Source organism: Roseburia sp. AM59-24XD, from assembly GCF_003478445.1.
Taxonomy (GTDB): Bacteria; Bacillota; Clostridia; order Lachnospirales; family Lachnospiraceae; genus Jutongia.
The window spans coordinates 1-81,999 of the sequence record NZ_QUET01000019.1 but is presented as its reverse complement, the minus strand read 5'-3'; the positions used below and the strand labels follow the sequence as shown (position 1 = coordinate 81,999).

75 protein-coding genes and 7 pseudogenes are annotated in these 81,999 nt (G+C 46.7%); 78 read left to right on the top strand and 4 right to left on the bottom strand.

Translation table 11 applies throughout. The features are described from left to right. The first annotated feature begins 293 nt into the window (after positions 1 to 293). The 32 genes and pseudogenes from DXA20_RS10470 (at position 294) to gltA (ending at position 34,532) form a co-directional block, all read left to right on the top strand. Complete coding sequence (locus DXA20_RS10470; protein ID WP_118560622.1) at positions 294 to 1,247, top strand: ComEC/Rec2 family competence protein; 954 nt, start codon at positions 294 to 296, stop codon at positions 1,245 to 1,247. After that, positions 1,133 to 1,495, top strand: coding sequence for an Ada metal-binding domain-containing protein (locus DXA20_RS18695; protein ID WP_118560635.1), 363 nt, complete (start codon positions 1,133 to 1,135; stop codon positions 1,493 to 1,495). The genes DXA20_RS10470 and DXA20_RS18695 overlap by 115 nt, the downstream gene beginning before the upstream one ends. Positions 1,496 to 1,605: 110 nt before the next feature. Next, positions 1,606 to 3,063: a tRNA (N6-isopentenyl adenosine(37)-C2)-methylthiotransferase MiaB gene (miaB, locus tag DXA20_RS10460; RefSeq protein ID WP_118560620.1), complete on the top strand. Its 1,458-nt coding sequence runs from the start codon at positions 1,606 to 1,608 to the stop codon at positions 3,061 to 3,063. 68 nt (positions 3,064 to 3,131) lie between these two features. Continuing rightward, positions 3,132 to 4,172, top strand: a complete 1,041-nt coding sequence (locus DXA20_RS10455; RefSeq protein WP_118560618.1) for a deoxyguanosinetriphosphate triphosphohydrolase — start codon at positions 3,132 to 3,134, stop codon at positions 4,170 to 4,172. 92 nt (positions 4,173 to 4,264) lie between these two features. Further along, positions 4,265 to 6,042: pseudogene (dnaG, locus tag DXA20_RS10450) on the top strand (DNA primase). Between the two features lie 39 nt (positions 6,043 to 6,081). Then, positions 6,082 to 7,467: an RNA polymerase sigma factor RpoD gene (gene rpoD, locus DXA20_RS10445; protein ID WP_022306273.1), complete on the top strand. Its 1,386-nt coding sequence runs from the start codon at positions 6,082 to 6,084 to the stop codon at positions 7,465 to 7,467. Beyond that, complete coding sequence (locus DXA20_RS10440; protein WP_022306272.1) at positions 7,464 to 8,177, top strand: tRNA (adenine(22)-N(1))-methyltransferase; 714 nt, start codon at positions 7,464 to 7,466, stop codon at positions 8,175 to 8,177. Before rpoD ends, DXA20_RS10440 begins: the two co-directional genes overlap by 4 nt. A gap of 3 nt (positions 8,178 to 8,180) precedes the next feature. Further along, positions 8,181 to 9,833 carry a nucleoside kinase gene (locus DXA20_RS10435; protein ID WP_022306271.1) on the top strand — a complete coding sequence of 551 codons (1,653 nt, stop codon included), beginning with the start codon at positions 8,181 to 8,183 and terminating at the stop codon, positions 9,831 to 9,833. 25 nt (positions 9,834 to 9,858) lie between these two features. Further along, entirely contained in the window at positions 9,859 to 10,695 is an 837-nt protein-coding gene (folD, locus tag DXA20_RS10430) for a bifunctional methylenetetrahydrofolate dehydrogenase/methenyltetrahydrofolate cyclohydrolase FolD (RefSeq protein WP_022306270.1), read from the top strand. A 36-nt stretch (positions 10,696 to 10,731) separates the two neighbouring features. Continuing rightward, positions 10,732 to 12,086 (top strand): annotated as a pseudogene (gene rimO, locus DXA20_RS10425) (30S ribosomal protein S12 methylthiotransferase RimO). Then, positions 12,070 to 12,618: a CDP-diacylglycerol--glycerol-3-phosphate 3-phosphatidyltransferase gene (gene pgsA / locus DXA20_RS10420; protein WP_022306268.1), complete on the top strand. Its 549-nt coding sequence runs from the start codon at positions 12,070 to 12,072 to the stop codon at positions 12,616 to 12,618. The pseudogene rimO and the gene pgsA overlap by 17 nt, the downstream one beginning before the upstream one ends. Further along, the gene (locus tag DXA20_RS10415; protein ID WP_118560616.1) at positions 12,618 to 13,097 is read left to right on the top strand and encodes a CinA family protein; all 480 of its coding nucleotides are present in this window, start codon (positions 12,618 to 12,620) and stop codon (positions 13,095 to 13,097) included. Before pgsA ends, DXA20_RS10415 begins: the two co-directional genes overlap by 1 nt. Positions 13,098 to 13,101: 4 nt before the next feature. After that, positions 13,102 to 14,337: an NAD(P)/FAD-dependent oxidoreductase gene (locus DXA20_RS10410; RefSeq protein ID WP_118560631.1), complete on the top strand. Its 1,236-nt coding sequence runs from the start codon at positions 13,102 to 13,104 to the stop codon at positions 14,335 to 14,337. A 46-nt stretch (positions 14,338 to 14,383) separates the two neighbouring features. Continuing rightward, entirely contained in the window at positions 14,384 to 15,049 is a 666-nt protein-coding gene (cmk, locus tag DXA20_RS10405) for a (d)CMP kinase (RefSeq protein WP_118560614.1), read from the top strand. Positions 15,050 to 15,074: 25 nt separating this feature from the next. Then, on the top strand, positions 15,075 to 17,009 hold the full coding sequence (locus tag DXA20_RS10400) for a bifunctional 4-hydroxy-3-methylbut-2-enyl diphosphate reductase/30S ribosomal protein S1 (RefSeq protein ID WP_118560612.1): 1,935 nt from the start codon (positions 15,075 to 15,077) through the stop codon (positions 17,007 to 17,009). 163 nt (positions 17,010 to 17,172) lie between these two features. Beyond that, a complete protein-coding gene (locus tag DXA20_RS10395) occupies positions 17,173 to 17,949 on the top strand; it encodes a CheR family methyltransferase (protein WP_118560629.1) in 777 nt (258 codons plus the stop codon). A 203-nt stretch (positions 17,950 to 18,152) separates the two neighbouring features. Then, positions 18,153 to 19,160, top strand: a complete 1,008-nt coding sequence (gene plsX, locus DXA20_RS10390) for a phosphate acyltransferase PlsX (RefSeq protein WP_022306261.1) — start codon at positions 18,153 to 18,155, stop codon at positions 19,158 to 19,160. Positions 19,161 to 19,238: 78 nt separating this feature from the next. Next, a complete protein-coding gene (locus DXA20_RS10385) occupies positions 19,239 to 19,493 on the top strand; it encodes an acyl carrier protein (RefSeq protein WP_022306260.1) in 255 nt (84 codons plus the stop codon). After that, entirely contained in the window at positions 19,490 to 20,218 is a 729-nt protein-coding gene (gene rnc, locus DXA20_RS10380; RefSeq protein WP_118560610.1) for a ribonuclease III, read from the top strand. Before DXA20_RS10385 ends, rnc begins: the two co-directional genes overlap by 4 nt. Further along, on the top strand, positions 20,209 to 21,897 hold the full coding sequence (locus tag DXA20_RS18690; protein WP_330420773.1) for an AAA family ATPase: 1,689 nt from the start codon (positions 20,209 to 20,211) through the stop codon (positions 21,895 to 21,897). Before rnc ends, DXA20_RS18690 begins: the two co-directional genes overlap by 10 nt. Continuing rightward, positions 21,804 to 23,770: pseudogene (gene smc, locus DXA20_RS18685) on the top strand (chromosome segregation protein SMC). The gene DXA20_RS18690 and the pseudogene smc overlap by 94 nt, the downstream one beginning before the upstream one ends. Before the next feature lie 105 nt (positions 23,771 to 23,875). After that, on the top strand, positions 23,876 to 24,802 hold the full coding sequence (gene ftsY / locus DXA20_RS10370; protein ID WP_118560627.1) for a signal recognition particle-docking protein FtsY: 927 nt from the start codon (positions 23,876 to 23,878) through the stop codon (positions 24,800 to 24,802). A gap of 20 nt (positions 24,803 to 24,822) precedes the next feature. Continuing rightward, complete coding sequence (gene ilvA / locus DXA20_RS10365) at positions 24,823 to 26,040, top strand: threonine ammonia-lyase (RefSeq protein ID WP_118560608.1); 1,218 nt, start codon at positions 24,823 to 24,825, stop codon at positions 26,038 to 26,040. Between the two features lie 133 nt (positions 26,041 to 26,173). Then, complete coding sequence (gene hisZ / locus DXA20_RS10360) at positions 26,174 to 27,388, top strand: ATP phosphoribosyltransferase regulatory subunit (protein WP_118560606.1); 1,215 nt, start codon at positions 26,174 to 26,176, stop codon at positions 27,386 to 27,388. A gap of 64 nt (positions 27,389 to 27,452) precedes the next feature. Then, positions 27,453 to 28,103, top strand: a complete 651-nt coding sequence (gene hisG, locus DXA20_RS10355) for an ATP phosphoribosyltransferase (protein WP_022306253.1) — start codon at positions 27,453 to 27,455, stop codon at positions 28,101 to 28,103. 36 nt (positions 28,104 to 28,139) lie between these two features. Then, positions 28,140 to 29,435, top strand: coding sequence for a histidinol dehydrogenase (gene hisD, locus DXA20_RS10350; RefSeq protein ID WP_118560604.1), 1,296 nt, complete (start codon positions 28,140 to 28,142; stop codon positions 29,433 to 29,435). 74 nt (positions 29,436 to 29,509) lie between these two features. Next, the gene (gene hisB, locus DXA20_RS10345) at positions 29,510 to 30,100 is read left to right on the top strand and encodes an imidazoleglycerol-phosphate dehydratase HisB (protein ID WP_022306251.1); all 591 of its coding nucleotides are present in this window, start codon (positions 29,510 to 29,512) and stop codon (positions 30,098 to 30,100) included. A 29-nt stretch (positions 30,101 to 30,129) separates the two neighbouring features. Further along, positions 30,130 to 31,392 (top strand): bifunctional phosphoribosyl-AMP cyclohydrolase/phosphoribosyl-ATP diphosphatase HisIE, encoded by a 1,263-nt coding sequence (hisIE, locus tag DXA20_RS10340; RefSeq protein ID WP_118560602.1) that lies wholly within the window; start codon positions 30,130 to 30,132, stop codon positions 31,390 to 31,392. Positions 31,393 to 31,418: 26 nt separating this feature from the next. After that, positions 31,419 to 31,592, top strand: a complete 174-nt coding sequence (locus tag DXA20_RS16200) for a hypothetical protein (protein WP_022306249.1) — start codon at positions 31,419 to 31,421, stop codon at positions 31,590 to 31,592. Between the two features lie 23 nt (positions 31,593 to 31,615). Continuing rightward, positions 31,616 to 32,113 (top strand): CYTH domain-containing protein, encoded by a 498-nt coding sequence (locus DXA20_RS10335; RefSeq protein ID WP_118560600.1) that lies wholly within the window; start codon positions 31,616 to 31,618, stop codon positions 32,111 to 32,113. A gap of 61 nt (positions 32,114 to 32,174) precedes the next feature. Then, positions 32,175 to 33,053 carry a sulfide/dihydroorotate dehydrogenase-like FAD/NAD-binding protein gene (locus DXA20_RS10330; RefSeq protein ID WP_022306247.1) on the top strand — a complete coding sequence of 293 codons (879 nt, stop codon included), beginning with the start codon at positions 32,175 to 32,177 and terminating at the stop codon, positions 33,051 to 33,053. A gap of 90 nt (positions 33,054 to 33,143) precedes the next feature. Then, entirely contained in the window at positions 33,144 to 34,532 is a 1,389-nt protein-coding gene (gltA, locus tag DXA20_RS10325; RefSeq protein WP_022306246.1) for an NADPH-dependent glutamate synthase, read from the top strand. Between the two features lie 148 nt (positions 34,533 to 34,680). On the opposite strand, the gene DXA20_RS10320 is transcribed toward gltA, so the two are convergent. The 3 genes from DXA20_RS10320 to DXA20_RS18680 are packed head-to-tail and all read right to left on the bottom strand — an operon-like array spanning position 34,681 to position 37,328. Then, a complete protein-coding gene (locus DXA20_RS10320; protein WP_118560598.1) occupies positions 34,681 to 36,009 on the bottom strand; it encodes a sensor histidine kinase in 1,329 nt (442 codons plus the stop codon). Beyond that, positions 35,999 to 36,745, bottom strand: coding sequence for a LytR/AlgR family response regulator transcription factor (locus DXA20_RS10315; RefSeq protein ID WP_022306244.1), 747 nt, complete (start codon positions 36,743 to 36,745; stop codon positions 35,999 to 36,001). The genes DXA20_RS10320 and DXA20_RS10315 overlap by 11 nt, the downstream gene beginning before the upstream one ends. Then, positions 36,720 to 37,328 carry an accessory gene regulator B family protein gene (locus DXA20_RS18680; protein WP_022306243.1) on the bottom strand — a complete coding sequence of 203 codons (609 nt, stop codon included), beginning with the start codon at positions 37,326 to 37,328 and terminating at the stop codon, positions 36,720 to 36,722. The genes DXA20_RS10315 and DXA20_RS18680 overlap by 26 nt, the downstream gene beginning before the upstream one ends. A 268-nt stretch (positions 37,329 to 37,596) precedes the next feature. Between DXA20_RS18680 and DXA20_RS10305 the strand changes: the two genes are divergently transcribed. The 46 genes and pseudogenes from DXA20_RS10305 to DXA20_RS10085 all read left to right on the top strand — a co-directional run bounded on the left by DXA20_RS10305 (position 37,597) and on the right by DXA20_RS10085 (position 79,694). Further along, positions 37,597 to 37,785, top strand: coding sequence for an AgrD family cyclic lactone autoinducer peptide (locus DXA20_RS10305; RefSeq protein WP_022306242.1), 189 nt, complete (start codon positions 37,597 to 37,599; stop codon positions 37,783 to 37,785). A gap of 55 nt (positions 37,786 to 37,840) precedes the next feature. Next, on the top strand, positions 37,841 to 38,239 hold the full coding sequence (locus DXA20_RS10300) for a hypothetical protein (RefSeq protein WP_022306241.1): 399 nt from the start codon (positions 37,841 to 37,843) through the stop codon (positions 38,237 to 38,239). Positions 38,240 to 38,285: 46 nt separating this feature from the next. Beyond that, positions 38,286 to 39,668 carry a hypothetical protein gene (locus DXA20_RS10295; protein ID WP_118560594.1) on the top strand — a complete coding sequence of 461 codons (1,383 nt, stop codon included), beginning with the start codon at positions 38,286 to 38,288 and terminating at the stop codon, positions 39,666 to 39,668. Beyond that, complete coding sequence (locus DXA20_RS10290) at positions 39,643 to 40,401, top strand: hypothetical protein (protein WP_118560592.1); 759 nt, start codon at positions 39,643 to 39,645, stop codon at positions 40,399 to 40,401. The genes DXA20_RS10295 and DXA20_RS10290 overlap by 26 nt, the downstream gene beginning before the upstream one ends. Before the next feature lie 59 nt (positions 40,402 to 40,460). After that, positions 40,461 to 40,784, top strand: a complete 324-nt coding sequence (locus tag DXA20_RS10285) for a hypothetical protein (RefSeq protein ID WP_147403738.1) — start codon at positions 40,461 to 40,463, stop codon at positions 40,782 to 40,784. Between the two features lie 109 nt (positions 40,785 to 40,893). Beyond that, positions 40,894 to 42,780, top strand: coding sequence for a hypothetical protein (locus tag DXA20_RS10280; protein WP_118560588.1), 1,887 nt, complete (start codon positions 40,894 to 40,896; stop codon positions 42,778 to 42,780). Continuing rightward, positions 42,777 to 43,532: an ABC transporter ATP-binding protein gene (locus tag DXA20_RS10275; protein ID WP_022306237.1), complete on the top strand. Its 756-nt coding sequence runs from the start codon at positions 42,777 to 42,779 to the stop codon at positions 43,530 to 43,532. Before DXA20_RS10280 ends, DXA20_RS10275 begins: the two co-directional genes overlap by 4 nt. 116 nt (positions 43,533 to 43,648) lie before the next feature. Further along, the gene (gene ylxM, locus DXA20_RS10270) at positions 43,649 to 44,026 is read left to right on the top strand and encodes a YlxM family DNA-binding protein (RefSeq protein ID WP_118560586.1); all 378 of its coding nucleotides are present in this window, start codon (positions 43,649 to 43,651) and stop codon (positions 44,024 to 44,026) included. Positions 44,027 to 44,104: 78 nt separating this feature from the next. Beyond that, positions 44,105 to 44,755 (top strand): DNA-3-methyladenine glycosylase family protein, encoded by a 651-nt coding sequence (locus tag DXA20_RS10265; RefSeq protein WP_118560584.1) that lies wholly within the window; start codon positions 44,105 to 44,107, stop codon positions 44,753 to 44,755. 11 nt (positions 44,756 to 44,766) lie between these two features. Further along, positions 44,767 to 45,087: a putative signal transducing protein gene (locus DXA20_RS10260; RefSeq protein WP_118560582.1), complete on the top strand. Its 321-nt coding sequence runs from the start codon at positions 44,767 to 44,769 to the stop codon at positions 45,085 to 45,087. A gap of 281 nt (positions 45,088 to 45,368) precedes the next feature. Then, positions 45,369 to 46,198 (top strand): annotated as a pseudogene (locus DXA20_RS18675) (signal recognition particle protein); the annotation flags it as partial. Then, positions 46,193 to 46,726 carry a hypothetical protein gene (locus DXA20_RS18670; RefSeq protein WP_442969692.1) on the top strand — a complete coding sequence of 178 codons (534 nt, stop codon included), beginning with the start codon at positions 46,193 to 46,195 and terminating at the stop codon, positions 46,724 to 46,726. The pseudogene DXA20_RS18675 and the gene DXA20_RS18670, both read left to right, overlap by 6 nt. 71 nt (positions 46,727 to 46,797) lie before the next feature. Beyond that, complete coding sequence (gene rpsP, locus DXA20_RS10250; RefSeq protein ID WP_022306232.1) at positions 46,798 to 47,040, top strand: 30S ribosomal protein S16; 243 nt, start codon at positions 46,798 to 46,800, stop codon at positions 47,038 to 47,040. A 29-nt stretch (positions 47,041 to 47,069) separates the two neighbouring features. Further along, positions 47,070 to 47,300, top strand: coding sequence for a KH domain-containing protein (locus DXA20_RS10245; RefSeq protein WP_118560580.1), 231 nt, complete (start codon positions 47,070 to 47,072; stop codon positions 47,298 to 47,300). Between the two features lie 93 nt (positions 47,301 to 47,393). Then, entirely contained in the window at positions 47,394 to 47,897 is a 504-nt protein-coding gene (gene rimM / locus DXA20_RS10240; protein WP_022306230.1) for a ribosome maturation factor RimM, read from the top strand. 40 nt (positions 47,898 to 47,937) lie between these two features. Beyond that, a complete protein-coding gene (trmD, locus tag DXA20_RS10235) occupies positions 47,938 to 48,675 on the top strand; it encodes a tRNA (guanosine(37)-N1)-methyltransferase TrmD (RefSeq protein WP_118560578.1) in 738 nt (245 codons plus the stop codon). Positions 48,676 to 48,682: 7 nt separating this feature from the next. After that, the gene (locus DXA20_RS10230; RefSeq protein ID WP_118560576.1) at positions 48,683 to 50,002 is read left to right on the top strand and encodes a glucosaminidase domain-containing protein; all 1,320 of its coding nucleotides are present in this window, start codon (positions 48,683 to 48,685) and stop codon (positions 50,000 to 50,002) included. A 16-nt stretch (positions 50,003 to 50,018) separates the two neighbouring features. Further along, complete coding sequence (locus tag DXA20_RS18665) at positions 50,019 to 50,507, top strand: FAD:protein FMN transferase (protein ID WP_442969691.1); 489 nt, start codon at positions 50,019 to 50,021, stop codon at positions 50,505 to 50,507. Further along, a complete protein-coding gene (locus DXA20_RS18660; RefSeq protein WP_442969690.1) occupies positions 50,474 to 51,082 on the top strand; it encodes an FAD:protein FMN transferase in 609 nt (202 codons plus the stop codon). The genes DXA20_RS18665 and DXA20_RS18660 overlap by 34 nt, the downstream gene beginning before the upstream one ends. Before the next feature lie 188 nt (positions 51,083 to 51,270). Further along, a pseudogene (gene spoIVA, locus DXA20_RS10220) lies at positions 51,271 to 52,745 on the top strand (stage IV sporulation protein A). A 290-nt stretch (positions 52,746 to 53,035) separates the two neighbouring features. Continuing rightward, a complete protein-coding gene (locus tag DXA20_RS10215; protein ID WP_243100618.1) occupies positions 53,036 to 53,641 on the top strand; it encodes a GTP pyrophosphokinase in 606 nt (201 codons plus the stop codon). Positions 53,642 to 53,746: 105 nt separating this feature from the next. Continuing rightward, complete coding sequence (locus DXA20_RS10210; protein WP_158577207.1) at positions 53,747 to 54,421, top strand: response regulator transcription factor; 675 nt, start codon at positions 53,747 to 53,749, stop codon at positions 54,419 to 54,421. Next, positions 54,418 to 55,656: a sensor histidine kinase gene (locus DXA20_RS10205; protein WP_118560572.1), complete on the top strand. Its 1,239-nt coding sequence runs from the start codon at positions 54,418 to 54,420 to the stop codon at positions 55,654 to 55,656. Before DXA20_RS10210 ends, DXA20_RS10205 begins: the two co-directional genes overlap by 4 nt. A 110-nt stretch (positions 55,657 to 55,766) precedes the next feature. Then, on the top strand, positions 55,767 to 57,017 hold the full coding sequence (locus DXA20_RS10200) for a C40 family peptidase (RefSeq protein WP_158577206.1): 1,251 nt from the start codon (positions 55,767 to 55,769) through the stop codon (positions 57,015 to 57,017). Between the two features lie 134 nt (positions 57,018 to 57,151). Then, positions 57,152 to 58,051 (top strand): hypothetical protein, encoded by a 900-nt coding sequence (locus DXA20_RS10195; protein ID WP_118560568.1) that lies wholly within the window; start codon positions 57,152 to 57,154, stop codon positions 58,049 to 58,051. A gap of 5 nt (positions 58,052 to 58,056) precedes the next feature. Continuing rightward, positions 58,057 to 58,830 (top strand): MutS-related protein, encoded by a 774-nt coding sequence (locus DXA20_RS10190; protein WP_118560566.1) that lies wholly within the window; start codon positions 58,057 to 58,059, stop codon positions 58,828 to 58,830. A gap of 25 nt (positions 58,831 to 58,855) precedes the next feature. Next, positions 58,856 to 59,338: a ribonuclease HI gene (rnhA, locus tag DXA20_RS10185; RefSeq protein WP_022306220.1), complete on the top strand. Its 483-nt coding sequence runs from the start codon at positions 58,856 to 58,858 to the stop codon at positions 59,336 to 59,338. Between the two features lie 175 nt (positions 59,339 to 59,513). Continuing rightward, positions 59,514 to 60,194 carry a BofC C-terminal domain-containing protein gene (locus DXA20_RS10180; RefSeq protein WP_118560564.1) on the top strand — a complete coding sequence of 227 codons (681 nt, stop codon included), beginning with the start codon at positions 59,514 to 59,516 and terminating at the stop codon, positions 60,192 to 60,194. A gap of 32 nt (positions 60,195 to 60,226) precedes the next feature. Beyond that, positions 60,227 to 61,168, top strand: coding sequence for an aminoacetone oxidase family FAD-binding enzyme (locus DXA20_RS10175; protein ID WP_118560562.1), 942 nt, complete (start codon positions 60,227 to 60,229; stop codon positions 61,166 to 61,168). Continuing rightward, entirely contained in the window at positions 61,165 to 61,467 is a 303-nt protein-coding gene (locus DXA20_RS10170; protein WP_118560560.1) for an NAD(P)/FAD-dependent oxidoreductase, read from the top strand. Before DXA20_RS10175 ends, DXA20_RS10170 begins: the two co-directional genes overlap by 4 nt. Positions 61,468 to 61,547: 80 nt before the next feature. Next, a complete protein-coding gene (locus DXA20_RS10165; protein ID WP_243100617.1) occupies positions 61,548 to 63,218 on the top strand; it encodes an NAD(P)/FAD-dependent oxidoreductase in 1,671 nt (556 codons plus the stop codon). A gap of 103 nt (positions 63,219 to 63,321) precedes the next feature. Next, positions 63,322 to 63,561, top strand: coding sequence for a DUF896 domain-containing protein (locus DXA20_RS10160; protein WP_022306216.1), 240 nt, complete (start codon positions 63,322 to 63,324; stop codon positions 63,559 to 63,561). Continuing rightward, positions 63,558 to 64,127: a 5-formyltetrahydrofolate cyclo-ligase gene (locus DXA20_RS10155; RefSeq protein WP_118560558.1), complete on the top strand. Its 570-nt coding sequence runs from the start codon at positions 63,558 to 63,560 to the stop codon at positions 64,125 to 64,127. The genes DXA20_RS10160 and DXA20_RS10155 overlap by 4 nt, the downstream gene beginning before the upstream one ends. A 165-nt stretch (positions 64,128 to 64,292) precedes the next feature. Continuing rightward, positions 64,293 to 65,633, top strand: coding sequence for a S1C family serine protease (locus DXA20_RS10150; RefSeq protein ID WP_158577205.1), 1,341 nt, complete (start codon positions 64,293 to 64,295; stop codon positions 65,631 to 65,633). 161 nt (positions 65,634 to 65,794) lie between these two features. Then, the gene (locus DXA20_RS10145) at positions 65,795 to 66,802 is read left to right on the top strand and encodes an ABC transporter substrate-binding protein (protein ID WP_118560554.1); all 1,008 of its coding nucleotides are present in this window, start codon (positions 65,795 to 65,797) and stop codon (positions 66,800 to 66,802) included. Positions 66,803 to 66,912: 110 nt separating this feature from the next. Further along, positions 66,913 to 67,518 carry a DUF1836 domain-containing protein gene (locus DXA20_RS10140; RefSeq protein ID WP_118560552.1) on the top strand — a complete coding sequence of 202 codons (606 nt, stop codon included), beginning with the start codon at positions 66,913 to 66,915 and terminating at the stop codon, positions 67,516 to 67,518. A 205-nt stretch (positions 67,519 to 67,723) separates the two neighbouring features. Beyond that, positions 67,724 to 68,065: a YabP/YqfC family sporulation protein gene (locus DXA20_RS10135; protein WP_022306211.1), complete on the top strand. Its 342-nt coding sequence runs from the start codon at positions 67,724 to 67,726 to the stop codon at positions 68,063 to 68,065. Positions 68,066 to 68,107: 42 nt separating this feature from the next. Further along, positions 68,108 to 69,300 (top strand): annotated as a pseudogene (locus DXA20_RS10125) (sporulation protein YqfD). Positions 69,301 to 69,345: 45 nt separating this feature from the next. Then, positions 69,346 to 70,359 carry a PhoH family protein gene (locus tag DXA20_RS10120; RefSeq protein WP_022306209.1) on the top strand — a complete coding sequence of 338 codons (1,014 nt, stop codon included), beginning with the start codon at positions 69,346 to 69,348 and terminating at the stop codon, positions 70,357 to 70,359. Beyond that, positions 70,343 to 71,533: an HD domain-containing protein gene (locus DXA20_RS10115; protein WP_118560546.1), complete on the top strand. Its 1,191-nt coding sequence runs from the start codon at positions 70,343 to 70,345 to the stop codon at positions 71,531 to 71,533. Before DXA20_RS10120 ends, DXA20_RS10115 begins: the two co-directional genes overlap by 17 nt. 32 nt (positions 71,534 to 71,565) lie before the next feature. Next, entirely contained in the window at positions 71,566 to 72,072 is a 507-nt protein-coding gene (ybeY, locus tag DXA20_RS10110; protein ID WP_118560544.1) for an rRNA maturation RNase YbeY, read from the top strand. Positions 72,073 to 72,144: 72 nt separating this feature from the next. Beyond that, positions 72,145 to 73,806 (top strand): putative polysaccharide biosynthesis protein, encoded by a 1,662-nt coding sequence (locus DXA20_RS10105; RefSeq protein WP_118560542.1) that lies wholly within the window; start codon positions 72,145 to 72,147, stop codon positions 73,804 to 73,806. Positions 73,807 to 73,852: 46 nt separating this feature from the next. Then, the gene (locus DXA20_RS10100; protein WP_118560540.1) at positions 73,853 to 77,065 is read left to right on the top strand and encodes a DEAD/DEAH box helicase; all 3,213 of its coding nucleotides are present in this window, start codon (positions 73,853 to 73,855) and stop codon (positions 77,063 to 77,065) included. A 202-nt stretch (positions 77,066 to 77,267) separates the two neighbouring features. Further along, positions 77,268 to 77,612 (top strand): 50S ribosomal protein L19, encoded by a 345-nt coding sequence (gene rplS / locus DXA20_RS10095; protein WP_118560538.1) that lies wholly within the window; start codon positions 77,268 to 77,270, stop codon positions 77,610 to 77,612. 198 nt (positions 77,613 to 77,810) lie between these two features. Further along, a complete protein-coding gene (locus DXA20_RS10090) occupies positions 77,811 to 78,518 on the top strand; it encodes an acyl-[acyl-carrier-protein] thioesterase (protein WP_158577204.1) in 708 nt (235 codons plus the stop codon). 102 nt (positions 78,519 to 78,620) lie between these two features. Beyond that, positions 78,621 to 79,694, top strand: coding sequence for a zinc ribbon domain-containing protein (locus DXA20_RS10085; RefSeq protein WP_118560534.1), 1,074 nt, complete (start codon positions 78,621 to 78,623; stop codon positions 79,692 to 79,694). A gap of 191 nt (positions 79,695 to 79,885) precedes the next feature. Here the strand turns inward: DXA20_RS10085 and DXA20_RS18420 are convergent. After that, positions 79,886 to 81,483 (bottom strand): annotated as a pseudogene (locus DXA20_RS18420) (peptide chain release factor 3). Positions 81,484 to 81,999 lie beyond the last annotated feature (516 nt).

Genomic DNA, 81,999 nt, shown 5'->3' with positions numbered 1-81,999 from the left:
TTGACCTGTAGGTAACCAATCCACGTATATCAGAGTGGCCAATGCCGGGAACTGATACTCCGAAGCTCTTTCTGGGTGCCTTCAGAAAACAGAATAATTAATTTTTTTTTGATTTTTTTCGAATTTACTCTTGACAAAAGTCATTACATATCAGTTTGAGTCATTAAGCCTTCTCAAAATTAATGAAATAAACAGTGTAAAGAACCACTCTTTTCATGGTTTGGAATCTGTGATACACTAAAAATGTATGATAGATCTGAATAAAGGAGAGTGGTTTTTTGCGTACAAAAGGAATGAAAAAATTTATAATCGGCCTTCTTATGGCAGCGATGCTGATCGGAGGCGTAAATGGTTTTAACAGCGATAATAACGGCGGGGCTTTGCCGGTTGAAAAGCAACAGACGGTACAGGAGGATACCGGCAGCATTCAGAAGGCTTTCGCAGCAGGAAAGTCCACGATGAAGGTGCATTATATTGACGTGGGACAGGGAAGCGCCGTGCTTGTGCAGTCGGGCTCGCATTTTATGCTGGTCGACGGTGGAGACAGGGATGCCTCTTCCAAGGTGGTCAGCTATCTGAAACGCCAGAAGGTCAAGAAGTTAGATTATGTGGTGGTGAGTCATTATGATGCCGACCATCTCAATGGAGTCGTGGGTGCACTCAATGTATTTCCGGTAAAACGAGTGATCGCACCGGATTATACGACGGATTCCAGAGTATATCAGTCCTACTGCAACATTATTGCACAGAAGAAGATTGCAACGACACGCCCGAAGGTGGGGGCAAAGTATTCTCTTGGCAAGGCGAAGTTTACGATCCTTGCGCCGAACCGCAGCAGCTATACGAATGAGAATGATTATTCGGTTGCCTTAAAGCTGGTCAACGGAAGAAACCGCTTTGTGATTACGGGCGATGCGGAGACGGAGAGCGAGTATGAGATGCTTGCCGGTAAACAGAGCCTGTCCTGTGATGTCTATATGGCAGGACACCATGGCAGTGCCAACGCATCGTCAGAGAAGTTCTTACAGGCGATGAAACCGAAGTATACCGTGATAAGCTGTGGCGCGGACAATAAATACGGTCATCCGGCGCAGGGTGCCATGAGTCGTTTTAAAGCGATCGGCACAAAGATATTCCGTACCGATCAGCAGGGGACGATCATGCGACAAGCAACGGAAGCAGTATCAAATGGAACAAAAGTCCGAGCAGACTCTGGTCCTACAGAGAGTACGGAAGCAGCAGTCTGATCGCAGCCGACGGCTCGAAAAGCCAGATCTCAGGCAGTAAGAATACCTCGGGAGGAACCACAGCGCAGGGAAGTGCGCCGGCGCTTGCCAAGGGACAGAAATATATTGGAAACATCAATTCCAAAAAGTTCCATCTGCCGAGCTGCAGCGGTCTTCCTTATGAGAAGAACCGTGTGTATTTTAAGAGCATCGCGGCGGCACATAAGGCGGGATACTCTCCATGCGGACTTTGTCATCCGGAGGGCTGAAGTGTGTACTTTTGACTATTTGCGGGGCGTATGCTATCATAAATTATATATACCCTTCGGGCTGATAAGGAATTGAGAAAAGGAGTACAGAACCTGTGGACAGAATAGAAATGACAAAAATCGTTGAGTCGATGGACATGACCATGGCACCGCCGGAGAAAGAGCCGGAGCGCCAGTATTATTTCATCCGTAAGCTGCAGCTTTGGATGGAGGATAAGAAGCGTGAGCTTGGCAGACCGTTGACTGCGTGTGTGACAACCTTCGGCTGCCAGATGAATGCGAGAGATTCCGAGAAGATTCTTGGCATTCTGCAGATGATCGGCTACGAGGAGACAGATCAGGAGGAAGCAGATCTTGTGCTTTACAATACCTGTACCGTGCGTGAGAATGCAAATCTCAAGGTGTACGGTCACTTGGGACAGCTCAAGCGTTACAAGAAAAAGAACCCGGAGATGCTGACGATGCTCTGCGGCTGCATGATGCAGGAGCAGACGGTCGTGGATAAGATCAAAACAAGCTACCGCAACGTAGATATCATCTTTGGAACCCATAATATTTTCAAGTTCGCGGAGCTTTTGGCGATGCGTGTGTTTGATACTTCTGCCAAAAAGCGTATGATCGTCGATGTCTGGAAGGACACGGATGCGATCGTGGAGGAGCTTCCGATCGAGAGAAAGTATTCCTTTAAGAGTGGTGTAAATATTATGTTTGGCTGCAATAACTTCTGCAGCTATTGTATTGTTCCGTATGTACGCGGAAGGGAGCGGAGCCGTGAGCCGGAGGAGATCATCCGTGAGATCAGGGAGCTTGTGGCGGATGGCGTGGTAGAGATCATGCTGCTTGGTCAGAATGTGAATTCCTACGGGAAGAATCTGGAGCATCCGGTGACATTTGCGCAGCTTCTAAAGCAGGTGGATGAGATCGAGGGACTTCAGAGGATCCGTTTTATGACTTCCCATCCGAAGGATCTGTCGGATGAGCTGATCGATGTGATGGCACATTCTCAAAAGGTCTGCAGACAGCTTCATCTGCCGCTGCAGTCCGGAAGCAGCAGACTGTTAAAGATCATGAACCGTCATTATACGAAGGAGAGCTATCTGGAGTTGGCGGCTAAGATCAAAAAGGCAATGCCGGATATTGCGCTGACAACCGATATTATTGTAGGATTTCCGGGGGAGACCGAGCAGGATTTTGAAGATACTATGGATGTTGTAGAGAAAGTGCAGTATGACAGCGCCTTTACCTTTATATACAGTAAACGTACCGGTACACCGGCGGCAGCGATGGAGGATCAGGTGCCGGAGGAGGTTGTAAAGGAACGCTTTGACCGGCTCCTTAAGAGAGTGCAGGAGATCTCAGCCGAGAAGACGCAGGCGGGAGCAGGTGTGGTGGAGGATGTTCTTGTAGAGGATGTCAATAAGCAGGAGACCGGATATGTGACAGGAAGAACGGCGAGAAATTATCTGGTACATTTTCCGGGAGATGCATCCCTGATCGGAACAATCGTTCCGGTCCGTCTCTGCGAGAGTAAGGGATTTTATTATTATGGAAAGCAGTGTGAACAGTAGTAAACCGTCATGAGGGACGGTGGGCGCATCTGCATCGTTCCGGCGGTCTGTGAAAGAAAGGTGTTTGTATGGAGCAGGAAAGAAATCTTCGACAGAGACAGGAACAAAGGGAGCATGAGATATTAAGTGCGCATGCCGGTTTTGCAGATGAGACCCGCGGAAGAGACCGGCTGGAAGAGCAGTGTGATATCCGCACGGATTATCAGAGAGACAGGGATCGCATCCTTCACAGTAAGGCATTCCGGCGCTTAAAGCAGAAAACGCAGGTTTTCCTGGCACCGGAGGGCGACCACTACCGGACGCGTATGACGCATACGCTGGAGGTTGCGCAGAATGCAAGAACCATCGCCAGAGCGCTGCAGCTCAATGAGGATCTTACGGAGGCGATCGCACTCGGACATGATCTGGGTCATACGCCGTTTGGTCACGCGGGGGAGAGAGCATTGAACCGGATCACGAAGGATATGGGAGGCTTCCGGCACAATGAGCAGAGCGTGCGTGTGGTGGAACGTCTCGAGAAGGACGGTATGGGACTGAATCTGACCTGGGAAGTGCGGGACGGTATCCTGAATCATCAGACCAGCCTGACGCCGGCAACACTGGAGGGTAAGATCGTGCGTCTCTCGGATAAGATCGCCTATATCAATTCCGATATTGACGATTCGATCCGCGCCGGGATCATTAAGGAAGAGGAGATTCCATACTGGCTGACGGATGTGCTGGGTCACAGCACGAATCACCGTCTCAACACACTGGTTCACGATATTGTCCGCAACAGCGAAGGAAAGGATGATATCTGTATGTCGCCGGAGGTGGAGAAAGCAATGTTTTCCCTGCGCAGTTATATGTATGAGAATGTCTATACCAACCCCGCTGCCAAAAGCGAAGAGAAAAAGGTAGAAACGCTGATCGAGCAGCTTTATGATTATTACATACATCATACGGAGGAGCTTCCAAGTGAGTTTTCGGCACTGATCCTTCTCGGAGAGACGCCGGAGCGCGCGGTCTGCGATTTTATTGCCTGTATGAGTGACCGTTATATGGTTAATCTGTACAAGGATCTGATGATCCCGAAGGCATGGAGTCTGGTCGGAACAGAACATCGTTAAAATAAAAAAAAGGAAAAATAAAATCTTTGTCGAATAACTAATATAGTGGTTTGCGCTGTATTAGTTATTTTGATTTAGAAAGAGGTGAGACAATGCCGTGGTATTCCGAGGAACAGATCGAAGAGGTACGGTCGCGCAGTGATATTGTCAGCGTGATCGGCAGGTACGTCCGGCTGAAGCGGGCAGGCAGCGGATATACGGGATTGTGTCCGTTTCATAATGAGAAGACGCCGTCCTTCCATGTGAATCCGGCAAGGCAGATGTACAAGTGCTTTGGCTGCGGCGTGGGGGGCAATGTACTGACCTTTGTGATGGAATATGAGAATCTCACCTTCCCGGAGGCAATGGAAATGCTGGCACAGGAGGCCGGCATTGAACTGCCGAAGCAGGAGATGACAGCGCAGCAAAAGCAGCAGGAAAGTCTCAGACAGACGCTGCTTGAGATCAATAAGAAGGCGGCACGGTATTATTTTGCATTACTCAAGTCGCCGAGAGGAAAGCCCGGCTATGATTATCTGACAGGGAGAGGCTTGAGCGATGAGACGATCCTTCACTTTGGACTCGGATATGCCGGGCAGGGCGGAGGAGAGCTGTACCAGTACATGAAAAAGGAAGGCTACAGCGACAGCGTGCTCAAGGAGACCGGGTTATTTAAGATGGACGAGCGTGGTGCGTATGACAAGTTCTGGAACAGAGTCATGTTCCCGATCATGGATGCGAACAACCGTGTCATCGGATTTGGCGGTCGTGTGATGGGAGATGCCAAGCCGAAGTACCTTAACTCTCCGGAGACAAAGATCTTCGATAAGAGCCGCAATCTGTTTGGTCTTAATTACGCCAAGCGCGGAAAGCGCAGCAATATGATCCTCTGCGAGGGTTATATGGATGTGATCGCGCTGCATCAGGCGGGCTTTACCAATGCCGTGGCATCTCTTGGAACGGCATTTACCGAGCAGCAGGCGAATCTGATCCGGCGCTACACCGATGAGGTGCTTTTAACCTACGACAGTGACGGTGCCGGGATCAAGGCGGCGATGCGTGCAATCCCGATGCTGCGCCGGGCGGGGATCACCGGAAAGGTGATCCACATGGAACCCTATAAGGATCCGGATGAGTTTATTAAGAATCTTGGAGCGGAGGAATTTGAAAAGCGCATGGAGGAAGCACAGAACAGCTTTTTCTTCGAGATCGAGGTCATCAAGAAGAATTATTCCATGAGCGATCCCGAGCAGAAGACGAAATTCGTCCATGAGACAGCCAGGAAGCTTCTTGTTTTCGAGGATAAGATCCAGAGAGACAACTATCTGGAAGCTGTGGCGGCAAGGTACAACATTAAGACAGAGGATCTAAGACAGCTTGTGGTGCGTTACGGCAATCAGATGCCTCGGGCTATCAGGAGGTTATGGAGGAGCGGCAGCAGGAACGGATCCGTAAAGGAAAGAAAAAGGAAACAAGAGAAGGGATCAGCTATTCCTATCGTTTGCTGTTGTCCTGGCTGATCGAGGAGCCAAAGCTTTTTGTGCAGATCCGCGAGTGGGTCAAACCGGAGGATTTTGAGGAGGGGCTTTACCGGACTGTGGCAAAGGAGCTTTACGATCAGCTGGATCGGGGAGATCTGGAGCCGGCAAGGATCATCGGTCATTTCGAAGAGGTTGAGGATCAGAACAAGGTAGCGTCCATGTTCCAGACAAGCTTTGGCAGTAAGATCGAGAACGATGAAAAGAAAAAGGCGATCACGGACCTGATCTTAAAGATCAAGGAACACAGCATAGAACGGCAGGCGGGTCAGATCACGGATCTGAACGAGCTGCAGAAACTGGTGCAACAAAAGAAAATGCTGCAAGGTGCAGTAAATCTGCATATTTCATAAATAATTGGAAAAATTATAGGTAAGAAAGGAAGGTATCGTATGGCAACAGAGAAAAAGCAGGCAACAAAAACGGCAGAGACCAAGGAGGAAACCATGAAGAAATCTACCGTCGAAAAAGCTGCTGAAGGTACTACTTCTGTGGATAGCGGGAAAAAGACGACCAAAAAGACAACAAAAACAACCACCAAAACAACCAAGAAGGCAGAGACTAAGACAAAGAAGGCGGCTGCAGACGGTGAAAAGAAAACTGTCAAAAAGACGTCAAAGTCCAAGACAAAGGGAGCTGGCGAGGACAAAAAGGACGAGAACCATGAGGTGAAATTCATCGAGAAGCTGAATGCACTTAAAGAGCTGGCACACACCAAAAAGAACGTATTGGAGTATCAGGAGATCAACAACTTCTTCGGTGATATGGAGTTGGACGAGGAGAAGATGGAAAAGATCATCGAGTATCTTGAAAATAACGGCATTGATGTGTTCCAGATCTCTGATGATAAGGACGATGTGGATGATGACATTATTCTTGGTATGGAAGCAGGCGGCGAAGGTGATGAGGAGGATATTGAAAATATCGATCTGTCCGTGCCGGACGGCGTCAGTATTGAGGATCCGGTTCGTATGTATCTGAAGGAGATCGGAAAGGTACCGCTTCTGTCAGCGGATGAAGAGGTAGAGCTTGCAAAGCGCATGGAGGAGGGAGATGCCGAAGCCAAGAAGAAGCTTGCGGAGGCAAACCTTCGTCTGGTAGTAAGTATCGCCAAACGTTATGTAGGACGTGGAATGCTGTTCCTTGACCTGATCCAGGAGGGTAACCTCGGACTGATCAAGGCAGTGGAGAAGTTTGATTATAAGAAGGGCTATAAGTTTAGTACCTATGCGACATGGTGGATTCGCCAGGCGATCACGCGCGCGATCGCAGATCAGGCGAGAACCATTCGTATTCCGGTTCATATGGTAGAGACGATCAACAAGTTTGTCCGCGTACAGAGACAGCTTTTACAGGAGCTTGGAAGAGAACCGTATCCGGAGGAGATCGCAGAACATATGAATATGCCGGTTGACCGTGTCCGGGAGATCCAGAAGATCTCTCTTGAACCGGTATCGTTAGAGACACCGATCGGTGAGGAGGAGGACAGTCATCTTGGAGACTTTATCCAGGATGAGAATGTGCCAGTACCCGCAGAGGCAGCCGCATTTACTCTTCTTCGTGAGCAGCTTGAGGAAGTGCTTGGCACATTGACAGAGCGTGAACAGAAGGTACTTAAGCTTCGTTTTGGTCTGGAGGATGGACGTTCCCGTACACTTGAGGAAGTAGGACGCGAGTTTGAGGTAACAAGAGAGCGTATCCGTCAGATCGAGGCAAAGGCACTTCGGAAGCTCAGACATCCGAGCCGCAGCCGCAAGCTGAAGGATTATCTCGATTGATCAAGCTGTCAAAACGGCTGCAGACAGTGGCACACCAGGTGGAATGTGGCGGTGTGGCTGCGGACATTGGCTGTGACCATGGATTTACGTCAATTTATCTGATCGAACAGGGGCTTGCAAAGCATGTGATCGCTATGGATATTAATGAAGGACCGTTAGAACGGGCAAAGGAGCATATCCGCGAATATGGCATGGAAGAGGACATAGAGACGAGACTGTCTGACGGAACCGCAAAGCTTACACCTGGTGAGGCAGATACACTGCTTATCAGCGGGATGGGCGGAGCCCTGATCTGCAAGATCCTTTCGGATTCACCGGAGGTGACTGCCCGGGCGAAGGAGCTGGTGCTGTCGCCACAGTCCGAGTGGGCGACGACGCGTCATTATCTTCTGGAGCATGGTTTTATGATCCAAAGAGAGGAGATGGTGTTTGATCAGGGAAAATATTATCTGATCCTGCGTGCAGTGCCCGGCAGACAGAAATTTTCCGATGAACGGGAATATATGTATGGACAATATCTGCCGGAGCATGGGGACGAGTGCCTTCTTTCTTATCTGCAAAAAGAAGAGCAGCGGATCCGGAAGATCTTAAAGGGTATGGAAGGAAAGCAGTTATCCGGGCAGGCAGCGGCACAGAGGGAAGAACTGAACCGGGAGCTGGAATGCGTTCAGCGCACCGGGACACTTTGCCGGAACAGAAAGGAAGGGTGACTTATGGTGAAGGTAATTGTAGACGGGGAAGTAAAAACCTGCGAAAAGGGAACTACATATTTACAGATCGCAAAGGATTTTCAGCAGAATTATGAGCATGATATTATCCTTGCGAAGCGGGGGGAGAAGCTGTTAGAACTGAACAAAAAGGTTCATAAGGACGAGGAGATCACGTTCCTGACAACAGCGAGTGACAGTGGCTATAAAACGTATGTGCGTGGTGTGACGCTGCTTATGCTGCGCAGCTTTTACCATATTGCAAGGAACCGGGGACTAGAAAATGTTTTTGTCAAGCATACGCTTGGTGATCATATTTACTGTGAGGCAGAGGGAATCGTGGTGACCGATGAGCTGCTTTCAGAAGTCGAGGCTTTTATGCATGAGCTCGTACAGAAGGATCTGGTATTCCAAAAGAAATCCGTCAGCACTGCAGATGCCGTAGATATTTTTGATCAGTACGGCATGCACGATAAGAAGAAGCTGTTTGAATACCGCCGTGTTTCCAAGGTCAACATTTATAATCTGGATGGCTTTGAGGATTATTACTATGGATATATGCCGGCTTCAACGGGTATCCTGAAGTATTTCGGATTAAAGTCCTATGACAAGGGCTTTCTGATATGTCTGCCGGGACGTAAGAACCCGGAGGAGGTTTCGCCGGTCAGAGAGAGTCCGAAGCTTTTTGCAACGCTGCAGGAGGCGAGCGAGTGGGGGCGCATGATGGAGGTTGACACCGTCGGTGCGTTAAATGATGTGATCTCCCATGGTGGGATCACGGATCTGATCCTGGTGCAGGAGGCGCTGCAGGAGAAGAAGATCGCTGAGATCGCAGAACAGATCGCTGTCGATGACAGCAAGAAGTTCGTCATGATCGCAGGACCGTCTTCCTCCGGAAAGACTTCATTTTCACACCGGTTGTCGATCCAGCTTCGTACGCATGGCTTAAAGCCGCATACGATCGCATTGGATAACTATTTTAAGGATCGCAAGGATACGCCGCTTGATGAGGATGGCAATTATAACTTTGAGTGCCTTGAGGCGATCGACACAAAGCAGTTTAATGAGGATATGACGGCTCTGCTCGAGGGAAAACGCGTAGAGCTTCCGGAGTTTAATTTCCTGCTTGGCAAGAGAGAATACAACGGAGACTACCGGCAGTTAGGTCCGGATGACATTCTGGTCATTGAGGGAATCCACGGACTTAACGAGAAGATGTCGTATTCCCTTCCGAAGGAGAGTAAGTTTAAGATCTACATCAGTGCGCTGACACAGTTAAATATTGATGAGCATAACAGGATCTCTACCACGGACGGCAGACTGATCCGCCGTATGGTGCGCGATGCACGGACAAGAGGAGCATCCGCAAAGCATACGATCAGCATGTGGCCTTCTGTACGGCGCGGAGAGGATCAGTATATTTTCCCGTTCCAGGAGGAGGCAGATGTGATGTTTAATTCTGCACTGATCTACGAGCTTGCAGTGTTAAAGCCGTATGCGGAATCCATTTTGTTTGGCATTCCGAAGGATGTGCCGGAATATGTGGAGGCAAAACGCCTTCTGAAGTTCCTGGATTATTTTATCGGTGTCAGCACAGAGGAGATTCCAAAGAACTCTCTGATGAGAGAATTTGTAGGCGGAAGTATATTCCGCGTATAGAACATATATAGAAAAGAGGATAAACATGGCAAAATTAATCGATGGCAAGAAGATCTCAGGAGAGATCAAGGATGAGTTAAAGGAAAAGGTAGCACAGTTAAAGGAGCAGGGTATTGAGGTGACTCTCGCCGTGATCCAGGTGGGCAATGACCCGGCATCTACCGTATATGTTGGCAATAAGAAGAAGGCGTGTGCTTATATCGGCATCCGTTCTCTGGCTTATGAGCTGCCGGGGGAGACAACGCAGGAGGAGCTTTTAGCACTGGTACGTGAGCTCAATGACAGAAAGGATGTCAACGGGATTCTGGTACAGCTCCCGCTGCCGGCACATATTGATGAAGATACCGTGATCCGTACGATCGCACCGGAGAAGGATGTGGACGGCTTCCATCCGCAGAGCGTTGGTCTGTTAAGCATTGGACAGAAGGGCTTCGTGTCCTGTACACCGGCGGGTATTATTCAGCTTCTCAAGCGCTCCGGCGTTGAGATCGATGGCAGGGAATGTGTTGTTGTCGGACGAAGCAATATCGTTGGAAAGCCGATGGCAATGCTCCTGATCCGTGAAAACGGAACCGTGACCGTATGCCACTCCCATACAAAGGATCTGAAGGAGGTCACAAGAAGAGCGGACATTCTTGTTGTTGCGATCGGAAAACGTCAGTTTATCACGGCGGATTATGTCAAGGAGGGCGCGACCGTCATCGATGTCGGAATGCACCGCAAGGAAGACGGAAAGCTCTGCGGCGATGTTGATTTTGATTCCGTGGAGCCTGTAGCAGGTGCGATCACACCGGTACCGGGCGGTGTTGGTCCGATGACGATTGCAATGCTGATGAACAACTGCGTTTCATCCGTAGAGTAATTGCAGGAATACATGAGAAATGGAGAATAATGTAACATGAATATATTTTTTGTGTCTCTTGGCTGCGATAAGAATCTGGTGGACAGTGAGATGATGATCACCTCCCTGCGCAAGGATGGATTCACGATCACAGACCGGGAAGAGGATGCAGAGATCATTGTGGTAAACACCTGTTGTTTCATTGGTGATGCCAAGGAGGAGAGCATCAATACTCTGCTTGAGATGGCATCGTACAAGGAGGATGGGAAATGCCGCCTTCTTGTGGCAGCGGGCTGTCTGGCACAGCGGTATCATGAGGAGATCCGGACCGAGATCCCGGAGGTGGATGTGATCATCGGCACGATGGGATACGAGGAGATGGGAACGACACTTCGCGATGCACTCAAGGAAAAGGGCGTTGTGGAGAGCATCCGGAGTATAGACTATCTGCCGACTCCGCTGACGGACAGAGACAATACCTCCGGCGGGAGCTATGCGTATCTGAAGATTGCAGAGGGCTGCGACAAATGCTGCACCTACTGTATTATCCCGAAGGTGCGCGGTCACTACCGGAGCGTTCCGATGGACAATCTCATCAAACAGGCGCAGCATCTGACGGAGAACGGTGTGAAGGAGCTGATCCTTGTTGCACAGGAGACGACGCTGTACGGAACAGATCTGTATGGCAGGAAAAGCCTTCCGGAGCTTTTGGAGAAGCTTTCCGAGGTGGAGGAGCTTCGCTGGATCCGCATTCTTTACTGTTATCCGGAGGAGATCACCGATGAATTGATCGATGCGATGAAGCGTCTGCCGAAGGTGTGTCATTATCTGGATATTCCGATCCAGCACGGGGCTGATACGATCCTTAAGAAAATGGGACGCCGGACAGACCGTGCACAGCTTACCCGGATGGTAGGTAGCTTCGCACGGAGATTCCGGATATTGCGCTTCGTACCACTCTGATCACCGGTTTTCCGGGAGAGACCGAGGAAGATTTCGAGGAGATGAAGGAGTTTGTCCGGCAGATGCGTTTTGAGCGTCTCGGTGTATTTACCTATTCGCAGGAGGAGGATACGCCGGCGGCTGAGATGGAGGATCAGATTCCGGAGGAGATAAAGGAAGAACGCAGAGATATTATTATGGCAATGCAGCAGGAGATCGCCTTTGAAAACAATGAATCGTGGATCGGCGAGGAGATGGATGTGATGATCGAGGGCTATCTTCCGGACGATGATATCTATGTGGGCAGAAGCTACATGGATGCACCGGATGTGGACGGCTTTGTGTTCCTGTCGACAAGCTGGCATTTAGAGACCGGCGATTATGTGAGAGCACGCATTGTGCAGGCGCAGGGATATGATCTGATAGGAGAAGTAATAGAGGAGGAAGACGAAGATGAACTTACCAAATAAGATAACGATGTTTCGTGTGATTTTAATTCCGTTTTTTGTATTTTTCATGCTGTCGGAGGGGATTCCGTACAATAATTATATTGCGGCAGCCATCTTTATCGTGGCGAGTCTGACAGATATGTTAGACGGCAAGATTGCCCGTAAGTACAATCTGGTTTCCAACTTCGGCAAATTTATGGATCCGCTGGCAGATAAGCTTTTGGTCTGCTCCGCGCTGATCTGTTTCGTGGCAATTCCATCCGGTCCGATGCCGGCATGGGTTGTTATTGTGATCATGTCGAGAGAATTTATCATCAGCGGTTTCCGCCTTGTAGCATCTGACGCAGGTGTTGTGATTGCGGCAAGCTACTGGGGAAAGATCAAGACGGTTGTGCAGATGTTAATGTCGATCCTTTTGATCTTCAATTTTGAGGGTAGTGTGATCAATATTGTGGAGAATGTATTTATCTATGCGGCAGTGATCCTTACAGTCATCTCTCTGATCGACTACATGGTCAAGAACTGGAACGTTATGCAGGATGGTAATATGTAATGGAAACAACAAGACAACTGATCGAACAATTAAGACAGCATCAATTTCATATCAGTACCGCAGAATCCTGCACGGGCGGTATGATCGCCTCCATGCTTGTGGGTGTATCCGGTGCCTCTGAGGTCTTTGAGGAAGGTTATGTTACCTACTCTAATGAGGTCAAGATCAAAAATCTCGGGGTGTCTGCAGAGACGATCCGCAAATATACGGTTGTCAGCGGACCGGTTGCCGAAGAGATGGCAAAGGGAGCAGCTGACCGCTCCGGTGCTGCGCTTGCACTGTCTACGACAGGTTATGCGGGACCGGATGACGGAGAGGATGGAACGCCGGCAGGAACGGTATATATCGGCGTGTACTGCTGTGGAGCGGTCAAAAGCGTGCACTGTCATTTTAAGGGAGACAGAAACGAAGTACGCCGGCAGGCAGCACAGAAAGCACTGCGGCTTGCACTGGAGGCTCTTGAAGAGCGGAATGGATGAGAATATGAGTGAGATAATGATTATCGGTGGCGGTGCAGCCGGAATGATGTGTGCCATCGCCGCGGCAGACGCCGGGCATCAAGTGACGTTACTTGAGAAGAATGAAAAGCTTGGCAAAAAGGTGTTTATCACCGGAAAGGGACGCTGTAATATCACCAACGACAGCGATGTGGAGAACCTGCTGCAGCATACGATGCGCAATCCACGTTTTCTGTACAGTGCCTTTTATACTTTTGACAGCAGCCGGATGATGGAGTTTCTTACCGAAGAGGGCTTAAAGATCAAAACAGAACGTGGAAACAGAGTATTTCCACAGTCGGATCATTCCTCCGATGTGATAAGAACGCTGGAGCGGGCAATGAAAAAGCGCGGTGTCACGATCTGTTTAAATACAACCGTGACAGATATTCTGGTGACGGACGGACAGTGTCGTGGCGTGGAGGTAAAGGATGCCTCCGGAAGGAAGAAGGAGCTTGTGGCAGATGCCGTGGTGACGGCAACGGGCGGTGTGTCCTATGCGTCGACGGGTTCGACCGGAGACGGACTTCGTTTTGCAGGAAAGCTTGGTCATAAGGTGACGGACGTAATGCCGTCGCTTGTTCCGTTTGAGATCAGAGAGGATTTCTGCCGGCAGATGCAGGGGCTCTCCCTGAAAAATGTTTCCCTGAAGCTGACAAAGGGAAGGAAGATTTTATATGAAGAGCTGGGAGAAATGATATTTACGCATTTCGGCATCAGTGGTCCTCTTGTACTGACCGCAAGCTGTTATTATACCAAACCGGAGGATGACCTTACGGTGCATCTGGATCTGAAGCCGGCACTCAGTGAAAAGCAGTTGGACGAACGGATCTTACGGGACTTTGGTGCCAACAAGAACAGCTATTTTAAGAACAGCTTAAATAAGCTGCTTCCTTCCAAGATGATCCCGGTCATCGTAGAGCTTTCCGGAATTGCACCGGATAAGCCGGTCAACGAAGTGACCAAGGAGGAGCGAAGAAAGCTGGTGGCACTTCTTAAGAATGTGGAAATGCATATTTCCGGGCTGCGCGGCTTCTCGGAGGCGATTGTTACAAGAGGCGGCGTTTCCGTGAAGGATGTAGATCCGGGAACCATGGAATCCAAAAAGGTCAGAGGGCTTTATTTTGCAGGAGAGGTGTTAGACCTCGATGCGGTGACCGGAGGATATAATCTGCAGATTGCCTGGTCAACCGGATACCTTGCAGGCATTTCAATACAGTAATAAACGGCATGATTGCCGTAATTTATAGAAGAGTGAGGATATGAACATGAAAAGTATAGCAATCGACGGACCGGCTGGTGCCGGCAAGAGCACGATCGCCAGAAAAGTGGCAGAAAAATTATCATTTATCTATGTAGATACCGGAGCAATGTACCGTTCCATGGCACTTTATTTTATCCGCCATGATATTGCGGCACAGGACGAGGAAAAGATTGCGGCGGCCTGCCCGGATATTGATGTTTCTATCGCCTATCAGGATGGGGAGCAGCAGGTGATCTTAAACGGGGAGAATGTCAATGGTCTGATCCGTACCGAACAGGTCAGCATGATGACTTCTGACACATCAAAGTATCCGGTTGTCCGTGAGAAGCTTCTGAGTCTGCAGCGCGGACTGGCAGAGAAGGAAAATGTCATTATGGACGGAAGGGATATCGGAACCTGTGTCCTTCCGAATGCCGATGTCAAGATCTATCTGACGGCAAGTGCAGCGGAGCGCGCAAGAAGAAGATATAAGGAGCAGACAGAGCGCGGCGTTGACTGCGATATCAAGGAGATCGAGAGGGATATCATTGCGAGGGATGAGCAGGATATGAACCGTGAGGTGGCACCGCTTCGTCAGGCAGAGGACGCTGTATTAGTGGATTCCTCTGACATGACGATCGATCAAGTGGTTGACGAGATCATCCGCATCTATCAGGAGAAGACAGTCTGAAGCAAAGAACCGGGGAGGAAATACGATGGAAGTCACAGTGGCAAAAAGCGCGGGATTCTGCTTTGGTGTCAAACGCGCCATTGATACCGTATATCAGGAGATCGAAAAGGGCGAGCAGGTATTTACCTTAGGTCCGATCATTCATAACGAGCAGGTGGTACAGGAGCTGGCAGACAAGGGAGTCAGAGCGATTCATTCTCTCGAGGAACTTGCCGATATAAAAGAAGGAACGGTGGTCATCCGTTCCCACGGGGTATCCGAAAAGGTTATCCGGCAGTTGGAGAAGTATGATATTAAGATCGTAGATGCGACCTGTCCATTCGTCAGCAAGATACACCGCATTGTGCAGGAAAAGTACCGGGAAGGATACCGGATTGTCATTATCGGCAGCAGGACACACCCGGAAGTGGAGGGCATCAACGGATGGTGCGAGGACAGCGCGGCAGTTCTCGAGACGGTCGATGAGGCGGAAAGTTTTCGCCCTGATCCACAAAAAAAGCTGTGTATTGTATCACAAACGACTTTTAATTACAAGAAATTTAAAGATATGGTTGATATTTTTGAAAAAAAGAGTTATGATATACTTGTTATGAATACAATTTGCAACGCTACCGAAGAGCGTCAGACTGAAGCAGGTACTATTGCAAGGCAATCCGACGCGATGTTGGTGATAGGTGGAAAACACAGCTCGAACACCCAGAAACTGTATGAAATCTGCAGCAAAGAGTGTCCGAACACATATTTTATACAGACACTTGACGACCTGAATTTGGAACTATTTCAATCTTTTCGTAGCGTGGGTATTACTGCCGGGGCATCAACCCAAATAATATTATTAAGGAGGTTCAAGCTAATGTCAGACATGAACAATGACTTTGAACAGATGTTAGAAGCATCACTTGTAACAATCCACAATGGAGAGATTGTAGAAGGGACAGTTATCGATGTAAAGGAAGATGAGATTGTCCTTAACATTGGCTACAAAGCCGATGGTATCATCACACGTAATGAGTACAGCAATCAGTCAGGAATCGACTTGAGAGATGTTGTTAAGGTTGATGATGTTATGAAAGCAAAGGTTCTTAAGGTGAACGACGGAGAGGGTCAGGTTTTACTGACATACAAGCGTCTCGCTATGGAGAAGAGTAACGAGCGTATCCGTGAAGCATTTGAGAATAAAGAAGTATTAAAGGCTACAGTAACTGCTGTATTATCCGGCGGTTTAAGTGTAGTTGTTGATGAGACAAAGATCTTCATCCCTGCAAGTCTTGTATCTGATTCTTATGAGAAGGATCTTTCCAAGTACAACGGACAGGAGATTGAATTTGTTGTAACTGAGTTCAATCCTAAGAAGAGAAGAATCATCGGTGACAGAAAGCAGCTTCTGGTTGCTGAGAAGGCAAAGCTGAAAGAGGAGCTTTTCGCAAGAATCCACGTTGGAGATGTTGTAGAGGGTACTGTAAAGAATCTGACCGATTTCGGTGCATTCATCGATCTTGGTGGAGCAGACGGACTCCTTCATATTTCCGAGATGTCCTGGGGACGTGTTGAGAATCCTCGCAAGGTATTCAAGGTTGGCGATGTAACAAAGGTTCTCATTAAGGATATTAAGGATGATAAGATCGCATTAAGCCTGAAGTTCGAGGATCAGAACCCATGGTTAAATGCCGATGGTAAATATAACGTAGGTGCAATCGTTAAGGGTAGAGTTGCAAGAATGGCAGATTTCGGTGCCTTCGTTGAGCTCGAGCCGGGTGTTGACGCACTTCTTCATGTTTCTCAGATCTCTAAGGAGCATGTGGATAAGCCATCTGATGTACTGTCAGTAGGACAGGAGATCGAGGCTAAGGTTGTTGATTTCAATAACGAGGATCACAAGATCAGCCTGAGCATGAAGGCTCTGTTGAATGACAACGCTTCTGAGGAAGAGGAAGTTGCTGTGGATACAGACGCTGAGTAATTCGCAAGAATAATTCCTTTCGCCAATCCATCATCGATGGGTTGGCGAATTTTTGCTTATGGGGAGAAGCGGTAGAATACGGTGGGATACATCCTTTTATGGGGAAAAGTGACAGAAACCGTGGTTCATGGCTTATGAGCTGAGAAAGGAAAGCAGGATTTGTATGGGTGATTATGAAGTTTTTAAATCGAAAATATTTCAAATGACAAAGATTGACTTAAGCTGCTATAAGGAACGCCAGATGAAACGCCGGATTGATGCGCTCATTGTGAAGGCGGGGATTGCCACCTATGATGAGTATGTTGCTGCACTCAAGAAGGATCCGGCATTGCTGGAAGAGTTTGTGACATATTTGACGATCAACGTGTCTGAGTTTTACCGCAATCCGGATCAGTGGAAGGTGTTGGAGAATGAGATCCTTCCGTATTTGTTTGAACGTTTCGGTAACGATATCAGGATCTGGAGTGCAGCGTGTTCTACCGGGGATGAGCCATATACGCTTGTGATGCTGTTGGCGAAGTTTATTCCGTTGAACAGGATCCACATTCTGGCGACAGACCTGGATAAGCAGGTGTTAGAGAAGGCACAGATCGGTCTCTATGATGAGAAGAGTCTGAAAGGTTTACCAAAGGAATTTATCAAAAAGCATTTTACACAGGTGGGGGGGGAGAGCTATCAGATTCATGATGAGATTAAGAAATGTGTAGAGTTTAAACAGCACAATCTTCTCAAGGACTCATATCCTTCCGGATGCGATATGATCGTCTGCCGTAATGTGATGATTTACTTCACGGAGGATGCCAAGAAGTCGATCTATCACAAGTTCAATCAGGCGCTTAATGAGGATGGCATGCTTTTCGTGGGGAGCACGGAGCAGATCATATCTGCGGAGGATTATGGATTTACAGCGTATCGCTCATTCTTTTACAAAAAGGATTAGATTATTTGGCGGTTTTTAAGGCGGCAGGCTTTAAAAACCGCCGTTTTTGTGGTATTGGAAAATGCTCGGCTTGTTTTCGCTCACTTCTTGCACTATGAAACAAATTCGGGTATAATATACTTTGTATGCTTATGCACAGGAGACGTCTGACAACACAGAAGCACTGTGCAAGATCAGGAGAAGCAGGAAAGGTTGGATAAGAAATGGACGAAAAGATCAGGATCGTAGTGGATGCCATGGGAGGAGATAATGCTCCGGAAGCCCCGGTACATGGTGCCGTAGATGCGCTGGCAGAGAATAATAAAATTGAGATTACCCTGGTTGGCCGTGCAGAGGAAGTACAAGCAGAGCTTGCCAAATACAGTTATGATGAAAGCAGAGTTCAGATCGTTAATGCAGAAGACGTGATCGGTTTTGATGAGCCACCGGTAGAAGCGATCCGCAAGAAAAAGGATTCCTCGATCGTTGTCGGTATGAAGCTCGTCAAAAAGGGCGAGGCGGATGCGTTTGTATCGGCAGGAAGCACCGGCGCGATTCTGGTAGGAGGACAGCTTGTTGTAGGCAGGATCCGCGGCGTGGAGAGAGCACCGTTAGCTCCGCTTATCCCAACGACAGACGGCGTATCTCTTCTGATCGACTGTGGTGCCAATGTAGATGCAAGAGCCTCTCATCTGGTGCAGTTTGCAAAGATGGGATCCATCTATATGGAGAATATCGTGGGGATCAAGAATCCGCGTGTGGCAATCGTCAACATCGGTGCCGAGGAAGAAAAGGGGAATGCCCTGGTTAAAGAGACATATCCTTTATTAAAAGAATGTGATGACATTAACTTTATCGGAAGCATTGAAGCGAGAGACATTCCGAAGGGTGGTGCAGACGTTATCGTCTGTGAAGCATTTGTCGGCAATGTTATACTGAAGCTGTATGAGGGACTTGGTTCTGCACTGCTTCATATGGTCAAGAAGGGGCTGATGAGTTCTCTTCGCAGTAAGATCGGTGCACTTTTGATCAAGCCGGCACTGAAGCAGACATTAAAGTCCTTCGATGCATCCGAGCATGGAGGTGCACCATTGTTAGGACTCAAAGGTCTTGTTGTTAAAGCACACGGAAGCTCCGGCGAGGCCGAGATCAAGACGGCGATCCTTCAGTGCATTTCCTTCAGCGAGGAAGGCATCAACGACCGTATCCGCGAGAATTTAAAGCTTGATTAGACGATGGTTTCCGATTCGGATTGCCGGAATATAGGCTTAAGTGACTTGTGATAGAGTTTTGCAGAAATGAGGGTTCATATGGAATATGAAAAGCTGCAGAAGCTGCTGGCAGAGATATTAGAAGTAGAGCCGGAGCAGATCCGGCGGGAGAAGTCCTTTGTGAGAGATTACGGTGCTGATTCACTGATGCTTTATCAGATACTGATGGGCGTGGAGGCAGTGTTTGGAGTGATCGTTGAGGAAGAGGAGGCTGTCCGTTGGAATACGGTGGGACAGCTCTGGGAATATTTACAGACAGGCAGAGGAATTACAGGAAAGGGTTTGGCGCAATGAAAGCAAAAATGATGGAAGAGTTTGAGAAAGAAGTTGGCTATATTTTTCAGGACAAAACACTGCTTGCGACAGCATTGACGCATAGCTCATACTCCAACGAGAAGCACATGAAGAAGTCACAGTGCAATGAACGGCTGGAGTTTCTGGGGGATGCGGTGCTGGAGCTGGTATCGAGCGAGTTTATTTTCCGCAATCATCCGGACATGCCGGAGGGCGAGATGACTAAGACGAGAGCCAGCTATGTCTGTGAACCGACTCTGGCACTTTGTGCCAAAGAGATTCATCTGGGCGATTACCTCCGCCTTGGCAAGGGAGAAGAGCTGACCGGCGGAAGACAGAGAGATTCCGTGCTTTCGGATGCGTTAGAGGCAACGATCGGTGCCGTATATATGGATGGCGGCTTTGAGCCTGCCAAGCGTTATATTGAAGCACATATCCTTAAGGATATTGACAATAAAAAGCTGTTTTATGACAGTAAGACATTTCTGCAGGAGATTGTGCAGAGACATGAGGGCAATACTTTAGAATACCGTCTGATCGGTGAGAGTGGACCGGATCACCACAAGGAATATCAGGCGGCGGTATTTGTCAATGGAAGACAGATCTCCACGGGAATCGGTCAGACTAAGAAGAAGGCAGAGCAGTCCGCAGCCTATGAGGCAATCCTTATCTTGAAGAGAGAGTCTGACAGTCAGAATAAGCAGGGAGAACATACATGTATTTAAAAAGTCTGGAAGTGCATGGTTTTAAATCATTTGCCAATAAACTTATTTTTGAATTTCATAATGGAATTACGGCGATTGTCGGACCAAACGGCAGTGGTAAGAGTAATGTTGCCGATGCCGTGCGCTGGGTGCTTGGAGAGCAGAGTGCCAAGCAGCTTCGTGGTGCGAAGATGGAGGATATCATCTTTGCGGGAACAGAGCTTCGTAAGCCGCTCGGTTATGCGTATGTGGCGATCACCATCAGCAATGAGGATCACAAGCTGAATGTGCCGTACGAGGAAGTGACGATCGCCAGACGTGTGTATCGTTCCGGAGAAAGTGAATATCTGTTAAATGGGGCATCCTGTCGTCTTCGTGACATTCAGGAGCTGTTGTTTGATACCGGTATCGGTAAAGAGGGATATTCGATCATCGGACAGGGGCAGATCGACAAGATCCTAAGCGGTAAACCGGAGGATCGCCGTGAGCTGTTTGATGAGGCGGCAGGTATCGTGAAGTTCAAGAAAAGAAAAGCAGCTGCCGAGAAGAATCTGGCCGAGGAGCAGCAGAATATGGTTCGTATCGAGGATATTCTGTCAGAGCTTGAAAAGCAGGTCGGACCTCTTGAAAAGCAGTCCGAGAAGGCACATGAATACCTGATCTACCGTGATGAACTGCGTGGACTCGATGTGAATATTTTCCTGATGGAATATGACCAGATCCATACCGAGATGGAGGATGTGTCCAGAAAACAGGACATTGCATCGGCAGATCTGGAAAATGCAAGAAAAGAATTTGAAGAGACGAAAAACGAATATGCACAGGTGGAAGAGATTCTCGAGAAGCAGAATCAGAGCCTGGAACAGAACAGGGAAAACCTCACGACATCCCGTGTATCCTTAAACGAACAGGAGGGAAATGTCAAGGTGCTGCAGGAGCAGATCCGCAGTGCCGGACAGAATGAGGAGCATTATAAGGAACGTCTGGAAAGCTTACAGAAGTCTTTAAATGAAGCGAAGGAAGAAAAGGCAGGCTACCAGGAAAAGCAGGATGCATTTGATGAAAAGCTTGCCGGAATCCGCCGGGAGCAGGAGCAGCTGCAGGAGATTCTGGCGCAGACAAGCAGTCAGATCGCAGAAGCCGAGAGAGAAATTGCCGACCGCAATGATGAGATTATGAAGGCAATGACACAGACGACGGAGATCAAGACAACCCAGCAGAAGTTTGAGACAATGCTGGAGCAGATCAATGTCAAGCGTGCAGAGCTGACAAAGCGTGTTCTTGAGAATAAATCTGAGGCGGCAGGACTGCAGGAAGCGATGGAGGAGCAGAAGGCTGTTCTGTCCGATATTTCGGACAAGATTGAGGGCATGGATGCCAATACGGTTGAGATCCGCAATTCGATGAAGAAGCTTTCCGAGAGAAGTCAGGAGTTAGAGAAGGAGCACCGCGATACACAGCAGAAGTTCCATATGGCAAATTCGCGGTTAAATTCTCTGAAAAACATGACAGAGCGGTACGAGGCTTTGGACAGAGTATACGCCGTGTCATGGAGCAGAAGGAGCATAACCCGGGCATTATCGGTGTTGTTGCCGATATTATCCGTGTGGAGAAGGATTACGAGATCGCCATTGAGACAGCGCTTGGCGGAAGTATCCAGAATATCGTTACGGACAATGAGCAGACCGCCAAAGCAATGATCGCCCTTCTGAAAAAGAACCGCTATGGACGTGCCACGTTCCTTCCGTTGACGAATATTTCCGGAAGGGGAGTCAATCAGGCACAGAATATTCTGCAGGAGCCGGGTGTGGTCGGTTTTGGATCCTCGCTGGTTCATGCGGAGGCGAGATTTGACCGGCTTGTGGAATATCTTCTCGGAAGATTTGTTGTTGTAGACCACATCGATCATGCAATCGCGCTTGCTAAGAAGTATAAGCATTCCCTGCGGATCGTTACCAAGGAGGGAGAGCTTTTAAATCCGGGTGGTTCCATGTCCGGTGGTGCTTATAAGAACAACAATAACCTTCTCGGACGTCATCGTGAGATGGAGAATCTCGAGAAGGAGGTTCAGGCACAGCGTGACCGGATGCGCGGTATTGTGAAAGAACAGGAAGAGGGCAGACAGGAAGCCAAAGAGCTGCAGGATGCCATGGAGAACAATCGTAAGATCCGTCAGGAACTGATTCTGAAGCAGAATACGGCGAAGATCAATTACGACAGAGCCAAGGGAGATTTCTTAAAGAATCAGGATGATCTGGATCAGATCCGTCTGGAGAGTCAGGGAATCGATACCCAGAAGGCAGAGCTTACCGGTCAGCTTGATGCATTGAAGGCAAGCATCAGTGACACGGAAAGCAAGAGCAAAGAAAACGAGACACATCTGGAGGAGTTAAATAAGTCTCTGGAACAGCTTCGTGAGGAAGAAAAGAGGCTGACCGAGAAGAACAGTGAATACTCCTTAAAAATCTCCACAGAGATCCAGAGCAATGAGTTTGTTGCTCAGAATATAGAGCGAATCGATCAGACCATGAAGGGGCTGAAGGAGGAATTTGAGGCGACTGCCGGAGACAGCCGTCAGGCGGAAAATCTTATGCAGACAAAGCAGCAGGAGATTGAAAGTGCCAGAAAGCAGATCGAGGAGACGAAAAAGTCGATCGAAGCTCTGGAGGAGACGATCCGGCAGGAGAGCGAGAATAAGGACAAGCTCTCCAGACAGCACAAGGATTTTATCGATAAACGAGAAAGTCTGTCCGATAAGATCAATGAGCTGGACAAGGAGTGCTTCCGTCTGAATAACCAGAAAGACAAGATGGAGGAGCGGATCAATTCAAGAACCACCTATATGTGGGAGCAGTATGAGCTGACCTATCATGCGGCGGAGGAGCTTCGGACAGAGACGGAACTTAGCATGCCGCAGATGAAGCAGGAGATTAGTTCTCTGAAAGGAAAGATCAAGCACTCGGTGATGTCAATGTCAATGCCATCGAACAGTATCAGGATGTGCTGGAGCGCTATACACAGCTTAAGACACAGCATGATGATCTGATCAAGGCGGCGGGCGTTCTGGAGGGTATCATCAACGAATTGGATGAGTCAATGCGCAAGCAGTTTGCGGAACAGTTTGCGGAGATCAGAGAACGTTTCGATAAGGTGTTTAAGGAGCTGTTCGGCGGTGGCCGTGGTACCCTGGAGCTTCTGGAAGAGGAGGATATCCTGACGGCGGGCATCAAGATCGTTGCGCAGCCTCCGGGAAAGAAACTGCAGAACATGATGCAGCTTTCCGGTGGAGAGAAGGCACTGACGGCGATCGCACTGTTATTTGCGATCCAGAGTCTGAAACCGTCACCGTTCTGTCTGCTGGACGAGATCGAGGCGGCGTTAGATGATTCTAACGTAGACCGCTACGCACAGTACTTACATAAGCTGACAAAGGATACACAGTTCATCGTGATCACGCATCGTCGTGGTACGATGAATGCGGCAGATATCTTATATGGAATCACCATGCAGGAAAAGGGTGTTTCTACACTTGTATCCGTAAATCTTCTGGATGAGAAGGATGTTGTCAATTAACGATATGATGCAGCAGAGATATCTGCGGCATCCGTTTGGGGCAGAATATCGTCTGTGTCAAATATCATTACATATATCGCGGTAATGGCGGGAAATGGAGTAATTATGGGATTTTTTGACAGATTAAAAAGCGGTCTGACAAAGACCAGAGATAATTTTGTGTCAGGGCTTGATTCCCTTTTCAGTGGCTTTTCAGAGATTGATGACGATTTCTATGAGGAGCTGGAGGAGATCCTGATCATGGCTGATATCGGTGTTGTTACGACAGACCGGATCATTGAGGATCTCAAGGAAAAGGTAAAGGAACAGAAGATCAAAGAGGTTTCCGTATGCAGAGAGCTTCTGATGGATACGATCAAGCAGCAGATGAAGGTGGATGAGACGGCGTATGAGTTTGAGCATAAGACCTCTGTGGTACTGATGATCGGCGTAAACGGCGTTGGAAAAACAACCTCTGTCGGCAAGCTGGCAGGCCAGCTTAAGGCAAAGGGCAAAAAGGTCATTCTGGCGGCAGCCGATACCTTTCGTGCCGCAGCGATCGAGCAGCTCACCGAGTGGTCGAACCGGGCAGGTGTTGAGATCATTGCAGGTCAGGAGGGAGGCGACCCGGCATCGGTTGTCTTTGATGCGGTCAATGCAGCGAAAGCAAGAAAGGCGGATGTGCTGATCTGTGATACGGCAGGACGTCTTCACAATAAAAAGAACCTGATGGAGGAGCTTCGCAAGATCAATCGGATCATTGAGAGAGAATTTCCGGAGGCATATAGAGAAACACTGATTGTGCTGGATGGTACGACCGGGCAGAATGCACTGGTACAGGCGAAACAGTTTGCGGAGGTTGCAGACATTTCCGGAATCGTTCTGACGAAATTAGACGGCACTGCAAGAGGCGGTATTGCGATCGCAATCCAGTCCGAGATGAATATACCGGTTAAATATATCGGTATCGGAGAGCAGATCGATGATCTGCAGAAGTTTGACGCAGACAGCTTTGTGGATGCGCTTTTTGAGAAAAGAGAAGAGGAACAGTAAGAAAGGCATGGTGATATCAGATGATGACATTGGAAAGTTTTGAGAAGGCAGCAGAAAAGGTAAAGGAAGTCACACTTCCGACCAATTTGATCTACAGTGATTATTTTTCACAGATGTCCGGCAACAAGGTATATTTAAAGCCGGAAAATCTGCAGAATACAGGAGCATATAAGGTAAGAGGTGCTTATTATAAGGCGAGCACACTGACAAAGGAGGAGCTGGCGCATGGACTGATCACTGCATCGGCAGGCAACCATGCACAGGGTGTTGCCAACGCAGCCAAGCTGTTTGGGACAAAGGCTGTGATCGTTATGCCGACGACCACGCCGCTGATTAAGGTCAACCGCACCAGAAGCTATGGGGCAGAGGTTGTTCTTCACGGAAGCGTTTATGATGAGTCTTACCAGAAGGCACTGGAGATCGCCGAGGAGCGCAACATGACATTTGTGCATCCGTTCAATGATCTGGCTGTGGCAACCGGTCAGGGATCCATTGCAATGGAGATCTTCAAGGAACTGCCAACGGTTGATATTATTCTGGTACCGATCGGAGGAGGCGGACTGGCAGCCGGAGTATCTACGCTTGCCAAAATGTTAAATCCAAACATCAAGGTGATCGGTGTGGAGCCGGCAAACGCAGCCTGCATGAAGGCATCCTTAAAGGCAGGAAAGGTTGTTTCCCTGCCGAGCGCCGTAACAATCGCAGACGGTACTGCCGTAAAGACACCGGGAGACGTTGTATTCCCTTATATCCAGAAGAATCTGGATGATATCATCACAGTGGAGGATGAGGAGCTCATTGTCAACTTTCTCGATGTTGTTGAGAATCATAAAATGGTTGTAGAAAATTCCGGGCTTCTGTCTGTAGCAGCGCTCAAGCATTTAAATTGCAAGGACAAGAGAGTCGTATCGATCTTAAGCGGCGGCAACATGGATATCATTACGATGTCCTCCGTAGTACAGCATGGTCTGATCGAGAGAGGACGTGTATTTACCGTATCCGTACAGCTTCCGGATCGTCCGGGCGAGCTTGTGAATGTCGCAAATGTGATCGCACAGCTTAAGGGTAATGTCATCCGTCTGGAGCACAACCAGTTTGTCAGCATCAACCGTAACGCCGCTGTTGAACTTAAGATTACGCTGGAGGCATTTGGTCATGAGCATAAGGAACAGATTGTGTCCGCATTACGGGACAAGGGTTATGATCCGAAGTTAGAAAATCCAACCAGCCTTTACTAATTAAAAGACACCGGTATGGCAGATACGAAGAAACAAAACCGATATCCGGAAAGCGTTTTTTCTGATAAGGTCTGTGACCGAGCGCACCCGGCTCAGACGAAGATATATTACCGTGCGCAGAAAAGAGGAGAGCATGTCAGAGCGAAATTTTGGTCAGGAACTTTTGCATACGCCCGGCGGTGTCCGGGACATTTATGGCGCAGAGTGCGCCAGTCGGTTGAAAATTCAGCAGGAGCTTCATCAGGTGATGATCTCTTATGGATTTCGTGATATTCAGACACCGACTTTTGAATATTTTGATATTTTCAGCAAAGAAAAAGGATCTGTGCAGTCCCAGGCAATGTTTAAATTCTTTGACCGGGGCAACAACACCCTGGTGCTCCGTCCGGATATCACTCCGGCGATCGCACGGTGTGTTTCAAAGTATGACAGAGAAGAGGAAATGCCGATCCGTCTCTGCTATATGGGCAACACCTTCGTCAATACAACACCGTACAAGGGAAAGCTGCAGGAGGTCACACAGATCGGTGCCGAGCTTTATAATGATACAAGCTCCGATGCGGATGCCGAGATGGTCGTGCTGACGATAGAGTGTCTGCTAAAGAGTGGACTTAAGGAGTTCCAGTTAGAGATCGGACATGCGGATCTTCTACGTGGTCTTGTCGAGGAGGCAGGCTTTTCTGAGGCGGAGGCAGCGCAGCTGTTTGAGCTGATCGAGAGCAAAAATTTCTTTGGTGTGGAGGAGCTTTTGGATCGTCTTACCGTTTCCGAACCGCTTAAGGAGATCTTTGTCAGTCTTTCTGAGCTGCAGGGAAGCTTTGATGAATCCGAAGCCTTTGTGAAGGAGAGAACCTCCAATGAGAGAGTGCTCAAAGCTCTGGATCGTTTAAAAAAGGTCGAGCAGATCGTGGCAATGTACGGTTACGAGCAGTATATTACTGTGGACTTAAGCATGTTAAGCAACTACAGCTATTATACCGGCGTGATCTTCCGCGCATATACATACGGCAATGGCGAGGCGCTGGCAAGCGGTGGTCGTTATGACGGTCTTGTCGCACAGTTTGGAAAGGATGCACCGGCGATCGGTGCGGTTATCATTGTGGATCAGCTTATGCTTGCATTAGAGAGACAGAATCTTCTTGTAAAGGAAAAGCTTGGCGGAACACTTGTTGTGTATCCGGCTGGGTACCGGGAGAAGGCGCACCATCTTGCAGCAAAGCTGCGCGGCAGCGGCAAAATCGTACAGCTTATCCGGAAGTCCTCAGGCAGAGAACTTGCACAATATCAGGAATATGCAGACAGGATCGGAGCAGATGATGTGATCCTGGTGCAGGCAGATACGATTTAAAGTATATTGATGAGAGATGGCCGGATGAGATAAATCACAACATGCAGAAGAACGGAGTGAAGAGATGAGATATATTACATTTGCCCTTGCAAAGGGACGACTGGCAAAGCACACATTAAGTCTTTTAGAGCAGATCGGGATCACCTGCGAGGAGATGAAGGACGAGAAGACAAGAAAACTTATTTTTGTAAATGAGGAGTTAGGTTACCGCTTCTTCCTTTCCAAGGCAACAGACGTGCCGACCTATGTGGAGATGGGAGCGGCAGATATCGGCGTGGTCGGAAAGGATACGATTCTGGAGGCAGGACGCAAGCTTTATGAGGTGCTTGATCTGAATGTTGGCAAGTGCCGGATGTGCGTGGCAGGTCCGGAGAGTGCCAGAGAGAAGTTAAACGATGGTTCTTTGATCCGTGTGGCAAGCAAGTATCCACGGATCGCAAAGGACTACTTCTATAATACAAAGCATCAGACGGTAGAGATCATCAAGCTGAACGGTTCGGTCGAGCTTGCCCCGATCGTTGGTCTGTCTGAGGTGATCGTGGATATTGTCGAGACAGGCTCAACTCTGAAGGAAAACGGTCTCAAGGTGCTTGAGGAGATCTGTCCTTTGTCAGCCCGTGTCGTAGTCAACGAGGTGAGCATGAAGATGGAGCATGAGCGGATCACGAAGCTTGTAAAGGATCTCAAAAAGATCGTTTCAGCCAATCAGGAATAATCAAATTTATGACAACGATACAAGGAGGAAGAAACTATGCGGATCGTTACACTGACAGAAAAAGAGAAAAACAATATTTTGGAAAACATGCTGAAAAGAAGTCCGAATCAGTACGGTAAATATCAGGATGCGGTAGACGAAATATTAAACGCCGTAAAAGTAAAAAAGGACGCAGCGCTTTTTGAGTACACAGAGAAATTTGACGGAGTGAAGATCACACCGGAGACGATCCGTGTTACAAAGGAGGAGATTGAGGAGGCTTACACACAGGTGGATGAAGAGCTGATCGATGTGATCCGCAAGGCACTTGTCAACATCCGTTCCTACCATGAGAAGCAGGTTCGCTACAGCTGGTTTGACAGCAAGCCGGACGGTACTTTGCTTGGTCAGAAGATCACACCGCTTGAGAGAGTCGGTGTCTATGTGCCGGGTGGAAAGGCAGTGTATCCTTCCTCTGTACTGATGAATGTAATGCCGGCAAAGGTTGCCGGTGTAGACCGCATTGTGATGACAACACCTCCGGGAAAGGATGGAAAGGTATATCCGGTAACATTAGTTGCCGCAAATGAAGCCGGCGTAGATGAGATCTACAAGGTCGGCGGTGCGCAGGCGATCGCAGCACTTGCTTATGGCACTGAGAGCATTCAGAAGGTCGATAAGATCGTCGGACCGGGCAATATCTTTGTGGCACTTGCCAAGAGAACCGTATACGGTTATGTCAGCATTGATTCTATTGCAGGACCAAGTGAGATCCTTGTGCTGGCAGATGAGACTGCGAACCCGAGATATGTGGCAGCCGATCTTTTATCACAGGCAGAGCATGATGAGCTTGCCAGTGCGATCCTGATCACAACAAGCATGGAACTTGCTAAGAAAGTATCTGAGGAAGTTGACGGTTTTGTGGCACAGCTTTCCCGCAAGGAGATCATCCGGAAGTCGTTAGATTCCTATGGATATATTCTGGTTGCAGACAACATGCAGGATGCCGTTGATACGGCAAACGAGATCGCATCCGAGCATCTGGAGATCATGACAGCCAATCCGTTCGACACGATGACAAGGATCCGTAATGCAGGAGCAATCTTCCTCGGTGAGTACAGCAGTGAGCCACTCGGTGATTACTTTGCAGGACCAAACCATATATTACCAACCAACGGAACCGCGAAGTTCTTTTCACCGCTTTCCGTGGATGATTTCGTCAAGAAATCAAGCATCATTTCTTACTCGGAGGAAGCATTAGCACTTGTTCATGAGGATATCGAGAAGTTTGCAAAGGCGGAGAAGCTGACTGCTCATGCCAACTCGATTGCCGTGCGGTTCGAGGAAAAGTAACGTTGCGCAATTGAAAGCGTTAGTGTATAATTATTTTCAACAAGTGTCCGGGAGGGACATAAGGAGGCGGAAAAGTGCAGGAGAGAAAAGCGGATATCAGCCGGGTGACCGGTGAGACAAATGTTCATATTGCGATCGATCTGGATGGAACCGGAAAGGCAGACATCCACACGGGCATTGGATTTTTTGATCATATGCTCAACAGCTTTGCAAGACATGGTCTGTTTGATCTGACGGTAGATGTGAAGGGCGATCTTGAGGTGGATTCCCATCATACGATCGAGGATACCGGCATTGTGCTGGGACAGGCGATCCGGCAGGCGGTCGGAGATAAGAAGGGCATCCGCCGGTTTGGTGACTGCATGCTGCCGATGGACGAAACCCTGATGCTTTGTGCACTGGATCTGTCCGGCAGACCTTATCTGAAGTTTTATATGCCTCTGACCGTTCCGAAGGTCGGCGATTTTGATACGGAGATGGTGCATGAGTTTTTCTATGCGGTCAGCTATGGTGCTGAGATGAACCTGCATCTTAAAATGTTAGACGGAGAGAATAATCATCATATCATTGAGGCAGCCTTCAAGGCATTTGCAAAGGCACTTGACAAGGCAGTCCAATATGATGACAGGATACAGGAGGTACTTTCCACCAAGGGAAGTTTATAGGATTTTAAGCAGAGAAAGGCGTTTAATTTATGAGTCAGAAGAAGATAATACCATTTATCAACGGAGAGAATGAGCTTTCCTCAAGCATTGTCACACTGGCTGACCGGTATTGCTGCGAGGGAGCAGACAGTCTTTATTTGTATAATTTTACCGGCGATGAAGCATCCCATGAGGAGTTTCTACACACACTGAGAGAGATTGAGAAGGACATTGACATTCCGTTTATGGCGGGGGTTCATGTGAACCGATTTGAGGATGCCAAGAAGGCTCTTTATACCGGTGCATCCCGCATTGTTATGCGCAGGGCGGTACTTCCGGTGGAGAAGGAGCTTACGGAGATCCTGGCGCGCTTTGACAAGGATAAGCTTGCGATTGAGATCGATATGCAGAGAGATCCGCATACGGCAGAGCAGCTGAATCAGTATTATGATATGGGCTTTGGCATGGTGATCCTCAAGCATGTGGATGTGACCGAGAAGCTTATTCAGGCAGTGTCCGGCTGTAAGGCAGAGGTGCTGATCCGCGATGGATTGATCCGAAATGACCTTGCAGAGCTGATGGGGCTTGACAAGGTTCTGGGAGTATCCACGAATTACTTCGAAGAAAAAGATATCTATAAAGCGAAACGAAGCCTGAAGGAGAATGGGATCGATGTGGCAGTTTTTGAGTCTGCGGTTGATTTTGCCGATTTCAAGCTGATGGATAACGGACTGATCCCGGCAGTGGTTCAGGACTATCGTACCAATGAGGTACTGATGGTAGCCTATATGAATGAAGAATCCTTCCGCCATACACTGGAGACCGGAAAGATGACTTATTACAGCCGCAGCCGTCAGGAGCTGTGGTGCAAGGGAGACACCTCCGGACATTATCAGTATGTCAAAAAGCTTATGATCGACTGCGATAATGATACGATCCTTGCAAAGGTGCGTCAGATTGGGGCAGCCTGCCATACCGGCAACAGAAGCTGCTTCTTTACAGAGCTTGCCAGCAGGGATTATGTGGATACCAATCCATTGACGGTGCTTACCGAGGATTACGATGTGATCCGCGGCAGGAAGGAGCATCCGAAGGAAGGCTCTTATACTAATTATCTTTTTGACAAGGGAATTGACAAGATCCTCAAGAAATGCGGAGAAGAGGCGACCGAGATGGTGATCGCCGCGAAGAATCCGGATGCGGAGGAGTTAAAATACGAGATTGCAGACCTGCTGTATCACACCATGGTATTGATGGTAGAATGCGGTCTGGATTGGAATGATGTTATGAAGGAGTTAGTGAACAGACGTTAATTGATCTATGGAAAGGAGGAATTGATATGGTTCCTGTACTTTTAGCAAAGTCGATTGCTGATCTCACCTTTGGAGGAGCATTTCTTTGGTATCTGATCAAGGCACTGGTCAGTGCGGCTGTTGCGTATGCAGCGATCCTGTTAGGAATCCGTTGGCGCAAGTCTAAGAATGCCAAGGCTGCAGCCGAGAAGGCACTGTAGTTATCAGAGTTTGGAGAGCATATATGGAAATTGAGAAAAAGTTTCTGGTACGAAAGCTTCCGGAGAACCTCACACAGTATTCCGTGAAGCATATGGAACAGGGGTATCTCTGCACAGATCCCGTGCTCCGTATCCGAAAGAGCAATGACCGGTATATTTTAACCTACAAGTCTCGCATCGGGCTTGAAGGACAGGAGGGGGTTCGTGTCAATCAGGAGATTGAGGCACCACTTCATAAGGATGGTTATGAGCATCTTCGCAGAAAGGTGGATGGCAGTCTGATTATTAAGGACCGCTATATCATCCCGCTGCCGGACGGACATACCGGAGAGCTTGATATCTTTCATGGAGTATTGGAGGGACTCGTCTTTATTGAGGTTGAGTTTGTTGATCAGGAGGATGCACAGAGGTTTGAACCACCGGAATGGTTTGGCGATAATGTCAGCGATGATCACCGGTATTCCAACAGTTTTTTATCAACATGCAAGGATTTATCAGTTTTTTCTATCGGGAAATGCTGATGAAATAAATTAGCTTTTTTAAGGAAAAAGCTGTTATCACACAAGAAAATGGAGGCTCATTATGTTTAAGATTGTTAAAAAAGAGTATCTTGCCAACAATATCTGGCTCATGGATATTGAGGCACCCAGAGTGGCAAAACACTGCCAGCCCGGACAGTTTGTCATCGTAAAAATGGATGAGGAAGGAGAGCGTATTCCACTGACTGTCTGCGATTATGACAGAGAGAAAGGGACAGTTACCATCGTTTTTCAGACGGTAGGAGCTTCTACAATGGAAATGGCAGAGTATGAGGTCGGAGAGAGCTTTGAGGACTTTGTTGGACCTTTGGGATGTCCTTCCGAGCTGATCGAGATGCCGATCGAAGAGTTAAAGAAGGAGAAGATCCTTTTCGTATGTGGCGGTGTTGGTACCGCACCTGTTTATCCACAGGTTAAGTGGATGAAGGAGCATGGTGTTGACGTTGATGTTATCATTGGTGCAAGAACAAAGGATATCCTGATTCTTGAGGATGAGATGCGCAAAGTGGCAGCAAACCTTTATATTGCAACAGATGATGGCTCTTATGAGTTCAAGGGAAATGGCTGTGACAAGATCAAGGATCTTTATGCACAGGGCAAGAGCTATACAAGAGTGGTTGCGATCGGACCAATGATCATGATGAAATTTGTCTGCCTGCTGACAAAGGAAATGAATATTCCGACAATCGTCAGCATGAATCCGATCATGGTAGACGGAACCGGTATGTGTGGCGCATGCCGTCTGAAGGTTGGCGATGAGATTAAGTTTGCCTGTGTAGACGGTCCTGAGTTTGACGGTCATCTGGTAGACTTTGATCAGGCAATGAAGCGTCAGATAATGTACAAGACAGAGGAAGGTCGTGCAAAGCTTCGTTTTGAAGAGGGAGAGACCCATCACGGCGGATGTGGCCAGTGCCACTAATGTTTTGTGCATCAGGAACAGTGAATGTGCTGTTTCAGGCATATACATCAATAGGAACAATGAAAATCGCATGCAGAAATGAGGATAGATATGGAAGTAGATGTTATGAAGAGAATTCCTGTCAGAGAGCAGGATCCAAAGGTACGTGCTACAAACTTCGATGAGGTTTGTCTGGGATACAACAAAGAAGAAGCAATGGCAGAGGCAACACGCTGCCTGCAGTGTAAGAATCCACGCTGCGTTCAGGGATGTCCGGTTAATATTGACATTCCGGGATTCATCAAAGAAGTTGGAGAGGATAATGTTGCCGGTGCTTACAAGGTGATCAGCAAATATTCCGCCCTCCCTGCTGTCTGTGGTCGTGTATGTCCACAGGAGAGCCAGTGTGAGTCTAAGTGTGTACGCGGCATCAAGGGTGATGCCGTATCCATCGGTAAGCTGGAGCGTTATGTGGCTGATACTGCAAGAGAGCAGGGAATCAAGCCGGAAGCAGCTGTCGAGAAGAAGGGCAAGAAGGTTGCCGTGATCGGTTCCGGTCCTGCAGGACTTACCTGTGCCGGTGATCTGGCAAAGCTTGGCTACGATGTAACAATCTTTGAGGCACTTCATAAGGCCGGTGGTGTTCTTTCCTACGGAATCCCTGAGTTCCGTCTGCCAAAAGATCGTGTCGTAGCGGCTGAGGTAGAGAATGTAAAGGCTCTGGGCGTAAAGATCGAGACAAATGTTGTTATCGGTAAGGCAACAACGATTGATGAGCTTCTGAATGACGAGGGCTTTGATGCGGTATTTGTTGGTTCCGGAGCAGGACTCCCTAGATTCATGGGTATTCCGGGTGAGAATGCCAACGGAGTATTCTCTGCAAACGAGTATCTGACCAGAAGTAACCTGATGAAAGCATTTGATGATAAATATGATACACCGATTATTGCCGGCAAGAAGGTTGCTGTCGTTGGTGGTGGTAACGTAGCAATGGATGCAGCAAGAACAGCACTTCGTCTGGGCGCTGAGGTTCATATCGTATATCGTCGTAGTGAGGAAGAGCTTCCTGCCAGAGTCGAGGAAGTACATCATGCAAAGGAAGAGGGAATCGTATTTGATCTCCTCACCAATCCAACCGAGATTCTTGTTGACGAGAACGGAAGTGTTAAGGGCATGACATGTATCCGCATGGAGCTTGGAGAGCCGGATGATTCCGGAAGAAGAAGACCGGTTGAGATCGCAGGTTCTGAATTTACGCTGGATGTAGATACGGTTATCATGTCCTTAGGTACCAGCCCGAATCCACTGATCTCTTCTACCACAAAGGGGCTTGAGATCAACAAGAGAAAATGTATCATTGCAGAGGAGGAGAACGGTCAGACCACGAAGGAAGGCGTATATGCCGGTGGTGATGCGGTAACAGGTGCAGCAACCGTAATTCTTGCAATGGGTGCCGGTAAGGCAGCTGCAAAGGGAATTGATGAGTTCCTGAGCAAATAATGAAATATAGTTCCGTGGCTGAGTAAGCTTTGATCTACTTGAAATGGAATATAACAATATGGACTCCCGGTTACCGGAAATGGTGACGAGTCCATATTGTTATATTCCGGGATAATTGCAATTTTAGGGTGTGGATCCGGATCTTGCTTTAAACATGGTTTGAAACCGGCAGTGCGTCAGATGATTTTATGGGAATTACAATAATGGTTTCAAATGTATAATCTTTTGTAAAGCAAGAATACGTTCCGTCATATTTTTTGACCAGTGATCTCACATTGGTAAGGCCATATCCATGATAAAGTTCGTGGGTACTTTGACTGGCAGGTGATGATTTCAGCTTTGGTTGACATGTATTTTTGATATGAATAATAAATTCCAATTTCGTAGTAAAAAGTTCTGTATATATTTTTCTGGGGTGGGGAGAGGGGATTCCTCTGGTTGCATTCAGACTATTATCTAACAAATTTCCAATGATAATACACAGATCATAATCGTCTGTCGGGATGCGGGAAGGGATGATCTGTATCTTTGTATCGAACTGAATGTTTTCATTCTGCGCAATCGTCATATAATTGCTTACAAAAGCATCAATCACTAAGTTGCCAGTGTTGATGCGGCTATAGTTTTGCTCCAGATGGTCAAGAGCGTTTTGAATATAAGAGATTACATCTGTATAATGTTGTGCTTCGATACAGTTTTGGATATAAAAAAAGTGTTTTTTTGTATCGTGCAACAAACTTCGCGTATTACGGTAAGCGGATGAGAGCTGTTGATATTTTGTTGTTTGAAAATCTACCTGTTTGGAGAGCTCCCGCTCTTTTTCTTTTAATGTGGCGACTTGTATTACATTGTCCAATAAATAATAATTTACAATATTTAAGGATAATAAACAGATCAGGACGGTGATATAATATGCATCTGCGATGGCATTTCCGGAAGATAAAAAACATTGTATTATGACAATTAAAATAATAAAGGATAAAAATGGTGTTAATATGATCAACAGATTATAAGAAACACTTTGGCTTTTGTATTTCTTATGCCATAATTGACGAAACAGAAAACAAAAAAACCAAATACAAAATTGTGAAATAAATGAGAGCTGTATATCAGAGATTAAAGCTGCCGTATGAGGGAAACATATGGATAGAAAAAATAAGTCAGCATTTCCCCCAAGACCACAAATCAACTGAAAACTGACTGAGACAAATAATCTATTACGAAATGTGCAATATGGATAGAGGTACGTGAGAATAACGGTAGTCAGACATCCTATGGTGATCAAAAGCAATGGTTTCGCCATGGTTTGGTTCGATATAAGCAGTCTGTTCGCGTTATATAAAATAATCTCGACAAATAGGAAACAGGAAAAAACAAGGGATTTTGGTAACTGTTTTTTAGGACTGCTTAAAAATAAATTCAGATATAAATATAATAGAGCGATGTCTATCACAGATGAAATGATATCAAATACCATGGTTACCTCCGTATATTATCATATGTTTTGTAAATAGGTCGCTAATCTCGCGTGCTTGTCTTCGGCTTAATGGCAGTTCGGTGCCGTTGGTGAGAATCAGTTTGGTATCACAAATATAGTGAATAAAGTCCATATTTACTAAGAACCCCCGACAAGGCGTAACAAAGCCATGGGGACTTAACGTCTGTTTCCATTGGAGCAGTGTCCCATGACTTTGTATCGTATGGTCAGTCAGAACAAAATCCAGACGGTTTTTTTCGTATTTTACAGCTTTTATATATAGAATGTTTTGTATATTTACGAGTTCTTTTTCTTCGCCGGCAGGAACAATGATTTTTTTACTCTGTGACTGTCTGTAGGATTGTAAGATTTTATTTAGGATCATGACAATGTCCGGATAAGTCAATGGCTTTTGTAAATACCAAAATGCCCGTACATTGAAGCTGTCCTGCATATATTGTGGATAGTGGCTTACAAAAATAATGCACACATCTTCCATATCGATTTCACGAACTCTGGCGGCGGTTTCAATACCGCTAAGACCGGGCATTTCGACATCAAGAAACAGGATTTGAAAACAAGGTGTTTTGTTAATGGTCTGTAGTAAGTCATTTCCTGAAGAAAAACAAGTGATGTCAAATTCTATATCATAGTTCATTTCATAGTGCTTCATATAATCGTTTAAGATTCGGATATCCTCTTTTTCGTCATCACAAATTCCGACTTGCAGCAGCATAAGCATTCTCCTTTTTATTTTGTATTTTACTTATTATAACACCAACGGCGGTGATTGTGACACAAAACGATAAAGTCGTCAACAATATATACCAATTTAAGAGAAAAGCAATGGTATATATGAGGATGATACAAACATAAACAATGTGAGCACGTTTTTTTAAGTAAACGCGTCTTGTTTGAGATATCGGTCGATGTCGTGTGTCTGCAGGAGCATAGAGAAACAAACAAATCATGGAAATTATCCAACAAGAACAGACAATAAGCGGATAAGAATGCATAAAAGGAACAATATATATGCATAAAAGATAACAGAAAATGGATAATATCATACAGCTCATAGGAGTAGAGGCATGCCATCCGCCAGAAAAACTTCGTAAAAAATAAAAGAATAAAAGAAAAAGCAAACACACAGGTAGTCTATGTACGATAATAGCAAAGAGTATAAACGCTGTAGTGAACAGTAATTGATTGCAAATATAAGAAAACAAATAGGTATAAATTTCACTTTCTTGTTTTGAAATTTGATGAGATTCATACAATATAGATGTCGTAACCGAACTTACGCGTTGTGTTATAAACATAAAAGATACCTCCAAAATAAAATATATATATTATAGTACAAAGATTGTTTTCTTGACAATATGAGATTGAGTGGTTAAAAAAATGGATTAAGTGGCTGAATGAATACCGTTTAATCCGTATTTTTGACCACTTAATCTGAATGAATACCGTTTAATCCGTATTTTTGACCACTTAATCTAATTTTTTATTTTCTAGAAAATAATATGATATTATCACATTGTCTGTATGGAGAAGTATCCATAAATTATTACGAGGAAAGGAGAAGTTATGAGAGCGAAAATTTATCGTTTCATATCAAAACATGGTTCAATACTGTGTGCATTAGCAATACTTGTTGCACCTATTGCATGTGAACAGTGTAGAGTGTTGTTTTATGAACCGGTTGAACCCAAAGGATTGGACATGTTTATAAAAGAGCATAAAAATAATTTTAAAGAAAATGAAAAGCTACTGTAGGGAAGTTTGGTTTTATATTACAAAATTAAAAAATACAAGAAAGAGGTAAGATATTATGAGAAAAATAAGAAATACAATAGTTGCAACAATGTTATTCGCAAGTATTATGTTATGTTCTGCAAATGTAAATGCAGCGGCAAGGGTGAATGGAACATGTGGAAGCGCCGGGGTTGGGGGGATAAGCACCATAGGTCAACATAAAGCTCAGGGGTATACTTTTCAATCAGGAAATACAGGTTCAGTAAAAGCTGATTGCACATGTACATATAGAGATGTAAGTGCAGGTAAGACAAGAACGATGACAGGTTCTTCATCAGGAACAGCAAGTGCTGAGAAAAGTTTTACTGTTTATGAAGAAGATTATATGAAATCATTAGTGACAAAGCATTCTGCTGTTATAGGAGCTTATAAATGGGGGCCAAGCAATGAAACTACGACAAAAGCTACTTGTTAGTATACTTGTATTCACATCTATCTTCATGTGTGGATGTTCAAAGGATGTGCAAAAGCAGCAAAAAACAGCTGAGAAGGCAGATATTAAGGAACGTCTGGTTTCCGCATCATCATCGGATATTGTCTGGACTATATCCGATGATGTCGATGTGAATGAAACGTATTTGAAATATTTCAACGAAAAATTAAAGGAAGACGGATATAATTTTCGTCTCAAATTTCAATATTTAAAGGAAGATGAGTATGATCGTGAGATTCGTCAGGTGTTAAAGGATGGATCAACGGATATTGCATTAGCAGGTCAAAATACAGATGAAAGAAACTATGTGACAGAATTATGCCGGGATAATCTTTTGATGTGTTTAGACGGACAGATGAATGATAAAAGCGAATTATATGGTGCTTTTGAAGATCCTCTGTGGAAATCGGTGGAGGTGGACGGCCGGGTTTATACGGTGCCAAACGGTATTTTTGCAGACGGAAAATACTGCATTGTCTTTAATAAAGATGTACTTGGGAAAAAGGCAGCCAATTTTAATGGAGATATTTTATCGGTCAACCAATATTTATCCAAAAATAAAACGGACAAGGACAAGCTTTTATTTGATCTATCTCTCGAAGATTTTGCCGGTATTTTGGGTGGAAATATTGATTACGGCATGTATTTTGACGGGAAAAAAGAAACCATATCAACGGTATTTGAAAATTCCAAGATATATCAACTGGAAAAACTGTTTTATGATCTGAATAAAGCCGGGCAGATCAATGAGCTTTGTGCTTTTCACCAAAACAGCGGTGACCGGGACAAGATAAAAGAGCTGATTAAAAAGAAAGAGTTTACGATTTTGTTGACAAAGAGAACGGAGACCGTGGATTCTTTAGACGGCGTATCCGTTTATGATCTGGATTTTACGGTAAATTTTGAACGGAATGGTGGAACGACGGGGATTTGTGAAAAAAGTAAAAAGAAAGAAAATGCGTTACAGTTATTAACCTTATTGTATACCAGAGACGATTATACAAGGCTCCTGCTGTATGGAAAAGAGGGGAAGGATTATACCGTAGAAAACGGAAGAGTTGTCAGTGATAAAGGTGTCAGTCACAGCTTAGCGGATGTACTGGGGCTGTTCCGGGGCTCCCTGCCGACAGAAGAGGAGACCGTTTACTACAAAAACATCAGACAACAAAAGGAGAAACTGTATCGTTCTAAAAAATGTCAGACTTCAAAGTTTGCCGGGTTTCAACTGGATTTTAAAAATTTTAAGGATGTAAGCACTTATGCAGATGCGGGAAAAGAATATTATGATATCTGGAAAGAGAGTACGTTTTCGGAGGAATATGAGATGGCAAAAAAAACAGTAGCCGGGAAGCAAAAGAAACTGCTAAAGGAAGTGAAGAGACAATATGAAACATGGAAAAAGAATATCTAAGGAATCCCTGCTTGTTTGTGGGGTGTGTCTTGTACTTGCGGCGGCAGTTGTTTGGGTTATTTTCTTTTTGAGCAGAACAGGGAGTGACACAAAATCATTCATGCAAGAGTGGTTTTGTGATGCTTCCTTTTCCAGAGCATTGTATGGGGACAAGGGGCTGTTTGAATATGGGGACAGGGGAATTGTTTATATCGATGCAAAAACCAGGAAGGAAACCCCTATTTGTCAAAAGATTGGCTGCCAACATAATAATGCGGATTGTGACGGATGGATTGAGAGTATCAGTCGTCTATTGGTCTTTTTTGACGGGGAATATCTTTACTATCTGGGAAATCAGGATGAGGGAGATGATTGGAAAAGTTTGGATCTGGTTCGCTGCAATCCGGATGGAACAAATCGTATGCTTTTGCATACTTTTCGGGAGATGCAATCTGCGACAGCGGTATGTTGCCGGGATGGGCGTATGTACGTAGCATATCGCAATGGATATGACATGAAAGCCAGGGAAGAAAAGATCAATGTGGAGGCGGGCATTCGTGTTTATGATTTTGAAAAGGACACAGAAAAAACGCTTTATCATTCTACCAGTGTTGACAACAATATAACATCACTGGATGTGAGGGATGGCATGGTTTGTTTTTCTCACACGTTCTGTGATCTGAGCGAAAAGGAGATTATAGAAAAGAAAGACGATGTAAAATTGAAGCATACCTCACTTATCTGGAATTTCTGAAAGGAAAAGAAAACAGAATTCTTTCAAAAAATCCTACTTCCGCCATGCTGGGTGTAGCAATGGGAAAGGATGTTATTGTATTTTCCGATGAGAAGGGCATAGAAAAATATAATATAGAAACGAAAAAAACAGAATGCATTTATGCCGCAAGTCAGACAAATATGGTAAGAGCCATCGGACTTGAGGATGTGGCCTTTTTTGCAGTTTCTGATGATAAAACCCAGAAGAACACCTATTATCAGATGGAGAATTTTGGCAAGCCGAAAAAAATGGGCACCTCGTCAGATCTCATTTTCCAGATGTCCAAAGATTCAGTTTACGGAATGAACAAGGATGGAATGGTGTACCGAACAAACGATTTAGCCAAAATTGCGGGGAGTTGATGTCATGTTCCGGAGCGAATGCAGGAGAGTCCTGAATAAAAAAAGAAGTGCAGTAGTTTTGTTGTCTCTTTTTGTGTGCGTCATTTATACCTTGCTAAGGGGGGACGGTGTGGGAGGAGATTTTTCCGGAAACGCATATAAAAATATGATCCACGATGTAAAAAATATGGATATGAATACATTGGAAAAGTTTGCGGAAAAGAAAGATTTCGAAAAAAACGGACTGTATACAAATTCCTATAAAGCAGAGGATGCATTATACAATATCATATACAAACAGGCACAATATAGTAACAGCTATAAAGAATATGTGGCTTCTGTATTGGATCGACAGGAAAATGGAATTTCTATTTTTGTAAAAGGTAAGTATTCCAAAAGATTACAACAAAAAATTAAAGCAGATTTTTCCGGATTCAGGAACGTAAAAGAAAAGGAAATTGATGCGTACGGGATGGAGCGGCTGCTTCAGGCAGACTGCTTTGAAATCATGATGTTTGGTATGATCTTCCTGTTAGCCTATATCCTGCTGATACCTGAAAAAAATGAAGGGATTCTGAGGTTTTATTTTGCCATGCCAAATGGAAGAAACTGGCTTGGTTTTGTAAAATATGGTGTGGGTTGTTTTTATGCAGGGATCATATCGGTCGTATTTTATGGGGTAAAATGTCTTATTCTATCTTCTTTATATGGTCTTGGAAATCTTCGTGTGAAGGTACAAAGCTTTTATATGTTTCAGGGATTTCCGCCAAATATATCGGGAGGGGAATTTCTGATCGGATATGGATGCTATAAAATTTTGGTGGGAATTTTATTTTTCAGTATTTTTTATGCATTGACCCTTTTGTGGAAAAAAAGAAATATCGCATTTACCATGATAGCGGGGATTTTTTTTCTGGAAGGTTATTTCTGGTTCCATATTCGGGATAACAGCTGGCTGTATCTGATGCGCAGGATTAATTTGATACAGTTTATGGATATCAGAAATATATTAGCACAGTATTCCTGTGTGAATGTATGGAATGTGCCGGTCCATACCTATCTTGTGCTGGTCCTGGCCTGTGTGTTGCTTATTATTTCGTCAGGCGTGTCCGGGTTCCTTTTATATCCGGTCTTTGCCGGAGAAAATGGAAGGACACTGGAGATTGCCGGAAAGACAAGTTTTTGCTGGAACCTGCCATCGAAAATGGAACTTTTATTCTATGAGATAAAAAAATACTGGGTTTGTGAAAAGGGATGGATGCTGCTTCTTGCGGTATTGTGTGCGGGTTATTTTATTTCCGGGATACAGGTACAAAATGCAGGAGATGTTGACAAACTTTACTATGAAAAATATATGATGGAAATTCAGGGGAAAACGGTGCCGGAAGCAAAAAAGTATATGCAGGACATATTAAAAGAAATTCAAGAATGGAAAACGGATTTGGAGAGTGACAAGACGTTTTCCCAGGAATATATCTCCATCCTTGAAATCGGTGTGAAAAGAGAAAAAGGAGCCCAAAAAGCATATAAAAAGGTACTTTTGCAGGAGAAAAAGAAGGCAGATCATATTTTATATGAGAAGGGATACAGGCTGGCACTTGGCATGGGGAAGGAAGCATTTGCCTTTCATTTTATCGAAATTTTTTCAGCCATAGCGATAGCCATTTTTGCCTTCTGCGTTTATGGAGTAGACAACAAAATGGAGAGAAGACTTTTGCTGTATTCTACCTATTCTGGGAAAAATGCACTGATTCGATCCAAATGCAGGATGATCATTTTCTGGAGCATCTTTTTGATGGGAAGCCTGTATGGCAGTTGGATCTACAGTGTCTCTCGTAATTATTCGATCCATCATTTAAACTTTCATTGGAACTGCGTTGCGGGAAATGCTCTGTTTGGAATCATTCAGACAAAGATCGGCGTTATTTTGTTTGGATTTTATGGATTACACTTACTAGCGTTAATTTTTCTTGGTATGGTGGTTGGAAATCTGACGATGAGAGAGGACAGCATATGAAAAAAATAGTTGCAAAAGATCTGGTTAAGGAGTACAACAAAAAAACAGTATTATCCCATGTGAATATCGAAATGCAGGGTGGCGTTTATGGGCTGCTGGGGCCGAACGGAGCCGGAAAAAGCACCTTGATCGGTATCATGGTGGATGGCATTCAGAATTATAGCGGCGAGATTTTGTACGGAAATGAGAACATAAAAAAGCTTGGAAAAGATTATAGAAAAAGAGTGGGGTATGTGCCGCAAAAGCAGGGATTGTATGAAGAGTTTTCTGTTTTAGAATGTATGAATTATATTGCAGTATTAAAGGGACTGAAAAAACGGGAGGTCCGGGAAGAAATCACTTATTTGCTGGAAAGACTGCACATTCTGGATGTCGCCAGTCGAAAGATATCAACCCTGTCCGGTGGAATGAAACAGAGGGTGCTTATGGCACAGGCATTGCTCGGAGATCCGGATTTTATCATATTAGATGAGCCGACGGTAGGCCTTGATCCGGTAGAAAGATATGATTTTCGAAATTTTGTCAGGGAGCTTTCCAAAACGTGTACCATTTTATATGCAACACATGTGGTAAGTGATATTGAAGACATTGCAAAAGAGGTTATCCTGATCAAATCGGGAGAGATCCTTGTGCAGGATACGGTTGAAAATCTTATTTCGGATCTGGAAAAGAAAAAGAAAAATATTCGTAATCTGGAGGATGTCTTTGTGTATTATACGAAGGGGGAAAGGGAGATCGCTTTCGATAGATAATTTTCCACCAACTGATGCTATGGATTGTTATTGTTTCAAACAGGCAAAACATGTATAATGGTCTTGGCAAAGAAATTTAGAAAGTCAGAATTGATAGAGAAAGCGGGGAAATAGATGTGACGCGGGGACAGGAGCAAAGTATTGAGCAGCGGCTGGAGGAGAGAGTATACCTTTCCATGCTCTATGATTTTTATGGTGCATTATTAAAAGAAAATAACAGGCGTATTTTTGAGGCATATATTCAGGAGGACTATTCTATCTCGGAGATTGCTGAGGAGATGGAGATTTCCAGACAGGCGGTGCATGATGCTGTCAAAAGGATCACGAAGCAGCTTAAAGGCTGCGAGGAGAAATTGGGGCTTCTGGAGCGGTTTGAACAGCAGAGAAGTGAGATGAGACGACTGCATGAATGTCTGCAGGAGATGAATATTTCCGAGACGGATCCAAGGGGGCAGGAAATATTTCAGATCCTTTCCAAGATCATTGAAGAATAGAGGGATGGCAGAATAAAAATTGCAGAATAACCGTCATGCTGTGTTATCTGTGACAGATAGTTACAAAAGGAGCTTCGTATGTATTTTGAATATGGAGAGAAAGAAATTTCTTATCTGAAGGGAAAGGATCAGAAATTAAAGGAAGTGATCGAGCAGATCGGTCCCATAAAACGGACAGTGGATACGGATCTGTTTTCATCGATCGTGCATCATATTATCGGGCAGCAGATCTCGACAAAGGCACAGGAGACGATCTGGAAAAGGACGCTTGAACGGGTTGGAGAGGTGAACGCAGAAAACATCTGCAGGATGGATATTGAACAGCTTCAGTCGCTAGGAATTTCTTTTCGAAAAGCAGAATATATTGCAGATTTTGCAAAGAAGGTATCGGATGGCAGCTTTGATCTGGAGAATATACGGAATCTTTCGGATGAGGATGCAATCCGTTCACTCAGCAGTTTAAAGGGGATCGGCGTCTGGACAGCGGAAATGCTTCTTTTGTTCTGTCTGCAGAGACCGAATGTATTCAGTTATGATGATCTGGCGATCCGGCGCGGGCTTCGGATGGTATATCACCACCGCAAGATTGACCGGGAATTATTTGAAAAATACCGCCGCAGATTTACACCGTATTGCAGCGTGGCAAGTCTGTATTTTTGGGCGGTATCGGGAGGCGCGATCCCGGGGATGCGGGATTATGCACCGGCCAAAGGCAAAAGAAAATACTAGGGGGCGATACAATGTTAATCATATACAGAACAAATAATTCGATAGAGGCGGATGCGATTTGCAGCAATCTGTCAGAACATGGAATTGCGTGCGATTGCAGCCGGAATGATTCCTTTCATGCCGTATCCGGTGTGAATCATGTTATGTTTGAAATCAGTGTGTCGGAGGACATGGAGCAGCAGGCACGGGATGTGATCCGCGAGCAGTCCGTTGAATATAAAAGCACGAAGGCGGGAAGCAGAAGGCACAGCATGGCAAGGATCGTGGCGATCATTTCGCTGGTTGTCATTGTGCTTGGACTTGCAGCAAGCATTATCAGTGCCGTGATGTAGAAGCCAAGGAAATGGTCGAGATGAAGCCGGGCACAGACGATGTCTACAATAAATTAAAATAATTTACCAGACGTTTAATGTTAAAAATAAAAAACGTCAAGAAAAATACTTGACAACATCGAAACGATTGTGTATACTAGCCATTGTGTTGTGAAAGCAGACTTTGAAATGGAGGGTAGTGCGAAAATATGAAATTTTCGCCAAGCGAATAAAATTCGCTTTGCAAATCTTGTGCCTGCGGCCCAAAGTTTGCAGTTCTTTGGAAAGGCAAGGTTATCTATATGGCATTTGATAGTTTATCCGAAAAGCTGCAGAATGTTTTTAAGAACCTCCGTAGCAAGGGACGTTTGACGGAGGAGGATGTTAAGGCAGCTTTAAAGGAAGTTAAGATGGCTCTTCTGGAGGCAGATGTTAACTTTAAAGTAGTCAAGAACTTCGTCAAGACAGTGCAGGAGCGGGCAGTCGGACAGGATGTTATGAACAGCCTGACGCCGGGGCAGATGGTGATCAAGCTTGTGAATGAAGAGCTTGTCAGTCTCATGGGAAGCGAAACCACTGAGATTGCATTGAAGCCATCCAATGAGATAACCATCATTATGATGTGTGGTCTTCAGGGTGCCGGTAAGACAACGACGACCGCCAAGATTGCCGGAAAGCTGAAGCAGAAGGGACGTCGTCCGTTGCTGGCAGCCTGTGATATTTATCGTCCGGCAGCGATTGAGCAGTTGAAGGTCAATGGTGAGAAGCAGGGCGTTGAGGTATTCGCGATGGGTACCAGCCACAAGCCTGTTGACATTGCGAAGGCAGCGCTCGAGCATGCAGTAGCACATAATGAGAACGTAGTCATTCTGGATACTGCAGGACGTCTTCATGTGGACGAGGATATGATGGGTGAGCTGCAGGAGATCAAGGAAAACATTGATATCGATCAGACAATCCTCGTTGTGGATTCCATGACAGGACAGGATGCAGTTAATGTTGCCAAGACCTCGATGAGAAGATTCAGATTGACGGTGTTATCCTGACAAAGTTAGATGGTGATACCCGAGGTGGTGCGGCACTCTCCATTCGTGCAGTGACAGGACGTCCGATCCTGTATGTCGGCATGGGAGAGAAGCTGTCAGATCTGGAGCAGTTTTATCCGGATCGTATGGCATCCCGCATTCTTGGTATGGGCGATGTGCTTACATTGATCGAGAAAGCTGAGGCTGAGATCGATCAGGACAAGGCAAGGGAGATGGAGAAGAAGTTCCGTAAGGCGGAGTTTGACTTCAATGATTTCCTGGAGCAGATCGGTCAGATGAAGAAGATGGGCGGAATCAAAAGCATTCTTGGTATGATGCCGGGAATGGGACTTCCGACCGACTTAGACATTGATGATGATGTGTTTAAGGGCACAGAGGCGATCATTTATTCCATGACACCGGAGGAACGGGGCAATCCGGCCTTGATCAATCCATCCCGTAAGAAGCGCATTGCGAAAGGCGCCGGAGTGGATATCTCAGAGGTCAACAAGCTGATCAAACAGTTTGAACAGTCCCGCAAGATGATGAAACAGATGTCGGGAATGATGTCCGGCAAGGGCAAGAAAAAGGGGCGTTTTGGCGGCGGAATGCCAAAGCTTCCATTTGGATTTTAAGATGCATTCAGATTCCGGTCATACCGGGGTTTGTATATAAATAGTACATGTAAGATTAGGAGGTGAAAGACATGGCAGTAAAGATCAGATTAAGAAGAATGGGTAAGAAGAAAGCACCTTTCTATAGAGTAGTAGTTGCTGATTCCAGATCTCCAAGAGATGGTAAGTTTATCGATGAGATCGGTACCTATGATCCAAATCAGGACCCAAGCGTTTTCAAGTTTGATGAGGAAAAGGCTAAGCAGTGGTTGGCAAATGGTGCTAAGCCGACGGAGACAGTTGGAAAGCTGTTAAAGCAGGCTGGAATCGAGTAATTTTTTTGACCAGTGAGGATGTGTAGAATATGAAAGAATTAGTGGAAGTTCTCGCACAGGCACTTGTGGATCACCCGGAAGAGGTTGAGGTCGCAGAGACTGAGACAGAGAATGAAATCCTATTGGAACTTAAAGTTGCTTCTGATGACATGGGTAAGGTTATCGGAAAGCAGGGACGTATTGCAAAGGCAATTCGCACAGTAGTGAAGGCTGCCGCTTACAATACGGACAAAAAGATTACTGTAGAAATCGGACAGTAGGTTCGTGGAAGACGCCTGTACATGGTTATGTACAGGTGTATTTTTCTTTATAGCTGAAATATATAGAATCAATGACGGAAAGGTATTGTTTGTATGGAAGATTATTTTAGAGTAGGTGTCATTGCCAATACCCACGGGATCCGAGGAGAGGTCAAGGTATTTCCGACCACAGAGGATCCGAAGCGTTTTAAGGGAATGAAGGAGATCATTCTGGATACCGGAAATGAGAAAAAGGTGTTGGAGGTTGCTTCCGCACGTTTTTTTAAGAACATGGTCATTTTGAAATTTAAGGGAATTGATTCGATCAATGACATTGAGAAATATAAAGGCAGAGATCTTCTGGTCACCAGAGAAAATGCGATTCCGCTGGAAGAGGGCGAGTATTATATTGCCGATATTCTCGGTGCAACCGTGGTGACAGAGGATGGGGAGAAATTCGGTGTATTAAAGGATGTACTGACAACAGGAGCCAATGATGTTTATGTGGTAGAGCATGAAGGGAAGGAAGTGCTGCTTCCGGTGATTCCGGATTGTGTACTGTCCCGAAATATGGACACTAAAGTTGTGACGGTTCATATTATGGAAGGACTGTTGTAAATTGTCAGATCAAGCAGACATGAGAAATGAGGATAGGTAAATGAACTTTCATGTAATGACTTTGTTTCCGGAAATGATCGAACGTGCAATGAATGAGAGCATTACCGGCAGGGCGATCAAGGCAGGATATATATTGGTAGATGCCGTGAATATCCGTGATTTTGCGAATAACAAGCATAACCGCGTGGATGATTATCCCTATGGCGGCGGAGCCGGAATGGTGATGCAGGCAGAGCCTGTGTATCGCTGTTATGAGAGTATCTGTCATTCGATCGGAAATGAACGCCCGAGGGTGGTCTTTATGACACCACAGGGAAGAACCTTCAATCAGAAGATTGCAGAGGAGTTATCGCAGGAGGAGGATCTGGTTCTGCTCTGTGGTCATTATGAAGGAATTGACGAGCGTGTTCTGGAAAAGATCGTGACCGATAATGTGTCGATCGGCGATTATGTCCTGACCGGCGGAGAGCTTCCGGCGCTTGTCGTGATGGATACGATCTCGAGACTGGTGCCCGGGGTACTTAACAACGGAATGTCTGCGGTCAAGGAATCATTCTCGGATAATCTGTTAGAATATCCGCAGTATACAAGACCGGAGGAATGGATGGGGGAGAAGGTGCCACCTGTCCTGCTTTCGGGACACCACAAGAATATCGCCGCCTGGTACCGGGAGCAGTCAATTCTTCGGACAGCGAAGAACAGACCGGATCTTCTGGAGAAAGCAGAGCTGACGGAGAAGGAAAGAGACTGGCTGTATAAGCAGCAGGAAAGGAAATGATGACAGCATGAGCAGCAAGATAGCGAAAGTAACCGTATTGATCATAGCAGTGGCACTGATTCTGGTGGAGGTGGCGCCAAGATGGCAGCTGAGGGCAGCCAATGATGAGGATCTGACGACGACAGAGATCTCTGTGGACAATGGAACAGGCGATGATCCGGACAATGCACCGGAGCAGGAAAAGCCGGCAGTAACACCAAAGCCTGCCCAAACAGCAGCTCCGGCAAAGAGAGAATCTGCAAAGCCGAAGGCAGACGATTCCGGAAAGGGAAAAGCAGCAGATGCCGGAAAGAGTCAGGTGGCAAAGAACCGGAAACATGCCGCAAAGCATAAAAATAAAAAGCACCATCCGGCAGCTCCGACACCGGTACCGACTTACCGCCCGATCGAGGGAAATGTACAGATGTACAATATACAGTATCTGTCGCAGATCCAGAAGCTGAAAGATGCCAACAAACGGATCACAGACAAGCGTCAGGAACTGATCACAAAGACGCAGTCACTGACCGTCAGACAGGCATATCTCGAGAAAATGCGCCGTACTATTGGAAGCAATACCATGGCAGTCAAGGTGGCGGCAACCGGATCTGCAGTATCGAAGGTGGTATCTGCTGCCACAGTACAGGGGCTTGATTCTACGGTCGATCAGGTGGTCTATCAGGGATATATTTTGTGTAACCCAGATTATTTTGATGTGCTGACAGTTTCCGGCATGGACACGTTTTTTGAGGAGAATGAGACTTTTGACCTGGGACTTTATCTGGATAAGGAAATCAATCAGTGCGGGCGCAAGCTCAGGAATCTGAAGAAGCCGGTACATCATATCCGTTCAAAATACGAAAAGATTCATACCCGGTATGTCAAAGGAATCAGGAAGCATAATCCGGTAATCTTTAATCCGTATGACTTAACGGTCAGAAGTGGTGTGACAAAATCGCAGATGCGTAAAATGTTAGAGGGAAGTGAGTTAGTTACGCTTGCTCCGGTGTTTGTGAAGGCAGAACATAAATACGGGGTCAATGCGGTTGGACTGGCATCCATCGCCGCACTCGAAAGTGCGTGGGGAACATCAAGAAGAGCCAGACAGGATCATAATTTTACCGGTTTTGGTGTGGACTCGGATGATGCACAGGGCATCAATGCAGCCAGTGATCAGGCGAATATTATGAGAACTGCAAAATGGCTTGCCAAAAGCTATCTTACACAGGATGGCATTTATTATGATGGAACCGGACTGATGGAGATCAATCACCATTATTCCGCATCTTTTACCTGGGCATGGAAGGTCGAGCATTGTGTAAAGCAGATGTTTGAAAATCTGCAGTAACAGGAGGTACCATGTCATGAAGCTTTGGAGAGGAAAAGCCGTTTTCGCGGCAGAACTTGTATTTATTATGGTGGTATGCAGCATTACAGGCTGTGTATCACCCTTTTCAGATAAAGAGAAGGGTGCAGAGCCGCTCTCAATATCCGGTTTTGCGTTTGATACCACTTACACGGTCACGCTTTATCAGGGTGGAAGCCGGAAGCTGTTAGATCATTGTGTTTCACTCTGTACAGATTATGAAAAGCTGCTCAGTACTACGAGGAAAGACAGTGAATTATATCAGATCAATAAGGTCAGCAGGGAAGCAGCTGAGAGCGGAGAGGCTGATGGAAGCGTTTCCGTAAAGATTTCAGATCAGATGCATGATATTCTTCAAAAAGGACTTTACTACTGCAAGCTGTCGGACGGCAATTTTGATATTTCGATCGTCCGGTCAGCAGTTTGTGGGATTTTTCCTCCGGGAAAGGCACAGTGCCGGATGCACAGAAGATCAAAGAGGCATTGAAGTATGTGGATTACCACAACATTCGTTTAAAAAAGCATATGCTGATCTTTCAGAAATCCGGTATGGAACTGGATCTTGGCGGAATTGCGAAAGGATATATCGCCGATCAGATCAGGGAGTATCTGACAGAGAATGGCGTTACAGGTGCGGTCATTGATCTGGGAGGAAACATTCTGTGCATCGGTGGAAAGAATAAGGGGGACGATTTCCGGATTGGGATAAGACAGCCGTTTGCTGACCGGGAAGAGACGGTCGCCGTGGTCGATATCAATGGGAAGTCCGTTGTTTCCTCCGGTATTTATGAGCGGTATATTAAGACAGACGAGGGGACAATGTACCATCATATTTTAGATCCGAAGACGGGTTATTCCTATGATAATAATCTCCTCGGTGTGTCCATAATATCGGACAGATCTGTTGATGGAGACGGACTTTCGACAACGGCATTTACACTGGGGCTTTCCGAGGGAATGGATTTGATCGATTCGCTCGATGATGTGGAAGCAGTATTTATTACTAAAGATGAAAAGCTCCATTATTCGAAGAATTTTAAGAAGTATCTTGAGGAAGAGTGACACATAACGTGCTGCAGGTTTCAGTTAAGCGGAAGCCTGCAGCACTTTTTTGGAGGGGACAGAGGGATTTTGAAAGGTGGCAGAGGAATATTGGAATCCCGGGATGCATATAGATAGACAAACAGCAAACCATGCAATGCCCGGTCGGCATGTACCAGTGCATTGCCAATGTATTCCGGGAGGTAGCCATGGAGGAATTTCAGGTATATACAGACATCGCCAGCCGAACCAATGGCGAGATTTATTTAGGAGTGTGCGGTCCGGTCCGCACCGGCAAATCGACATTTATCAAGCGTTTTATGGAGCTTTTGGTGCTTCCGTCGATCACGGATGAGCATGACCGGCAAAGAGCGGTGGATGAACTGCCACAGTCGGCAGACGGCAAAACCATTATGACAACAGAGCCGAAGTTTATTCCGAAGGAAGCGGTCGGTGTGCGGCTGATGGGAGATAATGAGGTGAAGATGCGTCTTATTGACTGCGTCGGCTATATTGTAGATGGGGTCAATGGTCTGACGGAGGACGGCGAGGAGCGGATGGTCATGACGCCATGGTCGAAGGAGCCGATGCCATTTACACGGGCGGCAGAATTTGGAACGCAGAAGGTGATCCACGACCATTCCACGGTGGGCGTTGTTGTTACGACCGACGGCAGTATTACGGAGTTAGACAGGGATGCTTATCTGGAGGCGGAGGGGAGAACGATCCGCGAACTCAAGGACATTGGAAAAGCTTTTGTGGTACTGGTTAATTCAACGCATCCCTACAGCGAAGAAACGGTAAAAATCGTAAATGAGATCAAAGACAGCTACGATGTGGAGGCGATGGCGATCAACGCCAGCCAGCTTCGCAAGGAGGACATTCTGGCGATCATGGAGCGGATCCTTCAGTCTTTCCCGGTGACGCAGATCGCATTTCATCTGCCGAAATGGGTGGAAATGCTGCCAAATGACCATTGGCTCAAAACAGAGCTTTTTGAGAAGGTGCGGGAGATTTTAGGGAAGATTGCAAGGATCAGCGATGTTACCAGAGAACGTTTTCAGGTGGACAGTGACATGATCAAAGAGTTTCATATCCGCAAGATCGGCATGGAAAACGGAAAGGTCTTTATTGATACACTGTTTGACGATTCCAGATATTATCAGATCTTAAGTGAGCTCGTTGGCACAGAGATTCCGGGAGAATATCAGCTGATCCGGCTGTTAAAGGAATATGCTGCACAGAAGGAAGAGATCGGGAAGATCGGTCAGGCATGGCAGGAGGTTCATCAGAAGGGTTACGGAGTGATCACACCGACTACAGATGAGATTACGATCGAGGAGCCGGAGCTGATCCACCATGGTAATAAATATGGTGTAAAGCTTAAGGCGGTCAGCCCGTCTATACATATGATCCGTGCCAATATTGAGACAGAGATCGCTCCGATCGTTGGAACGCAGGAACAGGCAAAGGATCTTCTTGAGTATATTGCCGGTCAGGCGGGACCGGATAAGGACGGAATCTGGGATACCAATATTTTCGGAAAGACCGTGCGCCAGCTTGTCGATGAGGGGATGAGCGGAAAGGTCAATAGCTTACGCAGGAAAGCCAGCTCAAGCTGCAGGAGACGATCCAGAAGGTGATCAACGACAGCAACGGTGGTCTTGTCTGCATCATCATTTAGTGATGACGGGGCGAAGTATTTTATTTTTAAAGGATGTCACAGATCATATCCGTTCACAGGGTATTATATAGTTTCTGAAATTTAATGTTTGCAGTATATGCGTTCATTGATTTTTCATATAAATACGGTACAATATTGCCATGAAGAAAGAATTTGGCGGGTTGTGCCGTATTTGTAATGGATAGGAAATACTTGTAACGTAGTGTGAACCAAAGGCCAAACGCCGGTTTTGCCCTTTTTACCAGACAGAAAGCCTGTCGTTTAATATTTGGAAATAATGAGGTGATATTGTGGAAGATACACAGCTTACATATTATGGTGGATATTATGAACCCTTGAAACAGTTGGAGCAGGAGGTGCTTGGCTGGTTGAATGAAAGGGTGGACGAGCTTGACGGAAAGCATCAGGAAAGACCGGTGGAGCATATCCGCAGCCGTATCAAGACGGCAGAGGGGGTGCAGGAGAAGCTGGAACGAAAGGGCTATGACAATGATGTGGAAACAGCGTTTACACAGCTTTCCGATCTGATCGGGTTCAGACTGGTAACACATTTCGTGGGGGATGTGTACGAACTGGTAAAGTCCATGAAATCGGACACACGTTACCGCGTCGTTAAGGAAAAGGACTATATCGCATTGCCAAAGCCGAACGGATACCGCAGCTATCATGTGATCCTGGAGTGTCCGTTTCCGGAGGCGCCGGATGGTGTGCTTCGTGTAGAGATACAGCTTCGGACGATCGCAATGGACTGCTGGGCGAGTCTGGAGCATGAGATGCGTTACAAGAAAGGAATTACCAATACCGCACTGATCGAAAAGGAGTTGAAGCGCTGTGCCGGGGAGATGGCATCGACGGATCTGTCGATGCAGACACTTCGGGATATGATACGTCAGTAGCAGACCGGGTATGCGTGGGCGTGATAAAACAAAGATGATAGGCGGAAATGCGCAAAGGGAAACCGCATTTTTAATTTTGTCCGGACAGAATTATGGAGGATGACAATGAAGATATTATATGCAGAGGACGAATTGGGATTGTCGATGGCAGTGTCGGAGGTTTTGAAGATGGAGGGCTTTGAGGTGACGTCGGTCATGGACGGACTGTCGGCGGATGAAATCCTTCAGAAGGAACATTTTGATATGGTGGTGCTTGACATCATGATGCCGGGCATGGAGGGAACACAGGTGGCAGAGAATATGCGTAAAAGATCCGATTATACGCCGGTGCTTCTGCTGACAGCCAAGGCAGAAACTGAGGATCGGATCGATGGACTCAACAAGGGCGCGGATGATTATCTGGCAAAGCCGTTTGCCATGGGAGAGCTGGTGGCGCGCGTCAAGGCGATGATCCGGAGAAACCGTGATTATCAGCAGACAGTATTAAATCTTGCCAATGTCACACTGGATCTGGAGAGCAACGAGCTTTCTGCACGATCAGGCAGCCTGATCTTAAGTGTAAAGGAGGCGAAGCTTCTGGCGCTGTTTCTGGAAAAGGAGTCGGTCAGCTATTCTGTGGAGGATATTGCCGGTCAGGTGTTTCAGGGGGAGGTAAGCCCCGAGGAGATCACCCTTTACATGGCATATCTGAACAATAAACTGATTCAGATCCACGGCAATCTGCAGCTTGTCATGAAGGATGACCGGATCTGCATGGAACAAAAGGAGGAATCTGATTGAAGAAATTAAGATGGCGACTTGTAAAAATTGTATTTTTTTCCGTGGTTGTTGTTTTTGCAATTATGAATCTGATCCTGACGGTGAGTCTCAGAACATATAATAACAGTCAGGCAGATCAGATGACGAGGATCATCAGTGATAATAACGGAACTGTTCCCAAAATGAAGGATTACGACGAAAACAGCAGCAATAAGCAGTTTTTCAGGAACAGCTTTTATGAATTTAATGAGGAATCGGCGTACCGGACAAGATATTTCAGTGTGTCCATAAATGCGGACAGACAGATTAAGTCTGTGGACATGGATCACGTTGCCGCTATTGATGAGAAAAAAGCAGTGCGGATGACAAAGCTTGTGTTGTTTTCACCGAAGGAAGTAGGGAATATTGGAAATTACCGGTTCCGCAAGCAATATACCAATGGTGTTGTCAGTGATATTATTTTTCTGGACTGCAAGGAGAGTCAGGAATTTTATCGTCTTGTTGTAACACTTACCATTGGTGTTTCTGTTCTTCTGACATTGCTGATCACGATTATTTTTATTATCGCATCCAAGCGTGTGGTGCGTCCGTTTGAGGTAAACTCCCAAAGGCAGAAGCAGTTTATCACAGATGCCAGCCATGAGCTTAAGACGCCGCTTGCGATCATATCCGCCAATGCGGAAGTGCTGCAGTATAAGGGTGAGCAGAATGAATGGCTTCAGAATATTGTTGAGCAGGCAAAGCGAATGGGAAAACTGATCAACCAGCTCCTTGTTCTGGCGAAGTTGGATGAGGTGCAGGAGAATAATGAGCGGCAGGAAATCGATATGAAGGAGCTGGTCGAGAAGACCGTAGAACCGTTTTATGAGGTGCTTGAGCAGAAGGATGTGACGCTTTCGGTGGAAGCAGAGGACGGTCTTACTGTGCGGGCAAACCGCGAACAGATCGAACAGCTTGTTACGATACTGATGGACAATGCCTCGAAATACGTCAGTGAACATGGAAGCATTGTCTGGAAGCTTGGAAAGAATCACAAGGGGGTTACGTTCTCCGTTGCTAATACCACAGAGGAGGATAAGATTGATACAGCACGGTTATTTGACCGGTTCTATCGCAATGACAGCTCCCGCTCCTCTAAGACAGGTGGTCACGGGATCGGACTTTCTATAGCCAAAAAGATCGTGGATGCACATAAGGGAAGTATTGCGGCGGAATCAGAGGGAAACACGGTTATTTTCTCGGGGATGATTCCATAAATGCATTTATGGTTTGACAAGAAATCGGCATACTGCTATAATTCTTTTGTAATATATGTGTAACATTTAGAATGAATATTTAACATTCTTTGATAGAAATGAGGAATAACATGTACCGAAAGAATATAAAATGGATCGCAGCAGTACTGGCCGCGGTGCTTGTCACTGGTGGTGCAGCGACGATCCATGCAGGCACGGTGGCAACCGAGAAGCCGATGGCGGGCATCAATCTCAGTCTGGACAAGTACAGCGATGCTGTTCTTGCAGAGCAGGAGAAGGAGGAGACCGCAGAGAAGAATATGGAGGTTACGGCAGAGCAGGTATCTGTTAAGAACACATCCACAACGGTTTCTAAGGAGACAACAGACAGCTCTGACAAGAAAACGACCAAGAAGAGGGACAGTCATCTCAAGCTGAATCTCAAGTATGACAGACTTGGTGTTGCAGATGTGGATTCTTACCTGAATGTCAGAAATAAGCCGGGCGAGAGTGCAAAGGTGATCGGCAAGATGACGAAGCATTCCGGCTGTAATATTTATACGATCAATAAGGGCTGGGCGAAGATCGTGTCCGGCAAGGTGAAGGGCTATGTAAAGGCGAGCTATCTGGCAAAGGATCATGAGGCAGAGGAACTTGCCAAAAAGATCGCCAATCTTCGAATCTCTGTGAATACGGAGACGTTAAATGTACGTTATCTTCCTTCAACGGATGCAGGGATCTATGATCAGATTTCCGAGGAGGATGAGTATGATATTTATAAAAAGAACCTGACAAAGAGCTGGCTGAAGAATTATATTGCCAAGAACTGCAAGAAGTCCGATCTTAAGAATATTAATACCGGGAAGATGTACAACAATCTGAAGAACTGGATGTGCATCAGCATTGATAATGAGAAAGCATTTGTCAGTAAGGATTTCGTTAAGGTGACGTTTAATCTTGACCGAGCCGTATCGATCAAGTCATCCGGGATCGCTTCTAAGACATCCTCTGACAATAGTTCCTCAAGCAGCCTGTCATCCATGGTAAATTATGCGATGCAGTTCCTTGGAAATCCATATGTCTGGGGAGGGACAAGCCTGACAAACGGAACGGATTGTTCCGGATTTGTGATGAGAATTTATGAGCATTTTGGATATTCTCTTCCGAGAACTTCTGCCGCACAGGCAGGAGCAACCAGGACAGTAAGCTCCGGTGATGTTCGTCCGGGAGATCTGTTCTTCTACGGAAGTGGCGGGGTAAGCCATGTTGCAATGTATATTGGCAATGGTCAGATCATCCATGCAAGTAACCCGCGTACCGGTATTAAGATCTCATCGGCTTATTACCGTACACCGATCAAGATCGGACGCGTGATCAGTTAAGGGGCAGAAAGCTGCCGGTGTGGCAGTGATTTTGAGTGGCAAAGGATAAATACAGAGACTGTTCTGCAAAAGAAAATTGGCAGAACAGTTTTTTTGTGGTATGATTACTCCAAAATCCAGAATGGAGGCTTGGAATGGAGATAGCGATTATTGTACTTGTGGTACTGATACTGATCGGCGTTAAGGCGTATGTTGATCAGCGCAATTATAAGAAGCGGCTGCGGACAAGGCTGCTGCGGGAATGGGGCAGACCTTCCGAGGACGAGTACGGCATTGAGAAGCTTCAGACAGTGGCAGAATATTTCCGGGCACATGAAAACGATCAGTCGATTGATGATATCACCTGGAATGATCTTGATATGGATACGGTGTATCAACAGATGAATCATACGAAGTCCGCGATGGGACAGGAATATCTGTATGCATTGCTGCACAATCCGCAGGTTGATGCAGAGAGCTTAAAGGAAAGAGAACGGCTGATCTCTTTTTTTATGGAGAATGAGAAAGCGCGTTTTGATCTGCAGCAGGAATTTGCGGCGATCGGTAAGGGCGGTAACTTTTCAGTGTACGGTTATCTGGACAGAGTGGGAATGCTGCAGAAGGAGAATGGGATTAGTTCAGTGATCCAGATGTTTGCGTTTGTGGGGGGTGTGATTTCCTGCTTTTTTGTGCCGGATATTATGATTATGCCAACCGCATTGGTCGCAGCGATCAATATGGTGACCTATTATAAGAGGAAGGCGCAGATGGAGACATTTTACCGTCTGTTTGCCTTTATCGTAAAGATGGTTCGTTTTTCTGAAGCGGTGGCTTCCTTAAATATCCCTGAGACAGAGGTTTATTTTCAGAGACTGAAGGAGGAAGCTGGTAGATTCCGCCATTTCTGCAGAGGAAGCTGGCTGGTAGTGGGTGGCGGTAATATGGAAGGTAATATCACAGATATCCTGATGGATTATGTCCGTCTGCTGACACATGTTGATATTATCAAGTTCCAGTCAATGGCAAGAGAGGTGCTTCGCCTCGGGATGACTTAAATGTGATGTATGAGACGGTCGGTTATCTGGACAGTATGCTTGCGGCTGCCTCTTACCGCGAGATGATGGGAGAATGGTGTGAGCCACAGCTTACACGGGCGAAGGACCGTCAGTTTTATCTGGAGGCGGACGAGCTGTATCATCCGCTTCTGACCGATCCGGTCAAGAATACGATCCATACGCACCGCAATGTACTTCTGACCGGCTCCAACGCATCCGGAAAGTCAACCTTTATCAAGACGGTGGCGATTAATGCGATCCTGGCACAGACGATCCATACAGTGCTTGCGGACAGCTACCGGGCGAATTTCTTCCGGATTTATTCCTCCATGGCACTGCGTGATGATATTATGAGCAGCGAGAGCTATTATATGGTGGAGATCCGTTCGTTAAAGCGGATCGTGGATCAGTCAAAGTGTCAGGGCGAACCGGTGCTTTGCTTTATTGACGAGGTTCTTCGCGGAACGAATACGGTGGAGCGTATTGCGGCATCCACTGAGATCCTTGAGCTTCTCGCCGCACAGAACGCTTTCTGTTTTGCGGCGACACATGATATTGAATTGACAGAGCTTTTGAAGAAGCAGTATGATAATTATCATTTCGAGGAACAGGTGGAAGAGGATGACGTAATCTTTGATTACCGTCTCCGTGAAGGTAAAGCGATGACGCGCAATGCGATCAAGCTTCTGCATATGATCGGCTATGATCCAAAAATCGTTGAGCGGGCGCAGGAACGCGTGGAGCATTTTGTGGAACACGGAAGCTGGCAGATGCAATAGATACGATGATTTCGGGAGGATGACAATGACAAGGATAACAATGTATACAGATGGTGCGGCGAGAGGCAATCCGGACGGACCGGGCGGCTACGGCACAATACTGTCCTTTGTGGATTCCAAGGGGCAGGAGCATATCAGAGAGCTGTCAGCGGGCTATCAGAAGACAACAAACAACCGCATGGAAATGATGGCGGTGATTGCCGGGCTTGAGGCACTCAACAGACCGTGCGAGATTACGGTGTACTCCGACAGCCAGTATGTGGTAAAGGCATTTAACGAGCACTGGCTGGATGGCTGGATCAAAAAGGGCTGGAAACGCGGCAAGAACGAGCCGGTCAAAAATGTTGATTTGTGGAAGAGAATGCTTGCGGCGAAGGAACCGCATCAGGTTTCCTTTCAGTGGGTCAAGGGACATAACGGACATCCGCAGAATGAGCGCTGCGATGAGCTGGCAACAACGGCAGCCGACGGAACCGGTCTTTTGGTTGATGAGGGACTGGAGCAATAGGATCGCTTATAGTCAGAAGAAGCCGGCAGAAAGGCAGAGGAAACGGCGGAAAAGCGAAACGAGCTGACTGGAAGGCGGAATGAACCGGCGATATTTCCGAAAAAATACCGGGATAGAATATTCATGGTAAAATACGGCAAGAATACATAACAAATTCAGAAAGGAATGGTTATGTATGAAAGGAAAAGTATTTCGTTATATTACCGTATGCAGTCTGTTTCTGGCACTGTTTGCGCTTGCCAATTTCTACTGTTATCAGTCTGCAATGAATCAGTTTGAGAAGATGCAGGAGGATTATGAGACGCGGGTTGGCGAGCAGGTGCAGGTGTATGTGGACAATGAGATGGCAGACCGTATGGCACAGATGGAAAAGTCTGTCCGGGAAACGGTACAGACGCAAAATGTCCAGAATACACTGACGGAAAATACCGTGTATCAGGTGCAGAGTCACAATGCGTTGACCGACGAGACAGTGACCGAATACCGGAAGCTGCCGGACGAACTGGTGGGCTGTGACCGGAAAATGGTACAGCAGTTTTGCAGTAAATATAAGGACAGTCATATGTCCGCAAAGGAATTTCTCGACGGGCTGCAGAGTGTCAGTCTGATCTCCTTTTCGCCGGAACGGCTGACAATCTGTAAGAATTTCGATGTCTCCAAGGTAAAGTTTCGTTATTACCTGATCTCCGATGGGACAGAGGTGATCGCCTATTACGGTGATATGAAGACGGTCTATGAACACACAGGAATCAAGATTTCTTCGCTCTCCGCAAAGGAGCGAAAACAGCTTAAGAAGGGGATTGAAGTTAAGGATGAGGAAGAGTTATATGGAATATTAGAAAATTATTCCAGTTAACAGACAATACAACAAGAGAAACGGAGAGAAAGATGCAGGAGGATATCATTGTGATCGGAGCCGGGGCATCCGGCATGATGGCAGCAATCACGGCTGCGGTAAACGGGGGACAGGTTCTGATCTTAGAACAGCTTTCCCAGCCGGGGAAGAAGCTGTATGCTACGGGAAATGGCAAATGCAATTATACAAACCGGTATCAGGAGATGGAATGCTATCGGGGAGAGGATCGCTCATTTATTGAAAGAGCACTGGGGCATTTCTCCTGTGACGATACACTGCGCGAATTTCGCAGAATGGGTATTTTGCCACAGGAGCGGGATGGCTATTATTATCCGGTATCCGGACAGGCTTCCTCGGTGGTGGATGCTCTGGTTCGTCAGATTAAGCTTCTCGGGGTAAAGCTTCACACTGAAGAACATGTGCATGGGATCATACCGCCGGAAAACGGACAGAAAGGCTATCAGGTCAGGACAGACAAGAGAACTTATCAGGCGCGTTGTGTGATACTTGCCGTGGGAGGAAAGGCAGCTCCGGTTCATGGAACAAGGGGCGATGGCTATGCGATGGCAAAGCAGCTTGGACTTAACGTCTTAACACCGCTTCCGGCACTGACCTCATGTGTGTTAAAAGGAGATTTTGCGAAGGAATGGGCAAAGATCCGTGTGAAAGGCAGAGTTTCTTTATACAATAAGGCAGGAGAGCTTCTGGCGCAGGATCAGGGTGAGCTTCAGCTTGTGTCCTACGGACTTTCGGGGATTCCGTTCTTTCAGGTGAGCCGTTATGCGGCAAGAGCGTTGGAGACAGGCGATAAGCCATATCTGTTGCTGGATATTCTGCCGGACTATTCGATGGAAGAGGTAGGGCAGGAACTCACACGCAGACGGGAAGCCTTTGCGGACTATCCGGCGGAGCAGGTGCTGGAGGGGATGGTTCATAAGGTGCTTGGGCGTGTCCTTTTAAAAAGCTTGGCATGAATCCGAAGACACGGGTCGTCGAATGGAGCGAGCGGGATATTCAACGGATCGCAGACCGATTTAAGAACTGGAAGACAGGCATTGCGGAGGTAAGCGGCTTTGATTTTGCGCAGGTAACGACCGGCGGCGTGTTGACCGGACAGCTTGATCCCGACACGATGGAGGTAAAGGATCATCCAGGCTTATATATGACGGGCGAACTGCTGGACGTTGATGGAATCTGTGGAGGATATAATCTGCAGTGGGCATGGACAAGTGGTTATCTGGCAGGCAGGGCGGCAGCAGGATGTGTCCGATAAAACGGACAGTTCCAAAACACGGACACTGATCGGTGGATGAGTGGATCAATACGAAGAGAACAGATAGAAATGAGGATGAAATGATAAAGTTATCACAGATAAAACTCCCTCTGGAAACAATCTGCCGGGAGGTGCCGGCAGAATATGTAAAGCAGGGAGTGATCCGGGAGAAAGAATTATCCCTGGTAAGGAGCGCGGCAGCCGGAAGGCTTCGTGTCCGTGAGGACAATATGAAGGATTTTCGGATCCTGCGGCGCTCAATGGATGCGAGAAAGAAGCATCAGATGCAGTATATTTATCAGGTGACATTTAAGCTCCCTCATGAGGATAAGGTACTCAAACAATACGGCAAAAACGATGCCGTGCGTGTGAAGGAGACGGCAGAGACAACCGGAGAGAACGTGCAGAAAAACGGGACAGGACGCATCGGGAACGGGATGGGCTTACGCCCGGTGATCGTCGGCATGGGACCTGCAGGTATTTTTGCGGCACTGGAGCTTGCCAGACAGGGATTGGAACCGATCGTTCTGGAGCGTGGCTGTGAGGTGGCAAAGCGTCAGCAAAAGGTGTCCGAATTTTGGGACACCGGGAAGCTGGACGATAACTGCAATGTTCAGTTTGGCGAGGGCGGAGCAGGAACCTTTTCGGATGGAAAGCTGAATACACTCGTCAAGGATCCGACAGGACGAGGACGCCGGGTGATGCAGATATTTGTTGATCATGGAGCACCGTCGGAGATTTTGTATCTGCAAAAGCCTCATATCGGAACGGATCTTCTCGGGGAGGTTGTACAGAATATCCGTCGTCATATTATTGAACTGGGTGGTGAGGTACGGTTTGAGACAAAGCTTGTGCGTGCTGTCTGGGAGAATGAGATCTTAAAGGAGATTGTCTGTGAGCACAGCGGCAGACAGGAGACGATCCCCTGTGATACACTGATCCTGGCAACGGGACACAGTGCGAGGGATACTGTAACAGAGCTGTATCAGTCGGGTCTTTTTATGGAGGCAAAGCCGTTTGCGGTCGGCGTGCGTGTGGAGCATCCACAGGAAATGATCGGACAGAATCAGTACGGAGATTTTTATACGAAGCTGCCGGCAGCCGATTACAAGCTTACTTATAATACGAAGGACAAGCGGGGCGTATATTCCTTCTGTATGTGTCCGGGCGGGTATATCGTCAATGCGTCCTCGGAACCGGGGCGGCTTGCCGTGAACGGAATGAGTAACCATGCCAGAGACGGACGAAACGCCAACAGTGCGATCGTCGTGACGGTAGATCCGTCTGATTTTGGAGGAACGGATCCGCTTTCGGGCATTGCGTTCCAGCGCAAATGGGAAGAGGTAGCGTATAACATCGGACAGGGAAAGGTTCCGGTGCAGCTTTTCGCAGACTTTTGTGCAAACCGTAAAAGCACCGGGATCGGAGCAGTGATCCCGTCGATCCGGGGGCAATATGCGCTGGCAAACGTCAGAGAGACATTACCGAAATTTATCGGTGATTCCATCGAGGAGAGCTTTGGTTATTTCGACCGGCGCATTCATGGATTTGCCAGGGAGGACGCCATTCTGGCGGGAATTGAGAGCCGGACCTCATCGCCGGTGCGGATACGACGTGACGAGTCAATGCAGTCGAACATCCGTGGAATATATCCGTGCGGAGAGGGCGCAGGGTACGCCGGAGGGATCACATCGGCGGCAATGGACGGACTCCGCGTTGCACAGGAGATCATCCGGTGTCTGGAACCGTAAATAGAAGCGCATATAAAAATTGCAAAGCGAATAAATAATACTTGTCAATATTATTATGTCTGCAGTCAGGAGCCTGTGGGCGGAGAAAGGAATATAGGATACTATGGACGAAAAGGGAATTCAGAGAATCAATGAACTGGCACACAAGGCAAAGGCAGAGGGGCTGACTGCGGCAGAGAAGGCAGAACAGAAGAAGCTTCGTATGAAGTTTCTTGCAGATATCCGCGCCAATGTCAGATCACAGCTGAATAATATTTCCGTGATCGAAAAGGACGGAAGCATTACAGATCTGGGTGAAACGATCGGAAAGAAGAAGCCGATCCGCATGGAGGATGCGGAATGACAAAGGAGGAAGCCAGAAAGCAGATGCGTAGAATGCGCCGGGACATGACGCCTCAGGAAAGAAGCCGGCAGAATGAAAGTATTCGAAGACAGATCCTTGCAGATCCGGTCTGGAAGGAAGTTTCGTGGTTTTATCCGTTTGTTTCCTATGGAACAGAGGTGGATACGACAGAGCTGATCCGGGAAGTGCTTGCACATCCGGTGCAGGGAAGACGCATCAATGTGGCAGTACCGCGGGTCAACGGGAAGGATATGGAGTTTTATCAGATCCGTTCAATGGAGGAGCTGTGTCCCGGCTATCAGGGCATTTTGGAACCGGCATTGCATTGTCCGATGGTAGAAGCGAAAGAAGGTCTGATGCTTCTGCCGGGGCTTGCTTTTGACCGGAAAGGACACCGTGTCGGCTATGGCGGCGGATATTATGATCGATATCTGGCAAAATACCGGACGGAAAAGCTTCATCGGTATGCTGTGGCATACGACTTCCAGATCGTTGACAACATTGAGAGTGAGGCTCACGATATTGCACCTGACAGGATCATCACTTCACAGAACAAACACAATTAAAACATCTTTTCTTCATAATCACATCACAAATGAAACATAAATCGCTGTTAGAATAAAGCCATAAGATGATGCAAGGGGTAAATGCAGACAGCAATCCGTGGCATCAGCAAGGGAACATCACACATAAGATAGTTTGAGAGAAGAGAAATGAAGGGAGCGATCGTGATGAGAAAACAGGATTTAGGAAAGGTAGCAGCATATGCTGTTGTATTTGGACTGGTAGGTGGCATTACATTTGAGGGCGTTAATTATACGGCAGGTCGTCTGACCGGTAATGCAGCGGTAGAGAGCACAGCATCTCCGGCAAGCAAGCTAAAGACGACATCGACCTCTGCATCGGGCAGTGACGAGACATCAGGAACCGTTTCGGGTGTGGCTGCTAACGTACTTCCGTCGATCGTAGCGATCGATGTAACCGTACAGGAGCAGACGCAGGATGTTTTCGGCAGAACCTATTCACAGGAGGGTTCCGGAAGCGGCTCCGGTATCATTGTGGCGCAGGATGACGACAATCTGTACATCGCAACGAACAACCATGTTGTGAAGGATGCGACAAGCGTATCGGTTAAGTTTAACGACGACAGTGTTTACACCGCAAGTGTAAAGGGAACCGATACGGATTCGGATCTGGCAGTTGTTGAGATTCCGATGAAGGATCTGTCTTCCGATACAAAGAATAATATCAAGGTTGCAACGCTTGGTGATTCCACAAAGGTAAAGATCGGTGAGCAGTCTATCGCGATCGGTAATGCACTCGGCTATGGTACTTCTGTAACGGTTGGCTACATCAGTGCCGTAGACAGAGAGGTTGCTTCTGAGGATGTGAACATGAAGCTTCTGCAGACAGATGCAGCGATCAATCCCGGTAACAGCGGTGGTGCTCTTGTTGATGACGAGGGCAAGGTGATCGGTATCAACTCTTCAAAATATTCGGACACCTCCGTAGAGGGTATGGGCTTTGCCATCCCAATCTCAACAGCAATTCCGATCATCAATGATATTATCGATGCACAGCAGGTATCTGAGGATGAACAGGCATATCTTGGCATTAAAGGAACCGATGTGTCCAGCGAGCTCTCCCAGTATTATAATATGCCGGAGGGTATCTATGTAGGCAAGGTCACACAGGATTCTCCTGCCGGAAAAGCAGGGATCAAGACCGGTGATGTGATCGTGAAATTTAACGGCACAGAGACAACAACGATGGATGGACTGAAGGATCGTCTGGGGCGCTGTAAAGCAGGTGATACGGTCGAGGTAGTCGTAAAGAGAGCCGACAACGGTGATTACAAAGAGGTTACCGTGAAGGTGAAGCTTGGCAAGAAGTCTGATTCGACGGATGAGGACAGCAGTGACAGCGGCCAGAGCAATGATCAGAGTGGCTCCCAGAGCAGTGGCGGAAATAATTCCCAGAATGGAGATAACAGCCGGAACGGATCTCAGGGCAATGACAACAGCCAGAGTGGAAATGGATATAATAACTGGTGGGGTTCCTTCTTTAACTAGAACGGATCGGTTGATTCCCGGCAGACTGCTGCACCCACAGTACCGATAAGCTGCCAAATCACAACATCAAGTTTCCTGCATACCATATTTTATAAATTGTTTGTGCAAAAGAGGACATCAAAGGAGGTGTCCTCTTTTTCGTACAGAAAGGGCAGGTATTTATGAAACGTATCTGGAAAAAGGCACTCTGTGTCGGTATGACAGCAGTTATGACTGCGGGGACATTGTCGGGCTGTGGCAAGCAGGAAAAAGAGCTGACAACAATAAGGCTCAATGAAGTGGCACACTCTATCTTTTATGCGCCGCAGTATGTTGCAATTGAGAAGGGATACTTTGAGGATGAGGGGATTGCGCTTGAGCTTACAAACGGCATGGGAGCGGATAATGTAATGACAGCGGTTGTGTCGGGAGAGGCGGACATAGGCTTTATGGGATCAGAGTCCTCCATCTATGTTTATCAGGAGGGGGCAAAGGATTATATTGTGAATTTTGCACAGCTTACCAACCGTGCCGGTAATTTTCTGGTTGCAAAATCAGCAGATGACTCGTTTGAATGGGAAAAGCTGAAAGGAAAAACGGTGCTTGGCGGCAGGGACGGAGGTATGCCGGAAATGATCTTTGAGTATGTTCTGAAGAAAAACGGCATTGATCCAAAGAAGGATTTAACCATTGTCAAAAACATTGACTTTGGTCTGACTGCGCAGGCATATGCATCCGGACAGGGAGATTATACGGTTGAGTTTGAGCCGTTTGCGGCATCTCTGGAGGCAGACAAAAAGGGCGTTGTCGTTGCATCATTAGGTGAAGCGAGCGGCGATGTGCCATACACGGCATATTCCGCCAAGAAAAGCTATATGAAGGAGCACAAAAAAGAGCTTCTCGCCTTCACAAGAGCAGTGCAGAAGGGGATGGACTTTGTGCAGAGCCACACTCCGGAGGAGATTGCAAAGGTGATCGCACCACAGTTTCCGGAAACGGATGAAAAGGCGCTTGTCACTGTCGTAAAACGTTATTATGATCAGGGAACCTGGAAGGAAAATCTGGTCTTTGAGAAAGCAAGTTTTGAGCTTCTGCAGGATATCTTACAGGATGCCGGTGTGTTGAAGAACCGTCTTTCCTACGATGACCTTGTAGATACGGCGCTGGCAAAGGAAGCTGCCGGAAAATAAGAAACATGCACAAACATGCACAAAAACAGGTCAGTCTTGCCAGAAAGCCGCAAATGCGTTATAATAACAGGTACGAAAAAAATGTGTAAAAGAACAGGAATGAGAGTATTATGCAGAAAAAATACACAAACGAGATTCTGAATCTTCTCCGGAGCATGCAGAATATCGACTATATTACCCCGGATGAGATACCTCAGATCGATCTGTATATGGATCAGGTAACAACGTTTATGGATGAACATCTGCGTTCCTCCAAGCGTTTTGAGGAGGATAAGATACTCACGAAGACGATGATCAATAATTATACCAAGAATAATCTGCTGCCGCCGCCGGTCAAGAAGAAATACTCCAGTGAGCATATGCTGATGTTGATCTATATTTATTATCTTAAGAACTTTTTGTCGATCAACGATATTCAGAGTATATTAAATCCGCTGTCTGACCGCTTTTTCGGGAGCACGGACGGACTTTCATTGAGTGACATCTACAAAGAGATCGTTGATCTGGAGCAGGAGAATATCAATTCCCAGGTCAGAGACATCATACGCAAGCTGAAGAAGTCCGGTGAGGCTTTTGAGGATGTGGAGGATCCGGAGGACAAAAAGCTTCTGACTACATTTGCATTTATCTGCATGCTAAGCTTTGATGTATGGGTGAAGAAATCGGTCATTGAGAATATCATCGACGATACGCTCGGCAGTAAGAAAGAGAAATAGGTATGAAAGCCATGTGGCGGGTTTGAAGGCGCTGCATCGGTTTTATAATGTGTTGTTTTATATGGATCTATCAAAACATCGGAAGGTGCCAGTCACTTTCCGGTGTTTTTTTGCATATAGTAGTAAGAAGGAATCTGGTACAGCGAAGTGTCATAAACGGACATAAAACGCTACGCTTCGCGATACCGGAGAATGGAGCAGACACATGGAACGAAAATACCGTGTCAGACCGGTGAAGCATAAGCATGAAAAAAGAATGAAAGCAACTCCTTCCGGGCAGGATCCGGTGATATCCCGTAAGCTGTCAGGAGTGATGCGGCTGCCGGAGGACATTCTGGTGAAGGCTCCGGTCGTAACGAGCTATGGCAGATACCGGGTATGTATTGAAAATTACCGCAGTATATTAGAATATCAGGAGGAACAGATCCGGATCCAGACAAAGACCGGAAAGATACGTATCGCCGGAAAGTGTCTGGGAATTGCGTATTACCGGGAGGAATGCATGTGTGTTGTGGGCGAGATTCATTCCATAGAATATCAGTTGTGACAGGAAATATGCCGCAGACGATTCAAAAATGGAGGAACAGAGATGATACATAGAATAATGACTTGGTGTGCCGGGTATGTCTTGGTACGTCTGCCGGGAGCGCAGGCAGAGCGCTTTGTCAATATCTGCCGGGCAAAGGGGATTGTCTGGTGGGGACTTCGGTGGCAGCAGGATCAGCGGATGGTGTATGGATATCTTCGCAGAAGTGATTACTATAAGCTTCGCCCAATCGCTGCCAAGACGGGTGTATTTCCGCTGGTGCGGGAAAGGATCGGTGGCTATTCTGGCTGCGAAGAGGAATGGCGCGGGCAAGCTTCTGGTGCGGTCTTTTGTGCTTTCTGGGAATCCTGTTTTTCATGTCCGGACGGATCTGGGGGATCGAGGTGTCCGGTCAGTCCTACCACACGAGGGAGAGTATCCTTAAATATCTGGAGTCGGAGAATGTCTACGGAGGAATGTCCGGCAGCGGGATTTCCTGCGGGGAGCTTGAGACAAAGCTTCGAAAGAAATATCCGGATGTTGGCTGGGTATCGGTAGAAAAATCAGGGAGCAAGCTTTATGTGCGGCTCGATGAGGTGCTTCTGCAGAAAAAGAAAACGAACAAAACGCCGAAAAGTCTTGTGGCACAGGAGGATGGAACCGTGCTCAGTATTGTGACAAGAACAGGTACGGCAAAGGTCAGGGCGGGAGATACGGTCAGGAAGGGACAGAAGCTGATCTCCGAGAAGGTAAAGATCATCGGTGACAACGAGGAGGTTGTGCAGAAGCGGCACGTCAGGGCTGCGGGCACAGTCGTAGTGCAGTCGGTGCAGCATTATGAGGATGAGCTGCCGGTTCCGTATCGGAAACAGAAGCTGACCGGAAAACAGCGGACTTTATATCAGATTTGCATTGGAAATCATAATCTTTTTGTATATAACCCGTTAAAAAGTTTGGAAAGTTACGAAAAGTATGATATAATCCGAGAAGGTGGGCGACTATGCCCTTTTCTGTCATGCCGTTTTCCGGTATTTGTCTGGAAAAAGACATTCCGTGAGGTATGTGCAGAGAACGGACGTTATTCGCCGGAGGAGGCAGCCGGGATACTGCAGGATCGGTTTGATTATTATCGGTTACAGATGAGAGACAATGGCTGCTATGATCTGGAAGGAGAGCTTTCGGTGAAGGAGCGTAATGGGAGCTTCTACGGAACAGCTACGATCATTTATTCCAGAAAGCAGACGCAGTATCGATAGAGAGGCGACCCCATGGATTATCAGTATTTGGAGGAATTATAGTACATGTCGATTATGGAGACAGTTATAGAGATACCTGCCGAACATGAGAAAAACATATTTGGCAGCTTTGACGCTTACATCAAAAAGATCGAGAGAAACTTAAATGTAACGATGGTTGCCAGAGATGGCAGCTTAAAGCTGGTGGGAGAGGCAGCAAGCGTAAAGACGGCAGAGAGCATTCTGATGCAGCTTCTGGAGCTTTCCCGCAGGGGCAATACGATCACGGAGCAGAATGTGGATTATGCTCTGGCACTTTCCATGGAGCATCGTGAATCAGAGCTGGTGGAGATCGATTCGGACATTGTCTGCCGGACGATCCAGGGAAAGCCGATCAAGCCAAAGACGACCGGACAGAAGAAATACGTGGACCAGATCCGCAAGAAAATGATCGTGTTTGGCGTGGGACCGGCGGGAACCGGAAAGACATATCTTGCGATGGCAATGGCGATCGAGGCATTTAAACGTGATGAGGTCAGCCGCATTATTCTGACAAGACCGGCGATCGAGGCGGGAGAAAAACTCGGATTTCTGCCGGGTGATCTGCAGAGCAAGGTGGATCCTTATCTGCGTCCGCTCTATGATGCACTGCATCAGATCATGGGAGTGGACAGCTATCTGCGCAATGTGGAAAAGGGGCTTATTGAGGTAGCTCCGTTAGCATATATGAGAGGACGTACGCTGGATAACTCATTTATCATTCTGGATGAGGCACAGAATACGACACCGGCACAGATGAAGATGTTTCTGACACGAATCGGATTTGGCTCCAAGGTAGTTGTGACCGGAGATCAGACGCAGAAGGATCTTCCGTCCGGAACGGCTTCCGGACTGGATCAGGCGATCAATGTTCTGAAAAACGTGGAGGATATCGGATTTTCTTTCCTGGATAATAAGGATGTTGTTCGTCATCCGCTGGTACAGCAGATCGTCAGTGCGTATGACGACTATGAGAAGAAGCAGGCACGCAGAGAAGCAAGAAAGAAGGAGCAGGGGGCACGGCATGGAAAGGAAAAATGAATCGAAAATGTTTTCCGCAGTGATGTATCTGTCACTGGTACTTGGAGCGTTGATATGCGCCGGAATTAATCGAATGAGCATTCCGGGGATGATGGTTCAGGTGTGCTACAGCCTGATCCTCGGTGTTGTATTTATGACACTTCTGCATGCAGGACAGGACATGCTTTGGCAGCAGATTCCGGAGAAGTTGATCTATCTTTTTTCCTTTTCGGTGGCACTGTGTCTGATCGGTGTCGCATCCCGTTATCATGTGGGAATGTTTATACTTCTGCCGCTTGCAGTTGTGAGTCGGCTCGACAAGCTTGAGATCAAGGTGGTGACGTTTGGGACACTTATGATGACTTATTTGTGCAATGCGGCGTTTGTCAATAATGATCTTGGACAGATGGTATATTATCTGATCATGGCGGTTGCATTTTTGATGATCGTGTCTATGCTGCAGAGCAGGGAGGAGCTGCCATATGCCGCAGTGATCCTGACAGCACTCTGCCTTGCGCTGTTTGTGATCCGCTGTCGTTTTCAGGGCAGTGAGATGTTCATGCAGAGATATTATCTGATCCTGGAGCTTGGAAGTCTGGTATTTCTGGCACTGTTTTGTGCAATCTTACAGCTTTTTACCGTACATGAGCCGGAGGAGGAAGTGCAGGAGGCACCGGCACAGGAACTCGATATGATGGCATATCTGCAGGATGATTTTCCGCTGATCCGCAAGCTGAAGGAGAACGATGCACTGTACCGTCATTCCTGTGAGATCAGCAGGCTTTCCGAGATGGCAGCGAAGGAGATGGGATTTAAAGATGGTCTTGCGGCAGCTGGAGGAATGTTTCATGAGGCGGGACGCCTTTTAGTACCGGATAACTATATGGAGGGCAATGATGCGCTGGCGCAGACCTATGGATTCTCGGAGGAGTTAGTGGCAGTGATTCGTCAGCATAATACAGGAAGTGAGATTCCGAAGAGTCCGGAAGCAGCCATTGTAATGCTCAGTGATTGTATTTTATCAACGGGTGAGTATCTTCAGGAAAACGGCAAACGCAGTGCGATCACAGACGAAAAGCTTGTTATGAGTATTTTTGCCAATCGAATGGAAAAGGGAAGTCTGGCGCAGGCAGGACTGACACAGGAGCAGATAGAACGGCTGAGAACATTTTATGTTGCACATGCATTTGAATAGAGAGACAGATTGAGGGAGGAATTTGATCAATTATGACAATTTGTTTTGAGAATGAAACAGATCAGGAACTGGATTTTGATTATGAGAATATTTTGGAAAAGGTGATCCGGCAGGCGGCAGACCAGGAGAAATGCCCCTATGAGTTTGAGGTCAATGTAACATTTACCGACAACGATTCGATCCGTGAGATCAACCGGGAGTTTCGGGAGCTTGACGTTCCGACGGATGTTCTTTCTTTTCCGATGGTGGATTATCCGGCACCGGCAGACTTTTCGGAGTTGGAGGGGGAAAATGCTTCGGCAGAGTATTTCCACCCGGAAACGGGAGAACTGATCCTCGGAGATATTGTGATCTCTGTGGAACGCGCCAGAATGCAGGCTGAGGAGTATGGACATTCTCTGAAGAGAGAGATCTGTTTTCTGACGGCGCACAGCATGCTTCATCTGTTCGGCTATGACCATATCGAGGATGAGGAGCGGGTGGAGATGGAACAGCGTCAGGAGCAGATCCTTCAGGCACTCGGTATCATACGTGAGTAGACAAAGATTTAATATACAGGAAAATACCTGCGGTTCCGGTGCCACAGGAGTTGGAAAGGCTTGGTTATCACAATGGAAACAACAAATAAAAAACTGACCGCTGCCGGCGGTTTCTTAAAACAGGGAAGTATTTTGGCTGTGGCATCGATCCTGGTGCGAATGATCGGTCTGTTGTATCGTATTCCAATGGCGAATATTATCGGTCCGGAGGGAAACGGTATTTATTCGTCTGCATACGAGATCTACAATATTCTGCTGATCATATCCTCTTACGGTATGCCGATGGCAGTCTCCAAGATGGTATCTGCCAAGTGTGTCGAGAAGAGGTATAAGGAAGCATATCATATTTTTCGTTGTTCCATGATATTTTCGCTCTGTACCGGTGGTGCGGCAGCACTGTTTGTATTCTTCGGTGCAGACTGGCTCGAGAAGAATTTCTTTAAGAGCTTTTACGGAATTGCGATCCCGCTTCGGATTCTGGCACCGACTATATTTGTAGTGGCTATTATGGGTACACTCCGTGGTTTGTTCCAGGGAAGAAAGACGATGATGCCGACAGCGATCTCCCAGATCTTTGAGCAGATCGTAAATGCGATCGTCAGTGTGTCTGCGGCATTCTTTATGATGCGTGCGCACAGCGCTTCCGCAAAATTCTCCGCATGGGGAGCAGCCGGCGGTACACTCGGTACCAGCATGGGCGCGTTGATGGCACTGATCTTTCTGGTATTTGTATATCTGATCTACCGTCCGGTCATGAAGAAGCAGCAGAGAAGAGATCATGTTTCCGAAGCAATGTCTGTGGGAGAGACCTACAAGCTGATCCTTTGGACTGCCATCCCGATCATTCTGAGCCAGACGGTATATCAGCTCAGCGGTATCATTGATGTATCCCTGATCAACTGGGTATTGCCAACGAGAGGTATTACCGGTACACAGATCAGTACATGGCAGGGAATCTACAGCACACAGTACAGAACGCTTGTGAGTGTGCCGATCGCCGTATCGACCGCCATTGCATCTTCGATGGTGCCAAGCCTTGTAGCGTCTTATATTGGCAAGGATAAGTATGCGGTACACCGCAAGGTCAACCTTGCTGTGAAGTTTAATATGATCATTGCATTTCCATCGGCTGTCGGTATGGCAGTGCTTGCCGTGCCGATCATTCATTCCATTTATCCGTCCATGGATTATAAGATGGGTTCCATGATGATGATCATCGGTTCCGGCTGTATTATTTTCTATGCACTGTCAACCGTGACAAGCGGTGTGTTACAGAGTATCGACCAGATGCGCCTGCCGGTATGGCATTCCCTGATCTCTCTGATCGTGCATGTGATCCTGGTATGGTTTCTGATGCGCTTTACCGGACTTGGTGTATATGCCCTTGTCATCGGTAACGTCACATATCCATTGTTAGTATGTGTGTTAAACGGCTATTCCGTCAGCGTACATCTCGGCTTCAAGCAGGAGGTTACGAAATGCTTTTGCGTGCCGTTTCTGGCATCGGCTGCTATGGGGGTTATCACCTTCCTGGTATTTAAGCTGTTCCATCTGCTGACACGAAGCAATATCATTTCCCTGCTGCCGGCACTGATCGCAGCGGTATGTGTTTATTTTGTACTGATCCTGAAAATGAAGGGACTTACCAGAGATGAATTATATGAATTTCCGTTTGGAAGGAAGATGTCTGTTGTTGCAGATAAACTGCATCTGCTGGCAGACGAAGAAGCGTAACCGTTGATCAAAGACAGTTTGATTGAAAGAAAAGAGGTTTCGTAAAATGCAGAGAATCACACGAGAGGCAATTCGCCGCATGGCATCCTCAGAAACGGTATATTACCGCGGAATGCGTTATTATGCAGCGCATGCGGTAAGTGATGTGACCTGGAATGAGAACAATGGTCAGTATCGAAGTGTGGTACATGGAGGAAACCAGTATGTCGTGACGATACAGGTGTCTGAAGATGGAGAGTGGCTTTATACCTGCAACTGTCCGTCGCATGTTAAGCAAAAGGGAGCCTGTAAGCATGTTGTGGCAACACTTTTATTTATTGCGGATTACCAGCAGCGGGAGAACGTAAAGGAGCATCTGGATACCAGGGATAAAACTGCTTATCAGATTATTGAATATTTCCAGAAAAGAGAATTTCGCAGACTCAGTCCGACCTATTATCATCTGGGACTCCGTATTACGATCCCGTCGCTTTTAAGGAAGCAGAATGCTAAGGCGTATTTAAGCCTGTACGCCGGCTCCGAGAAAATGTATAAGGTGACAAACACCAAGAAGTTTATCGCGGATTATTACGAGGAGAAGGACATTCGTCTTGGAAAGCAGTTTTACTTTATTCCGGGAGAATGTGCCTTTGATGAGGCGTCCGCTAATGTGATGTCCTATCTGACCGAGATTTACGAGATTCAGGAGACGCTCGGTAAGACTTATTATTCCAATCTGTTCAGCAGACAGGAGATGGTCTTATCACAGAATATGCTGGTGAAGCTTTTGCATCTGGCAAAGGGACTGGAATGCCAGCTGAGTTTGTTTGGCAAAGACGCAGGGACTGCGCAGATCGTGGAAGGACGCCCGGAGATTTCTCTCGACATGAAGATGGATGAGGAAGGATTGACGCTTGCCCAGGAGGGCGAGGATAAGCTGTATGCGCTGTCAGAGGACGGTTCGATCCTTTATTACCGGAAAGACATTTATCTGCCGGAGCGGGATTATATCTGCAATCTTCTGCCGTTTTATTCCAGTCTGTTCCGGTCGCAGGAGGGACAGATCGATTTCCGCGGCGAAAACAAAAAGCGTTTTATCGAGAAGGTTTTGCCGGTCATTAAAAAGTCCATGCAGGTACAGGTGCCGGAACAGCTTCGGGAAAGCTATATTGTAGAGGCACTGCAGCCGGAGCTCTATCTTGATATCAGCCAGATGCGCAAGAAGTATTACGTTTCTGCAAGGCTGGAGTTTTGCTACGGGAAGTATCATGTGAATCCGTTGCAGGAGGAGTTTACGTCAGACGATATCATTCTTGTCCGTGACAAGGAGGAAGAGGAGCGGCTGATCAGCATTCTTTACGGACTGAATTTTCAGGTGCAGGGAGACTGCTTTTTACTGAAAAATGAAAACGATATTTTTGAACTGATGACAGAACGGATCAGCGAGCTGACCGATCATTTTAAGGTATTTTATTCCAAAGAATATAAAAGCCACGGCATTCGCAAAATGGGAACGATGTCCGCCAATATCCGGCTGGATACGGATATTAATCTGTTAGAGATCGATCTTGGCTATGCGCAGATCCCGCAGGAGGAGCTGGAGGCATTCTTCCGCTCGGTTCAGTTGAAACGGAAGTATTTCAGGTTAAAGGACGGCTCCTTTATTGATCTGACAAGAGAGGATCCGCAGCTTCATTCGTTGCGCTGGATGTTGGATAACGATCAGGAATACTCCGGCAGCAAGTTGAAGTTTCATAAGAGTACGGCAATGTTTTTAGAGAAGATGCTGCCGCGGGGAAGCCGTCTGCAGAGACAGGAGGCTTATGAAAGACTTTTGCAGGATCTGAAGCATCCGGAGCAGGCAAGCTGGGAGATACCGGAGACCGTGACGGCTTCTCTGCGGCCGTATCAGGTGGTGGGATATCAGTGGCTTAAGACGCTGGCGCACTATGGCATGGGAGGAATCCTTGCAGACGATATGGGTCTTGGTAAGACACTGCAGGCAATCGTCTATATCTGCTCCTTCCCGGGACAAAAGACGCTGATCGTCTGTCCGACATCGTTAGCCTATAACTGGCAGGATGAGTTTCAGAAGTTTGCACCGTCGATCCGTACCTGCATTGTGCAGGGAACGCCGGAGGAGAGAGAGGAACTCATTGCCGGACGGCAGGGCGATTACGATGTGTGGATCACAACATATCCGCTGATACGGAAGGACACCAAAAGCTACCAGCAGCAAAAGTATGATCACATTTTTCTGGATGAGGCGCAATTTATCAAGAATCCGTCCTCTCTGGGCGCAAAGGCAGTCAAGAGCATTCCGGCAGACAACCGGTTTGCACTGACCGGTACGCCGATCGAGAATGCACTTTCCGAACTGTGGTCGATCTTTGATTTTATTATGCCGGGCTTTTTTATGAAGTATTCAAGGTTTGCCGATGCCTATGAAAAACCGATTTTAAAGGAGCACGACCAGAATAAGATGAAGGAGCTTCGGACCAGGATACAGCCGTTTGTCCTGCGTCGTATGAAGAAGGAAGTCTTAAAGGAGCTGCCGGATAAGATTGAGACAAAGCGTATGGCAGAGATGACAGCAAAACAGAAAAAGATATATCTGTCGTATCTGTCAAGGATTCAGGAGGAGATGAAGGGCGTCGGCACCTTTGAGGCTGCAGGTGGCAGAATGCAGGTTCTTGCGGCGTTGACGAGACTGCGCCAGATCTGCTGTCATCCGGGTACCTTCATTGAAAACTATCATGGTGGCAGCGGCAAGCTGGATCTTCTGCTGGAGCAGCTTCCGGACATCCTCAACGGCGGTCACAGCGTGATCATCTTTTCACAGTTCACCTCGATGCTCAATATCATTGCGCAGGAGCTTACCAAGCAGGGAATCGCCTATCATTATCTGGCAGGTGCCACGAAGCCGGAGCAGCGCAAGGAATACGTCAAAAGCTTTAACCAGGGAAGGGTCAAGGTGTTTTTGATCTCTCTCAAGGCGGGAGGAACCGGACTGAACTTAACCGGTGCAGACACCGTGATCCACTTTGATCCATGGTGGAATCCGGCGGTGGAAGAGCAGGCGACAGACCGTGCATACCGGATTGGTCAGAAGAAGAAGGTACAGGTGATCAAACTGATTATGAAGGATTCGATCGAAGAAAAGATCGATGCCCTGCAGACCCGCAAGAAGCTTTTATCCGAAAATGTAATCGAGGCGGGGGAGGTATTTGTAAACCAGCTTACGATGGAAGAGCTGATGGAGCTGTTTCAGATAGAATAACAGTAATCGGTGTCATGGCTGCTGCAAAGAGGACGGATTCCCTAAGTGGCGATTCATTTTTCTATTGATTTTTAAAATTAGGGGTTGTCTTGGCGGAAATGTTATGATATGATAGTGTGGTTGTGAGTAGAGATATTCCTCTGTTACGGTTGCGGACAGCACATAAGTATTAAGAATGTCGAAAATAAAAGGAGGTCACATCATGAACGATATTATTAAGGCAATTGAAGACGAGCAGTTGAAGGAAGTTGCAGATTTCCGTGTCGGAGATACTGTAAAGGTTTATGCAAAGGTTATCGAGGGTAGCCGTGAGCGTATCCAGGTTTACGAGGGAACAGTTCTGAAGAGACAGAACGGTGGTGCCAGAGAGACATTCACAGTTAGAAAGTTCTCTAACGGTGTAGGTGTTGAGAAGACTTGGCCGCTTCATTCCCCAATTATCGACAAGATCGAGGTTGTACGAAAAGGTAAGGCAAGACGTGCTAAACTGTTCTATCTTCGTGACAGAGTAGGTAAGGCTGCAAAGGTAAAAGAGCTTGTAAAATAATTATTATGATGCAAGGGTCAAATGACCTTTTGTACCTAATATCATTATTATTCTTGCAGCAGAAAGGAGTTTCCGTTTTCAATGGAAGCTCCTTTTTTCGTGATATAGGAAAATGTTCGTAATGTAGTGTGACGCAGGGAAATGCTTGTTTTGTCATTTTTGGGCGTTATGATCCTTGTTATGGGAAAGGAGAAAAGAATGTATTCATTTGATAGCAGAGTAAGATACAGTGAGCTGGCGGAGAACGGTAAATTAAGCCCGGACGGGATTGTCAATTATCTGCAGGACTGCACCTGTTTCGAGTCAGAGGAATTAGGTGTCGGAATGGATACCGTTTACGGCAGACAGAAAATGTGGGTGTTGAATTTCTGGCAGATCGTGATCGACCGTTATCCGGATATGGGCGAGCATATTAAGATCGCGACACAGGCATGCGGCAGCGAGAAGATGTTTGGCTATCGTAACTTTCTGATCTATGGCGAGGACGGCAAGGCTGCGGTTCAGGCATATTCTATCTGGACGCTGTTAGACCGGGTAAAGATGCGTCCCTGCATGGTAAGTCCGGAGGATATTGATCTGTATGGCATCGCAGATCCGCTTCCGTTGGAAAAGGTCTCCCGGAAGATTCCGGTTCCAAAGGAGGGCGGGCAGGAACAGAAGGCATTTGTGGTACAGGAGTATCATCTGGATACGAATCACCACGTCAATAACGGGCAATATGTCCGCATGGCGACCGCATATCTGCCGGAAACGTTTGTGATCCGTGAGTTGCGTGTGGAGTATCGTAGTCAGGCGATGCTTGGAGATACGATCCGGCCGGTGCGTTATGAGACGCCGGACGGCTATCTGGTTGCACTGCAGGATTCTGCGGGGAAAGCATATTGTGTTGTCCGATTTATGGGATAGAACTGCGGTTGTGAAGAGTTTGTGAAAACCGCCGGAAACCTTGAGTTTTGGCGGGGGGTATGCTAGTATTAGTTAGAGAACGATTAAGAGGAGGACGAAATTATGTGGTGTCCAAAGTGTAAGACAGAGTACAGAGACGGGATCACCGTCTGTGCAGATTGCGGAACCGAGCTTGTAGAAGGAACGGCAGCCGATTTTGAAACGGTTGATATCTGCAATCTCAAGGACGAGCAGATGGCAGACCGTTTTGTGGAGTATCTGGAATATTCCAAGGTAAAGGGAGCTCTGAAAAAGTACGATGAGGAGACAGACAGCTATAAAGTGACTGTCCCGGAGAAGATGGCGAAAAAGGCGGAGCGTCTTTTTGAGGGTTTTCTGACCGCTGTGGAGGAGGATATCGAGCAGCAGAAGGAAGAAGCACGCAGACAGGAGCTTGAGAAGAAAACTGCTGATGAGGACGCAGATGCAGATGCTTCCGATGAGACAGAGGATGACAGCGAAGAGGAAAAAGTTCTTGCAGGGAGTGATTCAGAGGATGAGGAAGAGACCTCAGAGCCGGAAGAGTATGACTGGGATGCAGAGGATGAAGCATCTGATCCGAATTACAATCCGTTTGCAGAGGACAATGAGGAGCTGAAGTTGGGAGAAGATGATGACGAGGAGGATACAGCCAGAGATCTTTTATACGAGTCCACTAAAGAGTATGTGACCAAAGAGGATGCGTACAAAGATATGTTATTCTCCGGTCTGACATTTATTATCTTCGGTATTATCGGAGAAGCATACCTGCTGTTATGTAAGCTGGATATCATTCCGATCAAGTATAATGTTGTAGTCCTTTGGGGACTTGCACTGATGTTTTTACTGTTTTTGATCGGCGGTATTGTTTCTGTTGTAAAGTCTGCAAGAATTAAGACAGAGATTCCGATCGAAAAGGAAAAGACAGAAAAGATCCTTGCATGGATGAGCGAGAACCTGACAAAGGAGATCGCTGAGAAGTGGACCAATCCGGAGGTGTCTCAGGCAGAGAATGATCTGGTGGTTATGGCACATATCCGCAGCAATCTGGTGAAGCAGTATCCGGAGGAGGATCCGGCATACCTGGATATGATCAGTGAGCAGTATTTCACCGATCATATCCAGCCTGACGAGGAAGAGATAGAGGAAGAGGTCTAAGATCCGGATATAGAAAGAAGAACGAAGAGAGTGTTCGAAAGGACGCTCTCTTTTTTGTGGTATAGGAAAATTCTCGTTGGCATAACACTACGTTACAAGCATTTTCTAAGATATTAAAAGTGCCGAACCATAGGTTAAAACCTGTGACTCAGCACTTTTTGTTATCGGTATTTACGGACAGGTGAACCGGATCAGTTCTTTTTAAATTCCAGAAGCTCCAGTCCTTCGTTATCTTCGAGAACCATGCGGATCATCCAGTCATTGACAAAGAGGAGCAGTGGGTTGCCCTTCATATCCTTGACTGCCTTGACATTGTTCATACGTTTCAGCTTCGTGACATCCGTGGTCGGATCGCCCACCCAGCGGATATATTCATACGGCAGGGACTCCAGACGGATCTCACAGCCGTATTCGTTTTCCAGACGGTACTTCAATACATCGAACTGAAGTACACCGACAACGCCTACGATAATCTCGGACATTCCGGCTGTAAATTCCTGAAAGATCTGAATAGCACCCTCCTGTGCGATCTGGGTGATTCCCTTGACGAACTGCTTTCGTTTCATGGAATTAAGCTGAACTACACGACAGAAATGCTCAGGAGCGAAGGTTGGGATTCCTTCATACTCAAACTTGCTGCCCGGCATTGTGATCGTGTCGCCGATGGAGAAAATGCCCGGGTCAAAGACTCCGATCACATCTCCGGCATATGCCTCTGAAATTACCTGACGATCCTGTGCCATGATCTGCTGTGGCTGGGAGAGCTTCAGCTTACGTTTGCTCTGTACATGATACACATCCTTATCGGCCTCAAATTTACCGGAACAGATTCGCATAAATGCAATTCGGTCGCGGTGAGCCTTATTCATATTTGCCTGAATCTTAAAGACAAACGCAGAAAACGGAGAGGTAACCGGATCGATGTCGCCCTCGTTGGAGTGGCGTGGCAGAGGTGGTGTTGTCATCTGCAAAAAGTAATTCAGAAAGGTTTCTACACCGAAGGTGGTCAGTGCGGAACCGAAAAATACAGGAGAAAGTTCGCCATTCTGAACCTGCTTAAGATCCAGCGGATCGCTGGCACCGTCTAACAGTTCGATCTCTTCCAGAAGCTGATCGTACAGATCATCCCCGGCAAGCTCCCTGAGTGCCGGATCGTCAATGGAGTAATCGGTCTCAGCGGCTGCTTGGCACCACCGGTTGCTACAGACTGGAAGGAGCGGACGGTCTTGGCATCGCGGTCGTAAATTCCCTTAAAACGTTTACCGGAACCGATCGGCCAGTTGACCGGACAGGTGCGGATACCGAGTACGGTTTCAATATCATCCAGAAGCTCAAACGAATCCTTGGCGTCGCGGTCCATTTTGTTGATAAAGGTAAAGATTGGAATGTGACGCATTACACAAACCTTAAACAGCTTGATCGTTTGTGCCTCCACACCCTTGGAAGCATCGATCACCATTACGGCGGAATCCGCAGCCATCAGTGTACGGTAGGTATCCTCGGAAAAGTCCTGATGTCCCGGTGTATCCAGAATATTGATACAATAATCGTTATAATTAAACTGCAGAACGGAAGAAGTAACGGAGATACCACGTTCCTTCTCAATCTCCATCCAGTCAGATACGGCATATTTGGAATTTGCCTTTCCCTTTACAGAACCGGCGGTATTGATCGCCCCTCCGTATAACAGAAACTTCTCCGTCAATGTCGTTTTACCGGCATCCGGGTGTGAGATGATCGCAAAGGTTCTTCGTTTCTCAATCTGTTTTCTTAAATCATTTTCTGACATGTTGATCCTCCGATATATTCTAATAATATGATGCAAGGGTTAAAGGCAGATAGCAATGTACGTTTACATATAAATTGCTATCCGGTGGCCAGACATCATGTACTGCAATTAAAAGTGTCCAAACAGTACGATTATACGATATATTGATGGCTGTTTCAAGGGGGAAAGTAGGCATGGAGGCATCTTTCCGGAAAAGCAAGGTGTGAAAAATTAAATTTCCATAGAAAATGCGATTGACACCTGCGAGGCGTGCATTATATAATTCAGGTCACATAAAAGAGATGCAGGTAAATATAAACGGAATCTCCATGGAAATGATGAAAAATCTTGACCTTCTCAAAAATGAGAATATAATTAAAACAGAGAATGGCAAAGGAGAAGCAGCAAAATGAAGTCAGAAATTGCAGAAGACAATATGTAATGACCTCCAATTTGTAGCATCGTGGATTTACCTGTATACTATGAATTGGAAAAAAACAATGGTAACAGGGATTACCGCATACAAAAGGAGGTCAC

Bases quoted from the DNA above. Each gene is read 5' to 3' on its own strand.
- DXA20_RS10470 (WP_118560622.1), top strand. From the start codon at position 294: ATGAAAAAATTTATAATCGGCCTTCTTATGGCAGCGATGCTGATCGGA.
- miaB (WP_118560620.1), top strand. From the start codon at position 1,606: ATGACAAAAATCGTTGAGTCGATGGACATGACCATGGCACCGCCGGAG.
- DXA20_RS10455 (WP_118560618.1), top strand. From the start codon at position 3,132: ATGGAGCAGGAAAGAAATCTTCGACAGAGACAGGAACAAAGGGAGCAT.
- rpoD (WP_022306273.1), top strand. From the start codon at position 6,082: ATGGCAACAGAGAAAAAGCAGGCAACAAAAACGGCAGAGACCAAGGAG.
- DXA20_RS10435 (WP_022306271.1), top strand. From the start codon at position 8,181: ATGGTGAAGGTAATTGTAGACGGGGAAGTAAAAACCTGCGAAAAGGGA.
- folD (WP_022306270.1), top strand. From the start codon at position 9,859: ATGGCAAAATTAATCGATGGCAAGAAGATCTCAGGAGAGATCAAGGAT.
- pgsA (WP_022306268.1), top strand. From the start codon at position 12,070: ATGAACTTACCAAATAAGATAACGATGTTTCGTGTGATTTTAATTCCG.
- DXA20_RS10415 (WP_118560616.1), top strand. From the start codon at position 12,618: ATGGAAACAACAAGACAACTGATCGAACAATTAAGACAGCATCAATTT.
- DXA20_RS10410 (WP_118560631.1), top strand. From the start codon at position 13,102: ATGAGTGAGATAATGATTATCGGTGGCGGTGCAGCCGGAATGATGTGT.
- cmk (WP_118560614.1), top strand. From the start codon at position 14,384: ATGAAAAGTATAGCAATCGACGGACCGGCTGGTGCCGGCAAGAGCACG.
- DXA20_RS10400 (WP_118560612.1), top strand. From the start codon at position 15,075: ATGGAAGTCACAGTGGCAAAAAGCGCGGGATTCTGCTTTGGTGTCAAA.
- DXA20_RS10395 (WP_118560629.1), top strand. From the start codon at position 17,173: ATGGGTGATTATGAAGTTTTTAAATCGAAAATATTTCAAATGACAAAG.
- plsX (WP_022306261.1), top strand. From the start codon at position 18,153: ATGGACGAAAAGATCAGGATCGTAGTGGATGCCATGGGAGGAGATAAT.
- DXA20_RS10385 (WP_022306260.1), top strand. From the start codon at position 19,239: ATGGAATATGAAAAGCTGCAGAAGCTGCTGGCAGAGATATTAGAAGTA.
- rnc (WP_118560610.1), top strand. From the start codon at position 19,490: ATGAAAGCAAAAATGATGGAAGAGTTTGAGAAAGAAGTTGGCTATATT.
- DXA20_RS18690 (WP_330420773.1), top strand. From the start codon at position 20,209: ATGTATTTAAAAAGTCTGGAAGTGCATGGTTTTAAATCATTTGCCAAT.
- ftsY (WP_118560627.1), top strand. From the start codon at position 23,876: ATGGGATTTTTTGACAGATTAAAAAGCGGTCTGACAAAGACCAGAGAT.
- ilvA (WP_118560608.1), top strand. From the start codon at position 24,823: ATGATGACATTGGAAAGTTTTGAGAAGGCAGCAGAAAAGGTAAAGGAA.
- hisZ (WP_118560606.1), top strand. From the start codon at position 26,174: ATGTCAGAGCGAAATTTTGGTCAGGAACTTTTGCATACGCCCGGCGGT.
- hisG (WP_022306253.1), top strand. From the start codon at position 27,453: ATGAGATATATTACATTTGCCCTTGCAAAGGGACGACTGGCAAAGCAC.
- hisD (WP_118560604.1), top strand. From the start codon at position 28,140: ATGCGGATCGTTACACTGACAGAAAAAGAGAAAAACAATATTTTGGAA.
- hisIE (WP_118560602.1), top strand. From the start codon at position 30,130: ATGAGTCAGAAGAAGATAATACCATTTATCAACGGAGAGAATGAGCTT.
- DXA20_RS16200 (WP_022306249.1), top strand. From the start codon at position 31,419: ATGGTTCCTGTACTTTTAGCAAAGTCGATTGCTGATCTCACCTTTGGA.
- DXA20_RS10335 (WP_118560600.1), top strand. From the start codon at position 31,616: ATGGAAATTGAGAAAAAGTTTCTGGTACGAAAGCTTCCGGAGAACCTC.
- DXA20_RS10330 (WP_022306247.1), top strand. From the start codon at position 32,175: ATGTTTAAGATTGTTAAAAAAGAGTATCTTGCCAACAATATCTGGCTC.
- gltA (WP_022306246.1), top strand. From the start codon at position 33,144: ATGGAAGTAGATGTTATGAAGAGAATTCCTGTCAGAGAGCAGGATCCA.
- DXA20_RS10320 (WP_118560598.1), bottom strand. From the start codon at position 36,009: ATGGTATTTGATATCATTTCATCTGTGATAGACATCGCTCTATTATAT.
- DXA20_RS10315 (WP_022306244.1), bottom strand. From the start codon at position 36,745: ATGCTGCTGCAAGTCGGAATTTGTGATGACGAAAAAGAGGATATCCGA.
- DXA20_RS18680 (WP_022306243.1), bottom strand. From the start codon at position 37,328: ATGTTTATAACACAACGCGTAAGTTCGGTTACGACATCTATATTGTAT.
- DXA20_RS10305 (WP_022306242.1), top strand. From the start codon at position 37,597: ATGAGAGCGAAAATTTATCGTTTCATATCAAAACATGGTTCAATACTG.
- DXA20_RS10300 (WP_022306241.1), top strand. From the start codon at position 37,841: ATGAGAAAAATAAGAAATACAATAGTTGCAACAATGTTATTCGCAAGT.
- DXA20_RS10290 (WP_118560592.1), top strand. From the start codon at position 39,643: ATGAAACATGGAAAAAGAATATCTAAGGAATCCCTGCTTGTTTGTGGG.
- DXA20_RS10285 (WP_147403738.1), top strand. From the start codon at position 40,461: ATGGGAAAGGATGTTATTGTATTTTCCGATGAGAAGGGCATAGAAAAA.
- DXA20_RS10275 (WP_022306237.1), top strand. From the start codon at position 42,777: ATGAAAAAAATAGTTGCAAAAGATCTGGTTAAGGAGTACAACAAAAAA.
- DXA20_RS10265 (WP_118560584.1), top strand. From the start codon at position 44,105: ATGTATTTTGAATATGGAGAGAAAGAAATTTCTTATCTGAAGGGAAAG.
- DXA20_RS10260 (WP_118560582.1), top strand. From the start codon at position 44,767: ATGTTAATCATATACAGAACAAATAATTCGATAGAGGCGGATGCGATT.
- DXA20_RS18670 (WP_442969692.1), top strand. From the start codon at position 46,193: ATGGGAGAGAAGCTGTCAGATCTGGAGCAGTTTTATCCGGATCGTATG.
- rpsP (WP_022306232.1), top strand. From the start codon at position 46,798: ATGGCAGTAAAGATCAGATTAAGAAGAATGGGTAAGAAGAAAGCACCT.
- DXA20_RS10245 (WP_118560580.1), top strand. From the start codon at position 47,070: ATGAAAGAATTAGTGGAAGTTCTCGCACAGGCACTTGTGGATCACCCG.
- rimM (WP_022306230.1), top strand. From the start codon at position 47,394: ATGGAAGATTATTTTAGAGTAGGTGTCATTGCCAATACCCACGGGATC.
- trmD (WP_118560578.1), top strand. From the start codon at position 47,938: ATGAACTTTCATGTAATGACTTTGTTTCCGGAAATGATCGAACGTGCA.
- DXA20_RS10230 (WP_118560576.1), top strand. From the start codon at position 48,683: ATGAGCAGCAAGATAGCGAAAGTAACCGTATTGATCATAGCAGTGGCA.
- DXA20_RS18665 (WP_442969691.1), top strand. From the start codon at position 50,019: ATGAAGCTTTGGAGAGGAAAAGCCGTTTTCGCGGCAGAACTTGTATTT.
- DXA20_RS10210 (WP_158577207.1), top strand. From the start codon at position 53,747: ATGAAGATATTATATGCAGAGGACGAATTGGGATTGTCGATGGCAGTG.
- DXA20_RS10200 (WP_158577206.1), top strand. From the start codon at position 55,767: ATGTACCGAAAGAATATAAAATGGATCGCAGCAGTACTGGCCGCGGTG.
- DXA20_RS10195 (WP_118560568.1), top strand. From the start codon at position 57,152: ATGGAGATAGCGATTATTGTACTTGTGGTACTGATACTGATCGGCGTT.
- DXA20_RS10190 (WP_118560566.1), top strand. From the start codon at position 58,057: ATGTATGAGACGGTCGGTTATCTGGACAGTATGCTTGCGGCTGCCTCT.
- rnhA (WP_022306220.1), top strand. From the start codon at position 58,856: ATGACAAGGATAACAATGTATACAGATGGTGCGGCGAGAGGCAATCCG.
- DXA20_RS10180 (WP_118560564.1), top strand. From the start codon at position 59,514: ATGAAAGGAAAAGTATTTCGTTATATTACCGTATGCAGTCTGTTTCTG.
- DXA20_RS10175 (WP_118560562.1), top strand. From the start codon at position 60,227: ATGCAGGAGGATATCATTGTGATCGGAGCCGGGGCATCCGGCATGATG.
- DXA20_RS10170 (WP_118560560.1), top strand. From the start codon at position 61,165: ATGAATCCGAAGACACGGGTCGTCGAATGGAGCGAGCGGGATATTCAA.
- DXA20_RS10165 (WP_243100617.1), top strand. From the start codon at position 61,548: ATGATAAAGTTATCACAGATAAAACTCCCTCTGGAAACAATCTGCCGG.
- DXA20_RS10160 (WP_022306216.1), top strand. From the start codon at position 63,322: ATGGACGAAAAGGGAATTCAGAGAATCAATGAACTGGCACACAAGGCA.
- DXA20_RS10155 (WP_118560558.1), top strand. From the start codon at position 63,558: ATGACAAAGGAGGAAGCCAGAAAGCAGATGCGTAGAATGCGCCGGGAC.
- DXA20_RS10150 (WP_158577205.1), top strand. From the start codon at position 64,293: ATGAGAAAACAGGATTTAGGAAAGGTAGCAGCATATGCTGTTGTATTT.
- DXA20_RS10145 (WP_118560554.1), top strand. From the start codon at position 65,795: ATGAAACGTATCTGGAAAAAGGCACTCTGTGTCGGTATGACAGCAGTT.
- DXA20_RS10140 (WP_118560552.1), top strand. From the start codon at position 66,913: ATGCAGAAAAAATACACAAACGAGATTCTGAATCTTCTCCGGAGCATG.
- DXA20_RS10135 (WP_022306211.1), top strand. From the start codon at position 67,724: ATGGAACGAAAATACCGTGTCAGACCGGTGAAGCATAAGCATGAAAAA.
- DXA20_RS10120 (WP_022306209.1), top strand. From the start codon at position 69,346: ATGTCGATTATGGAGACAGTTATAGAGATACCTGCCGAACATGAGAAA.
- DXA20_RS10115 (WP_118560546.1), top strand. From the start codon at position 70,343: ATGGAAAGGAAAAATGAATCGAAAATGTTTTCCGCAGTGATGTATCTG.
- ybeY (WP_118560544.1), top strand. From the start codon at position 71,566: ATGACAATTTGTTTTGAGAATGAAACAGATCAGGAACTGGATTTTGAT.
- DXA20_RS10105 (WP_118560542.1), top strand. From the start codon at position 72,145: ATGGAAACAACAAATAAAAAACTGACCGCTGCCGGCGGTTTCTTAAAA.
- DXA20_RS10100 (WP_118560540.1), top strand. From the start codon at position 73,853: ATGCAGAGAATCACACGAGAGGCAATTCGCCGCATGGCATCCTCAGAA.
- rplS (WP_118560538.1), top strand. From the start codon at position 77,268: ATGAACGATATTATTAAGGCAATTGAAGACGAGCAGTTGAAGGAAGTT.
- DXA20_RS10090 (WP_158577204.1), top strand. From the start codon at position 77,811: ATGTATTCATTTGATAGCAGAGTAAGATACAGTGAGCTGGCGGAGAAC.
- DXA20_RS10085 (WP_118560534.1), top strand. From the start codon at position 78,621: ATGTGGTGTCCAAAGTGTAAGACAGAGTACAGAGACGGGATCACCGTC.